This window comes from Mycetohabitans rhizoxinica HKI 454 (assembly GCF_000198775.1).
GTDB lineage: Bacteria > Pseudomonadota > Gammaproteobacteria > Burkholderiales > Burkholderiaceae > Mycetohabitans > Mycetohabitans rhizoxinica.
The window spans coordinates 57672-173014 of record NC_014722.1; the positions used below are offsets into that span (position 1 = coordinate 57672).

A 115343-nucleotide genomic window follows, 5' to 3' on the forward strand; every position below is an offset into this window, starting at 1 on the left:
CAGTAACCAGCAGCCTATTCGGCGAGTGGGCCAAATTCTGAACATCAACGCGTCCCCGAAACAACGCCTACCTACGCTAACTCAGTTCCGCAACCGAATAGACCCGCCCTCCATAGCCACTGTTGCCTGGACTCGTCCGTGGGTCAGCGCCCGAGAAATCCGTATGCCGGCCTCGGCAGTTGCCCTAGCCACACCGAGTAGTCGGCAAACCGCTTTTACCAATCCCTCTTGCGACGTACCACCTTGTTGCATCAAGATATACATAGCCGCATTACCCAATTCTTCAAGGCTAATCTCGTCGATACTGCGGCGCGTTTCGGGGTCACCTCCTGGTACCCGGATACCTTCCCAGGTGCTTGGGTTAGCATGCCCTGGCCAATAAAAAGTGATGTCCTTGTCCGTCGTACGGGTCACCTGCTTGGGCATCACTGCAATCAAATGAGCCTCAATGCGACTACCAACCCTAGACAATCCCCAAGCCCACGTCACACGCTTGAACACTATCGCCTGCGATACCGGTCCTTCCGTTTCGATTACCTTGAGTAACTGCCCGGCCAAAGTCGGCATCGAGCGGCTCTCGTAGAAGAGGTGGGGGTTGCCTCTATCCAAGCGGGTCAGTTCGTATTCGGGCAACTGAGTAGCAGGCGCAATCGACTCGACAACCGATCCGGCCCGGGCATACAAAGCATGCGGCGCTTCTTCATACTTCTCCTCTTCCGGCAGCTCAACAGGCGGTTCGTCCTCGGCCGGCACCGTCGCTACCAACTCTTCCAGTCGGGCCACAAGCTTTCGTATCGGCTCTTGCGGATTCAACCACCAGTCCGTGGACCATATACGATACAGTTCCCAACCCAGCCCTTCAAGGACATGCTGGCGGAGCCGGTCACGGTCGCGCGCAGTTGCGCCGGAGTGATACATGGCGCCATCGCATTCGACGCCCAGCAGATAGCGTCCCGGCGCACGCGGGTCGACCACGCCAATATCAACCCGGTATCCGGACACGCCGACCTGCGGGTGGACTGTCCAACCTTTCTCACGAAGTGCGGAAATCACCCTGCTGCTCGAACGGGCTATCGGGCTCCCGTCCAGTCGGCACATTTTGCTCCACCAGGGCGCGTGGGCCTCGAATGGCGAACTCCAGGTAGTTCTTCAGATCTCGTACGCCGGCAGCCCGGACGCGCGACAGGTCAATCTGCTCGGGAAGCAGCGTGCTAAAAATCACGACGCCGACACGAGCACGTGATACGGCCACGTTGAGACGCCGATGGCCGCCCTCTAGGTTCAACGGCCCAAAGTTGAGGCTGATCTTGCCCGATGCATTGGGGCCGTAGGTAATGGAGAAGAAGATGATGTCCCGCTCATCACCTTGGACGTTTTCCAGGTTCTTGATGAACAGCGGCTCCTGCACCGCCTGTGCAATAGCCTGGTCTAGTTGCTGAGACGCTCGACGGCGCTCATCCAGCATCCGCTCAATCAGGCTTTGCTGTGCCTGATTGAAGGTCACTACGCCGAGCGTCAGATGCCGCTTCGCCGAGTCCAGATAGTGCCGCTCAATTGCCTTGACGATGGCATCGGCTTCCGCCCGATTAGTTCGCGAACCACCGCGGTCGTAGACACCCAGTACGCGTTCAAAACGCACGCTCTGGTCATTTGTCATCGGCGACGGGAACGTGATCAATTCGTTATTGTAGTACGTGACATTGCTGAAGGTAATCAGCCCTTCATGCTTGCTTCGGTAGTGCCATTTCAACCGCAGCTCAGGCAGGCCGATACTGAGACACTCGTCCAAGATGCTCTCAAGGTCCTGAACATCGTCGCTATCCGCCCCGACTTCCGAGTCGTCTGACCGGCAGAAGAAGTTGGTCGGCGGCAGTTGCTTCGGGTCGCCGACGCAGACAAGCTGCTTGCCGCGCGCAATTGCACCGACGGCGTCCCACACCGGAATCTGAGATGCTTCGTCGAAGATGACCACATCAAACTGAGCGTGCGACGCGTCCAGATACTGGGCGACTGATAAGGGTGACATCAGCAGGCATGGCTTCAGCCGGGTCATCAGACTCGGCAGGTTTTGCATCAGCTGCCGAATCGGCATGTGCTTGCGCTGCTTCTGCAATTCGCGCCGTAGCTTCCCCAGTTCAGCATCAGCACCGGGCACAACTTCGAGGCTCGCCGGAATCTGACCCGCAAGTTTGGCCACAATATATTGCTGGGTCAGCTTCTGAAACCGCTCGTCGGCCTCGTTGAACTCAGCAATCTTGCGATTATGCTCAGCACTCGAGAAGTTGCAGAGCACCGGCTCGCGGTCAATCGCTTTGCGCAGCCACCAGCTCTGGTAGCTGTATTCGAAGAACGTTGCCACAGCGGACAATGGCACCTCGCCAGCCTCCAGTGCATCCACAATACCCTGCAACCCGCTGTTGATTGCATTGGTGCGGGATTTCCGCCACAGGCACCACGGCTGCAGTTGCCGCGAAGCAGATTGCCATCTTTGAAGCAAGTTCAACAGCCGAGGAGTCACGCTGGCGGCAGCTGGATCGAGTCCGAAGTTAGCCTGACAGTGTCCAAGCTCAATGACCTGGCGGAGTTTAGTCATGACGTCCCGATAGCAATCGCGGTACGCCAACAAACTGGAGCCGAGAGGCATGCCTGCTTTCAGCATGCCCCGGTTGTCGGAAACAAACGGCTGCAGCTTTGCGCGGAGCGTCTGGGCCAACTCGATGTCGTTGTCCGCGATTGCCGCTACCGCGTCCGCAAATGACGTCGCCCACCGCTCGGCCGACTCTATGGCGTTCCAGTCCGTCTTCGACGCAGCGAACGCTTCATGCAGCAATTGCGACGCGTCATGAGACATAGACTCGATGATCTTGTCCTCGGCATTGACGGCGGTCAATGCCGTAATGATGGACGGAACATCGCCACCTGGTGGGCGACGCTGGTCCTGTCGATACAGTCGCAATCGTCCGGTAACCGCACGCTGGGCAAATAGGCGCTTCGGCCACCAGGTATGGGTCGCCGCCGCCCACTGCAGTTTCAGCTCCGACGCATTTAGGGTGGCAACGTCTTCCACGTAGTGTTTGCTCAGCGGCTCCCATGCCTGATTGCGCGCGAGGCCATGGCGCCGCAGGTTGGCAAGTCGGTTGCGCGTGGATTCGTCATGCGCCGACCGGGCGACCTCGATAGGAACGGTGGGCGCGGCAAAGAGCACGTCGGCCAGTACATCCAATTGGCCCAGCCCATTCAGGGAAAAAGCAATTTTAGGAAGACCCAATTGATCCAGCAGGTTCGATGCAGTCTCATCCAGCTTCTTGATTTGGGCTTCAAACGCCGAAACCGCGTCGAGAAACTCTTGCTGCCAGGACGCCATCCATTCGGTTTTGTGGACGGCTGCCAGAGGATGGTTCTGCAAACCGGTCAACTGGCCAGCCAGAGCGCCCATCTGGCGACAGCTCTCACGCAGTGCCTCGAGCCGGGCACGATCATGTACATCTGCATCCGCCCACGGCATCGCGCCAGGCCGCCACTGCGCATACTGCAGGCTGGTTCCGATGGCCTCGTAAATGGTCAGGTCGTTCGGATGGATGTGATGTAGCGCACGCGCGACGCCATTGAGGTCTGCACGAAGCGTTAGAAGCCGTTCTGACTCCCGTTCCCAATCCTTCACCGTACGTGTGCTGGCAGCATCAAGCGCGACGCCAAGCTGCTTCAGAACATCCCTTTTTTTAGCCTTGGACGAATGCAGCTCAAGACAAAATGGCCCCAAACCGAGGCTGCTGAGCCGACGATGTACTACCTCCAGCGCGGCCATCTTCTCCGAGACAAACAGCACGGTCTTCCCAGTCGCCAACAAGTGCGCAATCAGGTTCGAGATGGTCTGGCTCTTACCCGTACCTGGCGGACCCTCGATGACAAGATTCTTGCTTTCGGCAGCGACGCAAACGGCACGCAACTGCGACGAATCCGCTAGCAACGGCGTAAATAGGTCTTGAGGTCGGAACTTCTCATCCAGGGTACTGGGCTCGAATCCAGTCGCGCTGTCAGCAAATGCCTTGCCGGGATTGTTAATTAAATGAGCGACAACGCTGTTTTCCTGAAGCTGCTTCTGGCGGTCCTGGAGGTCCTTCCACATCAGATACTTCGTGAACGAAAAGATACCTAGATGCACCTGCTCCTTGACTTCCCATCCCTTCATTTCGCCCACATGCAGCCGGAAGATCTGCAGAATCCGGTTGACGTCGATACCACGATCATCCGTCAGTAAAACGTCGAACGACGGCAGCCTCAGGCTGAAATCTTGCTGCAACTTTTGTAGCAGCGTCGGATTCACGAGCGCGTCGTCGTCGTGACGGGCCAGGCGGAAACCACTCCGGACGGATTGGCGGAACAACGTGACTGGGATGAGCACAATAGGCGCTAAGTGGCTGGATTCGGCATCCTGGCTCTCTTGCCACTCCAACATTCCAAAAGCCAGAAACAGCGTATTGGCCCCGCCTTCTTCCATGCTCGTGCTGGCCGTTCGAAATATCTCGAGAAGCCTGCTTTCCAGCGCTTCCTCGTCGATGTCTGTGATGATTTCGTTTCGATCAAGCGCGTCGGTCGCGAGGTCATCCATTGCCGCCGTACCGTTCCGTCCGGTGTACACATCGGCATCGCGACCATCCGAACCGGACATCATCTTCGGTTTCGCACGAACGCGGAATTCGTTTCCGTCTGCCAGCCGATCTTCTAGCGCACCCGGGTTAGGGCAGATGACGCGCAGCGTCGACTTGGTCGGCTTGAAATTCAGAAGCTTGTTTCGAAGCGTCAGGTCGAGCAGCTTGCTCTTCCATTTCGCCAGTCGGCCTTCAGGTGTGTCGAATGTAACATTATCGCGCAGTGAAACGACGACCGGGTCCAGCGGCGGCAATTGCGGCATGTCCTCAATGATGGGCGTTTCGGCCTTGGCAATCGGGACAGCAGACGCATCGACCTGCGACGAGCGCGATGGCAGGGGACGAAGCTGGACTTCGCGTGCGCGCCGGATATCTACTGCATACGCGAACTCGTCCTCGTCATTCAGGTGTTCCTGACCACGAGCGCAGGCCCAGCGAAGGGACGGTTTATGTCCGCCCGCTACGCTGGTGGTCTCAAAAACCATGAACTCGCCGGATTTCACCCGCTTGCGAACAGTCTGAACGTCGTCTACCAATGCGGTCGGGAAACTGATCTCTATCAGCCAGACACCGACCCAGGCGTGACCTTCCTTGAACAGCACAACGGGATGCAGGCCCGCCTGCTCCAAGCAAGACGCAAACAGCATGGCGAGGTCTAGGCACGTCGCGAGCTTGCCATCCAGAATGCGTTCCGGCGTCCGAATTTTCTGACCGTCATTGCCGAACGACGCCGGCGGGTTGGAATATTGGATGTCCTCAGCAACTATCGTGCTGTAGATAGCCGACACCTGTTTCCAGACCTTCTCACGATTCTTGGACTGGTATCCGTCCATGGTCAGGTCGGCCGACGTCTGGCGCAACAACCCGGATGCTCGTGCGAGAAGCTTGTCTACGACCCGCGAGTTTGGCATGCAAAACGCGGCAAGCAGTTCGGGGAGCGACCGTGTGCCGGCCCACTGGTCGTAGGCGAGCACATCTATGTTGTGCGTTGCCGTTACGAGTGCCGTTTCCCGAGCATGCAGCGTTGCTGTGATGACCGCTCGCTCAGATTCGTCGAGCTGGCTGAAATACTGATGATCAGGGCGTAGGTCGACCGGTGCAAGGCGACGGCTCTCTCCAGGCATCAATGCCTCGAAGCGGAAACGGGCACTTTCAGCAAAAGCCGGTACACATTTGACCATTAGTTCAACGTCAGAGAGCGTTGTTTCACCCTCATTTGTGACCCGAATTTCACGGATGACCGGAACATGATTCTGAATCGCCGCATACCCTATCGTCAGGTCGGCAATAACTTGAACATCAGGTAGCTTCACGTCGGTGTCGGTCGTCAGATCCTTAGCATTGTCTGCCTGTTCCTGCGTCATCACTCCGTTCCCCATACTGTGTTCAACCGAGTTCTCTCATTATTGCGGGCGCTAGATTGAATCTTGATTGCGCAATTACCTGCGAGTCTTTCGCAAAGATTTTATTCTCTCCTCGCCGATGCCGGGTGCGCGGAAATTTGCCCCCTTGATCAAGAACGGCAACCTGGAAGCGACATGCGTCACCGTACGGATGAACATGGCGATCATAGTCAGTTTCGCATCATTGTTCCGGCGGGCTTGCAAGTGCTCCCCCTGAGGCCAGCGTGCCGGCGCTGCCTGGTTTTGCGATCCGCGTGCCGCCTTCCACCCATGCGCCAATTCCGTAATCTGCTCAGATGTGAGCTTTTGCCGTGGATAAGCCATACGCCTTGAACCAGCGAAGGCACAGCCACCCGTTGTCCACGGAGGTGCTGAAGTCGGCCTGCCGACCACCGGCCAGGCCAAGGGGCAGCTTGAAGATGTGCGTGGTGGGCATCCTTCTCTTGAGCGCCGGCTAGCGAGATCCGGAAGTCGTCGTCAGGGTCCCTCGCACCGGCGAAGCGGTCCGAAGTCACAACTTCGAGCAGGTGGCGTTCGATGGCTTCGTCGTCCACGACAACGCCGTCGATACGGTCGACACCAGCGGCCCACTGAACCCACCACCTCGTCATAAAAAGCAAGCATTCCGTCTTTTTGTAAAAAGGTCAGACGCAAGCATTGCGACACACGGGCACCGACGATATGCTGGCTTAGTTTCCAACCTCGTCCAGACAAATCTGTCTATTTATGAATGGCTGCATCGAGGATCCGCTTATCTGATAGCGATAGCGATGTGGCCGTTTGTAACTGCAAGGTGTGCGGCGCACCGGCTGGTTTGGACGGGTACGCTGATTTTTCGAAAAGCTGTGTCGATCCCGCAACGACGAGCAAGCAAACCCACTGCCGATACCCTATATGCACTGCAGTCAACGCGGTCGGCTGTCCACGAGTACGTTTAATCATTTGAGCGACGGCTTGCATGTCGCATTCCACAGTCAGCCGCCGTGGCGATCAGTTGAACCGCTTGTCTAGCATGTGAATCCCGAGATACTGCTTGAGCCAATGGGCTCGTCAGGAGAACCTGCATGAACAAGTTTGCAACGCTCGCGAGAGGCCTCGCGCTCGTCCTATTCGTCTTCGGCGGCCTCGCACAGGCCACGCCGATGCAACTGGACGTCACCGGAAATATCCAACGCACGAATGTGCCAGGTACTCACATGTACCGTTTCACGGAACAGGAATGGCGGTCAATGCCGCGTGCCCAGTTCACCACGGCCACGAACTGGACGCCCTCGTCGCAGTTTTCCGGCGTGCTTTTGAGCGACGTGCTATCGAAGGTGGGCGCAAAGGGAACGACGCTCCGGGTGACAGCACACGATGGCTATGTATCGTATGCGGTCCCGATCAGCGACGCACACCGGTACGGCGTGATTCTAGCCGACCAGATCAACGGCAAACAGCTGACGCTCAGGGACTTTGGCCCGCTGTTTCTTGTCTACCCCCGCGACCAGTTCCCAAAGGAATTGAATCGCTCAGAGGTCGCCGGGCGGTTTGTGTGGCAGGTGAAGTCGATTGAGGTCAGATGATACGTGTCAATGGCCTCGTTGGTCACGGGCAGGCACCTTGTTGGGAGCGGCGCTCGCGCTGGTGATAGCAGCATGGGGCTATACGGCACTTCAATGGACCAGCACGGAACCCATGTCCGTGTACAAGCTGGCCGGTCCGCAGGAAAACTACTACTGGGCACCCGCTCAGTTCAAGTTCAATGCAGATCGCCTGGAAAACCTGCTTTTACGGTATGCAAGCGGCGACAGCCAGGACCTGGATGAGATCCAGCGTTCCTATGAGATCCTGGTGTCAAAGTTCTCGCTTATTTCGAAGCCGTCGGATACCACCCAAGTACAGCTAAGCGTGCCGGACTACGTGCAGGCCATCGCGGCAATCCGACATTGCCTGCAAACGATCGATCCGCTCATCGTCGATCTGCAGCCAGGCGACAGGTCGACGGCGCGCGTCATCGCCGGCCATCTGCACGCGCTGGATGAGTCAACACTTCGATTGGCGCAAGGCATCGGCGAAGCGGAAAACAAACGTCGCGACATTGCGCTGGAGGACTTCCGACACAAACGGCGAGTGCTGTGGGGGAGCTGTATCATTGCAGCTTCGTTGACGAGCACGCTATTGATCACGTTGACCATCGCCACATATCGTGGCATGCGCGCCGCCTGGCGGGAGCGAACCTGGAGAATCGCCGAGCAAAGCGCGACGGCAGCAGCCAATGCGTCATTAAAAGCCAAGAGTGCGTTTCTAGGAGCGATCGGGCACGAGATCCGCACGCCGCTACAAACCATATCGGCCGGTCTGTCGAGTCTCGCAGACGCCGAGCTGTCGACGAGGAGTATGCGCGCCGTATTGCGAATGGAGCAGGCGGCCGAACAGATCGACGCGCAACTGCGAGACCTGGCCGATTATGCAAGGCTTGACGCGGGCAAGCTCAAGCTGCGCATTGCGCCAGTGGATTTGATCGATATCGTGCAGCAGGTCGCCACACAGATGCGACCGATGGCTGCGCTCAAGCGGCTGTCTGTACGAACCGACACGAGCGGCATCGTCTGGTTGATTCACTCCGATCAGCAACGGATACGGCAGATCCTGCTTAACCTAGTCGACAACGCAATCAAGTATTCGACTCAAGGCGACGTGCTGATCCGTGCGACGCAGCACATTGCTGCATCGGAGTGCGTCACGCGGATCGCGGTGACCGACCACGGCATTGGTATCCCGGAGCAGGCCAAGGAAAAGTTGTTCGAGCCGTTCGTGCAGCTTGACGACGGCAACACGCGAAGCCACACGGGCATCGGCATGGGTCTGGCCATTGTCGATGGGCTGGTGCGACTGCTCGGCGGCCATATTACCGTTACGTCGACGCTCGGCGTTGGATCGACGTTCGAAGTCACGTTTCGCGAACCGACCGACTCGTTGATACGTCGCGGGCAGCCGAGCGACGACAGGCAAAGCGCGCTGCCAAACACGCCACTGAGCGGCAAGCAGGCGCTGGTGGTGGATGATCAGCCTCAGATGCGCGACGCGCTGGTCGCGCTCATGCGCAGCTTGGGTTTGGCCGTTACCGCTGTGGACTCAGCGTGGGAAGCTCGAGTCATGCTCAGCCAGCGGGAAGTGGATGTCGCGCTCATTGACCTGCAGATGCCGGGGGAAGGCGGCGCTTCGTTGGCGCGATGGATCCGCAAAACCGGCGCGCCTCATTCAAAGCTGATTGGCATGAGCGCATCGGCGCCGGAGCTGCTTAGTGAAACGCAATTGGCCATGTTCGACGATCTTTTGATGAAACCGATTCGGATTGACGCGCTGCGCACCGCATTCGGAAACCTGCTGGATGGAGAGTCTTCATGAGCGTCGGTAAGGTAGCACTGGTGACCGGTTCGGCCAAACGGGCCGGCAGGGAAATTCTGGAGCATCTCGCAAAAAACGGGTATCGCGTGGCAGTGCACGCGCACACAGCGCGCGACGAGGCAGAAACGGCCGCATTGGCGCTGCAGCATGCCGGATATGACGCGCTTGCCTTTAACGGCGACCTACAGGACGCCGCCCAGATCGACCAACTCATCCAAGATGTCTTCGCGCACTTCGGCCGGCTGGACCTGCTGGTCAACAACGCAGCGGTTTTTTGGCAAGACGATTTCGTCGACTTTTCCGTGCAAGCGCTGGATCAGGCATGGGCGGTGAACTGCAGGGCGCCAATCCTGCTGACGCGGGCCTTCCACGACTGCGCGAAGGCCGCGGGTGCAATCGGTGCAGTGGTCAATGTCGTGGACCAAAAGGTGAAAGGCAACTTCCACCGCGACCACTTCACTTATACGGTCGGAAAGACCGCGCTCGGCAACCTGACGCAAATGCTTGCGATCTCGGCCGCGCCGGTCTTACGCATTAACGCGGTCTTTCCCGGGCTGATGCTGCCCAGCGACAGCCAGACCGATGCGGACTTCAAGTACGCGGCCCACCAGTCCAACTTGCTGGGCAGGGTGGCCGGCCCGGCTGATGTCGCAGCGGCGGTCCTGCTATTGGCTTCCCCGGCCTACAACGGCACCGATTTCGTCGTCGATAGCGGCCAGAACCTGATACCCGTGCAGCAAGACGTCATCTATCTGCATCGCGCACCGCGGTCCTAACGCATCACGCACCGCGGTCCTAGCCAGGCGCGCCCGCCTTGAGCCGCCGCGCCAGCTCCACCGCCACCCAGTTCAGCCGCGCGGGCTTCTCAAAGGGCTTCACATCGTATTGCTGGATCACCCGCGCCACGTCATCCTCGTTCGCCTCGCCCGTCACGAGCTTGCCGGTCAGCAGCAAAATGGGCGCGTCGCCGTAGCGCGACTGCCGGATCGACTGGATGGTCTGTTCAGCCGTGCCGCTCTCCAGTAGCCAGTCAACAATGAATCCGTCGAACACGTTCTCGCGAAGCGCCGCGCGAAACGTCGCCTCCGTGTTGTACGGCTGGGCAACATAGCCATGGGAATGAAAATACGAGCACATCTCGGCAGTCAAGAGCGGATCGTCATCGAGTATCGCTATGACCGGGCTCACCTCAGGCGCGCTTCGAGCGCGTATCAGAATCTGCTCGACCACGAAATAGTCGCCCCCCGGCGCCGCCTCAACCGGAAACACCTTCCATCGATTGCCGTCCTTGAGCGCAACAAACTCCAACCCCGACACGTCATGCGCCCGCTCTCCAATATCGGCTAGGCAACGATAGGTAGCATCGCCAATATAAAACACCGCTTCTTGCATCTTCGCGGCTATTGCGCTAACCGGCTCGCTTGAGTCGAGGCCATCGAGCAGCATCGCCGCAGACTCGCCATACGCTTGCGCCACCGCCTTGACCTGCGCAATGGTCCACGGATTGGCCCCCTTCATTTTCCGGTGCGCCTGCGAATAGCTCAGCCCGAGAATGCGCTGAATCTCCGCCGCATGCTGACGTTTGCCAACACCATGCCGGTTCAGCAAATCATGAATTCGCATGGCAATCGCCAGCGACTCTTCTGAAACCTTGTCTTCGCTTGAAAACATGTAATGTCCGGGTCGTCTGCTTCGCCCCAACTTTAGGAGAAAAGTTGCATCGCATGCAACATTATTTTAAGAAATTCACTAATATATTGCTTGACACACGATGTTTAGCCGCTAATACTTGCACCTCGTACAAAGATTGGGTTTGTTATTGCTGGATGCACACGGTACTCGTCATGAATGCAATCAATCCGATATGGCGGCATGGGGTCAGTCGAACGCGATGGATTGAGTGGCCCGTGCCGGCATCAATTCAGCGTGGTTCGCCGCGGATTCGATAAGCCGATAGTGCAACGGTAAGACGCACGCCTAAATGGATTGCGCAGCCGGTTGCCCTCAATTGACGAAAGCCCATGCAGTCAAACAATTGATCACGCAAAAGGCCATGCAATTTGTTGCATAGCAATCATCGCCGCATTGCGCCGTCGGGTTCATTCAAACCACGAGGCGCGTCTACAACATCGAACCGCTCCTAATGGAACGCAACCCTATCCGCACGGTTTGATCATGCTGGCCAATGTGAAAGCAAAAGCCACGTGGCCATTTCTCTTAACGTGGAGGCAACAACGCTGACAATGAACGAGCGTAGTGCAGGCAGGCCTGGACAGCAGGCGACAGTACAGCGAGACACGAATGGACCGGTCCCGTCTTTGCGGGTCGGGTGCCATGGATGCCGAAGACGGGACACAGCGGCATCGGGGGTGGCGGCATGAGCTTCGAATCCGGTACACGAGCGAGCGCCGCCTTGGAACGGCCGTTGACGCGTGAAGAGCTGAACCGCCGTGCCGTCGCGTTCGAGGTGACCAAATGGTTACAGATCGGCGCGGCGGCGGTCACCGTACTGCTGTGCATGATGATTATCTACCGCGCGCTACAGGATATCGACGCGGGCCGCGGCGGCCATTGGAAAATCGCCGCGGCGTTGTTGACCGGCCATCTGGCCGTGCTCTGGGCCATTTTGCGCGCGATGCGCAGCAATCGATATCAGCCGCTGGGCGAAGATGACGAACCGGCGGCCACACTGCTGCTGGAGGGGATGCGACACGATGCGCAAGTGATGGCCTACTGCCAGGCCATCCAGGACGAGCCACGCGCGTTGACGGGCCACGACATCGACGTCTTGCGGCACTATCGCCAATCCATGGGCGCGGGACCCGGCTAGTTCGCCGCGCTTGACACGCCGCCCACACTCGCCGTAAAGTGGGCGCGCAGATCTAGATAAGAGACTATCTGTAAGATGGTCTCTTGCGCGCATCGATCGCGTTGTCTGTTCAGGCCTCTTACAGAATCATGAGAATGGAGGCCGGCAGTGCAAGCCATCGCGATCAAGATTCGTGGCATTGAAGACATCATATCGTTTCTCGACTCGCGGCCCGGCATCGCGGGCAGAGCCGGCCTCATTTGGTGGCTGTCGCTCGGTGGGTTGTTTCTCGACGCATTCACCAATTCAGCGCTGAGCGCGGGCCTCGGGCCGATGACGCGCGACCTCCATTTGACGGCGGCGCAGGTGGCACTGTTAACGTCGTTCGCCTCATGGGTGGCGATTGCGTTCAATCCAATCGGCGGTTGGATGGCGGACCGCTGGGGCCGGATTCGCCCCCTCATCATCGCAAAACTACTGTCGGTGCTCGGCGCGGTGCTGGTGGTGCTCGCACCGAACTTCGAAGTGATCCTGCTGGGACGCTTCTTCGTCGGCATGGCGTACGGTATCGATTTCGCGATCGCCATGGCGATGCTGGCCGAGTTCACGCCAGCACGCTTGAAAAGCCGCCTAAACGCGTGGCAAGGCATGTGGTACGTGGCGGTATGCACGAACTTGTTGCTGGCGTTGCTGTTCCACTCATGGAACGTCGGGGATGCGATCTGGCGCTACTCGGTGGCGGCCACTGTCGTATTCGGTGTCGCCATTGTGCTCATGCAGTTCGCATTCCTGGTTGAAAGCCCGATTTGGCTCGCCCGCAGGAACAGGCTGGATGACGCGGTCCGTGCGATGACGCAAATCTATGGTCGTCCATTCGTCGCTGCGCCGCTGCATGAGCGCGTGCCACTGATCAACCCGGCAACGCGCGGGCTGGCCAACGTGCTGTTGATCTTTCGCGGCGTGTACCTGCCGCGCACGATTCTGGCGGCCACCGTGCAGATCGGCCAATCGATCGAGTACTTCGCCATCGGCTGGTATTTGCCGCTGATCAGCGCGGCGCTGTTCGGCAAGGATTTTGTGTACGCGACGCTCGGCGCACTGGTATTCAACGTATTCGGTATCGCGGGCGGCTTCGCCTCGCCGCTAATCGCACGCCGGCTGGGCTTGCGGCACGCGTCGGCCATCGGATTTGCAGCGGTCTTCGCGATGTTGCTGATACTGGGCCTGTTCCATGCCCGGATGCCGCTGTGGGCGTGCGTGGTCATTCCATCGTTGTTCATTCTGTTTCATTCCGGCGGGCCGGGGGCGAATGGCAAGACTCTGTCATCGCTGTCGTTCCGCGGCGAACTGCGTGCCAGCGCCAACGGCATTGTCGGCGCGCTCGGCTCGATCGGTGCGGCGCTGGGACTGCTCGTCTTCCCGCTGTTCCTAGAACGCTACGGCTTGGAGCAGACCTTTCTGATCCTGGCCGTCGTGCCGCTTACCGCCAGTGCGATCTGCTTTGCGATTCGCTGGGATCCCACGCGCACGGTGATCACCCCAGATAACGAGCCGGACGCACCTCATTTCAAGGACATCCCGCCGTCCAAGCCGGCGCTCACGAACCCCGTCATCGAGAAGACCCCGCTATGACCGCGCATCGAAACGCCATCCTTGCGATCGACGAAGGCACGTCTGGTACACGGGCCGCGCTAGTCGATGCCAGTGGACACGTATTCTGCCTCGAATATCTGCCGCTGCGCGTGGACAGCCCGCAACCAGGGGTCGTTGAGCAAGATGCGAATGCGATCCTGGACAAGACCATCGCAGTCTGCCGCGCGACGCTGGCACAGGCCGCCCAGCAAGGGGTGCGTGTTGTCGCGGCGGCCATCTCCACCCAACGGGCAACGGCCGTGCTATGGGACACGCACACGGGACGGGCACTGGTCCCCGCGATGGTCTGGCAGGACACGCGTCATGCGGCCGAGCTTGACCGCCTAGCCGCCACATGGGACCGCAGGTTAAGGGCGAGCGTGGGTCGGCCCGCCGGCGTGCGCTCGCCGTATCTATGGGCCGCCCATCAACTGCGCACGGTGCCAGCGGTCGCCGATGCGTTCCACGCACGCCGACTCGCGTTTGGCACGATTGACACCTGGCTACTGTGGCACCTGTCCACCGAGCGCGCATGTGTGACCACGCCGACCAATGCGACTTCAGCTAGCGCCTATCTGCTGGGCGAGCACCGGTATTTCGACGCCTGGGTCGATGCGCTGGGCTTTCCGCGCGAGCTGTTGCCGGCGTTGCGCGAGGACGCGGACACGTTTGGCCGCACCCGGTCCGATTTACTCGGGCTCGACGTGCCGATTCTGGCCTGCGCGGGCGACCAGTTTGCCGGCGCGGTCGGACTCGGGTGTCTCGATCGTGGGCAATCGATGTGCGTGCACGGTACGGGTAGCTTTGTCGACCTGCTAACGGGCCCGGCCCTACCGTACACCACGCTCATGGATGGGCATGGGCAACAGCCATCATACGACGCAACGCTGGCCATGACAGCGCGCCGCCATGGCGGCGTTTCACACTATTCGCTCGAAAATTTCGTCGCCACGACGGGCTCCGCGCTGAATTGGGTTTGCGACACGTTGCGCTGGTTCGATCACCCAGAGCAAATCAGCGCCCTGGCCCGCCCTGTGTCGTCGGCGCACGGCGTGTTATTCGTCCCCGCCTTGACCGGGTTGCGCGTGCCGCAGATGGAGCCCAGCGCCCGCGCATCGCTGTCCGGGATATCGATTGCGACCACGCGGGAAGAGATCGCGTTCGCCCTCCTCGAGGGCATTGGCCATTCGGTGGCGTCATGCATGGAGGCGAACCAGGCGGTGGCACGTATCGACGTGCATGAGCTGGTGGTCGGCGGCGGCCTGTCGGGCAGCGACGTGCTGCTGCAGATCCAGGCGGATCTGAGCGGCCTGCCGGTGCAGCGTATCCGCGAAAGCGACCGTGCGAGCCTACGTGGCGCGGCGTTTCTGGCCGGCGCCTCGGGCCTGTTGTGGGACTCGCTGGACGCAGCCCGCGCCACGCTGGTCACCGACGCGGTGTTCGAGCCGTCGCCCGACACCGGCTTGCGGCAACAGCGGCGCGCGAAATGGCACGCGCGCATCCAATCTGAACTTGCTCATGCGGCCGATTTCGATCACGGTTGAGTACGGAGATTCACCAGTATGATTTTCTTGCCATCCAGACGGCCCAGGCAGGATCGGGCTGCGATGACGACCACGTCGCCACTGCGCGTGGTACGCGAGGAACAGCTCGCGCGCCTGAGCGATGACACATTCGACATGTTGATCGTCGGGGGCGGCGTCACCGGCGCCTACGCGGCACTGGACGCGAGCCTGCGCGGCTATCGCGTCGCTTTAATCGAGAAGAGCGACTTTGCGTCCGGGACGTCGTCCAAATCCTCGAAGATGGTTCATGGCGGCCTGCGCTACATCGAGCAAGGCAATCTCAGCCTGGTGCGCCACTCGCTGCTGGAACGGCAGCGCCTGCGCCGCAATGCGCGTCACCTGGTGCAACGGCTGCCGTTCCTGTTCCCGGTGATGGAGCGCGACGGCGTGTTCGACCAGCGCCTGGCGAAGGCCTTCGAGGGTCTGTTGTGGACGTATGACCTCGCTGGCGGCTGGCGCGAAGGCATCCTGCACCAGAAACTGACCAAGGCCGAAGTGCTGTCGCACTGTCCAACGTTCAACGAAGCGTACCTGAGCGGCGGCTTCCTGTATTTCGATGCGCGCGTGGACGATGCGCGGCTGACGCTGACGCTGGCACGCACCGCGGCGTTTCACGGCGCGGCGGTGGTCAATCATGCGCACGTGGCCGAGGTCACCCGTAACGAGCAAGGACACGTCGACGGTGCCATCGTGCATGCCGACGGCTGCGAGATCCGCGTGCGCGCCGGCGTGGTGATCATGGCAACCGGCGTCTGGCTGCGCGACTGGGACGGGCGCCGCAAAGGGGATACACCAGCGCTCCAGGTACGACCAGCCAAGGGCGTACACGTGGCGATTCCGTGGTTAAAGATCCGCAACGACTGCACCGTTACGATCCCGGTGCCGGGCCGCAATCGGCGTGCGACGATCACCCGCTGGGGCAACGTCTCGTATCTAGGCACTACCGACGAAGACTACGACGGCGACCTGGATAACGTGTACTGCACGCGCCAAGAACTCGATTTCCTGCTGGAAGGCGCCCGCTCGGCTTTGAAGACAGACCTGCAGCCGCACGACGTGGTGGGCAGCATCGCCGGCTGCCGACCGTTGGTCGGCCCCCCTGGCGGCAAGACAATCGAGATGCGCCGCAACCACGAAATCCGCGTCGCGCCCGACGGCCTGGTGACGATTGTCGGCGGCAAGCTGACGACCTCCCGGCACATGGCGGAGCAAACCATCGACGCGGCGCAGAAAGTCATTGGCAAACGCGCGCCATGCCGCACGAAATCGGCCTACCTGCTGGGCGCGGCCGGCTACGACCCGCAGGCGATCGTCGCCTCGGGCGGACTGGCCGCGCATCTGGGCGAGCGCTACGGCACCGAAGCGCGTTTCGTCAGCGACCTGATCGATGCGCACCCGTCGCTACTCGCCCCGATCGTCGAAGGCTTGCCGTACAGCGAAGCGGAAGTGGTCTACGCTGCGCGCCATGAGTTGGCGCGCAGCGTAGACGACGTGCTGTCGCGGCGCACCCGCGCGCGATTGATGGCGCGCGATGCGTCAGCTCGCGCCGCACCGCGCGTGGGCCAGATTTTAAAGGCGGAGCTCGGCTTGTCCGACGCGCTCGTCGCCAGCCAGGTGCGCGACTACGTCGCGGCCGTCCAATACGAGAAATCGGTCCTCATCGGAGATAACGGATGATCAGCAAGGAAGCCATTCAGCGCGGCTACAACCGTGGCAATTATGTCGTCGGCGCTCACACGCCGCCACCGTACTCGCTGAACCTGTCCAGTGTGCCGGACAACGCGCCGGCCGGCGGCATGCAGCGCGCACCGGTGCAGGTCTCGGAGCAGCAATGCGACGCGCTGCGGGAAATCGCCGACGAGGTGATTACGCAGCCGGCGCAAGTGGTCGCGTGGACCCGTGACTGGTGGGCCGCCTCGATGGTCACGGAAACCGCCGGCCAGCCGGCCACGCCGCACGCCGTCGTCGTGCGCGTGTCCAGCGTCGCGCAGATCCAGGCGGTGATGCGCATTGCGCATGCGGCGTCAATTCCGGTGACGGCGTCGGCCGGGCGCAGTAACGTCACCGGCGCGGCACTGCCGGTGCGTGGCGGCATCGTGCTGGACTTGTGCGGCCTGAACCGGCTGCTCGGCGTGGACCATGAAAGCCAACTCGTCGAAGTAGAGGCGGGTATGTTCGGCGACGTGTTCGAGGCGTCGCTGCAGCGCGAGCACAAGTTGACGATGGGACACTGGCCGTCGTCGTTTGGCATCAGCACCATAGGGGGGTGGATCGCCTGCCGAGGCGCCGGGCAGCTGTCCACGCGCTACGGCAAGATCGAGGACATGGTGTACGGCATGGACGTCGTGCTGGCCGACGGCTCGCTAATCAGCGTCGGCGGCTATCCGCGCGCGGCGGTCGGGCCGGACCTGCAGCAGCTGTTTATCGGCAGCGAAGGCACGCTGGGCATCATCGTGCGGGCACGATTGAAGCTGCACCGTCTGCCGGACTACGGTCGGGCGATCGCCTATGGCTTCGACTCGTTCGCCGCCGGCCTGCACGCGTGCCGCGAGATCATGCAGCGCGGCGCCCATCCGGCGGCGTTGCGTCTGTACGATGCGCTCGAAAGCGGCGTGCAATTCGGCCTGCCAGACACGAATGTGCTGCTGATCGCCGACGAGGGCACGCGCGAACTCGTGGATGCGGGGATGAGAGTCTGCGAGCAGGTGTGCGAGCCGCAAGGGCAGCAGCTGGACGGGGACGCGATCTTCGAGAAGTGGCTCAACACGCGGTACTTGACCGGCAAGAGCGCGGAGGGCTTCAAACGCAGCCCGGGGTTCGTCGCCGACACGCTGGAGATGGCGGGGCGCTGGCGCGATCTAGCCGCGATTTATCGCGACGTGGTCGATGCGCTGCAATCGGTCCCGGGTACGTTGGCGGGCTCCGCGCACCAGTCGCATGCCTATGTGGACGGTGCGTGCCTGTACTTCTCATTGCGTGGCGAAGTCGCCATCGAGCAGCGCGCCGCGTGGTATCGCCGTGCGTGGGACGCGGCCAATGCCGTGCTGCTCCAATACAATGCGACGCTAAGCCACCACCATGGCGTGGGTCTACTGCGCGCGCCCTACATGCACGACTCACTGGGCAGCGCGTTCTCCGTGCTGCAAGCACTCAAGGGTACGCTGGATCCGAAGAACATCCTCAATCCTGGTAAGCTCGGCCTGGATGACGACATCGTCTCGCCGGCAAGCTGATATTTCGATATGGACAAATCCCTCGGAGCGCGTCTCGCCCGACATCCTGTCATCGCGACACTGTACGGCGCCGAGCAGCTCGACAGCTTCATCAGCAGCGCGGCCGAGGTCGGCATCGTGGCTAACGTCGAGTTGCGCAAACTGCAGGCGGTCGTGGCCGCGCTGACGCGCGCCGGCAAGTGCGTGATCGTCAATATCGACAGCTGCGATGGGCTGTCGCAGGATAAGGGCGGCGTCGACTATCTCGTTGATATTGGCGTCACCAGCCTGGTGTCCACGCGCGTGGCGACGGTGCAGCGCGCCAACCGCGCCGGCCTGATGACAATGCAGAAGGTCTTCGTGACGGATCGCTCGACGTGGCCGCGCAGCGTCAAAGCGATCGAGCAAAGCGATCCCAATCTGGTGCAGCTGATGCCGGCACCGATGCTGCCGCACCTACGTGAGCAAGACCGTGCGGCGCTGCCGCCGATCGTCGCGTCGGGCTTCATCTGCAATGAGCACGATGTGCGCCAGGCGCAGACGCACGGCGCGGTGGCGGTGTCCACCAGCGACAGTCAATTATGGAATCTGACTACGCCGCGCTGAACGCGCGATGGACTGTGGAGGAGGAAATCAACGGTGACGCCACCCTACTTGCAGGTCATTGCCCACTATTTCGCCAAGCCCGGGCAGAGTGAGCGCGTGCTGGCGCTGCTCGACGCGCTCGCGCGCGCCACGCGCGATGAGCCGAAAAACTTGGATTACCAGTTCTTCCGCTCGCCGCACGATCCTGACCATTTTGTGATCCTCGAACAGTATACCGACGCAACGGGATTGGACGAACATCGGCAAACGCCGCATTTTCAGCAGATCGGTTACAAGCAGATCATTCCGATGCTCGAACGCCGCGAGGTCAGCAGCCACATGGTGCACGGAGCCAGCCAATGATCCCATTTCGCTTTCAGACCGTGCCAACGGTCATCGTGGAGTTCGGCGCGGCACGCCGGCTCGGCACATTGCTGCGTGAGCACTTCGGCACGCTCAGCCGGCTGTGCGTGGTGACCGACACACTCCTGCATCGCAGCGGGCTGCTCGGGCCCGCGCTAGCGGACCTCACTGCACAGGGCTGGCATGTCACCGTCATCGATGACGTGGTGGCCGATCCGCCCGAACAGGTGGTGCTCGACGCCGCCGCACGCGCCTCGGCCGTCGGTGCCGAGATCGTGCTCGGACTCGGCGGCGGCTCGTCAATGGACGTGGCCAAGCTGATCGCCGTCCTGGTGGCCGGGCAGCAACCGCTGGCCGAGATGTACGGCGTAGGCAACGTACGTGGCACGCGCGTGCCGCTGGTGCAAATGCCGACCACCGCGGGCACCGGCTCGGAAGTCACCGCCGTGTCGATCGTCACGCTCGGCGAGGCGCGCAAGATGGGCGTGGTCGCGCCGCAACTGTTCGCTGATGTCGCGATTCTGGACGCGGAACTCACGCTTGGCCTGCCGCGCGCGACGACCGCGGCCACCGGCATCGATGCCATGGTGCATGCGATCGAGGCGTACACGTCGGCACGCCTGAAGAACCCACTATCGGACAGGCTCGCGCTGCAGGCGCTGGAGCTGTTGTCCCGCCACCTGCTGCCGGCGTGCGACAACGGGCAGGACCGCGCAGCGCGCGAGGCAATGCTGCTCGGCGCGATGCTGGCCGGACAAGCTTTCGCCAATGCGCCGGTGGCCGCCGTACACGCGCTCGCGTATCCGATCGGCGGCCTGTTCCACGTGCCGCACGGTTTGTCCAACGCCCTCGTGCTACCCCACGTGCTGCGCTTCAACGCGAACGCGGCCGCACAGCAGTATGCGCAGCTTGCCGAAATCATCGCGCCCGACGCACGCGGCAGCGACGAAGCCAGGACAGCGGCATGGATTGCACGGATCGATGCGCTGATTGCTGCCACCGGGATCCCGAGGACGCTGCGCGAAGTTGGCGTCGGCCGGCACGAATTGCCGAGAATGGCCGCCGACGCGATGCTGCAAACCCGCCTGCTCGTGAACAATCCTCGCGAAGTTGGCGAAGCCGACGCCCTCGCCATCTACGAGCAGGCCTGGTAAGACGCCTACGTTTTCGTGTGCTCGGCCCGCACGTCTTTCACGGCAGGCACCACAGCGGCCATTTGAACCTGCAGCGGATCGTGGCCGGCCACCATGAGCCAAGGCGGGTCAGCTACGCTGCCGCGTAGTGGGCTGAATGCCGCGCAAGCGCGACGAAGGCGGCCAGGTAGTCGGTGTCGGCATCCGCCTCGCGCATGCCCACGAAGATCTGCTTGGCGATGCCGTTGCGTCCCAACCGCACCGGCTCGATCGGCATCTTGTTCGCATATTCCTGCACCAGCCAGCGCGGCAGCGCGGCAACGCCGCGGCCGCTGGCGACCATTTGCACCATGATGTCAGTGGTCTCGATCGTCTTGTGACGCTTCGGCCGCACGCCGGCCGGCACCAGAAATTGCGCATATATGTCAAGTCGGTCAATATCGACCGGATAGGTGATCAGCACTTCGCCGGTCAACTGCGCCGGCTCGACGTGCGTGCCACGTGTCAGTGCGTGTCCGCGCTGGACCACCAGCACCTGCTCGTAGTCAAACACCGGCTCGAAGCGAAGGCCCGCGCGGTGCAATGGATCGGGCGTGACCAAAATATCAATGTCATAGACGAACAGTGCGCCAATGCCGCCGAACTGGAACTTCTGCTTTACGTCCACATCGACGTCCGGCCACTGTGCCAGGTACGGCGACACAACCTTCAGCAACCATTGGTAGCAGGGGTGGCATTCCATTCCGATGCGCAGCGTGCCACGCTCGCCCTGCGCGTACTGTGCCAAGCGCGCCTGCGCGTGCTCCAGCTGCGGCAGTACGCGATTGGCGACCGATAACAGGTATTCGCCCGCCTGCGTCAGCCGCAGGTTGCGGCCTTCGCGGCGCCAGACCGCCGTACCCAGCATCTGCTCCATTTTCTTGACCGTGTGGCTCAGCGCCGACTGGGTCAGGCACAACACCTCGGCGGCAGCGGTCAATGAACCGCGCCGGTCAACCTCGCGCACGATCGCCAGGTGAATACGTTCGAGCATCTCGAGGCATGAATATATTTAATGGGACAATGAAATAATGCCACTTTTTTTCATATATCCCAACCCCTATGATCGACGCACTCTTGACTCAACCTCTATCGAATCATGGCCATCACCCACAATCTGGGCTTTCCGCGCATTGGCGCGAAGCGGGAATTGAAATTCGCGCTCGAGTCTTACTGGAAGGGACAGTCCTCACTGGACGAACTGAAAGCAGCGGGCGCTCAACTGCGCCAGCAGCACTGGGCCAACCAGGCGAAATTGGACTGGTCACCGGTGGGCGATTTCGCGTTCTATGATCAGGTGCTCGACATGAGCTTTACGCTCGGCAACCTACCGGAGCGGGTACGCAACCTGGACGGTGACTCGCTGGACAACTACTTTCGGATCGCACGCGGGCGTTCAGCCACGGACGGCGCATGCAGTTGCGGCGTGCAGGCCGGCGAGATGACCAAGTGGTTCGATACCAACTACCACTACATCGTGCCGGAATTGAGCGCGTCCACGACCTTTTCGCTCGACGCATCGCGCCTGCTCGGCGAGTTCGAACAGGCACGCCGCCTTGGCGTGAAAGCCAAGCCGGTGATCATCGGGCCGCTGACGTACCTGTGGCTCGGCAAGGCTAAGGACGACTCGGACAAACTCGCGCTGTTGCCGCGACTGCTGCCGGTCTATGCGCAATTGCTGGCCGAACTCGCCGCGTGCGGTGCTGAATGGGTGCAGATCGACGAACCGATCCTCGTCACCGAGCTCGATCCGCAGTGGCAGCAAGCGTTCGTGCACGCCTACGACACGCTACGCACCGATCGCGTTAAGCTGCTGCTAGCCACCTACTTCGGGCAATTGCAGGAGAACCTGCCGCTTGCGTGCGCATTGCCCGTGCAGGGCCTGCACGTGGACACGCTCAATGCACGCGATGAAGTCTGCGACGTCATCGCGAGTCTGCCGGCCGAGCGCGTGCTATCGCTCGGTGTCGTCAACGGCCGCAATATCTGGAAAACCGATCTCGTCGCAACGCTCGACTGGCTCGAGCCGATCCACCGCCAACTCGGCCAGCGGCTCTGGCTGGCGCCGTCGTGCTCCCTGCTGCACGTGCCGGTGGACCTGGCCAGTGAGCGCGGGCTCGACGCCGAGCTCCGTTCATGGCTTGCATTCGCGCTGCAAAAACTGGACGAACTGAATGTGCTGGCTACGGCACTGAACAACGGCAGGCAGGCTGTGGAGGCTGAACTGCGGGACAACCAGGCCGCCATCGCGGCGCGCAAGGTATCGGCGCGCGTGCATAACCCAGCCGTCAAGGCGGCGCTTGCGCGCATCGACGCCGACATGGAACGCCGCACGAACCCCTATCCGGAGCGCGCGCGCAAGCAACACGAGCAGTTGCAACTGCCGCCTTATCCGACCACGACAATCGGCTCGTTTCCGCAAACCGAAGAAATCCGCCAGGCGCGCAGCCGTTTCCGTCGTGGCGAACTGGACGAGGCGAGCTACCACGCGACCATGCGCGAGCAGATCGCGCGCAGCGTGCGCGAACAGGAGGCGCTGGGGCTCGACGTGCTCGTGCATGGCGAGGCCGAGCGCAATGACATGGTCGAGTATTTCGGCGAGCAGCTCGAAGGCTATGCGTTCAGCCAGTTCGGCTGGGTACAGTCGTATGGCTCGCGGTGCGTGAAACCGCCGATCATGTTCGGTGACATCCGCCGGCCGAAGCCGATGACCCTCGAGTGGATCCAATATGCGCAATCGCTGACTCACAAGCCGATGAAAGGTATGTTGACCGGGCCCGTGACGATTCTGAACTGGTCGTTCGTGCGCGACGACCAGCCGCGTGCCGTGTCGTGCCAGCAGCTTGCGCTAGCGATCCGCGAAGAGGTGCTCGATCTGGAGCGTGCGGGCGTGCGCGTGATTCAGATCGACGAGGCGGCCTTGCGCGAAGGTTTGCCGCTGCGCAAGTCGCAATGGCATGAGTACCTGCAGTGGGCGGTCGGCGCATTCCGCATCGCGGCCAACGGCGTGCGCGACGACACGCAGATCCACACGCACATGTGCTATTCGGAGTTCAACGACATCATTGCGTCGATTGCAGAGATGGACGCAGATGTCATCACCATCGAAACATCGCGCTCAGACATGGAACTGCTCGATGCATTCGATCACTTCAACTATCCGAATGAGATCGGACCGGGCGTGTACGACATCCATTCACCGAACATCCCGACGCAGGAGCACATCGTCCAGTTGATGCGCAAGGCGGCCGAGCGCATCCCAGCCGAGCGCCTGTGGGTCAATCCGGACTGCGGGCTGAAGACGCGCGCATGGGCTGAAGTCATCCCGGCGCTGCGCAACATGGTGGCCGCCGCGCATACGTTGCGCGGCACCGCGTAGCGCGCGTTCATCAGCCTCGGCCCGCGAGGCGCCACAGCGACGTCACCTCGCGGGCCCGCGCCGCATGCAACGGATCCGCGGCGTCCGACGCTTTGGGGTGACGCGGCCGGATATCGACGCGGTTAAGCACCTGCAAGCCGGCCGCGTCGATCATCGCGAGGAAAGCTTCGCGTGGGCGCAAGCCAAGATGCTCAGCCAGGTCCGACATGATCAGCCAACCCTCGCCGCCGGGGGCCAAATGCGCCGGCAAACCGGCGAGGAATCCTCGTAGCATGCGACTGTCCGGATCGAATACAGCGTGCTCGATCGATGCACTCGGGCGCGCCGGCACCCACGGCGGGTTACAGACTACCAGCGGCGCGCGGCGCGATAACGGAAAAAGATCCGCCCGCACGACCTCCACTTGCGCAGACAGCCCCAACCTCGCGACGTTCTCGCGCGCGCAATCTAGCGCGCGCGAATCGACGTCCGTTGCGATCACGCGCCGCACGCCGCGCCGGGCCAGCAATGCGGCGATCACGCCGGTGCCGGTGCCAATGTCGAAAGCGAGCGCATCGGCCCCGGCCGGCAACGGCGCCTGCGCTATCAGGTCCAGGTATTCGCCGCGTACGGGCGAGAATACGCCATAGTGCGGATGGATCCGGGCGCCGCCGAGTGCGTCGATGACCACACCCTTACGATGCCACTCGAACGCGCCGACCATCCCCAGCAACTCGCGCAGCGAAACGACGCTGACCGCGTCACCACCGGGCGGCGGCCCGTATGCGTGCGCGCACGCACCACTTAGGTCCGGGGCACGGCGCAGCGGTATCCGGTAATGCGCATCGAGCGGCACCAGCAGCATCGCCAGCGTGCGGGCCCGCTGCGCTTGCGCCAGCCGATGCAGGTTGAACGTTTCCTGTGGCGTCGCACCGCGCTTGGGCCGACGACGCTCGATGCGCCGCGCGATGGCCTGCAATAGCTGCCGCGCGTTATTGAAGTCGCCCTGCCACAGGATCGCGGTTCCCTCGCATGCCAGGCGATAGGCGTGATCGGCGCCGAGCGTGTCGTCGGCCGGCACGACGCGCCGAGGCGGCGGTAGCCCGGCGTGCGAGCGCCAGCGCGCGTGGTGAGTCTGGCCCCCCTGGGTCCAGTTCAGCATCGAGCACTCAAGTCCGTTCATCGTGTCACCCGCCCGTCGTCACAAACGTCATCCGCACGCCCAGACCGACGATCCCGACGCTGACGACCCGCTCGATCCACCGGCGTGCGGCCACCCGAGGGGCGCAGCGGCCCACCTCAATGCGCCGACGCCGAGGCGGGCCGAAGCTCGCACTGGACGTCCAGCTTGCCGTCGGCGCCAAAATCGAGCGTCAATGGAATCGTCGTGCCGACTTTCAATGCGCTCTTGGGCTGTTCGAGCATCACGTGATAACCGCCCGGCGCAAACTTCAGCGTACCGTGGGCCGGCACGCCAACCGCATCGACATGGACCATCCGCGACGTACTGCCGTTGCTCCGCGTCTGGTGCATCATGACCATGCCAAAGGCCGGCGCATCGACGTCCTTTAGCGAAACCGGCGTGTCTGCGTCGTTTTTTATCGTGAAATAGGCAGATGACGGCAGGGTCGCCGGCATCGTGCGCACCCAGCAGCCGCTCACCTGCACCCCCACCGGCCCGGCGGCCTGCGCGGCGGCGCTCAGCATGGTAAACAGCGCCGCAGTGGCGCCTATCAGAGACTTGACCTGCATTCCTACCTCCGGAATCGAACGGCGAAAAATCGAACAGCACCGCAGCATTTTATGCCAATGTCACGGCCAGATAGACCGCATAGAGCACGCCATTGAACAGCAGCGCCCAGACTGGCAGGCCGCGACCGCGCGACAGCGCGCGGCACCACGCTGCCGCGACCAGTGTAATCGCGATGCCGGTCAGCACCTCGATGCGCGGCTCCCATGGCGTAAGCATGATGCCCAGCGCTGGCAGCAGCGTGCCCTGGAACACCATCGCACCGGTGAGGTTCCCAAATGCGAGCGTGTCCTTGCCGCGACGCACCCACAAGATACTGTTAATCTTCTCGGGCAACTCCGTGGCGATCGGGATGATCAGCAGCGACAACAGCAGCGGCGACACGCCCAGCAGCTGGGAGACCCCGTCCACGCCATCAATGAATCCCTTCGCACCGCCGATTAACAAGGCCAGCGCGATGGCCAGCTGCAGCACGATCGTCACGAAGCCGGGTCGGGATACCGAAGCGCGACAGATACATGACGTGCGGCGCCTCGGTGCCATGCCCGCCGGCCACCAACGCTTGCGATGCACGCAACGTCGCATACACGTAGCACAGATACACGCACACGAGTGCGGCGCTCAACCCTGCCCGCACCAGCACGCTCGTATGCGGCACATACATCGCGGCGGCCGATAACGCAAACGCAAACAGGAAGTAGTTGAGATCGCGATTGATACCGCCGACCTCCGGCCGTATCCGTCCACAGAGCCCACGCTGGCGCAGTACCGCAACGGTCATCAGGCACGTGGACAGCGTCGCGAGCATCAGCGGCGCGCCTAGAATCGCGCCCACACCGATTTCTTCGTTGAGCCGCTCGCCGCGTCCCGACACAATGGCGATCAGCGGAATCAACGTCTCGGGCAGCGCGGTGCCGACCGCCGCGAACAATGAGCCGGTCACGCCCTCGGATAGCTTCATCCGCTCGCCCAGGTGTTCCAGCGCGTTCGTGAACAATTCGGCGGCGACCAGGATCACCGCGAGCATCAGCATGAGTTCGAGCACGAGCCAAGTCATGCGCACGCTCCCGTCGCAACGGGCGGCATGGCCAAACGGGCAGGCGGGTAGGGGGAACGGGGATGGTGCACGATATCTCCACGGTCGGACACATGAACCATGACGCGGCGCGACGGTCCGACCGGGACGAGGCGCGGCGTCGATGGTCTGGCCAAACCCGCGTGGGCCGAGCGCACCACGGCATGAGCCGGAGACTGTTGGCGCGATCTTCCTGGCGTGCTGGCGTCGGACTGACGCGGCGCGGCCACTCAGGCCGGCCGCCGCATCGCATCCGCGACCCGGCAACGCAGGAAAGGCTACTCCCCAAAGACCTGCGCATTCTAACCGACACGCGGCAGCTCGCATAGAATGCTACGCAGCACCGCGTACCCGCTAGCCCTTATTCGAGACACTGCTGAACATGGCGCGCATCATTCCCGACGACTGGAAACACCTGGACGCAGCAGGCGCCGCAGCCCGCGAGCGCGAAACGTTGACCACGCTGGCCAAGCAACTGCCGGACGGCTACACGGTCTATCACGGCGTGCATTGGACCCGCGTGAACCAGGGCTTCTCGGTATTTGGCGAAGCGGACTTCGTCGTGGTGGGACCATCGGGGCGCCTGATGGTAATCGAGCAGAAGTCGGGATTCCTGCGCGAGACGTCTACAGGCCTGGTCAAGGTCTACCTACAGAAGGAACGCAATGTCGCGGTCCAGTTGGCCCGCACGATCGAAGGCCTGCATCGGCGCTTCACCGCGGCGTTCGGCGCCGGCACCTATTGCATCGAGGCGCTGCTGTATTGCCCGGACTACATCGTGCGCGACCCGGGCATTGCCGGTGTCGCCCCAGAGCGCATCGTCGACGCGACGCGCAAAGACCAACTCGCCGCGGTCATTCAGCGCGCGTTGCCGCCCGACGAGGCCCCATTCGACTGTGCTGCCAAGCTGCATCATTTCCTGTCCGATCACCTTGCGCTCACACCGGACGCCAGCGCACTGGTCGGGCAGGCGGACACACTGGTCACGCGGCTCTCCGGCGGCCTGGCCGAATGGGCGCGGCGCCTGTCGTTCGAGCCGTTCAGGCTGCGCGTGACCGGCACGGCGGGCTCGGGCAAGACGCAATTGGCAATCCAGGTGATGAAGGACGCGCTCGCTCAGGGCCGGCGTGTGCTGTACGTCTGCTTCAACCGTCCCCTGGCGGACCACATCGCGCGCGTCGCACCGCCGGGCGCGAAGGTCGCGACCTACCACCAGCTGTGTGACTGGGTCGTGCGCGACAGCGGGCAGGAGCCAGACTTTGCATCCCCGGATGTCTTCGGCTGGCTCGACGCACGCTTTGCCGACGTGCCCCCCAGTGATGCGTGGCGCTTTGATGTGCTGATCGTCGACGAGGGACAGGACTTCCGCGCGCACTGGGTCGCCGCGCTGCAACGGCTGCTAGCACCAAGCGGCGCATGGTGGTGGCTGGAGGATCCGATGCAGAATTTATATATGCGCGAACCGGTCCCGTTACCGGGTTGGGTCACGCTGAATGCCTGCGTCAACTATCGTAGCCCACGCGAGATCTTCGACTACTTGCGCGAGGTGATCGGCCCGTCGTTCACCATCGAAAGCGGCAGTCCATTCGGTGGCTCGGACGTTTCCGTGTCGACCTATGACGGCGACGATCCCCTTGAGCCGACTAAGCGCGCCATCACTCAGGCGTTGTCGCTGGGTTTTCGCAAGCAGGATATCGCGCTGCTGTCATTCCGCGGCCGTGAAAAATCACGCTTTGCCGCACTGGAACAGCTCGGGCCGCACCGGCTGCGCAGCTTCACCGGCCGCTACGATCTGTTCGGCAACCCCGAGTACCGCGACGGCGACGTGCTGTACGAATCGATCCACCGCTTCAAGGGCCAGGCCGCGCCCTGTGTAATCCTGACCGAGGTGGATTTCGATGCATTCGATGAGCGAGCCGCCCGCAAGCTTTTTGTCGGAGCAACTCGCGCCACGATGAAGCTGATCGTCGTGATGTCCACCCGCGCCGCGGCGCGGCTGCCGCAGCGCTGAACGGGGATACCCCCCGACTGCCCGCTTAACCTTGCCTAGCATAACGTCAGCAACGCTTCGCAGCGCATGTTAAAGTGCCCACTACTCGTGAATCCCTCCGCCGCGGCAGACCGGCCTCCAGTACACCATACCAATAATGCTCAAAAACACGCCCGCCTTCCCGACGACGGATGGGTACGCCCGACGCCTGGCGTTGTTGGCGCAGCCCGCGCATCGCCCGTTGCTGGCGCAAGGCCTGCGCGGTGTCGAGAAGGAGAGCCTGCGAGTCCAGCGCGATGGCACGCTGGCGCCCACGCCGCATCCGGCCGCCTTGGGCTCGGCGCTCACGCACGAGCAGCTGACAACCGACTATTCCGAAGCGTTGCTCGAGATAATCACGCCGGCCGGGCACGCCGTCGATGCGATGCTGGAGCAGCTCGATACGCTGCATCGCTACGTCTACGAATCGATCGGCGACGAGTTGCTGTGGAACGCGTCGATGCCCGGCGTGCTACCGCCCGACGAACAGATTCCGATCGCGCAATACGGCACGTCGAATATTGGCCGGCTTAAGCATGTTTATCGGCGCGGGCTGGCGCTGCGCTATGGCAGGGCAATGCAGTGCATCGCCGGCATTCACTACAATTTTTCGTTGCACGAAGACATTTGGCGCCTGCTGCAACAACACGAGCGGGTTGACGGCTCGCCGCTCCAGTACCAGTCGGATGCCTACCTTGCGCTGATCCGCAATTTCCGCCGTAGCAGTTGGCTGCTCATGTTGCTGTTCGGCGCCTCGCCAGCGCTGTCGCGCAGCTTCGTGGGCGAGCGCGCGCATGCGCTGGATACATGGGATGCCGACACGCTGTTCCTGCCGTACGCGACCAGTCTCCGAATGAGTGACCTGGGCTATCAGAATACGTCCGCGCAGGCTGCATTGCGCGCGGACTACAACAGCTTGGACGGTTATCTACACAACTTGGCGAGCGCGGTCAGCCAGCCCTATGCGCCGTATGAGCAGCTTGGCACCCAGCGCGACGGCGAGTGGGTGCAGATCAACACCAACGTACTGCAGATCGAAAACGAATTCTATTCGACGATCCGCCCGAAGCGCGTCACGCAACCGGGCGAACGACCGCTGCACGCGCTTGCGTCGCGCGGCGTGCAATACATTGAAGTGCGTCTGCTGGATATCGATCCGTTCGAGGCCACCGGGATCTCGGCCACCACCGCGCGTTTTATCGAAGCGTATCTGTTATTTTGCGCGCTGGACGCGAGTGCGTTGCTCCACGAGGCGGAGTGTACCGAAGCAGGCAACAACTTCGCCCGTGTGGTGACGCAGGGGCGGCGTCCGGGACTTGCATTGTCCCGAGGCGGCCGCCCGGTGCCCTTGCGGGACTGGGCCCTCGAGTTGCTCGAGCGAATCGGGCCGGCCGCGGCGTTGCTCGACGCCCAGGAGGGCGGCAGCCGATATGGCGACGCACTGGCCGCGCAACGCGCGAAGGTCGAGGACTTCGCGCTGACCCCTTCGGCACGTGTATTAGAAGACATGCGCACAACCGGGCGCTCGTTCGTGCGCTTCGCGCTCGAGCACAGCGCGCAACACGCCGCGGCGATGCGTGCCCGGCCGCTGCCGCGCGAGCTGCATGCCCATTACGCGGCCCTGGCGGCGCACTCGCTGCAGCAACAAGCCGAGATCGAGCACACCGAAGTTGGCCACTTCGATCAGTTCATTGCGTCCTACCGCGCGTACACGCTGAACCGGACCAGCGTCTGATGCCCACCGCCAGCGCATCACGCGGCGCACGCTGTGCATCAGGAGGGCGGCGCCGCGCACCGTCACGCGCAGCACACCACCGGGCGCGTCGTGCCTCACTTCAAGCGTGCCCAGCGCGCCGTCGATCTCGATACCGCGCCGGTAGACCTGCGCATCGACGAATTCAACGCCAGGCGTCACCCGCGCGGCAAAAAAGCCCACCATGCGATGCCAATCGTACGGCGGCCGATAAGCGATCGACGTGGTGAACACGTTATACATCGAGGGTTTCCGAGCCGGGCGTTGCAGCGCGGACATCGCCATCGCGCCGTTCCGCGTCGAGCAACGCCGCCTTGCGTTGCAGACCCCACCGGTAGCCGGCCAACGCACCGCTTTTCTGGACCACGCGATGACAAGGAATGACCAAGGCCACCGGATTTGCGGCACATGCGGCGGCGACCGCCCGCACCGCGTTGGGCACACCCAGTTCGGCCGCGACCTCGGTATAACTGCGCGTTTGTCCGTACGGAATCCGGCGCAGCGCATCCCAGACGCGGCGCTGGAACGCCGTCGCCACCCCATCGAACGGCAAGTGCGTCGGATCGGCGCGTCCGTCCAGGTAGGCGTCGATCCGCTCGACATAGTGCGCGAGGCGTTCAGGGTCGCAGACTCGCTTCGCATGGCGAAACTCTTCGTGCAATGCGTGTAGCAGTGAGGCTTCATCATCGCCGAACGCCACCTTGCACAGGCCGCGCTCGGTGGCCGCAATCAGTATCGGACCCAGCCGGGTCGAAGCGATCGCATAGGCGATCGTCATGCCGGCGCCCTGTCTGCGGTACGCCGATGGGGTCATGCCTAGATGCCCTCGTGCGGCATTGCGCAGCGGCGACGCAGATTCGAAGCCAGCTCCCAACGCCGCATCGGTCACGCTGCTAGCCGAGCGCAGCGTTTCACGCAGCCGCTCAGCGCGCAAATTCGCGTGGTATTGACGCGGCGAGATACCCATCATGCGACTGAAGACGCGCTGTAGATGGTAGGGACTCGTGTGGACCGCGTCGCCGAGTTGCGCCAGCGTGACGCGCTCGTCGATCCGTTCGGCCAGCACCGAACAGGCCCGCGCGACCAATTCGACCTCGCGGGGTGCGCGCAGCGGCTGGCAGCGCTTGCATGCGCGAAAGCCCTCTGCCATGGCGGCGTCGGCGGACTCGAAGAAGCGCACATTTTCGCGCCGCGGCGCACGTGACTTGCACGACGGCCGACAGAACACGCCGGTCGTGCGGACCGCAAAGAAGAAATACCCATCGGCGCATGGATCGTGCGCGCGCACCGCGGCCCAACGCGCATCATCGCTCGCGTAATCGCCCGGCGCGCCGCTGGATTGACTGGCTGTATCGTGCGTCATGACGAGCGAATGATACGTCTTCGACGCAGACTTGGGGGCGACCGCGCGTGATGAACCGGCCCGGTCTGCCGGGCAAACTGGCATGTTGACTCGATCGTTCATGATGGACCCTTGGCAATGGATGGCGTGTGCTTCACTTTATCGATGCCGCCGTTCGCGGGCACCACGTATCTTGCGCTGTCATTTCGGTAGCGCAAAGCGCTTGGTCAAAATTATTAGGGACCTATCATTGATCGATGAATAGTGGGTTGACTCTAAAATTTTCCACGCGCAGATGTTGCGTTGCAGCATGAGAATCCGTATAGTGGGAACCGTCTCCTCCATGTCTCCTCCTGATATGGATTCAGCCCGCTCGATGAGCGGGCTTTTTTTATGTCGCGGCTATCCACAGTACGCGAATCCGTCGCGTCAAGCCCTTTCCCGTCATCATCACGACCTTGCCCAACATGGCGCTGTCCATGAACGAATCCAACGACCGCTTACCGCCGTGCCAGTCGCTGTCCGCCTCCCCGTCCCATACGCCGGTCAGTGCTGTGCGGTGGCATCGCCGCGTGCTCGCGCTGGCGGTACCGATCATCCTGGCAAACCTGACCCAGCCGATCCTCGGCGCAGTGGACACGGCCGTCGCGGGCCACCTGCCGGATCCGGCGTATTTGGGAGCGGTCGCCGCCGGCGGCTTGTTTTTTAATTTCGTTTTTTGGGGCTTCGGCTTCCTTCGCATGGGCACCACCGGGCTCACGGCGCAGGCATTCGGCGCACGCAACAGCGTCGCGTTGCGCGCGACGCTGTTGCGTGCGTCGGCACTGGCGATCGTGATCGGCCTAGTCGTGCTCGCGCTGAGCACGCCATTGATCGATACCGCATTGCGCCTCATCGGCGGCAGCGACGCACTACAGCAGTACGCCAGCGACTATTGCCACGCGCGGATCTGGGCCGCCCCACTGGCGCTATGCAACTACGTGATACTGGGTTTCCTGCTGGGCTGCCAGCGCGTGCGCGTTGCGTTGCTCATTCAACTGTTTATCAATGCCGTCAATGTAGCGGCGGTACTGCTGTACGTCTATGTCTTTGACTGGCGCATTGCCGGTATCGGCGCAGCTACCGCAACGGCCGACGCGTGCGGCTTCGTGCTGGGCGCGTGGCTGCTGTGGCGAAAGCGGCCGCGCGCGCTGCCGCCATTGCGCTGGGCCACGCTTGTGGATACCAGCGCGCTGCGGCGATTGGTTGCGCTCAATCGTGACATTTTCGTGCGTACGCTGTGCCTACTGACATGTTTCGGCTGGTTCGCGCACGCCGGCGCGGCGCAAGGCGACCTGGTGCTGGCGGCCAACGCACTGTTGTTGAACTTCCAGACCTTCATGGCCTATGCGCTCGACGGCTTCGCCCATGCCGCCGAAGCACTGGTCGGGGCCGCCATCGGTGCGCGCCAACGCGACGCCCTCCGTCAGGCCGTGCGGACCACGATGGTGTGGGGCGGGCTCGGCGCACTGTTTTTTTCGCTGGTCTACGCGAGCGGCGGCGAATGGATCATCGGCTGCCTGACCGATCAGCATGCGGTCCGCGATACGGCCGTGCGCTTTCTGCCGTGGGCCGCGGCACTGCCGGTGATCTCCGTCTGGGGTTTCCTGTTCGATGGCATGTTCATTGGCGCCACGCGTACGCGGGATCTCATGTGGGCGATGGCAATCTCGCTTGCCATGTTCATGCTGGGCGCGATGACGCTGCCCGGCCTGTTCGGCAACGATGGGCTATGGGCGTCACTGCTGCTGTTCATGGCGGCGCGCGGTATCACGCTGGCGCGCGTGTTGCCGCGTCTCGGCGCGCAGTTGACGGGACCGACCGGCGCCGCGTCGCGTCAGAGGCCATGTCTTAGCCGGCCTGGGTCGAAATCAGGCGACTCGTCGCGATAGAGCCGGAACTGCATGCCGGACGATAGCGTTGCACGGCAGCTTGGTCACTCATGCGAAAAGTCTTAGGGCTATGCGCAATCAAATGATCCAGTGCGCCGCGGCGCACGGCGCATCGGCGATAATCCGGTCACGCTCGACGAGCATCACACAACGACGGAGGACACTTTCATGGGCAACGCTGTATCGATCGCGCTCATTGTTGGCGGTATCGTGCTGTTGTATTTCGGCGGCACATCACTGCACTCGTTCAGCAATGATGTGTCGCGCCTGTTCACCGGCACGCCGACCGAGCGCACCATCACGCTACTCGCTGCCGGCGCGGTGGCATTGGTTGCCGGCATCGTCGGACTCGCGCTCAGCTCGCGGCGCTAAAGCGCGCGGGACCAGCGCGCGCCCGCTCCGGATGCCACGCGTGCCCGCCGCCCGCCAGCGCTCACAGCGGCACTTCCGGCTTGGCCGCCGAGCGCGTGCCCGGCACCGGTGCGTTACTGACGCCATGGTAGGTGAAGACCAGTGAGAACTTAACGTCGTCAGCCAGATTCTTGCCCGCCGAATGCAGCGTGTTGCAGTGGAAGAACACCACGTCACCCGGGTTCAGCGCCGGAGAAACCGCCGTGCTGATCAACGCTGCATTTTCGGGCACGTCCGCGCGGAAGAACTTCGCTTCATCAAAACGCTCCGGGGCAAAATCCACCGCGTGTGAGCCAGGCACGAACCACAGCGCGCCGTTCTCCACGGTCTCCGTACCGAGTGCGAGCCACACCGATATGAGGTCCTCGCGCTTGAATGCCCAATACCGGATGTCGCGATGCCAGCCCGTCAAACTGCCATATGTCGGGTGCTTGGTCATCATGCAGTTGTGATGCGCGCGCGAAAGCGCTACCTGTTCACCAAAATACAATTCCATCCAGCCGCGGATTTCCGTTGACGTGGCCCACTGTCGATACAGTGCATTGCGCGCGTATGCGTCGAGCAAGCGGCGTACCGTGTTGCCGCCGGGCGCGGTGTGCGATTGCGGTGCGCCGGGATAGCATAGATCCGCCTCGAATTCGACTGGCCCCTGCGGCTGCGCAAGCTCGGCACGCGCCGCCTGCTTGATCGCCTCGCAACGCGAGGCCGGCAACACGCCGGGCACGACGACAAAACCGTGCTGCCTCAGCAACTCGACCTGACCTCTCTTTGAGAAATGCTCCGCCATCGCATATCCGGTTCAATGACTTCGATTCCAATGATTTTACGTGCAGTACGCCCGGCATGCTTCCAACCCTGTTTTTAACTGCTGAACCCGCGCGCGGCGGCGTGGTCCGTGTCACTGTCGGATAAGCTATTTCGGGTGTACGCTGAGTCCGTTACCGCTACACAATAGCGCTTCGGCGCTTTCCCTCTCGAGTCAATGATCATGTCAGCTCGTTTGTCCAAACGCATGTCCGTCACCGTCTGGCATGCCGCTCATATCACGCGTATCGCACAACGGCGCGCCGCGCGCTCGCTGCGTCACCACGTCGCGCGCACGCGCGCGCTGACCGCGCGTTTGTCGCGCGATATCGCGCAGCGCTGGAGCGGCAGCGTACGCGCGTGGGTGCACTCGCTCGTCCATCTACGTCTGTACAGCATCTGGCGTGCCTCGCTGGGCCGCTCGGTGCGCGTCACGCCGGCGCGGGCGCTGCGCCATCCGCGCCAAACGCCCCACCTTCGTCTGGTTCGCACGCCGCGCCGCCATGCCCCCCCGTCCGGCCCCTGGTCACCGTATTTCGGCGGCCGCTAGGCGCCGTGAACGCATGCGGTTCATCGCCTATACTGGTTGCACGACATGAATCCATGGAGCACGCCATGTCCGGCAATTTTACGGCGGGTGAGTTCATCATTCTGGCCCCAATGGCGCTGGCCGGCGCGTTCGCGTTGGGCATGTTGCCGGTGGCCTCACGCTTCACCGCAAACGTGTTACGCCTCCTGGGCGCGCTGCTTGGCGTCGTGTTTGCAATCGTGCTGGTCGAAGGGCTGCCGCTGTTCGCCTGAAAGCTGCCTGTGTGCCTGAGATAATGGGCCGAGCCGTGCCAGCATCAGTTGCGCGAGACCTCGGAAGCGGCGGTCGGCGCCGCCACCGAGCCGGTTTCGGTATCGAGTCGCGCAACGTCCCAGCCACCGCCGAGTGCCTTGATCAGTCCGACCGACGCGGTCATGCGCTGGCCAGCCAGCGACTGCAGCGCCTGCTGCGCAGACAGCAGGCTCGCCTGTGCGGTGAGCACCGACAAGTACGCGACGGTGCCGGCCTTATATTGGTTGAGCACGATGTCCAGCGCCTGCTGGGCCGAATCGACACTGGCTTGCTGCAGCGCGATTTGCTGCGCTAAGATCCGCAACGAGGTTAGGTTGTCCTCGACCTCCTGAAGCGCCGCCAGCACGGTCTGCCGGTACACCGCGACCTGCTCGTCGTAGGCGGCACGTGCCGCGTCGAGTTTCGCGCTGCGCAGGCCTGCATCGAAGATCGACGCAGCCAACTCCGGGCCGAGTGACCAGAACCGCGACGGCGCCCGCACCAACTGCGCCAGCACCGAACTGGAGAATCCTTCTTGCGCCGACAACGTCAGCGAGGGGAAGAACGCGGCCATCGCTACGCCGATCTGCTCGTTGGCGGCAGCAGCCTTGCGCTCGGCGGACGCGACATCCGGGCGGCGCTCGAGCAGCGCGCTGGGCAACGATACGGGGATCGCCGGCGGGGTCACGTCAAGCGGTGCGGGCGGCAGTGAAAACGTCGAGGCGGGCTCGCCGACTAGCACGGCAATCGCGTGCTCATATTGTGCCCGGTCAATACCATTGCCAAGCGCGACGGATTGCGCCGACTGCAATTGTGTTTGCGCTTGGATCACGTCCGAGCGCGGCACGATGCCCTGCTTGTATTGGTTTTGGGTCAACTCGAGCGTGCGCTGATACGCGGCCACGGTTTCGTCAAGCACCTTTTGTTGTGCGTCCGACGTGCGCAGCAGATAATAATTCTGTGCCAACGCCGCCTGCGCGGACAGTCGCGCATTGGCAAGCGCGGCCGCCGCCGCCTGCTGCCCGGCCTTCTGCGACGCCACCGCACGGGCAATGCCACCCCACAGGTCTGCCTCCCATGATGCGTCCAGCGACGTGCTGAAACTATTCGATACACGCGAGTGGCCGGCCGCCACCCCACTTGTCGTCGTGCCGTGCGACGCGCTGCCTGATCCGGCACGGCTGCCGGAGGCCGACCCACTGAGGGTCGGGAACCCGCTTGCACGTGCCTCGGCAGTCAGCGCACGCGCCTGCCGGTAAGCCGCGGCGAACTGCGCGACGGTCTGGTTTGCGGCATTGAGCCGGTCCATCAAGGTGTCCAGTTGCGTATCACGATAGATGGCCCACCAATTGCCACGGTCTTGATGATCGGCTGGTTGCGCCACTTTCCAGCCAGGCGTGGCCTCCTTGAAGCTCGCCGGTACCGTGACGCTCGGACGCGTGTAGTCGGGACCCACCGCGCAGCCGGTGAGCAGTAGGGCGAGCGCCAGCGCGCAGCGTAGAACAGGAGCGCGGCACGGCGCAGCGGCGCCGCGGCGCGCCGCCGGAAAATAGCAAAAGTCCAAATGCATTGACATTCCTGTAACCGGATGCGGCGCTCGGCCCGTGGAACGGCCTGCCGCGCAATGCGCAGCATAAACCGCGCGATACGCCGGCGCGTTATCCGCGTCGCGCTCCACGTTACAAAAGTTTACGGGAATCGGTGAAGCCTATGCGGCCAATACGCACATACGCACGCCTATCGCGACGCACTGCAAGCCCTCAGGCTGGCCGGCGACAGACAGCACGACGGCGATGCTCAACCAGATCGTCACGCAGCAACGCATGATGATGGCGGCAAACGACTTTTTTCGGCTTTCGTGCCTGGCATTCATTGTCCTGGCCAGTCTAGTCTGGATTACCAAGCCGCGGCGCGGCATCGGCCTGGCGCCGCGCCACTGAACCGTATGTGCCGCAACGGGCGATTCAACGCGTGGCTTCAGCGCGCAAAGGTGATCGCGTATGTCGCGTCATCGATGCGGCGACCCAGCAGGTTCAACAGCCCGGCCAGACTACCGCGGGCCTCGCTCGTCGAACGGGCGGCGCCATTGAACGCGAAGTGCCCTCGCTGCCACTGCCCGGCGCCATTCAGTTGTAGCGGGCCACGCAGCGTCGCCAGTTGCAACGTCGCCGCTGGGCCTTGCGCGAGCAGCGTGACACGATAGCTGCCGAGTGGCCGGACCAGCGACACGCGCGAGGCCATGTCGGTCAGCAGCACGGTGAGCTGTCCATACGCCTGCTGGTTCAGCACGCGCATGTCGGTCCAGGACAACCGCACGTCGCCTTGCAAATCCAGCGTATTGAACGGTGCGCCCAGACCCGTGAGCAACGTGGCGGGCAACGCCAGCGAACCGGCACCGAGCACGGCCTGGCTGCGCGACGCGTCCAGCGTGACCGGCTGGTGCATCGCTTCGGTATGCTGCAGCGTCATGTGCAAGCGACCGCCAAACAGCGGCCAAAAGGCAGTATGCCATTCGACCCGGCCGGGCAGCAGCGTCGAATTGGCGCGATCGCTGCCGGGGGCCAGCAGCAGCGTGGCTGACCCGTGCCACAGCGAGCCGGCCGGGTCCACCAGGTTCACATGCCCGCCGGTGGCCCGCCCGAATTGCGGCGTGATCCACGCGGCGGGCGCGATGCATAATAGCGTGATGAGCACCGCCAAGCCGCCCACGATGATCCAGGGCAGCGTGCGCGCGATCCGGTGCCAGAAAAAAAACATCGTGGGTCCGTTGAATTATTTTGTATTAGCCGGCTGCAGCGTCGCGGTGACATCCACTTGGCCGTCGTCCTTCAATGCAATGACATGCGCCTCCGAAGCCTTGACCTTAAATTGCCGGCGCACGTCGTTCAGCCACGCCACCCAACTGCCGAACTGCGCGTTCTTTAATTGAAGCTGGACGTTGGGGCCGGCCACGCTTAGCTGTGTCGCCACCAGTGCGCGTTGCGCGAGCGACGCGGCCAACGCCTCCTTAAGCGCATTGCCGGTGGGCGCGCTGCCCTGCGCCCGCGCGGCGAGTAGGTGGGCCTCGTTCGCGTCGGCCGTCATCTGCGCCAAGCGACGCTGCATCGCGGGCAAGTCAGCGCGCAGTTTTGCGCGGCCACTCAGCGCGGGGTCCAACGCCACCGAATACAGCACAATCAGTGCCAACACGGCGCCGCCAATCGTGATCATCTTCTTCTCGCGCGGCGCACGCTCGTCCCAAAAATCGCCCAGAGCCGTCGCTACGGCGCTTTTGCTTTTCATCGCGCACTCCTGATCGTCCATTTGCCGGTGCTGGTGTCCACCTCGCCCGCTACGCCATTGCGAGCCAGACGCTGCGTCAGCCCATTGTCGACGGTGACTGACGGCTTGAACGTCACCTCCAGTGAGCGGTTGCGATAGTCCAGCTGCGCGATCGTATTGGATGGCACGGGTCCCAGCGAGCGGGCAAGCGCATCGGCCAGCGACAGGAAATCGTCCGGCGCCGGCTCGCCGGCAGCCAGCCGCAACTGATCCAGTTGCCGCGTCATCTGATCAGCCGGATCGAGCACGACCGTGGTTTTCGGAAAGGCGCTGAGCAACAACTCGGTCATCTGCGCATTGATTGCATCACGCTGCCGCGCCAACATTAGCCATTGCACGTTCACGCCGATCACCGCGACGACGATCGACGCGAGCGCGAGCGCGATCGGCAAGCGCCAGCGCGCGAGCGTGGCGCCGGACAGGTTCCATAATTGCGGCGCGAACTCGAACTGGCATAGGTCAAAGTCCTGCGCCAGCGCGTTGCGTGCCAGCGTCTCGAACGTCAGCGGCAGGACCTCGAGATGCGTGGCGAGCGCCGCCGCGTCATTGCCGCCACAGCCGGCGCGCGGCTCGCTGCCCGGCACCCCAGTGAGACAGTATAGGGTCACCGGCGCATCGGCGGCCAGGGCGGCAAGCGTCGGCTCCAGCGCATCAACCGGTACCGCAAACCCCTCGCCCAGCGCGCCGCGCGCCAGCGCCAGCTCCCAATGCGGCCCGAACGCGCCAGACAACTCGCCCGGCTCGCCGAGCAGCGCGGCCGGCTGCGTGCGCACGACATCGCCGAGGATCGCGGCGACGATCGGCAAATGCGCAGGAACGCCCGTTTCATCACCCGGCTCAGCATTGGACGGGGCCGGGCCGCTGCCGTCGGCCGCAGCCCGGGGCAGTGCCGCGCCGGCAGCAGCCTGCGAGTCGATCGCGTCCAGCGCGTGCTGCACAGCGCCCGGTTGCGGCAGGCATCGCGTGATCGGCACCGCACGCAGCGAGGTATGGCCGGCGCTGCGAAACGCATCACAGATGAAGCGGAACCAGCCGCGGTCGATCGCGGCGATCACCCGCTTGCCGTCGATTGGCCCGGCCGGATCGAGCGCGATGTGGCAGGTCTGCGGGTCCTGAATCAGGTGATCTTCGATGACATTGGGCAGTGCCTGGCGCAAGCGCGGTCCATTGAGCGGCGGAACTGTCGCGGCCAGCATCAGCAGATCGCGTGCAGCCAGCATCAGCACGGTACGGGTGGCGCGCGGCAGCAACGCCAGCGACGCGCGGCCGGCGCGTTGGGTCCGGCCGTGCTTGTCGAGCAGTAAGAACGGCAGATCCGGCAGTTGCCATTCCTGCGAAGGCACCGCCGGGTCACGCGGCGGCAGTTGGACGATCAGCGTGGTCAAGAAGCAGTCCTCGTTCGATGACGGGGTTGAATGGCAGGGTAAAAAATTGCGACGCGGGGCTGGCGCATCACTCATCCCTCACACTGACAACGCGCGTGGTCTTGGTCAACGCGTCGCGGTATATCAAAGTTGTACGGATCAATTCGGCGCGCTCATGCTGAACTTTGCCATGCACAATGAAGTAGTTCGTATCGACGCCGATCGTGTTCAGGTTTTTCTCCACCGCGGGGATGCCGGCCGCTTGTAACGCGAGCTGCACCTCGCCCGTATTGCGAAAAAACACCGTGCTGCGGCGCGCCACCAGCGCTTGCGCCGCGCCGATCGACATACCCGGTATGCTAGCGGCGATCACTTCGGCGCTGGCGGTATTCATGTTGAGCACCGTGCGGGTTGGCAGCACGATCACAAACGGCTTAAGGCGCGCGACCATCTCCGGCGTGAAACCGGCCACATCCAGCAGCGCGGTTGCCTCGACCATCTGAATCGGCCGGCGCGCGGACGCATCGTTGCCGCCCTCGAGTCCCGGTTTATCGGTCAACTCGCCGCCGATCGCCGAGCCGGCCGCTGCCTGCTGAGCGGGCACACCACTCGCGCCAAACGGCGTCTGAGCATTCACCTGAAAGCGCGTCGCGGAGCCCGCCAGGCTGTCGCGCACCGCACTGGCGACACGGCCGGCCAATTGCCCATCCAATCCTAGCGACGACAGCAGTCGCTGGAGCACCAGCAGTTGGTTCGGATCGACCGCGATGACGCCGGGGCGTGGAATGGTGGCCAAGTTACGCAAGTTAAAGCGCGCCTGCGCGTCCTCAATCGAACCGGACAGGTACGTTGCGGCCCCTTCCTCGGCACGTACCTCGCCAATCTGGCCAAGGAAGTCAGACAGACGCGTGCGTGCGATGGGCACACTCCAGATACCACCCAGGTACGTAAAGCCCGGCGCGGTGTCGCCCTCACTGCGCAGGATCAGCCGCGTCCAATCGGTCGCACCGCGCGAAATCCAACGCGCCTGTGCCAACAGCCGCTGGTTCTCGATCCGTCGGATCTGCACCTGCTGCCGCCACAGCATCCCAGAGACCAATATGGCCGCGAGCGCGACTACGAACAGCGCGGTGATGATCGCGGCGCCGCGCTCGGCGCGCGTGCGCCGTGGCGGCCGGGCACAATGGAGAAGGTCTGGACGGCGATGGGCATGCATCGTCATTCCCCGATCAACAGCACGCGCGTGAGCGGCGCGCTGACCTGCGGCGCGCGCAGCGTCACTTCCAGCCCTGTGGCCGCGCGCAGCAGCGGCGCAGCGTTCAAGCCGGGTATCTTCAGGTTGTTCATGCTCTTCGCGATGGTCGCGTCAACGTCGGCCATGGAACGGGTCCAGCCGACTTGCGGCACGAACAAACGCATGCGCATCGCGCTGACACCGCCGATCAGCGACACCTCGCTCCAGCCCTCGGCGCCGCCGCGCAGCGCACTGCGCAATTGTCCCTGCGTGGCGATCGGCGGCGACGCGAGACGGAGGATTCGCCCATTGTCGAGCCGGTAACGCACCACTTGCAGCCGCGGCGCGCTGTCCTGAGCGAACAGCAGGCGCACGATGCGCAGCTCGCCATTGCCAATCGCCACCGCCGCGGTGCCCGCCTGGTCATCGGTGGCCGCCTGCCGAGCGTCCGCGCGCATCTGGTCGAACAGCTGCGCCAGGACGCGCTCGTCCTCCATCGAGCGGCTGATCGCCTCGCGACTGCGCATGATCGAATCCAGCCCGCGCCACGACAGCACGGCGATCACCGCTAGGATCGCGATCGCGACTAGCAGTTCGATCAGCGTGAAGCCACGCTGTCGGTCAGAGCGAGCGGCCGGTTTCATTGGCGATGACCGTAACCATTTGCACTAGGTAGCCCGACTGCCCCGGGGTGGCGACAAACACCTCGACGCGCCGGAAGATCGGATTGGGGGTGGCCGATACCCGCTCCGTGCAACGCAACGCGAGATTGCCCTGCGAGCAGTCGAACGTGCGCGAGCCGATATCGGGCCACGCCTTCATCAAATGCAGCCTGGCCAGTTCGTTGTCCGCACTCCAGCCCGCATACATACGCTTGTCCAACTCGCTGCTATTGACAGCCAGCACGCCGACTGCACGCAACGATGCGGCAAGCGCGATCGCGATGATCGCCAACGCGACCAGCACCTCGATCATCGTGAAACCCCGTATGCCGCGCCTCATTTCAACGCACCTCGAAGCGGCCATTGCCATTGCCGACGATGCTGACCTGGCCGATCGCCGAATAAAGCGTGACCTCTACCGGCGTGTCGATGCTCTCCACCCCGAACACGATTCGGCTGACCGTCTCGTCCGAACCTGGATAACGTATCGCCACCCCGGTTACTTCCGTGTCCCAGCGACGCGACGCAAGTAGGTCGTCACGCAGTGCACGCCAGCCATCCGCGGTGCGTGCCTCGAAGCGATAGCCGCCCGCCACCGGCACCCAAGCGATCGGCTGGGAACGCACCTGCGCCTCGTCGCCGGCCGACTCGAACAGCAACGCCAAACGCTGCGCCTGCTCGTTCAGATCTGTGCGAGGATTGCGCGTTGCCGTCAGCGTCGCCATCGATATCAGGATGCCCGCGATCACCAGCACCACCAGCATTTCCAACAGCGTGAAGCCGGCCACCGCGCGCGCGCCTCGGCACGGCTGCACGCGGCCAGCGCCACACGCCGCGGCACGACGGGCGATCATCGCCACACTCATCACGCGGGCCATCGCGGGTGCGTCGGCTCGCGCACTACTGCCACGAACCGATGTCAGCGTCGTTGCCCTCACCGCCTGGCTTACCATCGGCGCCATAGCTGAACACGTCGATTTCGCCGTGCACGCCCGGGTTCAGGTACTGATACGGGTTACCCCAGGGATCATTCGGCAGCTTCTCGAGGTAGCCCCCTTCCTTCCAATTGTTTGGCACCGGATCGGTCGCCGGCTTCTGGATCAACGCTCGCAAACCTTGCTCCTGTGTCGGATACCGGCCGTTGTCGAGCCGATACAGCTTCAGCGCATCCATGATCGTATGAATGTCCTGGCCCGCCGCCACGCGGCGTGCCTGGTCGGGACGACTCATGATCTTGGGCACCACCAGGGCGGCCAGGATCCCAAGAATCGCGATCACGACCATAATCTCAATCAGCGTGAAACCACGCTGGCGGTGCGCCGGCGTGCCGGCCTGGCGGCGAATTGTTGGTCTTGCGTATTGCATTCCTACCTCGTTACTCGAATTGACTGGAAAAAAGCCGTCGCGACGCGCCGGTGCATCGGCGCTCATCGACCGGTCTCGTGTCGCGACCATTTTAAGCCGCTGCCCAGGCGGCCGCTCCGCGCGGCCGCCGTTTCGCCCTCCCCCGTGGCACCATGACGCACAAACTCATCATGCCGTCGGCTGCGATCCGGCGCGTCATGCACGCTCCTCAATGTCATATAAGCTCGTACAATATCTATCATGAACTTTCTGACTCAACGCCTTGCGGTGCGGCTTGCATCGCTCGCCTTGTTCGCCGTGTTGTGCGCGAGCGTCACTTACTGGGTCATCACGCTTCGCTCCCGTGACACCGCGCCGCTTCCAGCCGCCGCGCCAGGCCGCTTGCCGGTCACCACCGACGCGGCTCAAACTCTGTTCGGCTCGCACGCCGGCGACACGCGCGCGCCCAACATCCACCTGTCCGGTATCCTCGCGCTGGCCGACGGCGCAGCCGCCATCGTGTCGTACGGCACCGATCCAGCCCGCGCGATATCGCTGAACAGCCCGATCGCACGGGGTGTGAAGCTCGTCGCCGTGCGGCAGCGCTCGATCGTCGTCGAACGCAATGGCGGACGCTCAGAAATCTTCCTGCCGCCCAACGCACCAGGCCAACCCACGATCTACGTGCGCTGAATCGCAGACGCTGAACCACGGGCGCGGCGACCATCGCCGCGACGCTCAGCCCACCATGTTGTTCAACTCGATGATCGGCAGCATCACCGCCAGCACGATCACCAGCACCACCCCGCCCATCGCGAGGATCAACAGCGGTTCCAGCAAGCTGGTCAGGAACATCGTGCGCCGCTCCAGCTCCAGCGCCTCGCCCTCCGATGCGCGGTCGAGCATCGACGTCACGTCGCCCGTCGCCTCGCCGGAGCGAATCAAATGCACCAGCACCGGCGGAAAGGTGCGCGTGTTACCCAACGCGCGTGACAGCGAGGTTCCCTCGCGCACGCGCACGATCGCCTCATCCACCAGCGAGCGCATGGCACGGTTGTTCAAGGTTTCCCCAGCGGCCTGAAGCGCACGCAGGATTGGCACGCCAGCGGCGGTCAGGATCCCGAGCGTCGACGCGAAGCGCACTGTGTTATAGCCACGTACCAGCTTGCCGGCGAGCGGTGCGCCGAGCAGCCAGCGATCGAACGCCAAGCGCGGCCCGCTTTGCTGCAGGATGCGACGTACGAGCCAGACCGTGACCACCACAATCAACAGAATCGCCCACCAGCCGTGCCGCACGAACGAGGACAGCGACATCATCATCACCGTGAGCAGTGGCAATTGCTGTTTCGTGCTCGCGAACACGCTGACCACTTGCGGCACCACGTAGCTGAGCAGGAACGTCACAATGCCGAACGCCACCAGCGTGACAATGGCAGGGTACGTAAAGGCGAGTTGGATCTTCGAGCGCAGCGCGTTGCGTTGCTCGATATAGTCGGCCAACCGGGACAGCACGAGCCCGAGCTTGCCGGTATGCTCGCCGGCCGACACCAGTGCGCGATAGATATCCGGAAAATCGCGCGGATGCTGCGCCAGCGCGCCGGCCAGCGACTGACCGCCGAGCACTTCAGCACGGATGGCGGCAATCAACTCGCGGATGTACTCGCGCTCGGCCTGGTCCGTCAGCACAGCGAGCGCTTCGTCCAACGGCAGCCCGGCGATCAACAGGCTGGCCAGCTGCCGCGTGAACAGTGCCTGCTCACGCTGCGACAGCTTGCGGCCCCATACCAGCCGCTGGCCGCGTTGGCCGCGCTCGCGGCTGCCGGCAGCCTCCACCAGCAGCGGCGTCAACCCTTGCGTGCGCAGTTGCGCACGCGCGGCGCGCGCGCTGTCAGCCTCGACTACGCCGCGTTGCGACTTGCCTGTGGCGTCGATCGCCTCGAATCGGAAAGCGGGCATAGGCGGTCCGTGTTATTCCCCGCCGGTTACACGCAGCACTTCCTCGAGCGAGGTCACACCGGTGTCGAGCCAGCGCTGCGCATCCTCGCGCAATGTACGCATGCCGCTCGCGCGTGCGCGCTGGAGCAGTTCGGCATCCGATGCATTGCGGTGAATCAACGTGCGGATCGCGTCATCAATTAGCAACAGTTCATAGACGCCACGGCGGCCGGTATAGCCGCAGTGGCCACACTTGTCGCAACCGACCGGATGCCACTGCATACGACCATCATCGACGCTCTGTCGCTTGCATACCGGACACAACTGGCGCACCAGTCGTTGCGCCAGCACGCCCAGCAGGCTCGAAGCAAGCAGATAGGGCTCCACGCCCATGTCGGTGAGCCGCGTCACCGCAGATGCCGCATCGTTGGTGTGCAACGTGGCCAGCACCAAGTGCCCGGTCAGCGACGCCTGTACCGCGATCTGCGCCGTCTCCAGGTCGCGAATTTCCCCAATCATGATAATGTCCGGGTCCTGCCGCAGGATCGAGCGTAGCGCGCGGGCAAAATTCATCCCGATGCGATCGTTGACCTGCGTCTGCCCGATGCCGGACAAGTCGTACTCGATCGGATCCTCGACCGTCATGATGTTCGACGTCTCGGTCTCCAGCCGCGACAGCGCCGCGTACAACGTCGTGGTCTTGCCCGAGCCGGTCGGGCCGGTCACCAGCACGATGCCGTGCGGGCGTCCAATCAGCTTGTCGAATTGCGCAAGCGTGTCGGGGCCCATTCCCAGCCGCTCCAAGTTCAGTCGCTGCGCATCCTTCTCGAGCAACCGCAACACCGCGCGTTCGCCGTGACCGGTGGGTAGCGTCGATACCCGGACATCGACCGGGCGCCCGCCGACACGCAACGTAATGCGTCCGTCCTGCGGCAAACGCTTTTCGGCGATGTCCAGTTGCGCCATGATCTTGATACGCGAGATCAGTGCGCCATGCAGCGCCTTTTTGGGCCGCACCACGTCGCGCAACGTGCCGTCCACGCGAAAGCGCACGACCGACGTGTTCTCAAACGGCTCAATGTGGATATCCGACGCGCCTTCGCGGGCAGCCTGCGTGAGCAGCGCATTGATCATCCGGATAATCGGCGCGTCGTCCTCGGACTCGAGCAGATCCTCGACCTCCGGAATGTCCTGCATCAGCCTGGACAAGTCGACTTCGCCCTCGACCTCGCCGACCACCTGCGCGGCGCTGCCGTCTTGCCGCGCATACGCGTTGTTGATCGCCTGCGTCAACTCGTCTGACGGCAAGCGGGTCAGCGTCAGCGCGCCGAAGTTGCGTGCCACCTCGGCCAGCGCCGCGGCACTGGTGCGTTCGCTGATCCAGACATCCAGTCCACTGGCGTGCTGGTGCGCGATCAGGATCTGGCCGCTGCGCGCGAACGCGTAAGGCAACAGCCGCGCGGCCAACGGCGACGGCGGCTCGCGCTCGGCAACGGTTTCGCTCGAAGCAGTCACGGTACGCATTGACGGACCTGTTTGTACAGAAAGGGCAGGCGTCACGGATGCTGTCCGGGCGCCACCGTGGAATCGGCCGGCGACGCTGGCGCAGGCGACGCGCCCACAGGTGCAGGGGCATGACTAACTGACGCGTTGGGTGCACCCACCAGTGCATCAGCATTGCTAACTGACGCGTCAGGTGCGCCTACAAATGCATCGGCATTGCCAACTGACGCGCCAGGTGCGCCTACCGGTGCATCGGCATTACCCACTGACGCGTCGGGTGCGTCAACAGGTGGCGACACGCTCGTCGCCGCGGCGCCGTTGCCGCGTGCATCGGCTCCATTGCCATGGTGCGGCCCGCTGCGGCCATATGCCGAGCGCAGATCGAACACGTTATTCGCCGCGGGCCCGCCTCCTTCGTTCGGCCCCAGCGGCGCGGGCGGCAACAACGGCGTTTCGCGGTCCTTGACGATCCGGTTATCCGATTGGTATGCGGCCTGTTCGGCGCGCAAATACTCGTAGCGGTCCAGCGCCAGCTGACTACTGGTGCTTTGGTCGCGCACGATCACCGGGCGCAAGAACACCATCAGGTTCGATTTCGTGCGCGTCTTCGATTCGCTGCGGAACAGACTGCCGAGCACCGGGATATTGCCCAGCCATGGCACCTTCGAATTGCCGTTCGCGTAGTTGTCCTGGATCAGGCCACCGAGCACGATGATTTCGCCGTCGTCCGCCAGCACGGTGGACTGGATCGAGCGCTTGGTGATCGACACACCGCCAGGGTTGGACTGCGTGCCTTGTTGCACGGCGGAATCCTCCTGGTAGATCTGCAGCTTGAGCACGCCGCCCTCGCTGATCTGCGGCTTGATATGCAGCGTGATACCCACGTCCTGGCGATCGAACGTGTTGAATGCGGAGACCGAAGTCGTCGTATTGGCGGTCGGCGTCGCGTATGAACCAGTCACCACCGGCACGTTTTGGCCGACCACGATCCGCGCTTCTTCATTGTCTAGCGTGATCAGGTTAGGCGTAGACAGGATGTTGGTATCGCTGCTCGTGGCCAGCGCCTGCAACAGGCCACCCAGGCCGAAGACCTTACCGAAGCGGTGCAGCAGGCCAATGTTCAGGCCATTGTTGAGCAGGTTGTTCGGGCCAATCTGTGCGGCCGCGGTGGCCGGGTCCTGCGCGACGATGGCGCCGGTGGCGCTTAAGCCGACGATGCTCTGGCTGCCGTTTGCATTGAAGTTTGAGCCGCCATACACCCCATTATTGCCGTTGTTCGACAACAGCGCGCCCTGCCATTGGATACCAAGGTTGGCACCGGAGGTCGCGTTCATGTCCACGATCACCGCTTCGATGTAGACCTGTGCCCGGCGCTGGTCGAGCTGGTCAATCACGTTGCGGATGTTCCGGTATAACGGCTCTGGCGCGGTGATGATGAGCGAATTGGTAGCCGGGTCGGCTTGCACGATACCGCCCTGCGCATTGTCGTCGTTGCTACTTTCCTTGTCGCTGAAACTTTGGTCCCTCGACTGTCCGGAGCCGAATCCGCCAGCGCCGCCACTGCCCGACAGCGGGTTGCGGCTCATGGCACTGGATGAGCCCGAGGGTAGCGGTGGCAGCCCAGACACGCCGGTGGAGCTGCCAAGACCGCCACCGAACGAATCGGATTTGCCGCCGCTGCTTTGCGATTCCGAGCCTGTTGCACCGCGGCTGCCTCCGAGCATGCCGCGCAGCGTCTTAGCCATGCGTACCGCTTCCGCGTTGCGCAGCGGCACCACGTGGATATTGCCCGGTTGCGTCGTCGGCGCGTCCAGCGTCGCAATCAGCGATTTCGCCGCCGCCAGCCTTGACGGGCTCGCCGCGCGCAGCAGCACCGAATTGGTCCGCGGGTCGGCATTCACGCTCACGCGCAGCGTCGCATCAGTGCCCCCAATCGCACCCGGGTCGAGTAGCTTGCCCAGTTGTTGCGCGACATCGACTGCGCTGGCGTTCTTCAACGGCACGATCTGCACCTGTGCCCCGGCCGACGTGTCGATGCCCTGAATGATCTGGCCGATACGGCGCACATTGTCCGCGTAGTCGGTCACCACCAGCGTATTGTTCGACGGATAGGCGGCAACTTGGTTATTTGGCGAGATCAATGGCCGCAACACCGGCAACAGGTTGTTCGCTGACTCGTTGCGCAGCTGGAACACCTGTGTGACCACTTGGTCGCCGCGGGCCGGCGTCGTGTTGCCGATATAGGTCGGCACACCTTGCAGCTTCGCATCCGCCTCCGGCACGACCTTCAGCACCCCGTGGTCCTGCACCAGGGCGAACCCCTGCATCCGCAACGCAGACTGCAACGTCTTAAGTGCCTGTTCCCGCGGTACCGGCTGCTCGGAAACGAGATTCAATTGTCCCTTGACGCGGGGGTCAACAATGATCGTCTTGTTGGTCGCCGCGCCGATTGCCTTGGCAACCTGGTCAATATCGGCATCGACGAAATTCAAGGTGACCTGCGCGCGAGCGGGGGACGCCCCGAGCACGGCGGCGATCAGACCCGCGACCAGCAGCGAACGCGCCATGCGTCGCGCAGGAAAACGATTCTGTGTCATTGGATAGTGGTGTTTGGCGCCGGCCGAGCAGTGCTCAGTCCGATCAATTATGCAAGCAGCTTGGTGTGGCACCGCAAAGATGCCATGCGCAATGCCAAAGTCGCAACATTAACAGCTTTTTAAGTCTGAACTATCACAAGAACGATCATTCCTTGAATTCGGACAAAAAGTTATCCCTAACCGATCCTTACTTGCGCACGCATGCGTCACCATGGCAAAAATGCCGGCGGCGGACTATTCCGCCTGCCGCTTCTGTGGGCAAACGCCTAGTTCCGCCGCCTATCGTGCCAGATGATGGGCCATACGCGACGCAACTCAGCGGCGCGCCGCGCAGTGACGCGTGCCGGCGCGAAGCAACGCCACAGACCGGGCATCCCGATGCGTTACCATGAGCGACGAAGTGGCACGAAGGTGCGTGTGCCGGCACGGGTCGGCCACGCCGCGGGGTCGCATTGTACACGCCGGGTGCCGCCTTGAAACTGCTCCTGTTCGAAACGATGAACCTGAGATCCATCACCTCGATCGCCTTTGCCGCCAGCGTGCTCGCACTGACGTCGCCGCGCGCGCATGCGGACTGCTTCGACAACGCGGCTGCCTATCATCACGTGAATCCCCTGATCCTGCGCGCGATCGCGTGGCAGGAGTCGCACAACCGGCCTGACGCACTGCACAAGAACGCGAACGGCTCAACCGACTACGGCTTGATGCAGATCAACTCGATCCACTTACCTAAGCTCGCGTCATACGGCATCTCGCACCAGACGCTAATGGAGCCATGCAAGGCCGTCTACATCGCCGCCTGGCACTTGCGACGCCAAATGGACAAATACGGCAATACCTGGCAGGCGGTCGGCTCTTATCATTCCGAAACACCGGCGCTGCGCGACAAGTACGCCAAGCAGATCATGGCGATTCTGAACAAGTGGAACCTGCTCGCGCAGCGCTGAGCTGAGCGGCGCAAGCGGCAGGCGTAGAATGTGGCGATGACTTTTGCTCCCCTGCCTGTCACCGTGCTCTGCGGCTTTCTTGGCGCCGGCAAGACCACACTGCTCAATCATATCCTCGCGAACCGAGCCGGCTTGCGCGTGGCCGTCATCGTCAACGATGTCGCGTCGGTCAATATCGATGCGCAGCTGGTACGCGGCGCGAGCGAGCTGTCGCACGTCGATGAGCGGCTCGTTGAACTTTCAAATGGCTGTATCTGCTGTACGTTGCGCGACGATCTGCTACGTGAGGTGAAGCGGCTTGCCGCAGAAAACCGCTTTGATGCGATCCTGATCGAATCGACTGGCATCGCAGAGCCGCTACCGATTGCTGAAACCTTCACGTTCGTCGACGACGACGGCGTGGCGCTCGCCGACCTTGCCAGGCTGGACACGCTCGTCACGGTGGTCGATGCGTGCCATTTCCTGCGTGACTATGAATCGACCGACGCGCTGGCCGACCGCGGCATGGCCGTCGATGCCGGCGATGATCGCGCGCTGGTCGAGTTGCTGATCGAGCAAGTGGAGTTTTGCGACGTGCTGGTGCTGAACAAGGCCGATCTGGTCAGCGCCGACGAGCTGTCCCGGCTACGGCACATCCTTGCGCGGATCAATCCGCGCGCGCGCCAAGTGGTCTCACGCTTTGCCGACGTGCCGCTAGCCGAGGTGTTTAACACCGGCCGCTTCGATTTCGATCTGGCGGCGAGCGCGCCAGGCTGGCTTGCGTCGCTACATCACGATCATCCCGGCGAAGCCGACGCATTTGGCATCGGCAATGTGGTGTATCGGTCGCGCCGGCCGTTTCATCCGCAACGTTTCTGGGACTTGCTGCACAACGAGACTGCCTGGCGCGGCGTGCTGCGCAGCAAGGGTTTTTTCTGGCTCGCTACCCGCAACGACCTTGCTGGCACGCTGTCTCAGGCCGGCACGGTATGCCGGCACGGGCCGGCCGGAACGTGGTGGGCCGCCCAGCCGCGCGATACGTGGCCGCAAGACGACGCGTTCCTGTCGGAGTTGAAAACGGACTGGCATGGAGATTGGAGCGATCCGACGATCGGTGATCGTCGCCAGGAACTGGTGCTGATCGGCGCGCATCTGGATCGCGATGCGTGGCAAGCCAGGCTTGACGCATGCGTGCTGACCGATGCGCAATGGCAAGCAGGGCAGAAAGGCGCCAATCCGTCGGCATGGCAGGGATTCGCCGACCCGTTTCCGCGATGGAGCGAAGCGTTCGATCACGTCAACGATGTCGATGACCCGCCCGGGAACGCACCCGGGTCGCCGGCGTTCGCCAGCCGATCAATATAAACCACGGTGCCGCGCGCCACGTCCGGCGTGTTCGCCGGGCGTGGCGCGGGGAAAGTGCACCCGCTTGTGGGCAGCGGGCGGCACGGCTGCTTGCGTCAGCGCTTAACGCTCGTTGACGACGTCCTTGAACGCCTTGCCGGCCGTGAACTTGACCGTCTTTGCAGCGGGAATCTTGATCGTCTCGCCGGTCTTCGGGTTACGGCCGGTGCGCGCCGCGCGCTTGCCCGAGCCGAAGCTGCCGAAGCCGATCAACTGGACGCTGTCGCCCTTGGACACGACCGTCTTAATGATTTCGAGCAGCGTGTCGAGCGTCTCGCCAGTTTGCGCCTTGCTGGCGCCGGTCTGCGCGGCGACCGCATCGATCAGTTCCTGTTTGTTCATACGTATCCTTTTAAAGTTGGTTGATTATGAACGCCATAAACGCGCCGATTATACGTGCGCGCACCATGGCGTCGAGCCCCGCGATCTTGCTGCAAGCGTTCCCCGCATCACTTGCGGCGATGCAATATCAGCGTTGCCGCTTCCCGGCCCGAACTGGCGTACCCCACGTGCGTGGACGGCGCTTGCTATGATAACCACGGCAAACCCTTTATTGACAAGGGTTCCGCAGAATTTACCTGCTCTTTCACACGCTGTGCGCAGTTTGTGCCGAAAAGGAACGTGATGTTCGCTCTCATCCCGATAAAAACCCGGCCAGCGTTGGTTTTTGCCAACGTTCGAGCCCGATGACTGGCCCACTCATTGCCGCGCAACTTGCGTTGCGCGAGGACGGCATCCCTTATTCACCGCTGTTCGACGACGTCTACCATAGCGCGATGGGGGGCATCGGCCAGGCGCTGCACGTGTTCGTCGCGGGAAACCGGCTGCCCGCCAATTGGCAACACAAGGCGGTGTTTTCGATCGTGGAGACCGGCTTCGGGCTCGGCTTAAACTTCCTCGTCACATGGTCACAGTGGCGCGGCGACCCCTCGCGATGCGATCGGCTGCATTTCGTTTCCGTCGAAAAACATCCGTTCAGCCGCGACGATCTTGACACGCTGCTCACGCGCCTGCTCGATTCGCATGCTGAACTTGCAGGCCTTGCACGCAAGCTGGTCCGCGCCTGGCCCATGCTCACGCCCGGCATTCATCGGCTGGCGTTCGATGACGGACGCGTCACATTGACACTGGCACTGGGCGATGCAGCGCAAATGCTACCCAAGTTGGCCGTGCGCGCCGATGCGTTCTATCTCGACGGCTTCTCGCCGGCCAAAAACGACGCGCTATGGTCGCCCGCGATCTTCAAGGCGCTAGCCAGAATGGCCGAAGTCGGCGCCACGTTCGCCACTTATACCTCGGCCGGCAAGGTCAAGGCTGCACTCACCGGCGCCGGTTTCGTGCACCGTAAGGCGCGGGGCTATGGCACCAAGCGCGACATGCTAGTCGGCGAATTCGCACCGGCCTACCGGGTCCGACGCCATGAACCGCCGCCGCGCGCTGCCTGGACGCACCGCCATGCGATTGTGGTCGGCGCGGGGCTGGCTGGCTGCGCGGTAGCCGAGCGGCTGGCTGCGCGCGGCTGGGCGATCACGCTGCTGGAACAGCGCGATGCACCGGCGAGCGAAGCCTCAGGTAACCCGGCGGGCGTGTTCCATCCGATGATCGCGCGCGCGATGACACCTGCCATGCGGCTCTCCAGCGCGGGCTTCCTGTATGCGCTGCGGGCCTGGCAGGCATTGGCCGACGCTGGCCATGCGCTGCACTGGCACGCCGGTGGACTGCTGCAGCTCGCGCAAGACGACGTCGACGCCGCGGCATTGCGCGACGCCATCGTCGCAGCCGGACTGCCGGCCGGATTCGCCGTCGCGGTAGACCGCGATGCGGCCAGCGCCTACGCTGGCGTCACGCTCGAGCGCGGTGGCATCTGGTTCCCACGTGGCGGGTGGATCGCACCGCCATCACTGTGCCGTGCCCAATTGGCCGCGGCACGCACCACGCTCGCCGCGAACGGCCAAAGTCTGGCGTGGCGCACGCTGTTCGGCGTGCGCGTTGAACAGCTTGTTCATGACGTGGAAGGCTGGCACGCGCTCGATGCAGCGGGCGGGCGGATCGCCACAGCACCCGTCGTGGTCATCGCCAACGCGCACGACGCGATCCGTCTGGGCCATTTGGCCCACGCGCCGGTGCGCTCGGCCCGCGGGCAATTGACGATATTGCCACATGCCGCGCCGCCTTCGCTTCGCATGCCCGTAATCGGCGATGGCTACGCACTGGCACTGGATAACGGCCGCCTGATGACCGGTGCAAGCTACGACATGGATGACGCTGGCTTGGACGAACGGCGCGCGTCACATGACGAGAATATCAGCCGCCTGCGCGCGCTCATACCGGGAATCGCGCCGTCAGTTGACTGGGCTAGGGTACAGGGGCGGGTAGGCTTACGTTGCGTGGTCAGTGACCGGCTGCCCATGGTCGGTCCGCTGGCGGACGAAGCGGATCCGATGGCAGCCGGCGCCTCCCAGTCCGGCGCACGGCTGCCGGAGCTGCAACGGCGCCCAGGCCTGTACGGCGCATTCGCCTATGGTTCACGAGGACTCGTGTGGGCGGCGATAAGCGGCGAATTGCTCGCCAGCCAGATCAACGGCGAGCCTTGGCCACTGGAGCGGGACCTGGCTGACGCATTGGATCCGGCGCGTTACCTGCTGCGCACGCTGCGCGCCACAGCTCAACGATAGAGCGGGGTAGCGGTACGGCGCGATGGCCTGACGCCCGTTCGATGGTTATCCACCTTGTGCTGTGGATAACCGCGTGGGTTACCGGCGCACGGCATGTGGACTCATTCTGGGTAACTGCTGGACGTGACCTTGCGTCAACAAAGTTGTTCGGCAAAAGCAATGCGCGCCGCACATTTTCTCCGAAGACTTCTCAGTATGGCAAGTAGATGTTTACAAAGCGTTAACTCAAGTTATCCACAGACGGAGCACTGCTTTGTTAACTTCTACTACGTTTACATATACGGTAAACCTTAAAACCAACACTCGGTCATGCCCGGTCAGTCGAATGTACCCGATGTCAACGTTGTCAATTCCAACGATTACAATCCATTTACGTCAGCACAGATAACTTGACGCGAGCATCAGAGTTCCTAAGGTACCAACCTCTGTCCACGTGAGACTTTGGGAATAGCCAAGTTGCCTCGTGTACTGACGTCACTCAATTCACGACTTGCTGTTCTTCGGGAACTGTCAGCAATTTGTCATTCCACCCCTACAGTACAGTTTGCTGGTCCAGTTGTCGCATACCCGCCTTGAGCATGCACCAGACCTTGCTATGCATGGAGTCGAGCATTGACTGCACGACGATGATTGATGTGCTCAAGCGATTGGAGAAGCGTGATTTGATTAGACGGGAGCGAARTGAACAAGACCGACGTCAACGTATTACGTGGCTGTCCGGGAACAGACGCATTCCCATCAAACGCTTCGGATAGCCTCGGGCGTGGCATATGTCGGTCAAAATTACCCATCACTCATGCCGCGTCAATGAATGCTGCGTTGTTTTTACCGATTCAGGCATACCGATTTGATTCGAGGTCCGCAACGTTGCATCGGGATAGCCGGGCTGTGGCAAAATCAGGCACTTTCTACTCTGCTCGTGTTTGCCCAGGCAGCCAATCCGGCTTGTCTGGCATCGCGCGGGGCGCGTCGCTATAAAACGATCTGCGATGCAACGGCGGGCGCGCCTGTCAGTCGAAACAGTCATCACCTTTGCAAAATGTGCTCGACCGGTCATATCAGGCTGCGCACTTTCTTCAGGCCGCAGTGTTTTGATGCGGTGTCCGCACGGGGTGATATCGCTACGCATGCCGCTCGGCGGCCACGCGCAAACCGGCGACGATCGTAGATAATGAGCCAGCCTTAAGCGCTGGTGGTGCGCAACGACTGTCACCTAGGCAAATACTTGCAGAAACGCTGGATACTTGACAGGAGAAGGCATCACGATGAAGTCGGCGTTTTCTTTTTTCCCGAGCTGGCCGTTAGTTCCCGACGCGGTTTTCTACGCCGGACTCATCTTGCTGGTCGCCGGGTTGTGCGGCGAAGCCTGTTGGCGGGCGTTTCGCTTACCGCGCATTACCGGCTATGCGATCATCGGCCTGGTGGCTTCGGGCACCGGCGCACATGCGATTGATGAGACATTGGGTTTTTCGACTCGCTTGTTGATGGACGTGGCACTCGGGCTATTGCTGTTCGAACTCGGCAGCCGCGTCGACTTGCGCTGGTTGCGCAAGAATCCATGGCTGATCGTATCGAGTCTGGCCGAGGGCGCGTTGACGTTCATCACGGTGCTTGGCGCATTGCTGTTCTTGAAGATGCCGGTCGTCGAGGCCACCGTGCTGGCGGCTATCGCGATCGCGACTTCGCCTGCGATGGTAATCCAGCTCAAGACCGAACTGCGCGCTCAGGGGCAGGTCACGCAGCGGTTGCTGACCCTCGCGGCACTGAACAGTATGTACGCTGTCGTCTTGGTGAAGCTCGTGTCCGGCTGGCTGCACCAGGAGTATTACGGCAACGCGTTCGCCACAATTGTGCAGCCGATCTACTTGATCGCCGGCTCGTCGGTGCTGGCCTATGGGCTCGCGCGCAGTTGTAATTTTCTGTACCGGCGCATCGGCTTGCAAGACGAGCATTCGTTTGTTGCGGTTTTTGGCCTGGTGCTGCTGGCGATCGCCATCGCGCATTTGTTCAAGCTGTCCACGGTCTTGGCCTTGCTTGCGGCGGGGATCATCTTTAAGAACCTGGATGAGCGCCCGCAACTGTGGCCCGAGCATTTCGGCAGCGCCGGCTGGCTGCTAACCGTGATCCTGTTTGTGTTGACGCTGCTCAGCTTCCAATGGTCGCAGATCGCGATGGGTGGATTGGCTGCGCTTGTGTTGATCGTCGCGCGCTTTGTCGCCAAGCTCGTGGGTGTACTGGCATTTGCCAAGCCCAGCGGTATCGACCTGCGTCAAGGCACTGCGCTGGGCGTGTCGCTTGCGCCGATGTCCGCGCTCGCGTACTTGCTGATGGACGACACCTATGCGTTGTATCCTGACTTCGACCCCGCGTTTCGAGCCGTGCTGATGTGCTCGATTGTCATGCTGCAACTGACTGCGCCACTGCTCGTGTATTGGGGGCTGGCGCGCGCGGGCGAACGGCGTCAATGACGATCGGCGCAGCTGCAACTCACGGCTGCGGCCAGGTGGACAACAAGCACAATCGAAGCATCCAGAGGCGTTGATCATGGCACTCGAACCCTTCATTAATTCGGAACCGTTCACGTTCGGCGTCGAGTTGGAGATCCAGGTCGTCAATACGCACGACTATGACCTGACCAAGGCCGCATCCGACCTGATGCGGCTGATCAAGGTCCAAAAGGCCCCGGGCGCGGTCACACCCGAGATCACTGAAAGCATGATCGAACTGTCGACCGGCATTTGCCACTCCCATGCACAAGCGCTGGACGAGCTTCGCGTGATCCGTGACATGCTGGTTTCTGCGGCCGATCAACTCAATGTCGGGCTATGCGGCGGCGGCACGCATGCCTTCCAGCAATGGAACGAGCGGCAGATCTTCGACATGCCGCGGTTCCAGTACCTATCGGAACTGTACGGTTATCTGGCCAAGCAATTCACCGTGTTCGGCCAGCATGTGCACGTCGGCTGCCCGGACGCGGACAGTGCATTGTTTCTACTGCATTCAATGTCGCGGTACATTCCACATTTCATCGCGTTGTCGGCCTCATCGCCGTACGTGCAGGGCGTGGACACGGGATTTCATTCGGCGCGGCTCAATTCAGTATTTGCCTTTCCACTCTCGGGCCGCGCGCCGTACGAGCTGACCTGGGAAGGTTTCGAGACGTATTTCTCGAAAATGGTCAGCACCGGCGTGGTGAACAGCATGAAGGACTTCTACTGGGACATCCGGCCGAAGCCCGGCTACGGTACCATTGAGGTGCGCGTGATGGATACGCCGCTGTCCATCGATCGGGCTGCAGCAATTGCGGCGTATATCCAGGCGCTTGCGCGTTACTTACTGCTCGATCGGCCGCTGACGCTGTCCGAGGACGACTATCTCGTCTATACGTTCAACCGTTTTGAGGCATGCCGTTTCGGACTTTCCGGTGTGCTTGTCAATCCACAGACCCGTGAGCGGCGCACGATCGGTGAAGATATCCTGACAACGCTCGCCGCACTAGAGCCGCATGCACGCGCGCTGGGCTCGATCGACGCGCTGACTGACATCGAGCGAATCGCGCGAGGCGGCGAAAACGATGCAACGTGGCTGCGCAACGTCTTCGAGCAGGAACAGTCGCTGCCCGAAGTGGTGCGGCAGCAGACGTTGCGCTGGCGGGGCTGACACATCACCGCGTTACCTTTACATCGCTGCGTTGCCGTTATCGCTGTGTCGGCAATTGTTTCGCAATCCCGGCTGTATGGCGCGTGGTGGTCACGCCCGGATCGACTTGCTGAATAACGAATAGCCCCACGGAAACTCGGCGATTTATTGTTGTCCGCCATTATATGTAGGCGTCCGGAAAGCTTGGTAAACGTTGGAAATGTTCGCGCTTAACACTGTAGTCAACTCGATTCGACATCCTCACCAGGATGATTAGTATTGTTGTATACAACAGTAATAGTCGTTAACAAAGGTGTGCCCGCAGCGTGGAAAACCACAAAAAACAACATTATATCAATGCGTTACGAAAATAATAACAATAGGAATGACGGTGTTGCCACGGTGGATCGCGATGAACAAATGTTGGCTTGCTACTATCGTCGGGCACTTGTGCAGAATCGATGCACCGTGATCAACGCCGTTTTTCCACTGGATTATCCACAGTTTATGTCCGCGCGCGACATGACCTATCATCCAGGCTCGCATAGAATGGACACGCCGACCCGGTAACGTGGCCATCGGAACATCGTGGTACGAAATTTTATTGTCGGCGTCCTGGCGCACGGCAGCGCTGCGCCGGCAGTGAACCGGACGGCGGGAGCCGCAGTGTATCGCTGCAAGTTCCCGTCTTTATATTTATCTTGGATGGATTGCAAAACACGACTATGAGCGAAGGGGTCTACGGCGATAGGGTAACCGGTCGAATTACCCATGGGTTGCTGCGGCTGAGTACGGCAATGCGCAGCCAGGCTTGGGGCTGGGCAGAAGGCGCGGGGTCTGACGCCAACCCAGGGAGAAATCCTGGTGTTGCTGATGCAGCGTAAGGGACCGATGCGTCTGGGCGAGATCGCGCGTGAGACGGCATTGACACCGGCCACCACCAGCGATGCGGTCAGTACCCTAGAGAGTAAGGGCTTGGTCGAGAAGCGCCGCGCGCTGGACGATGGGCGGGCGCTCGCGGTGCGTCTGAGTGCGCGTGGCAAGACGGCTGCCAAGAAGGCATTGCAATGGCCCGACTTCATCGGGCATGCGCTCGGTGTGCTGCGCCCGGAGGAGCAATCGCACTTCTATCGCTCGTTGTTGAAGATGATCTGGCAGATGCAGGAGAAGGACCATATTCCGCGTCATCGGATGTGTGTCTCATGTACTCATTTTGGGCCGAGCAAAACTCCGAAGAAGACACCGCACCGGTGCGAGTTGCTCGATCTGTCAATGGGCGACACCGATCTGCGGCTCGATTGTTCGGTCTTCGAAGAAGCTGACGTACCCACACAAAAGAGAACCTGGAAGATCTTCTCGCAAGCCGCCTGAGGGCGGGCACCGCCATGTCGTGGCCGCAGCGTCTGGCGCCAGGCATGGCGAGGGCCGGGCGCGCGGCGCGTTGCAGCCGGCGCGCGGCCTGCCCCTATACTATGCTCATGCACAGTGTGCCACTACCTGGAATCGTGCCGCGATGAACGTCCTCTTTTCTCCGTTCCGACTGCGCGATGTGATGCTTGCGAACCGGATCGTCATCTTGTCGATGTGCCAGTATTCAGCGTCGCAGGGCCGGGCTACGGACTGGCACACGATCCATGGGCTAACTGGCGTTGTCCAGGGCCGGCATGCTAGGCATCGGCGAGGCGAGCGTGGTGGAACCGGCCGGCCGCATCACGCCGGCAGACCTCGGACTGTGGGACATGCGCAGCACGGCTCGTTGGTGCGATCCTCGATGCATTCGATGCGTGCCCGCGTTGAACAGCGCAATGGTGTACGTGTACGATGCGCAGTTTCACAGTTGATTCTTCGGGAAGGGACGATTCGATGAGTTCACGCAGGATCGCCGTGCGCCGCTCTGGAGTACATGGCAAAGGCGTGTTCGCGACCAGCAAGATTGCGCCGGGCGAGCAGCTGATCGAATATAAAGGAGAGCGCATTTCCTGGAAGGAAGCGCTGCGTCGTCATCCGCACGATCCTGAGCAGCCAAACCACACATTTTATTTCGCGTTGGATGACGGCACAGTGATCGATGGCAAGGTCGACGGCAACAGTGCGCGCTGGATCAATCATTCGTGTGCGCCGAACTGCGAAGCGCAGGAGATCGACGGGCGCGTATTCATCCATGCAATCCGCACGATCGAGCCGGATGAGGAGTTGTTCTACGACTATGGGCTGGTCATCGACGCGCGGCTGACAAAGAAGCTGAAAAAGGAATATGAGTGCCGGTGCGGCGCAAAGAAGTGCCGTGGCACGATGCTCGCATCCTCATCGCCGGTGCCCGGCAGCGGTAAGAAGCCGCGTGCCGCCAGCGGCGACGCGAAGCCGCGTAACGGCAGTCGCCAGCGCGGCGATTCGGCCTCGGCGAAGAAAAAGCGCTGAACGCGGCCCGCCCGCGACGGCGGGCCAGGTTACATTCGTAGGCCGCGCCGGGGCTCAGTGGGCTGGCTCTAGCAGCGCGTTATCGTGTCCAGGCTTGTGCGACGAAGGCAGCGGCAGGCGCACGATGAATCGCGCTCCGCCGTCTGGCGCATCTTCATAGTGCACCGAGCCACCGTGCAGCGCGATGATGTCTCGTACGATGGCCAGCCCAAGGCCCGCGCCCGTCGGCCCTTCGCTGCCGGTCTGTGCGTCGCCGCGGAAAAAGCGCTTGAACAGGTCGGCATGCAGCGCCTTCGGCACACCGGGGCCGTTATCCTCGACAACCACTTCCGCCCAGCCGCGCAGGTCGGTGGGTTCGACGGCCGCGCTCGCGCGATCGTCAGCCAATCCGGCATCGTGGCACAGGGCATCGACACGGCCGACCGTGACCGTGACCGTGACGGTGCCGCCGCCGCTGGGCCGCGTCGGTGGGACATATTTAAGCGCGTTATCAATTAAGTTGCCGATGACTTCGCGTAGCAGCACCGGATTGCCTCGCACGATCAGCGGTTTGCCATCCGGTGGCGGATCGGAGTGAAAGCCTAGATCCAGCTGCGCGGCCAGCGCCCGGGGCACCCATTCCGCGCCAGTGTCGAACGCAAGCTCGGTCAGGTCGATGTCGACGAATCGCGCGTTTTGCTCCTCCGGTTCCGCACGGGCCAACGACAACAATTGGTTAGATAGGCGCACTGCGCGGTCCGCTGAGGTGCGCAGCTCGTGTAGCGCAAGCCGCAACGTCGTGTTGTCCTTGGCCACGCTGGCCTGTTCGGCATGCAGCTTGACTGCGGTCAACGGCGTGCGCAGTTGGTGCGCGGCATCGGCAATGAACTTGCGCTGTGCGTCCAGTGCCGCCTTCAACCGATCGAGTAGTGCGTTCAGTGCACGGGTCAACGGGCGGATTTCCAGTGGCACATGCGTTTCGTCTACGGGCTCCAGCGATCGGTGCGTCTGGCGGTTCAGCGAGTCAGCCAGGTCAGTGAGCGGATTCAACTGCTGGTTGACCACGCGCCATACGATTGCCCAGCCGGCGAATAGCAAAATCAGCAGCGGCATCATGATCGCGACAAGGAATTCAGCGGCGATCTGGTAGCCGTGTGTGACGTGCTGGCCCACCTCGATGATGATTGCATCGCCGTTCACCTGTTCGACCCGGACTTGGGCCACCCGCACCAGGCTGTCGCCATAGCGGGCATCGAACACGTACGCGTAGCGCATGTGGCGCACCCGCGTGCCGTGCAGCGGCAATGCCGGGTCGCCGGCGATCAGCTGGTTGCCGCGGCTCACACGGTAGATCAACTGCTGTGCCGGATCGGAAAACATCGCATGCGTGAGCGGTGGCACGGTCCGCGGCGCGTCCGGTCCGGACAGCTCGACCTGCCGTCCAATGGCGCTGGCCAGATCGACCATCGAGCGGTCAACGACCCGCTCGGTGTATTCCCACGCGAGCCAGTACGCGATGAGTCCGCTCATCAACGCCAGCATCGACAATGGCGCCGCCAGCTTGCGCAGCAGCGAGCGACGCAGACTCTTGGCAGGGGTCACGAGTTTTGGCGGATTTCCTGAAGCAGGTAGCCGAAGCCGCGCACGGTCACGATTTCAACGCGGCAATGCTCGAGCTTCTTGCGTACGCGGTGCACATAGACCTCGATCGCCGTGTCGCCGAGGTCACCGCCGAAGTGCGTCAGATGATCCTGCAACTGCGCCTTGCTGACCACGCGCCCGTGACGCAACAGCAGCATCTCGAGTACCGCGAACTCGCGCGGCGACAACTCGAGCGGCTTGTCATCGTTGAAGATGCGCCGATCGACGCCGGATAGCCGCAGTCCGCCAAGGCTCACTTCCGGGCGCGGCATGTCGCCATGCGATCCGCTGCGGCGCATAATTGCACGGATCCGGGCCTCGAGTTCGGCCGGCTCGAACGGTTTGATCATGTAGTCGTCGGCGCCGCTGTTCAAGCCCTGCACGCGATCGTTCAATTCGTCGCGGGCAGTCAGCACGATGACCGGCGTATGGCGATTCGCCTGCCTGAATCGCGCCAGCAACGTCATGCCGTCGATGCCCGGCAAACCGAGGTCGAGGATCACGAGTTCATGCCGGTTCTGCGTCAAGGCCTGTTCCGCAAAAATGCCGTCGTGGACCATGTCCACCGTGAAGCCCGCCTGCTCTAGGCTACTCTGGATACCCCGTGCGATGGGGCGGTCATCTTCGATCAGGAGAAGTCGCATGGAAGTCGCTCAAGTACAATGGGTTGGACCGCCTGCCGGGGCGACAACGCCCCACGTTTTGCACAAGGGCCCGTGATGTCCAATATCTCGATTCACGAACTAGAAGCTGCAATCAACTACTGGCGTGCTCGCTCGCCGTCCACCGGCGATGAATTGCGCCTGGGCAACGAGGCGAGCGCGCTATCGAAACCTTATGCGCTTTTGATTGTAACGCGTCAGCACGCCATTCCGGAGGACGCGCTAGAGCCCGCGGCACGCGATGCGTGGCAGGCTTACATACGGCTGAACGGGCGCTAACATTCATGAAAGGCAGGGCCCGCGCGAGCTTTCAACAGCATGACGCGTCGGCGATTGAATCGATGAACCTGGCCAGTTCGATGTCGCGTGGGGTGATGCCGCCTGCTTCATGCGTGGCCAGCGTAATTTCGACCCGATTGTAGACATTGGACCATTCCGGGTGATGGTTCATTTCCTGTGCCTTAATCGCCACACGGGTCATGAAGCCGAACGCCGCGTTGAAGTCGGCGAACTGCAACTGGCGCCGAATCGCGTCGCGGCCGCTGACCGGCTGCCACGCGGGCAATGTCGAGCCGAGCTTTGCGCGCTCGTCGGTGCTGAGTTTCTGGATCATGTCGTCACTTGTTCCTGCAGTAGATCAACATAGGCATGCGGCACGAGGTCTGTGTCGGAGACACCCAGCTTGCTGAAGATATCGAGTGCTTCCGCCTCACCGATCGCTTCCTCGTCATCCTGCGCGAGCACGACTTCAAGCTCGACAAAATCACCCAGGCCGTCGACGCGATCCAGGTGGATCCGGGTGCGGCCGGCCAGGTAGACGGTGCGCTCCTTCGTGACGATGCCGCGCGTGCCCAGTGCCGCAGCCAGTAGCGCATGCGTGGCGTGCGGATTCGCGACCGGACAGCGCTGGTAGAACGACACCTTTGGGCCATCGCGGTCATCGCGCTGGTAGAAGATTAACTCGGCTGGCGTGCCATCCTCGAACTGCCGTAGTTTCAGTCTGCCACGCGGCACATCGTAGAAGTGATCCTGCTGGCGGTACACCAGGGGGGCGTCGCCGCTAGCGAGCGCCGCCGCGCGCTCGCGCAGCGCGTCGATGTTCGGAACCCGGGCCTTGATCTCGATGTTGCGTGCCATTGATCTCTCCACGACGATGGGTGCGGTAAATGGCCGAACGGCGCCTGCCGCGCGGCTGCTCATGCAGCTTAGCGTATCATCGTGTCATTATGCCGTTGTTGTTCAACCAGCCGCAGCGCAGCAGCAATCGCCGGCTCGTGGCGACGTCGGCGAGTAGGACTACATCATTGCGGGGACGGGCACGCCAAGCTGCGTGCTGGTGAACCGGCTCTCGGCGGATCTGGGCATCCGGTTGGGGGCGAGCAGACGAACCAGACATTACATGTTTTCAAGCGAAGACAAGATTTCAGAAGAGTCGCTGGCGATTGCCATGCGAATTCATGATTTGCTGAACCGGCATGGTGTTGGCAAACGTCAGCATGCGGCGGAGATTCAGCGCATTCTCGGGCTGAGCTATTCGCAAGCGCACCGGAAAATGAAGGGGGCCAATCCGTGGACCATTGCGCAGGTCAAGGCGGTGGCGCAAGCGTATGGCGAGTCTGCGGCGATGCTGCTCGATGGCCTCGACTCAAGCGAGCCGGTTAGCGCAATAGCCGCGAAGATGCAAGAAGCGGTGTTTTATATTGGCGATGCTACCTATCGTTGCCTAGCCGATATTGGAGAGCGGGCGCATGATGTGTCGGGGTTGGAGTTTGTTGCGCTCAAGGACGGCAATCGATGGAAGGTGTTTCCGGTTGAGGCGGCGCCGGGGGGCGACTATTTCGTGGTCGAGCAGATTCTGATACGCGCTCGAAGCGCGCCTGAGGTGAGCCCGGTCATAGCGATACTCGATGACGATCCGCTCTTGACTGCCGAGATGTGCTCGTATTTTCATTCCCATGGCTATGTTGCCCAGCCGTACAACACGGAGGCGACGTTTCGCGCGGCGCTTCGCGAGAACGTGTTCGACGGATTCATTGTTGACTGGCTACTGGAGAGTGGCACGGCCGAACAGACCATCCAGTCGATCCGGCAGTCGCGCTACGGCGACGCGCCCATTTTGCTGCTGACCGGCAAGCTCGTGACGGGCGAGGCGAACGAGGATGACGTGGCGCGGGTGATCCAGCAATACGATGTGAAACCCTTTGAGAAGCCCGCGCGGCTGAACTGGGTGGCGGTGGAGCTGGCGCGGCGGCTTAAGGCAGGGGCGCCTGGCTAGAACCGCCCATCATGAACGAGCCGCTGCGCTGCAAGCCGTGACGGGAAAACCGCTTGCCGTGCAACACGGCAAGCGGCAGCACCGTCGCACGGAAATGGCGCGGCGTAGTGCGTGAGATCGTCGCCTGCGCGGCGCCTCGGGCGTTGCGGTTGAAACAGCGGTGTGGCGCATCATGGCAATGTAATGGGAAGCACCCATTTCGAGCATCATGCACCACTAGGGTAAATGCTAGTTGTTGCTGAGCAGGTGATTGTTTAATCTTCAAACCGTTCAACGCACCGAATTTACAGGTGGAGAACGAGGAGACAAGTGGCGCAAAGCGCCCGAAAAAGAAAGCGCTGTTGGATAAGTATCCAACAGCGCTTTTTATTTGCGCCGTCAATTGACGTTTATCAGACAATTGCGTTGTCGCCGATTGTATTTCAGCCTGATTTAGGTGGCGGCGTCACGCGGTGTGACAGTGGCGTGTGCCGGATGCACGATCGGTATTGGCGCAGCGAGCGTATGGGAATCACGAAATGGAGGAGAGTGTGATATCTATCCGATTTAAAGGCACGCGCCGATTCGCTGTCTTATCTGCGTCATCGACGGATAATGCAATGCATGCTCGACATGCTCATTCGCCTGCTGAGTATCGAGGAAACGACGCGTGGTTTTTCTGAAATAATATGAAGGAATTAAATAAATAGTCGATTACGATCAACGGCTGCCCGATGTGGCCGGTTGCCCGAATATTGGATTATTTACTCCACTATATCGGTCTGTATGTCATTGTCGCAATTGGGCTCGTGCTGTTGACCGGCGTAGGCGGCATGACTAGCTTTAGTCAAGCCGCCTTTGTTGGGCTGGGCGCCTATGCGACCGCGTTCCTAGCCACTCGCTATGGATCTTGCCATGGTTCGGCCTAGTGGTCGGCGTCGTCATCGCAGCGCTCGCCGCACTGGCGATTGGCGCCATCATGATGCGGCTGTCTGGGCACTGCCTGCCGCTGGACACGATAGCCTGAGGTATTTCGCTTTTCTTTCTGTTCAGCAGTATGGAATGGCTGGGCAAGTACGACGGGATCAACGGCATGCCGGCGCTCGAGTGATTCGGTTGGATACCGGATAGTAGCCGCAGCATCGACTACCTAATCTGGATGGTGGTGCTGGCCACGGTCGTGTCGGTGTAAAACTTGCTAAATAGCCTAGCCCGAACGTGCCATCCGCGCGTTGTGCTGCGGCGTGACGATGGCTGAAGCGATGGGCGTAAACATGACATGGATGAAGATCGTGATTTTCGTGTATGCAGCGGTGCTGGCCTCGATTTCGGGCTTCCTGTACGTGCATTTGTAGCGTGCCGTCAATCAATCCAACGCCCTTTGGTCTGGACCATGGGGTCGAGTGCCGGTTCATGGCCGTTGTTAGCGGCATTACGCATGTATGGGGCGCTGTGCTTGGCGCGGCGATCCTGACTGGTGCTGCGGGACGGGCTGCAGTCGCTGTCGTCCAAGTTGCTCGGCGAGAATGGCAACTTCGAGGCCATTGTGTTCGGTGTGCCGCAGTCGGCCCAGCCGCCGCTGCCGTAACATGTAAAGCCGACGGCCAGCGAACTGCTATTGTCGGTCAATCATGCGCGTCAGGAGTTTGGCAGGCTGGTCGCGGTCAACGGCGTGTCGTTTGGATGGAAGGCGGGGGAGGTCTTTGGGTTGATCGGCCCTAATGGCACCGGCAAATCGACGACATTTCACCTTGTGACCGGCGTGCTGCAACCTACGCGCGGTGAGATCACGCTGTCGTGGGCAGTGCATCGATCGGCTCGGTTCGCACAATACCGTCAAGCGAGGCATCGGTCGTACATTTCAGTAAATGAAATGTATGATCATGACAGTGCTCGAGAATGTCGCGAGCGGTGTGCATTTGCGTGGAACGATCGGCGTATATCGCAGCATCATTTGCATTGAATCCGCGCGTGTTTGAGACATCTGCACATGATCAAGACATACCTAAGCCTTACCAAAAAAGCCGCGGCGCAGCGTCTCCTTGCGGCCGGCCTCGCGGCTAGGGTCGGCGCGGCGATGATCCTGCGGTTGTTTCACGTGAAACACGACGCTTTTTTCGTGCATAAATCGTGCGGATCAATTCATCAATGTAGCTGAACCGCTATAATTCGTAGATTCCCTTATCTCTTTTACAGGGGCGCGCACGGTTGCTCGGCGCGTCATCATCATGCTTTACCCCACCGAATTTGATGTCATCGTGGTTGGCGGCGGACATGCCGGCACCGAAGCCGCGCTTGCTTCCGCCCGGATGGGCGCGAAGACGTTGCTGCTGACACATAACATCGAGACGCTTGGCCAGATGAGTTGCAACCCGTCGATTGGGGGCATTGGTAAAGGACATCTGGTCAAGGAGGTCGATGCTTTGGGTGGGGCAATGGCGGTTGCCACCGATGAAGCCGGAATCCAATTTCGTATTCTCAATTCGTCCAAAGGCCCTGCCGTTCGAGCGACGCGCGCGCAGGCTGACCGTATCTTGTACAAGGCGGCGATTCGACGCCGTCTGGAAAACCAATCGAACCTGTGGTTGTTCCAACAATCCGTTGACGACCTGATCATCGAAGGCGACCGTGTAGCAGGCGCTGTTACGCAGGTCGGCATTCGCTTCCGGTCCCGTGCAGTTGTCTTGACCGCAGGCACGTTCCTGGACGGCAAAATTCATGTGGGCCTGAACAACTATACAGGCGGTCGCGCCGGCGATCCGGCCGCGGTGTCGTTATCAGCGCGTCTGAGAGAACTGAAGCTGCCACAGGGACGATTGAAGACCGGCACACCACCTCGGATCGATGGCCGATCTATCGATTTCTTGAAGCTGGAAGAGCAACCAGGTGATCTGGATCCAATTCCAGTATTCTCATTCCTGGGTTGCGCGGACCAGCACCCGCGGCAAGTGTCTTGCTGGATCACCCATACGAACGCGCGGACGCACGAGATCATCCGTAGTGGCCTGGATCGCTCACCGATGTACACCGGCGTGATCGAAGGCGTAGGTCCACGCTACTGCCCGTCGATTGAGGACAAGATTCATCGATTCGCCACTAAGGAATCCCATCAGATCTTTTTGGAGCCGGAAGGGCTGACGACAAACGAGTTCTATCCGAATGGTGTCTCGACCAGCTTGCCGTTCGACGTGCAACTGAACCTGATTCGCTCGATGAAAGGTCTCGAGCATGCCCATATCCTACGGCCGGGCTATGCAATCGAATATGATTATTTTGATCCACGGGCGCTGAAGGCATCGCTGGAGACGAAGGCGATCGCAGGATTGTTCTTTGCCGGACAAATCAACGGAACGACTGGGTATGAAGAAGCCGCCGCTCAGGGGCTACTGGCGGGCATCAATGCGGGGCGCTTTGTGCAGCAGCGCGATGCATGGGTGCCCCGTCGCGACCAGGCGTACTTGGGTGTGCTCGTTGACGATCTTGTGACGCGAGGCGTATCTGAGCCTTACCGGATGTTCACCAGCCGGGCTGAATACCGGTTAAGCCTGCGCGAAGACAATGCCGACATGCGGCTGACGGAAATCGGCCGGGAATTGGGTGTCGTCGATGACGTGCGCTGGGAGGCATTCTCGCGTAAACGCGAAGCTGTTTCACGTGAAACAGCCCGTTTGAAGTCGATATGGGTCAATCCTAAGACGTTGCCGGCGGAGGACGCGGTTGCGTTGCTGGGCAAGCCGATCGACCATGAATACAGCCTAGCGGATTTGTTGCGCCGTCCTGGAGTGAGCTATGAAGGCTTGATGGCACTGCAGGCTAGCCGTTATGCACCGCCCGACGTATTGGTCGACGATCCGGGGCTATTTGAGCAAGTCAAGTACCAGATCGAGATCGGGATCAAGTATCAAGGCTATATCGAGAGACAAGCAGGCGAAATCGAGCGGAACGAAGCGCATGAGAATACCCGGTTGCCGGCAGACTTGGATTACGTGCAGGTCCGCGGGTTGTCGTTTGAGGTCTGCCAAAAGCTGAATCATCATCGTCCTGAAACCATCGGCCAAGCCTCGCGGATTTCCGGTGTGACACCCGCGGCCATTTCGCTGTTGATGGTTCATCTGAAGAAAGGCCTGGGTCGTTCGACACTGAAAAAAAGCGCAGTGGCGGCGGATACCCCTCTCACTGAACCAGAAGCCGTCGATGCCACAACGGGCGCTTCCTCCACTCGGGCTACCGCGCAATGATCCGTACCGGGAGTGGGGCAACTCGACGCGCGCCAGAAAATTTTGCGGCGCAACGGCCCGAGCTTGAACTATTGTTGCGTGGTGGTGCCACTGAGTTGGGCGTTCCGCTGTCGGAGGAACAGATCGGCGGATTGTTGGACTATGTTGGCTTGCTGACGAAATGGAATGCGGTCTACAACCTGACGGCGATCCGCGAGCCGCGTCAAATGGTGATCCAGCATCTGCTCGATTCGCTGGCGATCGTGCCATATATCGCGTCCCGTTCGCCAGCGTCGTTGCTTGATGTCGGTTCGGGTGGTGGTCTGCCAGGGATCGTGATCGCGCTCGCTATGCCGTCTTGCGACGTAGTGACCAACGATATCGTGCACAAGAAAACCGCATTCCAGCAGCAAGCCAAGGGATGCTTGCGCTTGTCGAACCTGTCTATCGTGACTGGTCGCGTGCAGGCGTTGCGCGCTGAGATTGACGTGCCGGTTCGATTCGATGCAATCGTATCGCGCGCGTTCGCGGAATTGGCCGATTTTGTTACGCTCGCTCGGCATTTGGTCAGGCCAGGCGGCGCGTTATGGGCCATGAAGGGCGTGCGTCCGGATGAGGAGATCGCCCGGTTGCCGACTGGTGCGACGGTGCGCCAGGTCATTCGTCTGACTGTTCCGTCGCTCAATGCTGAGCGTCATCTTGTTGAAATAGCTGTGGAGCCTGAATGAGCGATGCTGACAACACCCTGGCCGAGTCGCGCGTGGTGAACGCGACAAGCCCCGCAGGCCAGCAAGCCGTGGCCAAGATCTTTTGTATCGCGAACCAGAAGGGCGGAGTTGGCAAGACCACGACGTCGGTTAACCTCGCCGCGAGCCTGGTGATGCAGGGACAGCGCGTGTTGCTGATCGATCTCGATCCACAAGGCAACGCGACGATGGGCAGTGGCGTGGACAAAGCCAATTGCGCTAACACTGTCTATGAGGTATTGGTCGACGGCGTGGCAATCGCCGATGCCTGCACCCGCGCGCCGACGTCGGGATACGACGTGTTACCGGCAAATCGTGAGCTCGCGGGGGCCGAGGTCGAGCTTGTGAGCGCGCCGCAACGCGAGCGACGACTCAAGGACGCGCTGGCCAAGGTCGCCGATGCTTACGACTTTGTGCTGATTGACTGTCCGCCGGCGCTATCGTTATTGACCTTAAATGGCTTATGCGCGGCGCATGGTGTGATCATCCCGATGCAGTGCGAGTACTTCGCACTCGAGGGATTGTCCGATCTGGTCAATACCATCAAGCAAATTCACGCAAACTTGAATCGCGAGCTGACCGTGATCGGCCTGCTGCGGGTCATGTTCGATCCACGAATCACGCTGCAACAGCAGGTATCAGACCAATTGAAGCAGCATTTCGGCGACAAGGTATTCAATGCAGTGATTCCGCGCAATGTCCGGTTGGCCGAGGCGCCCAGCTATGGGATGCCGGGTATCGTATTCGATGGTGCGTCACGGGGTGCCCAGGCATACCTGCAATTTGGTGCGGAAATGATCGAGCGCGTGCGTGCGCTTTAAGGCCTGTTTGCGCAGGCACAGGTCGGGTGAAACAGGTGTCGCGGCGAAGCCGCGTCGCGAGGGATGATGATGAACGCAGCAGTCAAGAAGAAGGGATTAGGTCGGGGCCTAGATGCACTGCTCGGGGGCAGTGCCGACATTACCGAGGCCGTCAAGCAGCAGGGCTCGCCGAGCGTGCTGCCGCTGGACCGGCTGCAACCCGGCAAATATCAGCCGCGCACGCGGATGGACGAAGGCGCATTACAGGAGCTCGCTGCGAGCATCCGCGCGCAGGGGCTGATGCAGCCGATTCTGGTGCGACCGGTGGCAGCGCAGCGCTACGAGATTATTGCCGGGGAGCGACGCTTTCGCGCGGCACGGCTCGCCGGCCTCGACGAGGTGCCGGTGCTAGTCAAGCAGGTCGCGGACGAAGCGGCGGCCGCGATGGCGCTGATCGAGAATATCCAGCGCGAGGATCTCAATCCGCTCGAGGAGGCGCAGGGCATCCAGCGGCTGCTCGACGAATTTAAGTTCACGCACGAGCAAGCGGCCGAATCGCTCGGACGCTCGCGTAGCGCGGTGTCGAACCTGCTGCGACTGCTCAATCTGGCGCAGCCGGTTCAGACCATGCTGTTGGCGGGCGATCTCGACATGGGACATGCCCGGGCACTGTTGGCCGTGGATGGGGCGACCCAAATTACGTTGGCGAACCAGGTGGTCAACCGCCGATTGTCGGTCCGTGAAACGGAGAAGCTGGTTGCGGCCACCGCCAAGCAGATCCCGCCATCGGCCAAACGAGCGAGCCAGGAGCGCAGTCGTGACATTATGCGGCTCGAGGAGGAGGTGTCCGACCTGGTTGCGGCCACGGTCAGGATTAAGATGGGTCGGCGTGGTCGTGGGCAGCTGACAATCGACTTTGGTAGCCTCGATGCATTGGATGGCATCCTGGCACGCCTGCGTCGCGACGCGACTGCGTGATGTCGCGTCACGAAGCGCCGTCGCGCCGCGTGCAATGCAAGCAGGGCGCCGGCTCTGCGCAGTCCGTCGCTATGCCACGCGGCGTGGGCGACACATATCGCCGGCTTCGTCGCGTCATCGTGGTAGTGTGCCACGGGCTTGCTAAGGAGCCCATACTGGCGACGCTGGTCACGGCGTTCGCGCTATTGCAGTGTGTTCACCCGCAGCCCTGGCGCACCATGCCGGCCCGGGTCGATTGGCAAACCGTGATGACGTTGGCCGGTCTGCTAATGCTGACCAAAGCCGTCGAATATTCAGGATTTCTGACATGGGCGTCGCATCGCCTGGTGCGTCGCATTCGCAGTGAGCGTGGCCTTGCGGTGTTGCTCGTGCTGCTCGCCGCTGGCTTGTCGACGCTGCTCACCAATGACGTTGCGTTATTTGTGATCGTTCCCCTGATGCTGTCGCTGCATGCGCTCGTGCCGCTGCCCGTCGGCCGCCTGGTGGTCCTCGTGGCTTTGGCGGTCAATGCCGGCTCCATCCTGACTCCGTTCGGCAGCCCGCAGAACCTGTTTCTGTGGCAGCGCAGCGGCGAGTCGTTCGTCGCGTTCATCGTTGCGCTTGCGCCGTTGTGCGCCGCGCTGATGGCCGTGCTGGTGGCGTTGACGCTAGTGACATGCCGCGCGCGGCCATTGGACCTGTCACGCGATCCATTGCCAGGCACGCTTGACCGGCCGTTGTTCTGCGCCGCCGCGGCCTCGTTCGCCGGCTTCGTGGCGCTGGCCGACGCACATCATGCCGGAATCGGCCTTGCGTTGGTGGCACTGGGCTTAGGAGCGTGGCGGCGCGACATCGTGATGCGCATCGACTGGCTGTTGCTGCTGATCTTCGTGCTGATGTTTATCGTGCTGCGCAGTGCCGCGTTGCTGCCGATCGTGCACCGACTGCTGGCGGACGCCGATCTCACGCGGCCGGGGCCGGCCTACCTTGCCGGCGCACTGGTGTCGCAGCTCATTAGCAATGTGCCGGCGGCGATCATACTCGCCGAGTACTCGCAAGATTGGCGCGCGCTCGCATTCGGCGTCAGCGTCGGCGGCTTTGGCATCGCAATCGGTTCGCTAGCGAACCTCATTGCGATGCGCCTGGTCGGCTCGCATGGCAGCTGGTGGTACTTTCACGTGATTTCGTTGCCGTTTTACGTGCTTGCGTTGTTGCTGGGGAGGATGTTGTTGTAGCGCAGGCGTGCACCATGACGCATGCCCCGCGTCAGCGTGTAGTAAGGAAAACGCTAAGGCAAAGCAACACCGTACATTGCGCACGCCGGGCCGGACGCACGGGTGCCGGCGGCAATAAAGCCTTGAATACGCTGCAACAATCGCTTACAATCGCCCGGATTTATCAGCTTGCCTACCCCGAAAGGCGCGTGTAAGCGTGGTGGGGCTGCAGAGGATGTGTGATGACAACCGGCGTACCGGAAAACGAGCGTGATCCGGCCGTTGCGTCGGGTTCGGCGCCATCGCCTTGCAAGCCATCAAACCGGCTTGCCACTGCGCACAACGATCGGGACGACGAGCTGGAAGATAACGACATCGTTCCGCTCACCCGGGGCGAAGCCGAACGAATGTTCGGGCCGCAGGTGAGCCGTCCATCGCGCGTCACGCCGACGAAGGTCGTGACAGCGCAAATGGTTGTATCCCTGGCAGCGGCGCTCGCGTGGTGGCTGTTTTCAAAGTCGCCGGGTCATGCTGCGCTGTCCGCGGTGTTGGGCGGGGCGATATGCTGGGTGCCGAGTGCGTTGTTCGCGGCACGCCTGAGGAGGAAGGGCAGCACCGAGAGCATTCTTGCCTGGGTGCTGGGCGAGGCGGTCAAGATCGCGTCGACGGTCGCGATGTTTGTTGTGACCGCGATGCTGTATCGGAACGTCCACTGGCTCGCGCTGCTTGTCACCTACCTCATTGCGCTGAAAACGTACTGGCTCGCGCTGGCATGGCGCTGAGCGGTGCGGTACCCGACGAAGCAAGTTTTCGATTTATTGGATTGACACGTCATGGCCGCTAGCGCAGGAACGCATCTGGATCCGTCCGAGTATATCCAGCACCACTTACAGAATTTCGCGACGAAGCACCAGACTTCGATCGTCGACTTCTCGATCATCAATCTCGACACGCTGTTCTGGTCGATCGCGATGGGGCTCGTCACGATCGTGATACTGGCGATTGCTGCACGTGCCGCAACGCCAGGGGTTCCGGGCCGGTTCCAATGCGCGATTGAAATGTTGGTCGAGATGGTCGAGGACCAGTCCAAGGCAATCGTCCATGGCAATCGCCGCTTTATCGCCCCGCTGGCACTGACCGTGTTCATCTGGGTTGCGTTGATGAACTCGCTGGACTTCATTCCAGTTGACCTGCCGGGCCGCATCATCGAATGGATCGGCCTGTCGAACACGATTTCACATCATCGGCTCGTGCCGACCGCCGACTTGAACGGCACGTTGGGTATCGCGCTCGGCGTGCTCGTGCTGATGCTGTATTACAACGTGAAGATCAAGGGACCCGGCGGCTTTGTACGCGAGCTGGTGTCGGCACCATTCGGCTCGAACCCGTTTCTTTGGTTACCGAACTTGTTGCTCAACCTCATCGAGTTTCTCGCGAAGACCGTTTCGCTCGGCATGCGGTTGTTTGGGAACATGTACGCAGGCGAACTGCTGTTCCTGTTGATCGCGCTGCTAGGTAGCATCTGGAGCTTTGGTGCGGACACCACGGTGCTCGGCTTTGTCGGTCACGTGCTCGCCGGCAGCATCTGGGCGATCTTCCACATCCTGATTGTGCTGTTGCAAGCCTTCATTTTCATGATGCTGACGCTGGTTTACCTCGGCCAGGCACATGACGCTCACTAAAGCGTTTCCAGCTCACCAAGTTTAAATTTTTAGTTTCGAGTCTTTTAAAAAGGAGTGATCATGCAAGCTTTCATCGCCAACATCCAGGGTCTGACCGCCATCGGTATCGGCATTATTATCGGCCTGGGTGCGATCGGTGCCTGCCTCGGTATCGCGTTGATGGGCGGCAAGTACATCGAAGCATGCGCGCGCCAGCCGGAATTGATGAACCCGCTGCAGACCAAAATGTTTCTGCTTGCAGGTCTGATCGATGCGGCGTTCCTGATCGGCGTCGGTGTGGCCATGCTGTTTGCGTTTGCGAACCCACTGCTGTCGAAGCTCGCTGGCTAAGGTTTTCGGTTACCACGCGCCGCATGATGCGCGGCGTATTGAAGAAACGGGCGCGAGCTTCGCTAGGTCCTGCGAACGCGCCCGCTTTCAATTCCGGCAAAGCTATCGTTAAGGAAACACCGTGAATCTGAACGCAACTTTGATTGCGCAAATGGTCGTGTTCCTGATCCTCGCGTGGTTCACGATGAAGTTCGTGTGGCCACCGCTGATCAGCGCGCTCGACGAACGTGCGAAGAAGATCGCCGATGGGCTGGCCGCCGCCGACAAGGGCAAGACGGAACTCGAGGCGGCCCACAAGCGGATCGATCAGGAATTGGCGAACGCGCGCAATGAAGGGCAGCAGCGCGTCGCGGAGGCGGAAAAGCGCGCGCAGCTCATGGCCGACGAGATCAAGCGCAACGCACAGGCTGAAGCGGCGCGGATCATCGCGCAAGCGAAGGCCGAAGCCGAGCAACAAGTGGTCAAGGTCCGCGACGCATTGCGCGGCGATGTCGCCGCCTTGGCCGTCAAGGGTGCTGAGCAGATCTTGAAGCGCGAAATTGACCAGAACGCGCACGTCGAGCTGCTGAACCAACTGAAAGCCGAGCTCTGATCATGGCCGAACTAGCAACCATCGCCCGTCCGTACGCCGAGGCGCTGTTTGGCGTAGCGTCCACCGATCGTGCCGCCGATCTGGCCGCCTGGTCCGCACTGGTGCAGGAGTTGGCGCAGGTTGCGCGTCTTCCCGAGGTGCTGTCGATTGTATCGAGCCCGAAGGTGGGCCGCCAGCAGGTCGTCGACCTGCTGCTTGCCGCGCTGAAGTCGCCGGTAAAGGACTCGCCTGCCGCGAAGAACTTTGTGCAGATGCTGGTGGAGAACCACCGGGTTCCGTTGCTGCCCGAAATCGCTGCCCAGTTCGATGCATTGAAGAATGCACAGGAAGGTGCGGCCGACGTGACCATCGAGAGTGCGTTTGCGCTGGATGGGCAGTCGCTTGCCGATCTAGTCGCGGTGCTCGAGCGCAAATTTCAGCGCAAGCTAAAGCCGACGGTGAAGCTTGAGCCTGCACTGATCGGCGGCGTGCGGGTGACGGTTGGCGACGAAGTGCTCGATACCTCGGTCCGCGCGCGGCTCGCGGCGATGCAAACGGCGTTGACCGCATAACCGAATTGCGGTCCGCCAGCGTCACGCTAACGCGACGCGCAACAGAATTGAACATCAGGAGCGATTATGCAACTCAACCCCTCTGAAATCAGCGAGCTGATCAAGAGCCGGATCCAGGGACTGGAGGCCGACGCTGACGTTCGCAATCAGGGAACTGTGGTCTCCGTGACCGACGGTATCGTCCGCATCCACGGCCTGTCGGACGTGATGCAAGGCGAAATGCTGGAGTTTCCGGGCAACACGTTCGGCTTGGCGCTGAACCTGGAGCGCGACTCGGTCGGCGCGGTGATTCTCGGTGAATTCGAGCACATTTCCGAAGGCGACACGGTTAAGACGACGGGCCGCATCCTCGAGGTGCCGGTCGGCCCGGAGTTGATCGGCCGCGTCGTCGACGCGTTGGGCAACCCGATCGACGGCAAGGGTCCGATCAACGCGAAGACCACCGATGCGATCGAAAAAATTGCGCCGGGCGTGATCTGGCGCAAGTCGGTGTCCGAGCCGGTGCAGACCGGCTTGAAGTCGATCGATTCGATGGTGCCGATCGGCCGTGGCCAGCGCGTAGCTGATCATCGGCGACCGCCAGACCGGCAAGACCGCCGTGGCCGTCGACGCGATCATCAACCAGAAGGGCAAGAACCTGACGTGTATCTACGTCGCGATCGGCCAGAAAGCGTCGTCGATCATGAATGTCGTGCGCAAGCTCGAAGAGCATGGCGCGATGGACTACACGATCGTCGTGGCTGCGTCGGCATCCGATTCCGCCGCGATGCAATTCATCGCGCCGTACGCCGGCTGCACGATGGGCGAATACTTCCGCGATCGCGGTCAGGACGCGCTGATCATCTATGACGACTTGACCAAGCAAGCGTGGGCGTACCGCCAGATCTCGCTGCTGCTGCGTCGTCCGCCAGGCCGCGAGGCGTATCCCGGCGACGTGTTCTATCTGCACTCGCGTCTGCTCGAGCGGGCGGCCCGCGTGTCCGAGGAATATGTCGAAAAGTTCACGAACGGCGAAGTGAAGGGCAAGAGCGGTTCGCTGACCGCGCTGCCGGTGATTGAAACGCAGGCCGGTGACGTAACTGCGTTCGTGCCGACCAACGTCATCTCGATTACCGATGGCCAGATCTTCTTGGAAACCGATTTGTTCAACGCCGGTATTCGCCCCGCGATCAACGCCGGTATCTCGGTGTCGCGGGTCGGTGGCGCGGCGCAGACGAAGGTGATCAAGAAGCTGTCCGGCGGCATCCGTACTGACTTGGCGCAGTACCGCGAGCTTGCGGCGTTCGCACAGTTTGCATCGGACCTAGACGAAGCGACCCGTAAGCAACTCGAGCGTGGCCGTCGCGTGACGGAACTGCTCAAGCAGCCGCAGTATCAGCCGCTACAGGTTTGGGAGTTGGCGGTTGCGCTGTTTGCCGCGAACAACGGCTACCTGGACGACCTGGAAGTGAAGCACGTGCTACCGTTCGAAAAGGGCCTGGGCGAGTTCCTGAAGACCAGCCATGCCGCGCTGATCAAGCGTATCGAAGACAACAAGGACTTAGCGAAGGACGATGAAGCCGCGTTGCATGCGGCGATCAAGGACTTCAAAAAGTCCGGCGCTTACTGATCTCGGGAATGCGGACAGAATGCGGCCTACATCGTGCAACGTCACGACGGGCTGCGCCGCTTCGGACAAGGAGTAAGCAATGGCTGGCATGAAGGAAATCCGCGGCAAGATCAAGAGCGTGCAGAACACGCGCAAGATCACCAAGGCGATGGAAATGGTGGCCGCGTCGAAGATGCGACGCGCGCAGGAGCGCATGCGCACGGCTCGTCCGTACGCCGACAAAGTTCGCGATATTGCCGCGCATATGAGCGGGGCGAATCCGGAGTATCGTCACCCGTTCATGGTGAAGAACGTCGGCGCGAAGACGGCGGGTGTCATCGTGGTGACCACCGACAAGGGCTTGTGCGGCGGCATGAATACGAACGTGCTGCGTGCGCTGGTGCAGAAGTTCAAGGACCTCGACGCACAGGGCATCAAGACTGAGTCAACTGCAATCGGTGGCAAGGGCCTCACCTTTTTGAACCGCTTCGGCGGCAAGGTCGTGTCGCAGGTCACGCATCTGGGTGATACCCCGCACCTGGAGAAGTTGATCGGCGCGATCAAGGTCCAGCTTGACCGGTATTCGCAAGGCGAGTTGTCGGCGGTGTACCTGGCTTACACACGTTTCGTCAATACGATGAAGCAGGAGCCGGTGATCGAGCAACTGCTGCCGTTGACCGACGAACGTTTCGAGAAGCGCGCGGATGAAGCCCCAACGCCGAAGTCGTCATGGGACTACATCTACGAGCCCGATGCGCAGGCGGTGGTCGATGACCTGCTGGTGCGTTATGTGGAAGCGCTGGTGTACCAAGCCGTGGCCGAGAACATGGCATCCGAGCAATCGGCGCGGATGGTGGCGATGAAGGCGGCATCCGATAACGCGAAGACGGTGATCAACGACCTGCAGCTCGTCTACAACAAGAGCCGGCAGGCAGCGATCACGAAGGAACTGTCGGAGATCGTCGGCGGTGCGGCGGCGGTCTGAGCCACGCCTGGACGAAGCCCGGAACCACGCGCCGCGCGCGGGGAAAGAATCAAGTATCTAAAGGAAATGCGATGAGTACTACTGCTTTGGTAGAAGGCAAGATCGTACAGTGCATCGGCGCCGTTATCGACGTGGAGTTCCCGCGCGAGCAAATGCCGAAGATCTACGACGCACTGATTCTGGAAGGCAGCGATCTGACGCTCGAAGTCCAGCAGCAACTCGGCGATGGCGTCGTGCGCACGATCTGTTTGGGATCGTCCGAAGGCTTGCGCCGTGGGTTGACGGTGAAGAACACGGGCAACCCGATCACCGTGCCGGTCGGCACGCCGACGCTCGGCCGGATCATGGACGTGCTCGGCCGGCCGATCGATGAAGCGGGCCCGATCTCGCACGAGAACACGCGCTCGATCCACCAAAAGGCCCCGGCGTTCGACGAACTGTCGCCATCGACGGAGCTGCTTGAAACGGGCATCAAGGTGATCGACCTGATTTGCCCGTTCGCAAAGGGCGGGAAGGTGGGTCTGTTCGGTGGCGCCGGCGTGGGCAAGACCGTGAACATGATGGAGTTAATCAACAACATCGCGAAGGAGCACGGCGGTTACTCCGTGTTCGCCGGTGTCGGTGAGCGGACCCGCGAAGGGAACGACTTCTATCATGAAATGAAGGACTCGAACGTCCTGGACAAGGTCGCGCTGGTGTACGGCCAGATGAACGAGCCGCCGGGCAACCGCCTGCGCGTGGCGTTGACGGGCCTGACGATGGCCGAGCACTTCCGTGACGAAGGCCGTGACGTGCTGTTCTTCGTCGACAACATCTACCGGTTCACGCTGGCGGGTACGGAAGTGTCGGCGCTGCTGGGCCGGATGCCGTCCGCGGTGGGCTACCAGCCGACGCTCGCCGAGGAAATGGGCAAGCTGCAGGAGCGCATCACGTCGACGAAGACCGGCTCGATCACATCGGTGCAGGCCGTATACGTTCCGGCGGATGACTTGACCGATCCGTCGCCGGCGACCACGTTCGGCCACTTGGACGCCACCGTCGTGCTCTCGCGTGACATCGCGTCGCTCGGTATCTATCCGGCGGTTGACCCGCTCGACTCGACGTCGCGCCAGATCGACCCGAACGTGATTGGCGAGGAGCACTACACGATCACGCGTAGCGTGCAGCAGACGCTGCAACGCTTCAAGGAACTGCGCGACATCATCGCGATTCTCGGAATGGACGAACTGTCGCCGGAAGATAAGCTCACGGTGGCCCGTGCGCGTAAGATCCAGCGCTTCCTGTCGCAGCCGTTCCACGTGGCAGAAGTGTTCACGGGCGCGCCCGGCAAGTACGTGCCATTGAAGGAAACGATCCGCGGCTTCAAGATGATCGTCGATGGCGAGTGCGATCATCTGCCGGAGCAGGCGTTCTACATGGTGGGTACGATCGACGAAGCCTTCGAAAAAGCAAAGAAGATCTAATCGGTCGGGTGTTCGTAGCGGGGAGGCGTCCTCTTTTTGAGGGCGCCGGGAGAGTCAGAACTGGCCGTGCCCACCCCAGCGATTCACGCTCAACCAGGAGTCGATATGGCAACCATCAAAGTAGACGTCGTCAGTGCCGAGGAAAGTATTTTCTCGGGACACGCGAGATTCGTCGCGCTGCCGGGCGAAGCGGGTGAACTGGGCATCCTGCCCGGCCACACGCCGCTCATCACGCGTATCCGCCCGGGCTCCGTGCGTATCGAGGACGAGAATGGTGACGAGCAGTTCGTGTTCGTTGCCGGCGGTATCCTCGAAGTGCAGCCCGGCGCGGTGACGGTGCTCGCGGACACCGCGATCCGTGGCGCGGAACTGGACGAAGCGAAGGCCGAGCAGGCGCGCAAGCGTGCCGAAGAGGCCTTGCAGAACACCGACTCGAACCTCGAGTACGCTACGGCACAAGCCGAACTGGCCTATGCCACGGCTCAACTCGCGGCCATCGCGCAACTGCGTCGTCGTCGCGGACAGCATTGACCCGGAGGGGGCTGCGGCAAGTTCGCGGCCGCGCCAGTGTGAACAACCCACATCGAGCGATGTGGGTTTTTTTTCGTCTTTTTAAGCGTTGTGGTTGCGTCCGGGTTCAATCGATGCTCAATGTGATATTCCACAGTCACACAATGCGATTGAAAGCTTCCCAATACGTAAAGGTCATCCTGAACGACTCAGCGGATGAAACCGGAGACGACAATGACCACTGCACTCGCCTTGCCGCCGGCACAAATCGAGCCCAAGAACGGCTTGTCCTACGTTCGTGGCCGTACCGATGTTCTACTGTCCGGGGCAACGGTGGGCGAGTTTCTTGGGCAGACCGCGCGATGCTTCGCTGACCATCTGGCCGTTGTGTTCCGGGAGCAGGGCGTGCGCTGGACGTGGCGGGAATTCTCCCAGGAGGTCGACGCGCTGGCGGCTGGGTTTGCGTCGCTGGACATCGGCCAGGGGGACCGGGTCGGTATTTGGTCGCCGAATCGCGTCGAATGGCTGGTCACGCAGTTTGCGACCGCGCGCATCGGCGCGATCCTCGTCAACATCAACCCCGCCTATCGGCTGGCTGAACTCGACTATGCGTTGAACAAAGTCGGCTGCCGCGCGATTGTGGCCGCGGAGCAATTCAAGACGTCGCGGTATCTCGAGATGCTGCAGACGCTTGCACCGGAACTTGCGCAGCACGCGCCGGGGGAATTGCAGGCGGCGCGCCTGCCCGAACTGCGCCACGTGATCAGGATGGGCGCCGGCCGGACGCCGGGCATGCTTTGCTACGACGATCTGGTGCAGCAAGGCCGCAGCCGCCTGGACATGGCGCACCTCGCCGCGATAAGCGGCACGCTCGACGCGCATGACCCGATCAACATCCAGTTCACTAGCGGCACCACCGGCAAGCCGAAGGGGGCGACGTTGACCCATCACAACATCGTCAATAACGCGCGCTTCATCGCGATGTCGATGCGTCTAACGGAGCAGGACCGGTTGTGCATCCCGGTGCCGCTGTATCACTGTTTCGGCATGGTGCTTGCGGTGCTCGCCTGTGTGTCCACTGGTGCCGCGATGGTATTCCCGGGGGAAGGATTCGATCCGGCGGCCACGCTTGCCGCAGTGTCGGACGAGCGATGCACGGCGCTACACGGCGTGCCGACGATGTTCATTGCCGAGCTCGACCACCCCGATTTCGAGCACTATGATTTGAGTCGGCTGCGCACCGGCATCATGGCTGGCTCGCCGTGTCCGATTGAAACGATGAAGCGGGTTGTCGCACGCATGCACCTGGGTGAGATCACGATTGCGTATGGGATGACCGAGACGAGCCCTGTCTCATTCCAGAGTGCGGCGTCGGACCCGCTCGAAAAGCGCACCACGACAGTGGGCCGGATTCAGCCGCACCTGGAGGCGAAGATCATCGATGCGCTGGGCAATATTGTGCCGGTCGGGCAGACTGGTGAGCTTTGCACCAAAGGCTATTCGGTAATGCAGGGCTATTGGGGCGACGACGAAAAGACGCGCGAGTCGATCATCGACGGCTGGATGCATACGGGTGACCTGGCGACGCTGGACGCGCAGGGGTATTGCAATATCGTAGGACGACTCAAGGACATGGTGATCCGTGGCGGCGAGAACATTTATCCGCGGGAGATCGAGGAATTATTGTTTCGGCATCCAAAGATACAGTCGGTGCAGGTCTTCGGGGTGCCGGACGCGAAATATGGGGAGGAACTGTGCGCCTGGATCGTGTTGCGGCCTGGCGAGACGGCGACCGCGGAGGATATCCGAGATTTTTGCCATGGCCAGATCGCTCACTACAAAATCCCGAAATACGTCCGATTCGTGTCGGACTTGCCGATGACGGTAACGGGCAAGGTGCAGAAATTCGTGATGCGCGCCAAAATGATAGACGAGTTGAAGCTATCGTTGGACAAGACCGCGTAGGCAGCCAGCGTGGGCAAAAAAAAGCGGGCTCGGAGCCCGCTAAAAACCACACGCTACGGGGTTAGCGCGAGGAGACCATGGGTGGCATTGTGTTACCGCGTCTGACGCGGTGCCAACAAAGATGTCCCTGCGCAGCAGAGCGTCGGCAGTGCCGACCGGTGTTCACGCGTCGCATCCGCTCATACGACACAGTAGACCGCATCCGTGTTGGAAACCAATGGAAGCATTTTGGGGGAAACCCGCCGCCCGTGGGGTAACAAAGTGTTTCAGGTTGTAACTTCCTTTCGTCTGCCATTTGCAAGTTATTTATTTCCGCAGCCTTTGCCTTTTAATTAAAATATTTGGACCACAGGTAGCCGATAGTGTGTGCGGCCGTTGCTACACGCGTGCGCTGCGGCCTTGTGTTACGGTCGTTCACGTTTTTCCACAAGCACCGCATGAACGGATCAAACGGGTCAAACCGTTCATTGCGTCTCCTTGGGACGGCGGGACCGGCATCGGAACCTGCTAGAGTCCTAACGTGCCGCATGCGTGCACGGCGCACTAACGCACCGAAACGTCGAAACGCTGAAACGCCGAGGCCCGTCCATCATAGGCGAGTCGGCATCCATTGCTCGAATCGCCGATGCGCGGCGCGCGTCCGTTAAAATGGTGCTTTTCCTGGGCAGAGCGCACCGTGCCTCACAATCTCGCCAACGACACTTTCCTGCGCGCGCTGCGGCGCGAACCGACCGAGTACACGCCGATCTGGTTGATGCGCCAGGCGGGCCGTTATCTTCCCGAGTACAACGCCACGCGCGCCCGTGCGGGCAGCTTCCTCGGTTTGGCCAAGCAGCCCGACTACGCAACCGAGGTGACGCTGCAGCCGCTCGATCGCTATGTGCTCGATGCGGCAATCCTATTTTCGGACATCCTGACGATCCCCGATGCGATGGGGCTGGGACTTGAATTTACGCCCGGCGAGGGCCCACGCTTTGCCCACCCGGTCCGCACCGAGGCCGACGTCGCCCGGCTCGCCGTGCCCGGCATCGATGCGACGTTGCGCTACGTGACCGATGCGGTTGCGCAGATCCGTCGCGCGCTGGTGGGCGCCGATGGCCGTCAGCGCGTGCCGCTGATCGGCTTCTCCGGGTCGCCGTGGACGCTAGCGTGCTACATGGTTGAGGGCGGTGGCAGTGACGATTTCCGTACCGTGAAATCGATGCTGTATGCCAGGCCCGATCTAATGCACCGGATCCTGGAGGTCAATGCGCGCGCGGTCGCCGATTATCTGAATGCACAGATTGATGCCGGCGCGCAAGCGGTGATGATCTTCGATACCTGGGGCGGCGTGCTGGCCGAGCGCATTTACCAGTCGTTTTCACTACAGTACATGTCCCAGGTCGTCGCGGCGCTCAAGCGTGAACATGATGGCGAGCCTGTCCCCGTAATTGCCTTTACCAAGGGCGGCGGGCAGTGGCTTGAGGCGATTGCCGCGAGCGGCGTCGATGCGGTGGGGCTGGACTGGACCGTCGATCTGGCGCGGGCACGGGCGCGAGTGGGCGGCCGGGTTGCCTTGCAGGGCAATCTTGACCCGAACGTGTTGTTTGCCCCGCCCGAGGTGATTCGCGCCCAGGCTCGTCAGGTGCTGGACGCCTACGGCAATCACCCGGGGCACATATTCAACCTCGGGCATGGCATTTCGCAATTCACGCCAGTGCAGGCGGTTACCGAACTGGTCGACGAAGTACACCAGTACAGCCGCGCAATGCGTGCCGTCGAATGATCGCCGGCCGTTGCTGCAATGCCATAGCGTGGACCCTGTTCGTCAGGGGCCTGGACTTGTGCAAACCGCGGTAGTAGCGACTTGTCAACACCTGCTGGCGGCCACTTATACACATTTTTTTGCCACCTTTGTCACATCGTGAATTTTGGCGTAGCAGAGTAGCATCACGCGCAAATTATTTTTCTAAATCCTTGATTTGTAAAATAATCTGGATCGAGCCGACGCAAAGCCCGATCTCGGCGAAATGTGCGTCGCTCGGCCGCTCCACGGGGGTGGCCGCGGGCTTTTACACAAAGTTATCCACAGGATGCCGAGCGATCATAAATTTTTACGATGAATCCATGGCTTAGCGGTGGTTGCGATGTTTTACTTTAACTTTACGCTGCCTTGTCTCCCCTCTCGGTGACGCTTCGCCGCGCCGGCTCGGATCGCCGTGGCTGCGCCGACACACGACCCATGCAACCGACGCTTTTTCGTTACGTTCGAGTCGCGCTGGACCATCCGCTTTCGGCACTGTACGACTACCGCTGGACTTTGCCGTCGCAGCCGCTGCCCGGCATGCTCGTGCAAGTGCCATTTGGCCGCCGGCAGATAGTGGGACTGGTCATCGAGGTCGCGGATGCGACTGACGTGCCAGAGGATCGATTGCGAGACGTCCAAAGCGCGTGCATCGATTGTCCGCCGCTGGACGCAAACTGGCTTCAATTGATCGCGTTTGCTGCGGATTACTATCAGCGCGGCCGCGGCGAAGTGGCGTTGCCAGCGTTGCCGCAGGCGTTGCGCGATGCGGCCCGTTGGCCACGGCTGTTCGCGCGTGAGCCGGTCTATCGGCTGACGACGGCCGGGCGCGATAGGTTGCCTGACGCGTTGCCGGCCCGCGCGACGGCGTTGCGACGGCTCGCCCAGGCATTGTTGCGGGCGGACACGCTGGGCGCTGACGATGCCCGCGCGATCCACCCGAAGGCCGTTGCGACGCTCGAGCAGTGGCAGGAGCACGGATGGGTTCACGTGCAATGGCGCGGCGCCGTCGAGGCATTGGAAATGAGCGACACGACGCAGCCGCCGGGGCGGCCCGGGCACGATGTCTCGTCGCGGCTGGACCCGTGCGCGGTGCCCGAGCTTAATGCTGAACAGCGGGCGGCGGTCGAGGCGATCGACGCCGCCCGAGGCTTCGCGCCGTTCGTATTGCATGGCGTGACCGGCAGTGGCAAAACTGAGGTGTATCTGCACAGTTTGGCTGCCTTGTTCGCCCGTCGGCCCGATGCGCAGGCGCTGGTGATGGTGCCGGAGATCAACTTAACGCCGCAGTTCGAAGCGGTATTCCGGGCGCGTTTTTCGCACTGGCCGGCCACCGCTTTGGTGACTTTGCACAGTGGTCTGGCGGACGGTGAGCGAGCGCGTAATTGGCTGGCGGCGCACGCCGCCGGTGCGCGGATCGTGCTGGGCACGCGGATGGCGGTGCTCGCGTCGCTGCCGCGGCTGGCACTGATTATCGTCGATGAGGAACACGAGCCCGCCTATAAGCAGCAAGAAGGGCTGCGCTACTCCGCACGGGACCTGGCGGTGTGGCGGGCCAAGCAGTTGAGCGTCTCCGTCGTGCTCGGCTCGGCCACGCCGTCGCTCGAAACATGGTGGCATGCGTGCCAGCGCCGCTACACGACGTTGGCGTTGTCGCGGCGCGCGGTAGCGGACGCGACGTTGCCTCGGGTCAGGCTAATCGACATGGAGGCGGAGAAACAGACGGGTCGCCATCGCGCGGATGGGTTATCGATGCCGCTCGTGAAAGCGTTGCAAGAGCGCTTGGCGCGTGGCGAACAAAGCCTGGTGTTCCTGAACCGCCGGGGCTACGCGCCGGTGCTGGCCTGCGACGCGTGTGGCTGGGTCGCAGGCTGCTCGCGCTGCAGCGCGTATGTGGTGCTGCACAGGCCCGAGCAGCGCATGCGATGCCATCACTGCGGTGGGGAAAGTCGCATCCCGCGAGCATGCCCGGCGTGTGGCAACGTCGATCTAGCGCCGTTCGGCCGCGGTACGCAACGTATCGAGGAGGCGCTCGGTGCGGCGGTGCCCGGTGCGCGAGTGTTGCGCATCGATGCGGATAGCACGCGGCGCAAGGGCAGTGCACAGGCGTTGTTGTCCGGGGTGCATGCCGGCGATGTCGATATCCTGGTTGGCACACAGATGATCGCGAAGGGACATGACTTTCAACGGGTCACGCTGGTCGGCGTGCTGAATGCGGATGCCGCGTTGTTCTCGCATGATTTTCGCGCGGGAGAACGGCTGTTCGCGCAATTGATGCAAGTCTCGGGCCGGGCTGGGCGGGGCGGCACCCACGGCGAGGTGCTGATCCAAACCGGACATGCGCGGCACGCGTTATATGCGGCGCTGGCGCGCCACGATTACGTCGGCTTTGCCGAGACGACACTGGCCGAGCGGCGCGACGCGCATCTGCCGCCCTTCGTTTTTCAGGCACTGCTGCGCGCCGAAGCGCGCGGCTTGGACGATGCGCTGCGGTTTCTCAATGAGGCTGCCGCGATACTTGACGCGGTACCCGGCGCCGAGTGCGTGACGCGCTATGATCCGGTGCCGCTGAACATCGTCAAGGTGATGCACGTGCACCGCGCACAGCTGCTGCTCGAAAGCGCTTCGCGTGCCGCGCTGCAGCGTACGCTGCACGCGTGGGTGCCGCGGTTGCGCGAACTCAAAGGGGCCCTGCGCTGGAATGTGGAAGTCGATCCGCTGGATATCTGAGCGTGTATGGCGTGGCGCCGGCGAAACCAACAGTGAAAGAACCCATCGGCCTGTTCAAAACAACTTGGCCACTACAAAGCGCTCTTTCGTGTTCATCTTCATCTTTGAGAACGAACTTTACTAGGTTCCGACTGGCCCTATTTGTGCCGAAGGCAAGTCACCCCGACGGGGTTGGGGTAACCGTGACGATTCTGACGCTGACCGTGTTGTTGCGTTACGTGGGAATATGGGTTGCTCTTCCAAAAGAAATGTTTAGGGAGAGCGAGCATGGAGCCCCGTCAGGATCAGAATATCAGTTGTCTCGGTGAACCTGATCGGTGGGTTCATTCCGCGTGCATACTTTGTTCTAATGGCTGCGGTCTGGAAATCGCTGTCAAGGACGGGCGCATCGTGGGTGTTCGCGGCAAGCTAGATCATCCGGTGAATTTCGGGCACCTTGGCCCCAAGGGCAAGCATGCCTGGGTGGCGAACGAAAGTCGCCGACGCGGGCGGCAACCGATGGTCCGGCGTGCCAAGGGTGCGCCGCTAGAGCCGGTGAGTTGGGATGAGGCGCTGGCCTTCTTTATGCAAAAATTTCAAGATGCGTGGGAACAGGGCCACGGGAATCTCGCGTGCTACAACTCCGGACAACTGACCTTGGAGGAGTTCTATACCCTGGGTAAGCTTTGGCGAGGCGGCCTGCAGTCGTCAAACATTGATGGCAACACGCGGCTGTGCACAGCGACTGCGGCCACTGGGCTGATGGCCAATTTTGGCGCCGATGGTCCCGCTGCTTCCTACGTCGACATTGATGAGGCAGAACTCCTATGCCTCTATGGCCACAATGTTGCCGAGGCTCAGACGGTGTTGTGGGAGCGGATGCTCGCGGCAAAACAACGCAACCAGGGCCGTATCATTGTAGTGGATCCGCGCAAGAGTCCGACTGTGCGCCAGGGAGCGGACCTCCATTTACAAATCCGAATTGGCACCAACGTGGCGCTGATGAACGGGCTGATCCACCTGCTAATTCGCAACGGCGCGGTCGATCTCGATTTTGTGCGCAAGCACACGGTCGGTTTCGAGCTGATGCAGTCGGTCGTGGCCGAATATTCGCCGCAGCGCGTGGCCGACATCTGCGGTATTGAGATCACCGCGCTGGAGACGGCGGCGCAATGGATAGGCAGTACAGAGCGGCATGGTTTTCTACCGTGCTGCAGGGGGGTTTTATCAGGCTGTGGAGGCGACCGCATCCTCTTCCTTGGTCAACAGTGTGCATCTGCTGCGCGGTGCCATCGGCAAGCGCGGCGCGGGCCCCTTGTTAATGGCGGGACAGCCCTCCGCCATGTCGAACCGGGAAGCTGGGGCGGACGGCTCCTACCCCGGCTATCGTAATCCCCATAACCTCACCCATATGCGGGAGCTGGCCGAACTCTGGAATATCGACCCCGTTACGTTCCACCCTGAGGTACCGAAAGATATCGTCACGATGCTCGAAACCGCCGAGCGCGGGGAGATTGAATTCCTGTGGGTGATCGGCACTAATCCAATTGTCAGCCTGCCTGACCAGAATCGTACGCGGCGCATCCTGGAGCAGTTGTTCGTGGTCGTACAGGATCCTTTTGTCGACGCTGACACGATTGCTTTGGCCGACATTTACTTTCCCGTGGCCATGTGGGGCGAAAAGACGGGCTGCGTGACAAATGCTGACCGCACTGTCAATTTATTATGCAAAGCCGTCGAACCGCCGGGACAGGCCCGCACCGACCTCGAAATCTTCGTCGAGGTCGCACACCGTCTTGGTTTTAAGGATCGGGACGGCAAACCGCTAATCGGCTATCGGGAACCATCGGAGGCGTTCGACGAGTGGCGCCGCGTGTCCAAGGGCCGGCCGTGCGATTACTCAGGAATGACCTACGAGTTGTTGTTGAAGAAGGGCGGCGTGCGCTGGCCCTGCAACGAACAGCACCCGGAGGGCAGCGAGCGGCTATATGAGGATCTACATTTTTGGACCGGGATTGACGACTGCGAAAGCTACGGCGCCGATTTTCTCACCGGCAGCAAGCACACGCGCGCGCAATACAAGGCCATCGATCCCAACGGGCGTGCTTTCCTGCGGCCAGCGCAATGGCGCCGGCCGCCCAACCCGCCAAGCGAGTCATATCCCTTCGTTTTGTCGACAGGGCGTGTTGTCTACCATTTCCACACGCGAACCAAGACCGGACGTTCTGAAGCGCTGCATCGGCGTGTGCCGAATGCCTATGTTGAAATCCATCCCGACGATGCGCAACGGCTGGGCATTTGTCTTGGAGACTGGGTGGAAGTGTCGTCGATGCGCGGGCGATGGGAAGGGCCGGCGATGGTCGTCGACACGGTGCGGCCCGGAGAATTGTTTATTCCCTTCCATTTCGGCAAAGGCCATCAAGCGGCCAATCAACACACGACCTATGCCCGCGATCCTGTCAGCCAACAGCCGCAGTTTAAGTCGTCCCCAGTCCAGTTAAAGTGGCTGAGCTTTGCGGAACCGGAGCCCTGGCTGGTTGAGCGTCGGAATGACTTGCAGAATAGGAATATGAAGCCGTATGCTGCCAGAGATATTCGATAAGCGACTCTCCTCGCTCTATCGCATGAATGCGATAAAGCCCGCGTTCGTCGGCTGCACTGTACCCAAGCAAAGATGGCCAACACTTGACCTGTCCGAGAAAGTTAGACGACTACAGTGCGCCGCAGTTTGACTGGACCGGATCGCACGGCAGCGCCGACGGCGCCTGCCCTGGACGATCGGAGCGGAAAGACAGAAATCGGAACGGAAAGACCGAGCCGAAAGGCGGAGACGAGCGGCACCGTCAACGCAGTAGCCGGCTGCGTGCTGCCAGTGCACGTGTCCGGTAGCTACTGGGCTGTTTCCGGCCAATGAATTCCCCGGTGACGGGCGAGCGCCGCAGCGGCGTGTGTGTCGGCGAGCCGATGCGGGTGTACGGCAGTTGTGCCGATTGCCGGCACCGCGACGCCGACGCAAAAAGTCTCGAGCACACCATGGCAGGTCTCTCCGTGTTTAGTTTCTGCTTGGGTCCTGGCGTGGCCGATAGCCGCCGACGCTGGCCCGACGATTAACTCGTATCGACGCGCGACGAGTGTGATGCGCTTGTCTCGTCTTGCTGCGCCCTCCCTCTTGTTAACGGCGGTGCCTCTCGCCTCGATGACTAGGGAAAACACCGACGCCTAGCCGCTTGATTTGTTGCGGGCGAAACTTCTTAACCCCTTGTAAATAAACAATTTATGGAGTGGCAACCTTCAGCCGGAAAAGATTGCACCTTTTTAATGTACAAAGTACGATCAGCCAGATTTTTTCGAGTGGTCCGGCGGCAACGCCGATAAAGGAATCATGGCTAGCACCACCCTTGGCGTTAAGGTCGACGATCCGCTGCGGACCCGACTTAAAGAAGCGGCCCTGCGTCTGGAGCGCACGCCGCACTGGCTGATCAAGCAGGCAATTTTCGCGTACCTGGAGAAAATCGAGCATGGGACGCTGCCCCCCGAGTTGTCGCTGTCCCATGAAGTAGCTGACGCCGGCGAGTCGGGCATCGAACCGAACGACGACGCGTCGCACCCGTTCCTGGAACTTGCGCAGAACGTGCAACCGCAGTCGGTGCTGCGTGCGGCGATCACCGCGGCCTATCGACGTCCGGAGCCGGAGTGTGTGCCGTTCCTAATCGGGCAAGCGCGGCTGGCGCCGCCGCTGGCCAGCGACGTGCAGGTGCTCGCCACGCGCTTGGTCGAGGCGTTGCGCGCCAAGCGTACCGGCGGTGGCGTCGAAGGATTGATCCATGAGTTCTCGCTGTCGAGCCAGGAAGGCGTTGCGCTGATGTGTCTGGCCGAGGCGCTGCTGCGGATTCCGGACCGGGCCACGCGCGATGCGCTGATCCGCGACAAGATCAGCAAGGGCGACTGGAAGTCGCACGTCGGCCATGCCCCATCACTGTTCGTGAACGCCGCGACATGGGGCCTGATGATCACTGGCAAGCTGGTTGAGACCAACAGCGAAGCGGGCCTGTCGCGCGCACTTACGCGGATGATCGGCAAGGGTGGCGAGCCGTTGATCCGCAAGGGCGTGGACATGGCAATGCGGTTGATGGGCGAGCAGTTCGTCACCGGCGAGACGATTTCCGAGGCATTGGCGAACAGCCGAAAATACGAGGCGCGCGGCTTCCGCTATTCGTATGACATGCTCGGCGAGGCGGCAACGACCGAGAAAGACGCTCAGCACTACTATGCATTGTACGAACAGGCGATCCATGCGATTGGCAAGGCCGCTGGCGGGCGTGGCATCTACGACGGACCGGGGATCTCGATCAAGCTGTCGGCGTTGCATGCGCGATACTCGCGCGCGCAGTACGAGCGCGTGATGAGCGAGTTGCTGCCGCGAGTGCGAGCGCTGGCGCGCCTGGCGCGCCGCTACGACATCGGCCTGAACATCGATGCGGAGGAAGCGGACCGGCTGGAGATCTCGCTGGATCTGCTCGAGGCGTTGTGCTCCGATCCGGAGCTGGCCGGCTGGAACGGCATCGGCTTTGTCGTGCAGGCGTACCAGAAGCGCTGTCCGTTCGTGATCGACTATTTGATCGATCTGGCCCGCCGCAGCCGACATCGCCTGATGGTGCGGCTGGTCAAGGGCGCGTACTGGGACAGCGAGATCAAGCGGGCGCAGGTGGATGGGCTCGAAGGCTACCCCGTCTACACCCGCAAGGTCTACACCGACGTGTCCTATCTCGCGTGTGCAAAGAAACTGCTGGGCGTGCCCGATGCGGTGTACCCTCAATTCGCCACGCACAACGCCCACACGTTGTCGGCGATCTACCATTTGGCGGGCCAGAACTATTATCCGGGCCAGTACGAGTTCCAGTGCCTGCACGGGATGGGTGAGCCGCTATACGAGGAAGTGACCGGCCGCGGCAAGCTCAATCGTCCATGCCGCGTGTATGCACCGGTTGGCACCCATGAGACACTGCTCGCGTACCTAGTGCGTCGGCTGCTGGAGAACGGTGCGAACACATCGTTCGTGAACCGGATTGCCGATGAGTCGGTGCCGGTGGCCGAGCTGGTGGCGGATCCTGCCGACGAGGCATCACGGATTGTGCCGCTCGGTGCGCCGCACCCGAAGATTCCGTTGCCGCGCGCGCTGTATGGCAGCGAACGGGCCAACTCAATGGGGCTGGACCTGTCCAACGAGCATCGCCTCGCATCGCTGTCGTCAGCATTACTTGCGAGCACCAACGTGATGTGGCATGCCGCACCGACGCTGCAGCCCGGCGAGGTGGTGAGCGGCACGCCGCGTCTGGTGCGCAACCCCGCCGATCAGCGCGACGTGGTTGGCACGGTGGTGGACGCGACAGCAGAGCACGTGCAAGCCGCGCTCGCTAACGCGCTCGCCACCGCGCCGATCTGGCAGGCCACGCCCGTGCAGGCGCGCGCCGACTGCCTAACCCGCGCCGCTGACCTGCTCGAAGCGCAGATCCATACGCTGATGGGGCTGGTCGTGCGCGAGGCGGGCAAATCGCTGCCGAATGCGATTGCCGAGATCCGCGAGGCGATTGATTTTCTGCGCTACTACGCGAGCCAGATCCGCGGCGAGTTTTCCAACGACACGCACCGTCCGCTTGGGCTGATCGTCTGTATCAGTCCATGGAACTTCCCGCTGGCGATCTTCATGGGCCAGGTCGCGGCGGCGTTGGCCGCCGGCAATACGGTGCTGGCGAAACCCGCCGAGCAGACGCCGCTGATCGCCGCGCAGGCGGTGCGTCTCCTGCACGAGGCCGGCGTTCCCACTGGCGCCGTGCAATTGCTGCCCGGCGACGGGGAGACGGTGGGCGCTGCGCTGGTCGCCGATCCGCGTACCCGTGGCGTGATGTTTACTGGCTCCACCGAGGTCGCACGCCTCATCAACCGTACGCTATCCGAACGGCTGGATCCGGACGGTAAGCCGATTCCGCTGATCGCCGAGACCGGCGGCCAGAATGCGATGATCGTTGACTCGTCGGCGCTGCCCGAGCAGGTCGTCGCGGACGTGCTGCAGTCGGCGTTCGACTCGGCCGGCCAGCGGTGCTCGGCGCTACGCGTGTTGTGCCTGCAGGATGACGTGGCGCAGCACACGTTGCAGATGCTGACCGGCGCAATGCGCGAATTGTCGATTGGCAATCCAGATCGTCTATCCACCGATATCGGCCCGGTCATCGATGCCGAAGCCAAGCGTGGCATCGAAGCGCATATCGCGACGATGCGCGATAAGGGCCGCAAGGTGTTCCAATTGCCGCTGCCGGACAGCTGTCAGCATGGCATGTTCGTGCCGCCGACACTGATTGAGATTGACAGCATCGACGAGTTGGAGCGCGAGGTGTTCGGGCCGGTGCTGCATGTGGTGCGCTACCGCCGCCATGCGCTGGAATCGCTGCTGGAGGCCATCCGTGCGACCGGCTATGGGCTGACGCTGGGGGTCCACACGCGAATCGATGAGACGATCGGCCACGTCATCGAGCGCGTGCATGTGGGCAATATCTATGTGAACCGCAACGTGATCGGCGCGGTGGTCGGCGTGCAGCCGTTCGGCGGAGAAGGGCTCTCGGGCACGGGGCCGAAGGCGGGCGGACCGCTGTACCTGTATCGGCTGCTGGCTAAGCGTCCGAACGGCATACCCGCGTCGCTGGCCAGGTCGCTGAGCGAGGAGACGCCGGCCGACGGCGGACCGGCGGCAGCGCTCACGGCGTTTCGCGACTGGTTGCTCGGCGAGCGCGATGTCCAGCTCGCTGCCCGTTGCGACGGCTACCTGAGCCAGGTGCTCGCCGGTGCCACGGCCACGCTGCCGGGCCCGACCGGGGAGCGCAACACTTATGCGCTCAGCGCACGTGGCACGGTATTATGCATCGCGTCGACGGCCAGCGGCGCACGCGCACAGCTGGCGGCGGTGCTGGCCACCGGCAACCGCGCGTTGTTCATCGGCGCGAGCGGCGAGCAACTGGTCGGTGCGTTGCCAGTCGCGTTGCGCAGCTACGCGGCGGTGAGCCGCGACGGTGACCTCGGCGTCGAGTATGATGCCGTGCTGTTTGAGGGCGACAGCGATGCGTTGCAATCGCTAGTACGGCAGATCGCCGCGCGCGGCGGCCCGATCGTCAGCGTGCAGAGTGTTGTGACCGGCGCGTTCGACGAGGATGCCTTCGGCGACGACTATGCGCTTGAGCGGCTGTTGACTGAGCGTTCGGTGAGCGTCAACACGGCTGCGGCGGGCGGTAATGCCAGTTTGATGACAATCGGCTGAATACCATTTGGTCGCTTGACACAAAGTGAGGCGGGGCACGGCGGACGCCGGGCGACGCCTCACCCTTAAAGCCAAAAGGAGATGTCTCGATGGAGCACACGATGAAAAAGCTGACGGGCGCGACGTTGTTCGCCGCCTTGTCGGTCGCGGGGAGCGTAGCGCACGCGCAGCAGACAGAGCAAGTGAAGGTGGGCTTTGCCGCACCGATGACCGGCGCCCAGGCGCACTATGGCAAGGACATGCAGAACGGCATCGTGCTCGCGATCGAAGACTTCAATGCAACCAAGCCGGTGCTCGGCGGCAAGCCGGTGCAAATCGTGCTGGACACCGGCGATGACCAGGCCGACCCGCGTACCGGCACAACCGTTGCGCAAAAGCTCGTTGATGATGGTATCAAGGGCATGCTCGGCCATTTCAACTCTGGGACGACGATTCCGGCATCGCGCATCTATGCGAATGCCGGGATTGCGCAGATCGCGATGGCAACCGCGCCGGAATACACGCAGCAGGGCTACAAAACGACGTTCCGGATGATGACTTCCGACACGCAGCAAGGCTCGGTGGCTGGCACGTTTGCGGCGAGGACGCTGAAACTGAAGAAGGTTGTGATTATCGACGACCGAACCGCGTATGGCCAGGGCCTGGCCGATCAGTTCGAGAAGGCCGCGAAGGCCTCGGGCGCGAAGATCCTGGAGCGCGAGTACACGAACGACAAAGCGGTCGATTTCAAGGCGATCCTCACCAAGGTGAAATCGTTGACGCCGGATCTAGTCTACTATGGCGGCGCGGACGCGCAAGCCGGCCCGATGGTCAAGCAAATGAAGGCGCTAGGGATCAAAACGCCGCTGATGGCCGGCGAAATGGTCAAGACCGACACGTTCCTGAAGCTTGCGGGCGACGCCGCCAACGGCACGATCGCGTCGCTGGCAGGCCTGCCGCTGGAAGAAATGCCGGGGGGCAAGGACTATGTCGCGAAGTACAAGAAGCGTTTTGGCGAAGAGGTACAGACCTATTCGCCGTATGCGTACGATGGCGCGATGGCCCTGTTCGAAGCGATGAAGAAGGCCAACTCGACCGATCCGGCGAAGTACCTGCCGGCGTTGGCGAGGACCGACATGTCGGGCGTCACGGCCAAGCACGTCGCGTATGACGCGAAGGGTGACCTAAAGAACGGTGGCATCACGCTGTACAAGGTCGTCAACGGCCAATGGACCCCGCTGCAAAGCGTGGGCGGTAAGTAAGTCGCCGCTGAGCGCCCGTGCGTGGATGACTCGGGCGGGCGGGTCGAACGGCAGCGTGAATGCACGGGCCCCCGAGCGGGGCTCGTTGCTTTGGTGCAGTCGGATAGCGCCCGGATTGATACTGCGTCAGCACTCGACGATGTTCACGGCGAGGCCGCCGCGGGACGTCTCCTTGTACTTCGTTTTCATGTCGGCGCCGGTTTCGCGCATTGTCTTGATCACCGAATCGAGCGACACGTAGTGTGAGCCGTCGCCGCGCAGCGCCATCCGCGCGGCATTGACGGCCTTGACCGAGGCCATCGCATTGCGCTCAATGCAGGGGATTTGCACCATGCCGCCCACCGGGTCGCAGGTCAATCCCAGGTTGTGCTCCATGCCGATCTCCGCTGCATTCTCGACTTGCGCGGGCGTCGCCCCCATGACCGCGGCCAGCGCGCCGGCCGCCATCGAGCAGGCGACCCCGACCTCGCCCTGGCAACCGACCTCGGCACCGGAGATCGATGCATTGAGCTTGTACAGGATGCCGATCGCGCCGGCGGTCAACAGAAAATCGATGACGCCCGTGTCATTTGCGTCGGGCACGAACCGCGTGTAGTAATGCAGCACGGCTGGGATGATTCCAGCTGCGCCGTTCGTTGGCGCTGTCACCACACGGGCCCCGGCTGCGTTTTCCTCGTTGACCGCAATCGCGTACAAATTGATCCAATCGACCATCGACAGCGGATCGCGCAATGCCACCTCGGGCTTGCCCGACAGGTCGCGATACAACTGCGGCGCCCGCCGGCGCACTTGGAACGGGCCCGGCAGGTTGCCGTCTGCTGCAGGATTGCCGATGCCACAACCGCGCGCGACGCATGACTGCATCACGCCCCAAATACGCAGCAGATCGGCACGGATCGCGTCGTCGCTGCGCCATACCCGCTCGTTCTCGAACATCAGCTGCGCGATGGTGCGCCCAGTTTGCGTACATCGCTGCAACAACTCGCTGCCGGTCGAGAAAGGGTGTGGCAGCTGCTCGTGCGCATTAAGCACGCGTGTGTTGGACGCACCGGCCGTGACCACGAAGCCACCCCCCACGGATAGATAGGTCGACTCGCGCAGCACGCTGCCGGCGGCATCGAGCGCCCGCAGCTTTAGGCCGTTCGGATGCTCGGGCAACGCCTGCCGGTAGAACACGATGTGCTCCTTCGGCAGAAACGGAACTGGATGCGTGCCGAGCAGCGCAAGTGTGCGCGACGAGGCGACATGCTCGAGCTTGTCCGCGATCGCCTCGGCCTGCACGGTGTCCGGTGCCTCGCCAAGCAGGCCGAGCATGACGCCACGGTCGGTGCCATGGCCCTTGCCAGTCGCGCCGAGCGAGCCATAGAGTTCGACCTTGACCGATGCGGTGGCCGGCAGCAAGAGGTCGCGCTGCAAGCCTTGCGCGAACAGCAGTGCGGCGCGCATCGGGCCGACCGTGTGCGAGCTTGACGGGCCAATGCCAATCTTGAACAAATCGAATACGCTGACGGCCATGGCGACTCCAGAAGTGTCACGCCACGCCCGCGGCTGGTTCAGCGGGGCAGGCGGTTGCAATGTCGATGTTGCGCCCGCGTTGTTTCATCGCTCGCTCGAGCGCGCGGGCAGTGGCAGGCATGCGGCGAGCCACGGCGGCGGCACCGGCGCCAGGTGCAGTGCCACCGGCTGGTACCGCCCGTTTAGCCGCGCGGCGAGATGAAACAGCTCTGCCGCGCTGCGAGGGTCCCACGTGCCACTGAAGCTGCGCAATCCGGCGGCGCGGCGTGTTTCATCGAACGACACGCGGCTGTGGACGAACTCCTCATGGCTCGCGCGGCCGAGCGCATACGGGACGAGCCAATCGAGCGCGTGCTCCAGCGTCGCCCCGGAGGCGCTGCGCTCGCGCAGCCAGTTGCGGTTGTGCCGGCGCGCGGCCAGCGCGGCCATCACCAACGGCTGCAAATCATAGGTCACGTAGTGCAGCGCGTCGCGCTCGCCAAAATCTCGTGTTGTGCCATCCGGGGCAATGTTTGTGCCGACCTGTTCCACGAACAACTGCTGCGCGGCATCGATCAACTTGCGATCATCCAGTGTGAACGCGGCCATCGCGATCAGCTTGACGCGATGGCTCTGCCAGTTGTTCGCGAACGTATGTCGGAGTGGCCGGGGCTGACTGTCGATGCGCTCGACATAGCCGCGCGCCAGTTTGCGCAGGAACGCGATCGTCGCGTTGCGAGTCTTGACCGGCAGTGCGCTGGCGGTCAGGTCATACGCGAGAATCAAGCCATCGAGCTTCGTCTCGTCGATCGGATTGAAACTTGGCTGGTAAGTCGTGACCCAGGCGTCAAGCAGGCGCGCGACATAACGCAGGAAGCGCTCGTCGCCGGTTGCGCGCCACGCGAGCGCGGCGTTGCGCATCAGCTGGAAATCCTTTTGTGCGTTGACAGTTTGGTCGTAGAGGCCCTGGTGGGGCAGCGTGCCTTCGGTATGCAACTGAGCTACCGCGCGCGGCGCGTCGCTGAGCCCTACCAAGGTCTGTTGTACCAGCGCACGCACCCCGGGGTCGGCATGGGTGCGCTCGCTGTTCTGCAGTGCCGGCGCCGCGCAAAAGTTCATCGCCGCGCGCACCGGCACCGCGCAGAGCGGGCCCAGCAGGCCCGCCATCGCGGCGAGCACGATTGTAGTGCGTGCGGCGGCACGGCGGCATGTTGGATCAGATCGGAACGTGTCCACTATTCTGGGCTTCACTCTCTGGGCTGCGCTCGGATCGAGATGTTAGCCTTTCTTCGTGGATGGCTCACGCAAACGATACGTTTCCGTGCGCTGATTCGTGCCGATTTTCGGTCGCGACGGCGTCGCGATCCGCAGCGCACGCAAGCCTTTCTGTCGCGTTTGGGCTTGAGCGCATGGGGTTTGCTCGGCGCTAACGTGACAGTGCCTCGCTACGCATAGTCGCAGACCGGCACGCACGAACAAAACAAATTGCGATCGCCGTACGCGTTGTCGGCGCGGCCTATGGGCGGCCAGTACTTGCTGGCCGCCCGCGATGGGACGGGATACGCAGCCTGCTCGCGCCCGTAGGCATGAGGCCACGTGTCGGCGCCAATGACCGCGGCCGTATGTGGTGCGTGCTTGAGTGGGTTGTCGTCTCGGTCAGCGTGGCCTTGCTCGATCGCGCGAATTTCGTCGCGGATCGCGATCATCGCGTCGATGAAACGGTCCAGCTCCGCCTTAGATTCTGACTCGGTCGGCTCGATCATCAACGTGCCGGGCACCGGAAAGCTCATCGTCGGTGCGTGGAAACCGTAGTCGATCAGCCGCTTTGCGACGTCGTCAACGGTGATGCCGCTTACGTCCTTGATCGGCCGCAAGTCCAGGATGCATTCATGCGCGACCAGGCCGCCGGCTCCCGAATACAGCACCGGGTAGTGCGGGGCGAGGCGCTTGGCGATGTAGTTCGCGTTCAGGATCGCCGTTTCAGTCGCCGACTTGAGGCCGCGCGCGCCCATCATCGCAATGTACATCCACGAAATCGGTAGGATGGCGGCTGAGCCGTACGGCGCCGACGAGACCGCGCCGATCCCGTCCGGATTGCCGGCTGGCGTCGCCGCGCCTTCGCGCACATAGCCGACCGAACGCTGGTTCGGCAGGAAGCGCGCCAGGTGGGCGGCCACCGCGACGGGGCCCACGCCTGGGCCGCCGCCGCCGTGCGGGATGCAAAAGGTTTTGTGCAGGTTCAGGTGCGACACGTCGCCGCCGAATTGACCCGGAGCGGTTAGGCCCACCATCGCGTTCATGTTCGCGCCGTCAACGTACACTTGGCCCCCATGCGCGTGGACGATCTCGCAAATCTCTCGCACGTTTTGCTCGAACACGCCATGCGTGGACGGGTACGTGATCATGATCGCCGCCAGCTTGTCTGCATGGCGTGCGGCCTTGGTCTTCAGGTCCTCGACGTCGACATTGCCCTGCGCATCGCACGCGACGACTACAACTTGCATGCCGGCCATTTGGGCGGATGCCGGATTGGTGCCGTGCGCGGAAGCCGGGATCAAGCAAACGTTGCGATGGCCTTCGCCGCGCGACGCGTGGTACGCGTGGATGATCAGCAATCCGGCGTACTCGCCCTGTGAGCCGGCATTCGGTTGCAGCGATACTGCGGCATAGCCGGTGCACGTCACCAGCATCTGCTCGAGCTGCTCGATCATCTTGCGATAGCCGATGGTTTGCGAGGCGGGCGCGAACGGATGGATCTGCGCGAACTCAGGCCACGTGACGGGCAGCATCTCCGACGTGGCGTTCAGTTTCATCGTGCACGAACCGAGCGGGATCATCGCGCGATCCAGTGCAAGGTCCTTGTCGGCGAGCTGGCGCAGGTAGCGCAGCATTTCCGTCTCGCAGTGGTGGCGGTTGAACACCGGATGCGTCAGGTACGCACTGCGACGCAACAACGCGGCAGGCAGCGCGTCTTCGACGCTGGCATCCAGCGCGTCGATGTCCAACGTCGGCGCGCCGGCCTGCGCGGGCATGGTGTCCGGCTGCACGCCAGCGAGCGCGGGCGCCGTGCCGGCTGTTTCGGCGAACAGCGCGAGCAAATCAGCCAGGTCCAAACGCGTCGTCGTCTCATCGACCGACACGCCCACGCGCGCGCTGTCGATCCGGCGCAGGTTGATCCGCCGCGCGCGCGCAGCTTCGTGCAGCGCTTCGGTGCGCGTGCCCGACTCGATCGTTAGCGTGTCGAAGAACGTGTCATTGGCAAGCGTGTAGCCGAGTTGCCGCACGCCGGCCGCCAGAATCGCCGCAATGCGGTGCACGCGCTCGGCGATCTGCCGCAGACCTCGGGGACCGTGATAGACCGCGTACATGCTGGCCATGATGGCTAGCAATGCCTGCGCGGTGCACACGTTCGAGGTCGCCTTCTCGCGACGGATATGCTGCTCACGGGTTTGCAGGGCCAGCCGCAACGCAGGCTTGCCTTGTGCATCGACGCTCACGCCGACGAGCCGCCCCGGCATCTGCCGCTTGAACGTGTCGCGCACGGCAAGATACGCGGCGTGTGGGCCACCGAACGCGAGTGGCACGCCAAAACGCTGTGAGGTGCCCACCGCGACATCCGCACCCCATTCGCCAGGCGGCGTCAACAGCGTCAGCGCCAACAGATCGGCGGCGGCGACCACGTGTGCGCCGGCTTCATGGATCGCGGCAGCCAGGTCGCGATAGTCACGCACGTCGCCGTTGACGCCCGGATACTGCAGCAGCACGCCGAACGCGCCGGCTTGTGCCGCCGCCGCGGCAGGGCCGACCCGTACGTCGATGCCCACCGGCTGTGCGCGCGTGCGCACCACCTCAATCGTCTGCGGTAGCACGTCGTCGGCCACGTAGAACACGTTCGAGCGCGGCTTGCCCACGCGCTGCAGCAGCGTCATGGCCTCGGCCGCCGCTGTGCCTTCGTCGAGCAGCGACGCATTGGCAGTGTCCAGCCCAGTCAGGTCAATCACCATCTGCTGGAAATTGAGCAGTGCCTCGAGCCGGCCTTGCGAGATTTCGGGTTGGTATGGTGTATAGGCGGTGTACCAGGCCGGGTTCTCGAGCACATTGCGCAGGATCACCGCAGGTGTATGTGTACCATAGTAGCCCTGGCCGATGTAGCTGCGGAACACTTCGTTTTGGCGCGCCAGTTCGCGCAGTCGCGCGAGCGCTTCGGCCTCGCTGCGCGGCGCGGTGAATTCGCCAAGCGACAGGCTGTCACGACGTCGGATGCTCGGCGGCATCACCGCGTCGATCAGCGCGTCGCGGTGATCGAAGCCGAGCACCGCCAGCATCTGCCGTTGATCGTCGGCGCTAGGCCCGATGTGACGTTCGGCGAAAGCGTCGTGTCGTTCAAGCTCGGCGAGCGTGGGACGGGGGGCGCGATTCATCAGGTGATCCGGGTGCTCTGGCTTCATATCGAAATCCTGTCGGTCCACGCCGCCGCGATGCGCGGGGCCGGCGTGGACCCGTTGAGGTCAATCAGGCGCCGATCGCCTGGCCGTACGCGGCCGCGTCGAGCAATGAGTCCATCGCGGCGGTGTCCGCGGGCTTGATACGGAATAACCAGGACTCGTACGGCGCGCCGTTGACCTGGTCCGGCGCACTGATCAGCGCGTCATTGGACTCGACGATCTCGCCGGCAACCGGTGCATAGATGTCGGAGGCCGCCTTGACTGACTCGATCACTGCGATCGCGTCGCCGGCCTCGACCTGCTTGCCGGCTTCCGGGAGTTCGAGGAACACGACGTCGCCCAGCGCTTCCTGCGCGTGGTCGGTGATGCCGATGGTGAGCGTGCCGTCGTCTTCCTTGCGAATCCACTCATGAGATTCGGTGTATTTGAGTTCGGCCGGGATAGTCATGGGTGGCTCCTAATATCGTTGAGGTCGTGAATCGGTGTGCTCCGGCGCGGCGCAGGCGAACCGTGCCCGGCGCTTGGCGGTGGCGGCGCGCCGCGTCAGATGAGCGGCTTGCCGTGGCGCACGAACGGCAGTTTAACCACCCGCGCGGGCAACGCCTTGTCGCGGATCATGACCTGTACTGTGTCGCCGGCCGACACGGCTGTCGGCACACGCGCCAATGCGATGGATTGCTGCAACGACGGCGAGAACGTGCCACTGGTGACCTCGCCGTCGCCGTGTGCAGTGAGCACCTTCTGGTGTGCACGCAGGATACCCGCCGGCTTGCCCTGCGGGTCTTTGTCCAGCACCAGGCCCACGAACGACGCGCGCTGACCTTGTGCGCGCAGCGCCGCGCTGCCGACGAAATCGCGCTCGCCTGACAAATCGACGGTCCACGCGAGGCCGGCGTCAAGCGGCGACACGTTTTCGTCCATGTCCTGCCCGTACAGATTCATGCCGGCTTCCAGCCGCAGCGTATCGCGTGCGCCCAGGCCGCATGGCTTAACGCCCTGCGCGGCGAGCGCTTGCCACAATGCTTGCACGTGCGCGGCCTCGACAATGAGTTCGAAGCCGTCCTCGCCGGTATAGCCGGTGCGAGCGACCATCAGTGCACCGAACGGCGTGCCGTCCACACGCGCGGCGTTAAAGGGCTTGAGCGCTTCGCCCGGCTGCTGCACCGCCGGCACGGCCTGCCCGACCTTCACTCGCGCATTCGGGCCTTGCACGGCGAGGATCGCCAGGTCCCGGCGCGGCGTCAGCGTGACGCCGAAGCTGCCTTCCGCGTTGAGTTGCCCGAGCCAGCCGATGTCCTTGTCCGCGGTACCGGCGTTGACTACGACGCGGAACGCATCGTCGGCGAAGTAGTACACGATCAGATCGTCGACCACCCCGCCGCTTGCGTTCAGCATGCACGAGTACAGTGCCCGACCCGGCGTTTGCAGCTTGTCGATATTGTTGGCCAATGCCATGCGCAGAAACGCCCGTGCGCCAGCGCCGGCGATATCCACGACGCACATGTGTGACACGTCGAACATGCCGGCGTCACTGCGCACCGCGCGGTGCTCGTCAATCTGAGAGCCATAGTTCACCGGCATGTTCCAGCCGCCGAAGTCGACCATGCGTGCATGGAGCGCACGATGGACCGCGTTGAGCGGGGTGGTCTTGAGTTGAGTCATGAAAGCTCTCAGTAGCGCGAACACAAAAAGGCGCACGAGCATCCGGGCAGCGGTGGATGCATGCATGACCCCTCTGTCCTCGGTACCTGAGAGATTGCGCCGCGCGGCTTGCCTGCCACGCATCGGCGCGCGCCCCTTCGGTGGGTAGCTTGCGCCGCTGCGTTTGCACGCGCACGGCTGCTACTACCGCTCTCCAGAGTGCGGTGCCGACCGGTTGGCGCACACGCGCCGACGGGCGGCGCGGCGCGCGACGACGAGTCGGCGGTCCGGCGCGCACGGTCCTTTTGCCTGAGAGTTTGTGGGTTGCCCCTTCGGCGGCACCGGCTTGTGATTCGTCGCACCAAGCCGGCACGCTCTCCCGGCGCGCGTGGCGATTGTGCGCGACGCGCGCCGCTGTGTCAATCAGCCCAATCGCGCCACAACGTCATCAACACGGTCATCACGACCGGGCCGATGAACCATCCAGCAAGCCGAAGGTTGACGCGCTGCCGAGGATACCGAGGCCGCATCACAGGCGCTGACCGGCAGCGGTGCATGGAGCGTCTGGCCGGCATAGCCCTATCCAATCAGACCGACACGAAGCTGCGGCATGGCATCCCCTCTTTTCTTCAATGCGGACGTGATGCGCGGCGTGACGTGACGGTGTTCAGCCTGGCTGTTTCTGCAGCAGCGCCTTCAGGCTCGCTAGCCGGTCCTTGGGGGTCATCGGTGCTTCATCCGGCGTGGGAGGTGGCGCATCGTCCAGACGCATTTCCGCAATGAAGCGGGACGGCTCGCACACGAGCGTCTCCCTCGCGCGCTTTCGCTTCTTGCAATAGTTCAGATGCAGGCTGCGCTGTGCGCGCGTGATTGCGACATACATCAGGCGGCGCTCTTCCTCGATCCGCGCGTCGTCGATCGGCTCATCATCGGCGCCACCGCGGTGCGGAAGAATGCCTTCCTCGACGCCCACCAAAAACACGTGCGGATACTCGAGGCCCTTCGACGCATGGACGGTGGACAAGCGTACCGCGTCCGGATCCTCGTCCTTGCCATCGAGCATTGACATCAGCGCGACGGTCTGAATTAAACCCAGCAGGTTCTTGCCGGTATCGGCCAGTCCGTCCGCATTCTCGTAGCCGTATGCGTGTTGTTCGTCATCGTCATCGTCGTCGGCGTCCTCGCCGCGCGGCGTGCCGGATCCACCGAGCGTGGCGTCGCGCTCCGGTTTCGTGCCCTTCTTCTTGAGCCATTCGAGGAACTCGAGCACGTTTGTCCACTTAGTCTGCGCCTGGCGCTCGTCGAATGCGTCATACAGGTACGCTTCGTAATGGATGGCTTCCATCAAATCATCCAGCAGCGTCGTTGCCGGGTCGGTGCCGGCCCGTGCCGCGATGCGCTGAATGAAATCGCAGAATACCCGCAATGGCTCGACCTGACGCGGCGATAGCCGCGCCTCGATGCCGCCCATATAGACTGCCTCGAACAGCGACACCTTCGCCTGGCCGGCAAACGAACCGAGTGCTTCCAGCGTCGTGTTGCCCACGCCGCGGCGCGGCGTGGTAATCGCGCGGATGAACGCCGGATCGTCGTCGTGGTTAGCGATCAGCCGAAGATAGGCGCAGATGTCCTTGATTTCAGCGCGATCGAAGAATGACTGTCCGCCTGACAGCACGTACGGGATACGCTCGCGGCGCAGCACCTGCTCGAAGATCCGGGCCTGGAAGTTGCCCCGGTATAGGATCGCATAATCGCGGAATTGTGTGCGGCGCTCGAACTTGTGCGCCGACAGACGGAACACCACCGATTCTGCCTCGTGCTCCTCGTCATTGCATGGCGTCACGGTAATGGTGTCACCCATGCCATGCTCGGACCACAGCTTCTTTTCGAACAGCTTCGGGTTTTGCGCGATCACGCTATTCGCGGCGTTCAGGATGCGCACCGTCGAGCGGTAGTTTTGCTCGAGTTTGATGACCTTCAGACGGGGAAAGTCCACTTGCAATTGCGCAAGGTTCTCCAATGTCGCGCCGCGCCAGCCGTAGATCGCCTGGTCATCGTCGCCGACTGCCGTGAACGCCGCGCGCGGGCCAGCGAGCAGCTTCAGCAGCTCGTACTGGCACGTGTTGGTGTCCTGGTATTCGTCCACCAGCAGGTAGCGCAGCCGATTCTGCCATTTGTCGCGCACCGGTTCATTGTCGCGGAACAATTCCGTGGGCAGCCGAATCAAGTCATCGAAGTCTACCGCCTGATACGCGTGCAGTGTCGCCGCGTAATGGCGGAACACGATTGCCGCCTGCATCTCGTCCTCGTTCTGCGCGAGCACACTGGCCTGTTCCGGCGTGACCATGCCGTTTTTCCACAGCGAGATGATTGACTGGATCCTGCGAATCAGACCCTTGTCCGTCGTGCCGATCTGCTCCTGGATCATGGCGAAGCAATCGTCCGCGTCCATGATCGAGAATTGCGGCTTCAAGCCGACATGGGCCGCTTCCTGACGCAGGATCTGCACGCCCAGTGAATGGAATGTGCATACCGTCAGCTGATTGACGGGCACTTTGCGGCCTTCCTTGCCGGGCGTCGTCAGCGTTTTGCCCTCGAGCAGCTTGCCGACCCGTTCGCGCATTTCGGCTGCCGCCTTGTTCGTGAAGGTGACTGCTGCAATGTGACGTGGCTCAAAGCCTTTTGCCTCGATCAGATGGGCGATCTTCTGCGTGATGACACGCGTTTTGCCGCTGCCGGCGCCGGCGAGCACGAGGCAGGGGCCGTCGAGATAGGTGACGGCGGCACTTTGCGCGGGATTTAGGCCATACATGGGGTGTAGCGGAGGGCGACGACGCGCGCTGCACAGATGCGTCGCGTCGAACGATGTGGTTCGCTGGGATCGGGGATGCTAACACAGCGGCGCGTCGCGGGCAGCCGACGCGTCGCATGGGCCCGGCGATGGACTGGCTGCGTCGCTCAGTGCCGATCCGGCTACTTGACTGTGCTTACCATATAGTCGACGGCCGCCTTCACGTCGGCATCAGAAGCATTCGAGCCACCTTTGGGCGGCATCGCGCCTTTGCCGTGCAGCGCGTAGTGGTAGACAGTGTCCATCGACTCCTTTAGCCGTGGTGCCCAGGCCGCCTTGTCACCGAGCTTCGGTGCGCCGGCTACGCCGGCAGCATGGCACGCTTGGCAGACCTGTTGGTACAGCGCCTTGCCGGCTTGCGCGGCGTCCGCGCTCGCGGACGTGGCGGCGCTGCCAGGCGGCGGTGCGGAAGGAATCGCTGCGATTGCGGCTGCGGCGGCTTGCGTGCTGTTGCTACTTATTACCGCTGCGGATGGCGTTGCAGCGGCCGAGGCTAGCGCCGCGGCCAATGTGTCGGGCGCGCCTTGGCCTTGATCTGGGCGGACCTCCACGCGAGCGACGGGGGCGATACGGCGGGAAACCTGCTCGTGCGACAAACCGTCGGTGCCAGCACCGGTGCGGGTGGCGTTGTCCACATAATGGACGAGCAACGCAATGACGATGATCGGGAGCGCAAAACTGGCAATGACCAGCGCGATGAGCTGCTTCGGATTCTTGATCGGGGCTTCGTGTGCTTCGCTCATGCTGTCTCGTCTCTCTAATAATGGATTCGGTAAAGCGTGGTAGCGAACGATAGGGCCTACCAGAATGACTGCTGATAACAACTGTCGATCGATTATAGACGCAAAGAAACGGGGTGTGACGGCGCTTCCCGCGCGCTTAAGCGCGCCTTGACCAGGAATCAGTGCAGGACCGCAATGGCCGGGGCAGGCATTCCCGCGTATCGGATAGACGATGCAGTCGAGTTGCGCTATACTTTTAGACTGCTTTGGCGTCCGCTTTCCTCGGATGCCTTTCAAGGCGATGCGCCCGTAGCTCAATGGATAGAGTACTGCCCTCCGAAGGCAGGGGTTGCTGGTTCGATCCCAGCCGGGCGCGCCAAGCTGGACAACGGTTTTCGGCGATTCCCTCCCGCCGGGTTACTCCCGGTGTAGCTAAAATACAGCTAACTTTCGTTCGTCGTAGAGCTTCTTAAGCGGCGTCACCCATTGCATCAAGTGGTCGGCATGACAGGTGCGCGTACCGCTGCACCATCTCCATCGTTTCCCATCCGCCCAATTCCTCCAGCACGTGCAACGACGTGCCGCGCTGCACGTGCCAACTCGCCCAGGCGTGCCGTAAGTCGTTTTTCAAAAATATAAGTACGCACGGCCTCTTCAATGAAACGGGAAAGCTTGCCCTTGCGGCGGCCGCCTTGCAATGCAAGGAACATGCGCGCGGACTAACCCGTGTCCGGCGACACGGCGATGTTCCAGCAAACCGTGTTCGTGAATGGTTTGTCACACACGTTTTGCCTTTCTCAAGGCGGCAATCCCGACTCTCGCGCAGTGACATCGCCAAATAATTGTTTGGCGACTTCTGCTCTGTAAGGCGCAGTGCTTGCCATTTTACCTGAACAGGTATAAATTGTTTCCATGTCTGACAAAGAAAAACCGCTTGGATGAATCGCGAGCAGCTACAAGGATCTGATGGCGTTGCCACCCGAGGTGCGCAGGCGTTTCGGTTATGCGCTGTCGTTGGCGCAGAGGGGCGATCAAGATGACGCTGTAAAAGTGCTCAAAGGTCTCGGCGGCGCCGGCGTGCTAGAGGTAGTCGAGGATGATGCTGGCGGCACGTACCGGGCCGTCTACACGGTGAATTGCGGAAGCGGTGTTCGTCCTACATTGCTTTCAGAAGAAGAGCAAGAGCGGGATCTCCACGCCGAAGGCAGACATCGACATCATTCGCGCTCGGCTGAAAGTAGCCGAAGCATGGGCACGGGAGCTACGAAATGCAAAAACGAATCATTAAAGGCGTCGAGGTTCAGCGCAGTTCAGGCAACGTCTTTGCCGACCTTGGACTGCCCGATGCCGAAAAGCTTAAGATCAAGACCGGCCTGGTGGTCGAGATCAGGAAGGCAATGCGCGCCCTCGGGCTGACACAACAAGAGGCGGCCAAACGCATGGGCGTGCCGCAACCGAAAGTGTCAGGAATGATGCGTGGTGACTTTACCAATCTGTCTGAGCGCAAGCTGATGGACTGTTTGAACCGCCTCGGCTATGACATCGAAATAAAGGTGCGGCCGGCGGCCGAGCCGGTCGGGCATCTGACGCTCGCGCTCGCTTGACCCAGTGCCACCCAATGGGTGCCTGCATTACCGATGAAGCGTGGGGCAAACTGCCCCACAAGGATGTCGAGACAACTTCACGACTGACCTGTCCACCGGCCATCGTTCAGCTGCGTTGCATCGACAGTAACGCTTCGCGCTCGGCTTCACTCAGATTCATTTTGCCCAGGCACTATTAGCCTCGGTGCGATTCAATTGGCTCAATGGGCTAGTCAACTCACATAAGAGATGGATTTGTACGGCAAATTGCCGTATCATTGTCTCAGGAGGATAATACGATGCCCGCAGCTATCTCTACCGCCCGTCTCGAAGCCCGGATCAGTACCGATTTACATTCGATGCTTAAGCGCGCCGCTGAGCTTCAGGGACGTACCATGACGGACTTCGTTGTGTCTGCCGTCCAGGACGCCGCACAACGCGCCATCGAGCAAGCCGAAGTCATCCGCCTGTCCTTGGCCGATCAAGAGTGCTTTGCCCAAGCGCTGCTGTCACCGCCGCAACCATCGCCCGCTTTGAAACGCGCTTTTTCCCGTCGCAATAAACTTTTGCGCGCCGAATGAGCGACGCACCGTTCCGACTCGCGCCGCTGGATGTCACCTATGATCGGGCCGCGTTCAATAGTGGCTCGGACCCGCTAGACCGTTATCTACGGGAGCAAGTCAGCCAGGACGTTCGCCGCCGTATGGCAGCCTGTTTTGTGGCCTTAGCGGATAAAAATCGTATTGCAGGCTACTACACATTGGCATCGGCAAGCCTGCTGCTGGCCGATCTTCCAGCCAGTATCAGCAAGAAGTTGCCACGCTATCCGACCGTGCCCGCCGTTCGCATGGGCCGCTTGGCTGTCGATCGGGAATTTAAGGGGCGAGGCTTAGGGGGGGCGTTACTGGCCGACGCGCTCGACCGTGCCGCACGCTCGGAGATTGCCGCCTATGCTTTGATGGTGGATGCCAAGGACAAGGCGGTAGCTGCCTTCTACCGACATCACAGCTTCATTGCTTTGCCCGATTCGCCGCTTACCCTGTTTCTGCCGCTGGCAACCGTCCAGTTTTCCCGAACTAATCCTTGAAAACTCGGTACAAGGCAGACAAGCAAACATTGCTTCCCAAAATCCCTCAATAGATACTGCACACGTTCGCGCTCGGGCATGGACACGCGGTACTGTTTACCACCGCCGGCAACATGCTGGGCGAGCTTGCGGCGCTCGATAGCGGTTCAACGCTGCGCCGACGCTTGCGTCGCTATGCTGCGTCCGACGTTCTTGTGATTGATGAGGTCGGCTACCTCTCGTACTCGAATCGCCATGCCGATCTGCTGTTTGAGCTAGTGACGCGGCATCAACTGCCGATGGCGGTCATCAACGAGGCATTGCGCAGCTAGGTCGCCGACCTCTGTTTAAATTAGCTGGCGATCTGGGCGACCAGGTTTCCTATATGATGACCAAGCTGGAAGAGATTCAGAACACGCTGTCAAAGCTAACTTAACGGCGCTGTACTCAGACAGCTTGTGCTACGGTGAATTAGCCGGCGACGAATAATGGGCTGGTGGATCGCCATCGCGGGGCAGACGCAGAGGAGCAAGACGCCATTGACCGCCACGCAGTCATGTTGACGACGCAGGCATTGACTGCCACGTCGCTATTGTCGGTTCAATCGGTCCAGTTGTTCCTGTCGGTTCGTCGTGTAGCTTCGTGAGCGGCGTCACCCATTGCATCAGGTGGTCGGCCGACAGGTGCGCGTAGCGCTGCACCATCTCCAGCGTTTGCCATCCGCCCAATTCCTTCAGCACCTGCAACGGCGTGCCACGCTGCACGTGCCAACTCGCCCAGGTATGCCGCAAGTCGTGCCAGCGGAAGTCGCGGATGCCGGCGCGCTTGAGCGCTTTTTTCCACGCCGCTGTAGCTGTCTGACGCACCGGCGCACCTTGGTACACAAACACGCTTTCAACATGTTCAACCTTGCGCTTTTTCGGTAACTGGCGTTGCAACACCGCGACCGCCGTGTCGGATAGCGGCACGGTAATGGCCTTGCGCGCCTTCGCCTGGTCCGGATGAATCCACGCGACACGACGCACAAGGTCAATCTGCGGCCACTGTAATCCCGTGACATTGGCGCGGCGCAGTCCCGTTTCGAGACTGAACTGTGCCATGTCCGCGAGATGTTCCGGCAGCTCGGCGAGTAGCCGGTCGGCTTCAGCAGCGGTGAGCCATCGAATGCGTTTCGACACTAACTTGACGGGCTTGCGAACCGGCGCGCGGTCCAGCCAACCGCGCTCGACGGCGGCATTCAATACAGCGACGAGTACGCCGATGACTCGCCGCACGGTGCCTTCGCTCACCGTGCGGCCCGTCGCCTGCTCGCCGTAACGCGTGCGGATGACACGCGGTTCTTGGCGCTTAATGCGCGCGATCGCATCGATTCGCTCGCGATCGATGTCAACCAAACGTACACCAGACAAGTGCTTGTCAAGCCAGCGCAGGTGTGTTTTGGTCGTTTCGATGCTCGCCATGCCTTCGCGATCGGCAACGTACTCCAATACTGCCTCGTTCCACGTATAGTGCGGCCTGTGACCGAGTTTGACGCGATCCCACAGGCTCGCCTTCAAGCGGTCGTGGAATTCCTGGGCTTTGGCTTTGTCGCGGGTGCCAGTGCTGCCCTGTAACGGCTTTCCGCCTCCAGGCGGGTATAGCTTGTAGTACCAATTGGGACTTCTATCTCGTTTGTAGAGCGACATTTTTCCACTTCTCCGTGACGATCGCTCTGCACAACCCGTGGCATCCATTCTCCGGCAAGGTAGTGCTGCAACGCAATCGTCGAAAACATCCATCGCTTGCCAACCTTGCGGCCCGGCAACTCGCCTGCCTTCGCTTTCAGGCGCACGGTCTCAGGATGCGCGCCAAGTAGGGCTGCGGCTTGCACCAGATCTATCGTTTTCATCCGCTACTCTCCAAAATGGTCTAGGGTGGGGAACCCACGCAGCGTACACGTGGATCCATGGGTAAGCTTGGGTCATGTCAGTAAATTTTTGATTTAAAAGGAATTGTTCGCCATCCGATGCCATGAATTACGCATATGTGACGGGTGGAACGCATGGCCTAAAAAATAGGCAGCGTCGGGAAATGGTGGCAAAGCACGCCTGACTCGTGGCGCGCCTGGGCGGCTAGTGCCTTTTCTTTGCACGCTTGTTTTTTCTTTTCTATCAATAATTTAAAGAAAAAGAAGAAAAAAGACAGCGGGTCAGCCGTCCCAAACGGACTCGTGGCAAAACGCGCATCATTGATGGCAAACACGGGGCAACTCATGGTGTCAATCCCTTCAAGAATCAATGGGTTACGTTCACCAACGTCTAACATCCACGATTGATTGACGTTGGCGGCATGGCCCAGCGCGTGTCGGCTTGCCTGTCCGGGACGACGTGCGTGAACGGTTCGTACAGGCACGACAGTGGCCGGGCCGCTGGCCACTCTGCCGCCAGCCACCGTGCGTGCCGACAAAACGCGGCGCGAGTCGTGTGATTGGGTAGCGCATGTCATGTGCGGCTGCGCTGTTCCACTGCGTCGGTCGCGAGATCTTCGTGCACCGAGACATGCAGACCGAAGCCGGCTAGCCGCTCAAGCGACACCGGTGTCAGATACGGTACGCGGCGCATGTAGATGCGTCGCTCCACTTCCTTTTCGCCGACCACGACGCCTGCGTGTTGCAATTGGCGTTTAAACACCCGGTCCGACTTCACCGGCAGGCTGTTCCATTTCTCGCGCAAGCTGCTGGTGTGCGCAATGTGATCCATCGCATGGCCCGTGCGCAGCAACAGACACAATTGGCCATCGACTACGTCGAACGTGTACGGATGCTTGTAGTGGCCGCCATCAATTTCGGACAGCACCGTTTCCATAATCCAGATCCACGGTTCGCGATCAGTGCTTGTTTCGGCGACATGGTGGTTCATCTCGGCAATCAGGTCGTGCTCGAACGCGCCTTCGCTGCGGTCCATCCCGGCGAATTCACACAGGTAGCGCCAAGCGAGCAGAAGCGCCGCGTAGTTGCCAGCCATGCGCAATGCGCCGTCGTCGGCGCCACTCGCGCGACTGGTGGCGAGCGCAAGCTCGCGCACCGCGCGATACTGTTCCAGTACGTCGCGTCGATTGAGGCCAGCGAGGCATTCGAGCCACTGACGCACCGGGAAGCGAGGCAGATCGTCGGGCAGCATGGGGCCTTTCTTGCCGGTCAGCGTCGTGCGCACAAGCTTGCCGAGCAGACTGCGCACGGGCACATCTTCACCGGCCAGCATCACGGGCGCACACAGCAGGTATTCGGTCATGTCCGAACCGCGGCGCGTGACGGTGTATTGGTAATTCTCTTGCAGCAACCCGACAGCTTTATTAATCACGTCCTGGCCGCGCGCGGAGATTTCTTCCCATCCGACCGGGTGGCTGGTGTAGCTGATGCTCGTGAGCAGCCGAAATTCCGTTTGCAGGCTCTGTCCGGAGAACATCGTGAACGCCAGCGTGCGTTCGAGCCGCTTGATCAGCGTCGATTTACCCGCGCCCTTGTCGGCCTGCACCGTCATGTGTGGCCAAAAGCCGAGCAGCGCCTTCAGGTGGCCGCCCAGCGCCCAGACGAGCGCCATGGCAGCGGCGTTCTGCTTGAATGTGTGCTGATAGGCGGCAATCACACGACGTGCATCGCTCGCAGGCCCGGACGGGAACGTCAGATTATGATACGGACACTGCTTGTCGGCGTCCGTAAAATAACAGTCTGGTCCTTCGTTGACGATCAGACGGCCGTTTTGCCACGCGAGCCCAACAAAATTGGCCGCCTGGCGTGCGCCGAGATCCGCGCCGCGCTCGAGAATGTTGACCATGCGTTTGAACGGGGCTGGCGCCCAAATCGGTCCGAATTTGGCCCACTGGTCGGTGTTATGCAGTTGGCCATCCAGCATCACGCGGCGGATCAGTGTCGCGCCGTGACGCGGCGCCTGCACCGATACGGCAAAGTACACCGTGGGTGCTTGGTCGGGATCGCCCGTCATCGTCGAATTGGCGCTGGCGACGCACACGCGCGAGATGCCGGCAATGCGAAACCCGCACAAGTCGGTCATCACCGGCGTCTCGACACCGCTCTCTTCATGACGCTCCATTTTCGCGATATAGCTTGTGAAGTCAGGGCGCACGCGAAAGCGCCAGTATTGTGCGAAGTCGTGCGACGGCAGGAAGACGCGCGCACGGCCGCGGCGGCTGTCATCGCCGGGCAGACCGGCGATGAGCCACGGTTCGTACTGCTCGAGCGCGCGCTGTAGCTCGCGCGGACCGCGCAGCTGTAAGTAATCGTTGACGTCATTAATTGGCTTTTGCTCCGTCTCCCCGTCGGCGAGATCCGCGAGCCATTGACGCTGATCGACGAGCACGGCACTGATGTTTAACGCGGTGAGGCGTTCATACAGCGCCCACGCGGCCTCCGGACCGGGGCGCTGGCCGGCGCGTGGGTGGTCGCTCGGGAATGGCTCATCGTTGTCCAGGCAAATCACGATTTGCTTGCCGCGCAAGAAGGCAAAGTCGATCCGGTCAACGTTGGCGAGCCCGCGTAGCGCGAAGGCGGCGGTGCCCGGTATGTCGCAGGTGTCGATCGACAGGGCATTGATTGCGCTCTCAACGACGATTACGCGCTTGGCCCGGTCGAGCTTGCGCGCATCGGCCGTCCAACCGTAGCCAGACTTGTCACCTTGCGTTTGTGCCTTGACGTGGCCGTTCAAAGCCGGATCAGCGTAACGCATATCCACGGCCACGATGTGGCGCTCGTCCGGGGCCCGGACAATGAACGCGGCGGCCGGCCCACCGTGGCCTACTTCGCCGGCTGGAATCTTGGCGCTTGTCCAGTCATTGAAGCCAAGCGTGCGGGCGCTGATGGCCGCCGTCATCGCGGCATCTGAAATGCCACGACGACCCAAGTATTCGCGCACACGCTCGCGTGCACTCAAGCAGCGCTCGGCGATGTATTCAACGCTCGACTTCTCGCGACGCTCCAACTGGGCTGGCCGCTCAATGGGAATCGCATAAGCGTCGTGCAGGTAGCGAATGGCATCGGCCACGCTGCCGCCACGCGCGTGCATCACCAGATCCACGCAGGAGCCACCGACGTTGGCGCTATGGTCACGCCAGCCCGTGCCGTATTTGGCGTGGTTGACGTAAATGGACAGTGACGGGTTCTTGTCCTCGTGCAACGGCGAGTGATACAGTGCCTTGTCACCGCCGTGGCCGCGTTTGAGCCCGAGCCGATTGGCAAGGTCGTGTAAATCAATCAGTCGTTTCAATTCGTCAAGTGATGCCATCGTTACGCGTGTTGC

88 protein-coding genes, 1 tRNA gene, 12 pseudogenes and 2 riboswitches are annotated in these 115343 nt (G+C 62.1%); of the genes and pseudogenes, 59 read left to right on the top strand and 42 right to left on the bottom strand.

Going from position 1 to position 115343, the window contains the following annotated elements; genetic code table 11:
• Positions 1-81 precede the first annotated feature (81 nt).
• The 3 genes and pseudogenes from RBRH_RS19965 to RBRH_RS19970 all read right to left on the bottom strand — a co-directional run.
• Positions 82-1053 (bottom strand): DUF3320 domain-containing protein, encoded by a 972-nt coding sequence (locus RBRH_RS19965; protein WP_232509307.1) that lies wholly within the window; start codon positions 1051-1053, stop codon positions 82-84.
• Positions 1034-6013, bottom strand: coding sequence for a DUF4011 domain-containing protein (locus tag RBRH_RS00200; RefSeq protein ID WP_232509378.1), 4980 nt, complete (start codon positions 6011-6013; stop codon positions 1034-1036). Before RBRH_RS00200 ends, RBRH_RS19965 begins: the two co-directional genes overlap by 20 nt.
• A 334-nt stretch (positions 6014-6347) precedes the next feature.
• Positions 6348-6633, bottom strand: a pseudogene (locus RBRH_RS19970) (type II toxin-antitoxin system HipA family toxin); the annotation flags it as partial.
• Between the two features lie 483 nt (positions 6634-7116).
• Here RBRH_RS19970 and RBRH_RS00210 point away from each other — a divergent pair.
• The 3 genes from RBRH_RS00210 (at position 7117) to RBRH_RS00220 (ending at position 10218) form a co-directional block, all read left to right on the top strand.
• Positions 7117-7617, top strand: coding sequence for a putative pterin-binding protein (locus RBRH_RS00210; RefSeq protein WP_013433826.1), 501 nt, complete (start codon positions 7117-7119; stop codon positions 7615-7617).
• A gap of 112 nt (positions 7618-7729) precedes the next feature.
• Complete coding sequence (locus RBRH_RS00215) at positions 7730-9442, top strand: ATP-binding response regulator (RefSeq protein ID WP_157864297.1); 1713 nt, start codon at positions 7730-7732, stop codon at positions 9440-9442.
• Positions 9439-10218, top strand: a complete 780-nt coding sequence (locus RBRH_RS00220) for an SDR family oxidoreductase (protein WP_013433828.1) — start codon at positions 9439-9441, stop codon at positions 10216-10218. The genes RBRH_RS00215 and RBRH_RS00220 overlap by 4 nt, the downstream gene beginning before the upstream one ends.
• A 19-nt stretch (positions 10219-10237) precedes the next feature.
• On the opposite strand, the gene RBRH_RS00225 is transcribed toward RBRH_RS00220, so the two are convergent.
• On the bottom strand, positions 10238-11113 hold the full coding sequence (locus RBRH_RS00225; RefSeq protein ID WP_041752918.1) for a helix-turn-helix domain-containing protein: 876 nt from the start codon (positions 11111-11113) through the stop codon (positions 10238-10240).
• Between the two features lie 706 nt (positions 11114-11819).
• Here RBRH_RS00225 and RBRH_RS00230 point away from each other — a divergent pair.
• The 8 genes from RBRH_RS00230 (at position 11820) to RBRH_RS00265 (ending at position 20762) form a co-directional block, all read left to right on the top strand.
• The gene (locus RBRH_RS00230; RefSeq protein WP_157864298.1) at positions 11820-12272 is read left to right on the top strand and encodes a hypothetical protein; all 453 of its coding nucleotides are present in this window, start codon (positions 11820-11822) and stop codon (positions 12270-12272) included.
• A gap of 147 nt (positions 12273-12419) precedes the next feature.
• A complete protein-coding gene (locus RBRH_RS00235) occupies positions 12420-13883 on the top strand; it encodes an MFS transporter (RefSeq protein ID WP_013433834.1) in 1464 nt (487 codons plus the stop codon).
• Positions 13880-15427 (top strand): FGGY family carbohydrate kinase, encoded by a 1548-nt coding sequence (locus RBRH_RS00240; protein ID WP_013433835.1) that lies wholly within the window; start codon positions 13880-13882, stop codon positions 15425-15427. Before RBRH_RS00235 ends, RBRH_RS00240 begins: the two co-directional genes overlap by 4 nt.
• Before the next feature lie 18 nt (positions 15428-15445).
• Entirely contained in the window at positions 15446-17125 is a 1680-nt protein-coding gene (locus RBRH_RS00245) for a glycerol-3-phosphate dehydrogenase/oxidase (protein ID WP_013433836.1), read from the top strand.
• Positions 17122-18681, top strand: coding sequence for an FAD-binding oxidoreductase (locus RBRH_RS00250; RefSeq protein ID WP_013433837.1), 1560 nt, complete (start codon positions 17122-17124; stop codon positions 18679-18681). The genes RBRH_RS00245 and RBRH_RS00250 overlap by 4 nt, the downstream gene beginning before the upstream one ends.
• A 9-nt stretch (positions 18682-18690) precedes the next feature.
• Positions 18691-19266 (top strand): glycerol-3-phosphate responsive antiterminator, encoded by a 576-nt coding sequence (locus tag RBRH_RS00255; protein ID WP_013433838.1) that lies wholly within the window; start codon positions 18691-18693, stop codon positions 19264-19266.
• A 33-nt stretch (positions 19267-19299) separates the two neighbouring features.
• Positions 19300-19608: a putative quinol monooxygenase gene (locus RBRH_RS00260; protein WP_013433839.1), complete on the top strand. Its 309-nt coding sequence runs from the start codon at positions 19300-19302 to the stop codon at positions 19606-19608.
• The gene (locus tag RBRH_RS00265; protein WP_013433840.1) at positions 19605-20762 is read left to right on the top strand and encodes an iron-containing alcohol dehydrogenase; all 1158 of its coding nucleotides are present in this window, start codon (positions 19605-19607) and stop codon (positions 20760-20762) included. Before RBRH_RS00260 ends, RBRH_RS00265 begins: the two co-directional genes overlap by 4 nt.
• A gap of 112 nt (positions 20763-20874) precedes the next feature.
• On the opposite strand, the gene RBRH_RS00270 is transcribed toward RBRH_RS00265, so the two are convergent.
• Positions 20875-21774, bottom strand: a complete 900-nt coding sequence (locus RBRH_RS00270) for a LysR family transcriptional regulator (RefSeq protein ID WP_013433841.1) — start codon at positions 21772-21774, stop codon at positions 20875-20877.
• Between the two features lie 105 nt (positions 21775-21879).
• Here RBRH_RS00270 and metE point away from each other — a divergent pair, with 105 nt between their 5' ends.
• Entirely contained in the window at positions 21880-24159 is a 2280-nt protein-coding gene (gene metE, locus RBRH_RS00275; RefSeq protein WP_013433842.1) for a 5-methyltetrahydropteroyltriglutamate--homocysteine S-methyltransferase, read from the top strand.
• Between the two features lie 10 nt (positions 24160-24169).
• On the opposite strand, the gene RBRH_RS00280 is transcribed toward metE, so the two are convergent.
• From RBRH_RS00280 to RBRH_RS00290, 3 genes and pseudogenes are all read right to left on the bottom strand, one after another.
• A complete protein-coding gene (locus RBRH_RS00280) occupies positions 24170-25321 on the bottom strand; it encodes a methyltransferase (protein WP_013433843.1) in 1152 nt (383 codons plus the stop codon).
• 116 nt (positions 25322-25437) lie between these two features.
• Positions 25438-25890, bottom strand: a complete 453-nt coding sequence (locus tag RBRH_RS00285; protein WP_041753948.1) for a copper chaperone PCu(A)C — start codon at positions 25888-25890, stop codon at positions 25438-25440.
• 49 nt (positions 25891-25939) lie between these two features.
• A pseudogene (locus tag RBRH_RS00290) lies at positions 25940-26945 on the bottom strand (sodium:calcium antiporter).
• A gap of 400 nt (positions 26946-27345) precedes the next feature.
• Between RBRH_RS00290 and RBRH_RS00295 the strand changes: the two are divergent.
• Positions 27346-28974 (top strand): ATP-binding domain-containing protein, encoded by a 1629-nt coding sequence (locus RBRH_RS00295; protein ID WP_013433847.1) that lies wholly within the window; start codon positions 27346-27348, stop codon positions 28972-28974.
• Between the two features lie 136 nt (positions 28975-29110).
• A complete protein-coding gene (gshA, locus tag RBRH_RS00300) occupies positions 29111-30727 on the top strand; it encodes a glutamate--cysteine ligase (protein WP_013433848.1) in 1617 nt (538 codons plus the stop codon).
• 24 nt (positions 30728-30751) lie between these two features.
• Here gshA and RBRH_RS21210 read toward each other — a convergent pair.
• Together RBRH_RS21210 and ada are read right to left on the bottom strand one after the other, a co-directional pair.
• Positions 30752-31030: pseudogene (locus tag RBRH_RS21210) on the bottom strand (AlkA N-terminal domain-containing protein); the annotation flags it as partial.
• On the bottom strand, positions 30981-32108 hold the full coding sequence (gene ada, locus RBRH_RS00305) for a bifunctional DNA-binding transcriptional regulator/O6-methylguanine-DNA methyltransferase Ada (RefSeq protein ID WP_041753949.1): 1128 nt from the start codon (positions 32106-32108) through the stop codon (positions 30981-30983). The pseudogene RBRH_RS21210 and the gene ada, both read right to left, overlap by 50 nt.
• Before the next feature lie 458 nt (positions 32109-32566).
• Here ada and RBRH_RS00310 point away from each other — a divergent pair, with 458 nt between their 5' ends.
• Positions 32567-34018 carry an MATE family efflux transporter gene (locus tag RBRH_RS00310; protein WP_041753950.1) on the top strand — a complete coding sequence of 484 codons (1452 nt, stop codon included), beginning with the start codon at positions 32567-32569 and terminating at the stop codon, positions 34016-34018.
• Between the two features lie 168 nt (positions 34019-34186).
• Entirely contained in the window at positions 34187-34390 is a 204-nt protein-coding gene (locus RBRH_RS00315) for a DUF3185 family protein (RefSeq protein ID WP_041753951.1), read from the top strand.
• 61 nt (positions 34391-34451) lie between these two features.
• On the opposite strand, the gene RBRH_RS00320 is transcribed toward RBRH_RS00315, so the two are convergent.
• The gene (locus RBRH_RS00320) at positions 34452-35216 is read right to left on the bottom strand and encodes a phytanoyl-CoA dioxygenase family protein (RefSeq protein ID WP_013433853.1); all 765 of its coding nucleotides are present in this window, start codon (positions 35214-35216) and stop codon (positions 34452-34454) included.
• A 201-nt stretch (positions 35217-35417) separates the two neighbouring features.
• Between RBRH_RS00320 and RBRH_RS00325 the strand changes: the two genes are divergently transcribed.
• Both RBRH_RS00325 and RBRH_RS00330 read left to right on the top strand, forming a co-directional pair.
• Positions 35418-35783 carry a hypothetical protein gene (locus RBRH_RS00325; RefSeq protein ID WP_157864299.1) on the top strand — a complete coding sequence of 122 codons (366 nt, stop codon included), beginning with the start codon at positions 35418-35420 and terminating at the stop codon, positions 35781-35783.
• Positions 35784-35848: 65 nt separating this feature from the next.
• Positions 35849-36034, top strand: coding sequence for a hypothetical protein (locus RBRH_RS00330; protein ID WP_041753952.1), 186 nt, complete (start codon positions 35849-35851; stop codon positions 36032-36034).
• 44 nt (positions 36035-36078) lie between these two features.
• Here the strand turns inward: RBRH_RS00330 and RBRH_RS00335 are convergent, their stop codons facing one another.
• On the bottom strand, positions 36079-37623 hold the full coding sequence (locus RBRH_RS00335; protein WP_157864300.1) for an efflux transporter outer membrane subunit: 1545 nt from the start codon (positions 37621-37623) through the stop codon (positions 36079-36081).
• 223 nt (positions 37624-37846) lie between these two features.
• Here RBRH_RS00335 and RBRH_RS16845 point away from each other — a divergent pair, with 223 nt between their 5' ends.
• Positions 37847-37993, top strand: a complete 147-nt coding sequence (locus tag RBRH_RS16845) for a multidrug resistance protein B (RefSeq protein WP_013433857.1) — start codon at positions 37847-37849, stop codon at positions 37991-37993.
• 37 nt (positions 37994-38030) lie between these two features.
• Here RBRH_RS16845 and RBRH_RS00340 read toward each other — a convergent pair whose 3' ends face one another.
• The 8 genes from RBRH_RS00340 to gspG form a co-directional block, all read right to left on the bottom strand.
• Positions 38031-38810 (bottom strand): type II secretion system protein N, encoded by a 780-nt coding sequence (locus tag RBRH_RS00340; RefSeq protein WP_013433858.1) that lies wholly within the window; start codon positions 38808-38810, stop codon positions 38031-38033.
• A 15-nt stretch (positions 38811-38825) separates the two neighbouring features.
• Positions 38826-39356: a type II secretion system protein GspM gene (gene gspM / locus RBRH_RS00345; RefSeq protein ID WP_013433859.1), complete on the bottom strand. Its 531-nt coding sequence runs from the start codon at positions 39354-39356 to the stop codon at positions 38826-38828.
• Complete coding sequence (gspL, locus tag RBRH_RS00350) at positions 39332-40759, bottom strand: type II secretion system protein GspL (RefSeq protein ID WP_041752922.1); 1428 nt, start codon at positions 40757-40759, stop codon at positions 39332-39334. Before gspL ends, gspM begins: the two co-directional genes overlap by 25 nt.
• A 67-nt stretch (positions 40760-40826) precedes the next feature.
• Positions 40827-41960 carry a type II secretion system minor pseudopilin GspK gene (gspK, locus tag RBRH_RS00355; protein WP_013433861.1) on the bottom strand — a complete coding sequence of 378 codons (1134 nt, stop codon included), beginning with the start codon at positions 41958-41960 and terminating at the stop codon, positions 40827-40829.
• A complete protein-coding gene (locus tag RBRH_RS00360; protein ID WP_013433862.1) occupies positions 41957-42616 on the bottom strand; it encodes a PulJ/GspJ family protein in 660 nt (219 codons plus the stop codon). The genes gspK and RBRH_RS00360 overlap by 4 nt, the downstream gene beginning before the upstream one ends.
• Positions 42594-43004, bottom strand: coding sequence for a type II secretion system minor pseudopilin GspI (gene gspI, locus RBRH_RS00365; protein WP_013433863.1), 411 nt, complete (start codon positions 43002-43004; stop codon positions 42594-42596). Before gspI ends, RBRH_RS00360 begins: the two co-directional genes overlap by 23 nt.
• Positions 42976-43488 (bottom strand): GspH/FimT family pseudopilin, encoded by a 513-nt coding sequence (locus tag RBRH_RS00370; protein WP_049786431.1) that lies wholly within the window; start codon positions 43486-43488, stop codon positions 42976-42978. Before RBRH_RS00370 ends, gspI begins: the two co-directional genes overlap by 29 nt.
• A 46-nt stretch (positions 43489-43534) precedes the next feature.
• Positions 43535-43999, bottom strand: coding sequence for a type II secretion system major pseudopilin GspG (gspG, locus tag RBRH_RS00375; protein WP_041753955.1), 465 nt, complete (start codon positions 43997-43999; stop codon positions 43535-43537).
• A gap of 240 nt (positions 44000-44239) precedes the next feature.
• Between gspG and RBRH_RS00380 the strand changes: the two genes are divergently transcribed.
• Positions 44240-44671 carry a hypothetical protein gene (locus tag RBRH_RS00380; protein WP_013433866.1) on the top strand — a complete coding sequence of 144 codons (432 nt, stop codon included), beginning with the start codon at positions 44240-44242 and terminating at the stop codon, positions 44669-44671.
• Positions 44672-44716: 45 nt separating this feature from the next.
• Here the strand turns inward: RBRH_RS00380 and gspF are convergent, their stop codons facing one another.
• Genes gspF through gspD form a run of 3 tightly spaced genes read right to left on the bottom strand, consistent with a single transcriptional unit; the run spans position 44717 to position 50013 of the window.
• A complete protein-coding gene (gene gspF, locus RBRH_RS00385; RefSeq protein WP_013433867.1) occupies positions 44717-45934 on the bottom strand; it encodes a type II secretion system inner membrane protein GspF in 1218 nt (405 codons plus the stop codon).
• A gap of 12 nt (positions 45935-45946) precedes the next feature.
• On the bottom strand, positions 45947-47437 hold the full coding sequence (gene gspE / locus RBRH_RS00390) for a type II secretion system ATPase GspE (protein ID WP_041752924.1): 1491 nt from the start codon (positions 47435-47437) through the stop codon (positions 45947-45949).
• Between the two features lie 32 nt (positions 47438-47469).
• Positions 47470-50013: a type II secretion system secretin GspD gene (gene gspD / locus RBRH_RS00395; protein ID WP_013433869.1), complete on the bottom strand. Its 2544-nt coding sequence runs from the start codon at positions 50011-50013 to the stop codon at positions 47470-47472.
• A 497-nt stretch (positions 50014-50510) separates the two neighbouring features.
• Here gspD and RBRH_RS00400 point away from each other — a divergent pair, with 497 nt between their 5' ends.
• Complete coding sequence (locus RBRH_RS00400; protein ID WP_041753957.1) at positions 50511-50960, top strand: lytic transglycosylase domain-containing protein; 450 nt, start codon at positions 50511-50513, stop codon at positions 50958-50960.
• Between the two features lie 36 nt (positions 50961-50996).
• Positions 50997-52304 carry a GTP-binding protein gene (locus RBRH_RS00405; protein ID WP_041752925.1) on the top strand — a complete coding sequence of 436 codons (1308 nt, stop codon included), beginning with the start codon at positions 50997-50999 and terminating at the stop codon, positions 52302-52304.
• Positions 52305-52406: 102 nt separating this feature from the next.
• On the opposite strand, the gene RBRH_RS00410 is transcribed toward RBRH_RS00405, so the two are convergent.
• Complete coding sequence (locus RBRH_RS00410; protein ID WP_013433873.1) at positions 52407-52685, bottom strand: HU family DNA-binding protein; 279 nt, start codon at positions 52683-52685, stop codon at positions 52407-52409.
• A 344-nt stretch (positions 52686-53029) separates the two neighbouring features.
• On the opposite strand from RBRH_RS00410, the gene mnmC reads away from it, so the two are divergent.
• The 7 genes and pseudogenes from mnmC to RBRH_RS00440 all read left to right on the top strand — a co-directional run bounded on the left by mnmC (position 53030) and on the right by RBRH_RS00440 (position 61075).
• Positions 53030-55018, top strand: coding sequence for a bifunctional tRNA (5-methylaminomethyl-2-thiouridine)(34)-methyltransferase MnmC2/FAD-dependent 5-carboxymethylaminomethyl-2-thiouridine(34) oxidoreductase MnmC1 (mnmC, locus tag RBRH_RS00415; protein ID WP_013433874.1), 1989 nt, complete (start codon positions 53030-53032; stop codon positions 55016-55018).
• A 578-nt stretch (positions 55019-55596) separates the two neighbouring features.
• Positions 55597-55773, top strand: a complete 177-nt coding sequence (locus RBRH_RS21215) for a MarR family transcriptional regulator (RefSeq protein ID WP_083813406.1) — start codon at positions 55597-55599, stop codon at positions 55771-55773.
• Positions 55774-56283: 510 nt separating this feature from the next.
• Positions 56284-57486 carry a cation:proton antiporter gene (locus tag RBRH_RS00420; protein ID WP_041752927.1) on the top strand — a complete coding sequence of 401 codons (1203 nt, stop codon included), beginning with the start codon at positions 56284-56286 and terminating at the stop codon, positions 57484-57486.
• A 76-nt stretch (positions 57487-57562) separates the two neighbouring features.
• Positions 57563-58678, top strand: a complete 1116-nt coding sequence (locus RBRH_RS00425; RefSeq protein ID WP_041752929.1) for a YbdK family carboxylate-amine ligase — start codon at positions 57563-57565, stop codon at positions 58676-58678.
• Positions 58679-59382: 704 nt separating this feature from the next.
• A pseudogene (locus RBRH_RS00435) lies at positions 59383-60028 on the top strand (MarR family winged helix-turn-helix transcriptional regulator).
• A gap of 142 nt (positions 60029-60170) precedes the next feature.
• A pseudogene (locus RBRH_RS19975) lies at positions 60171-60396 on the top strand (oxidoreductase); the annotation flags it as partial.
• A gap of 124 nt (positions 60397-60520) precedes the next feature.
• On the top strand, positions 60521-61075 hold the full coding sequence (locus RBRH_RS00440; RefSeq protein ID WP_041752931.1) for an SET domain-containing protein: 555 nt from the start codon (positions 60521-60523) through the stop codon (positions 61073-61075).
• A gap of 54 nt (positions 61076-61129) precedes the next feature.
• On the opposite strand, the gene RBRH_RS00445 is transcribed toward RBRH_RS00440, so the two are convergent.
• Together RBRH_RS00445 and RBRH_RS00450 are read right to left on the bottom strand one after the other, a co-directional pair.
• The gene (locus tag RBRH_RS00445; RefSeq protein ID WP_083813488.1) at positions 61130-62596 is read right to left on the bottom strand and encodes a sensor histidine kinase; all 1467 of its coding nucleotides are present in this window, start codon (positions 62594-62596) and stop codon (positions 61130-61132) included.
• A gap of 56 nt (positions 62597-62652) precedes the next feature.
• Positions 62653-63339, bottom strand: coding sequence for a response regulator (locus tag RBRH_RS00450; RefSeq protein WP_013433885.1), 687 nt, complete (start codon positions 63337-63339; stop codon positions 62653-62655).
• Between the two features lie 75 nt (positions 63340-63414).
• Between RBRH_RS00450 and RBRH_RS00455 the strand changes: the two genes are divergently transcribed.
• On the top strand, positions 63415-63636 hold the full coding sequence (locus RBRH_RS00455) for a DUF3717 domain-containing protein (RefSeq protein WP_041752933.1): 222 nt from the start codon (positions 63415-63417) through the stop codon (positions 63634-63636).
• A gap of 31 nt (positions 63637-63667) precedes the next feature.
• Here the strand turns inward: RBRH_RS00455 and RBRH_RS00460 are convergent, their stop codons facing one another.
• The gene (locus tag RBRH_RS00460) at positions 63668-63970 is read right to left on the bottom strand and encodes a 4a-hydroxytetrahydrobiopterin dehydratase (RefSeq protein WP_013433887.1); all 303 of its coding nucleotides are present in this window, start codon (positions 63968-63970) and stop codon (positions 63668-63670) included.
• Positions 63967-64494 (bottom strand): class IV adenylate cyclase, encoded by a 528-nt coding sequence (locus tag RBRH_RS00465; RefSeq protein WP_013433888.1) that lies wholly within the window; start codon positions 64492-64494, stop codon positions 63967-63969. Before RBRH_RS00465 ends, RBRH_RS00460 begins: the two co-directional genes overlap by 4 nt.
• A gap of 262 nt (positions 64495-64756) precedes the next feature.
• Here RBRH_RS00465 and RBRH_RS00470 point away from each other — a divergent pair, with 262 nt between their 5' ends.
• Entirely contained in the window at positions 64757-65632 is an 876-nt protein-coding gene (locus RBRH_RS00470; RefSeq protein WP_041752935.1) for a helix-turn-helix domain-containing protein, read from the top strand.
• Here the strand turns inward: RBRH_RS00470 and RBRH_RS18505 are convergent.
• Positions 65610-66032, bottom strand: coding sequence for a hypothetical protein (locus tag RBRH_RS18505; RefSeq protein ID WP_013433891.1), 423 nt, complete (start codon positions 66030-66032; stop codon positions 65610-65612). The genes RBRH_RS00470 and RBRH_RS18505 overlap by 23 nt on opposite strands.
• Before the next feature lie 281 nt (positions 66033-66313).
• Here RBRH_RS18505 and RBRH_RS16855 point away from each other — a divergent pair.
• The 22 genes and pseudogenes from RBRH_RS16855 to RBRH_RS00585 form a co-directional block, all read left to right on the top strand.
• Positions 66314-67566 (top strand): annotated as a pseudogene (locus RBRH_RS16855) (ABC transporter permease subunit); the annotation flags it as partial.
• A gap of 273 nt (positions 67567-67839) precedes the next feature.
• On the top strand, positions 67840-69849 hold the full coding sequence (gene mnmG / locus RBRH_RS00485) for a tRNA uridine-5-carboxymethylaminomethyl(34) synthesis enzyme MnmG (protein WP_013433899.1): 2010 nt from the start codon (positions 67840-67842) through the stop codon (positions 69847-69849).
• Positions 69846-70556, top strand: a complete 711-nt coding sequence (gene rsmG / locus RBRH_RS00490) for a 16S rRNA (guanine(527)-N(7))-methyltransferase RsmG (protein WP_013433900.1) — start codon at positions 69846-69848, stop codon at positions 70554-70556. Before mnmG ends, rsmG begins: the two co-directional genes overlap by 4 nt.
• A 68-nt stretch (positions 70557-70624) precedes the next feature.
• Entirely contained in the window at positions 70625-71395 is a 771-nt protein-coding gene (locus tag RBRH_RS00495; RefSeq protein ID WP_041753959.1) for a ParA family protein, read from the top strand.
• A gap of 69 nt (positions 71396-71464) precedes the next feature.
• Positions 71465-72352 (top strand): ParB/RepB/Spo0J family partition protein, encoded by an 888-nt coding sequence (locus RBRH_RS00500; protein ID WP_041753960.1) that lies wholly within the window; start codon positions 71465-71467, stop codon positions 72350-72352.
• Positions 72353-72423: 71 nt separating this feature from the next.
• Positions 72424-73566 (top strand): SLC13 family permease, encoded by a 1143-nt coding sequence (locus tag RBRH_RS00505; protein ID WP_041753961.1) that lies wholly within the window; start codon positions 72424-72426, stop codon positions 73564-73566.
• A 221-nt stretch (positions 73567-73787) separates the two neighbouring features.
• Positions 73788-74327 (top strand): ATP synthase subunit I, encoded by a 540-nt coding sequence (locus tag RBRH_RS00510; protein WP_041752937.1) that lies wholly within the window; start codon positions 73788-73790, stop codon positions 74325-74327.
• 51 nt (positions 74328-74378) lie between these two features.
• Positions 74379-75227, top strand: coding sequence for a F0F1 ATP synthase subunit A (atpB, locus tag RBRH_RS00515; RefSeq protein ID WP_013433905.1), 849 nt, complete (start codon positions 74379-74381; stop codon positions 75225-75227).
• A gap of 60 nt (positions 75228-75287) precedes the next feature.
• Positions 75288-75557, top strand: a complete 270-nt coding sequence (gene atpE / locus RBRH_RS00520) for a F0F1 ATP synthase subunit C (RefSeq protein WP_041752938.1) — start codon at positions 75288-75290, stop codon at positions 75555-75557.
• A gap of 121 nt (positions 75558-75678) precedes the next feature.
• Positions 75679-76149, top strand: coding sequence for a F0F1 ATP synthase subunit B (locus tag RBRH_RS00525; protein ID WP_013433907.1), 471 nt, complete (start codon positions 75679-75681; stop codon positions 76147-76149).
• A 2-nt stretch (positions 76150-76151) separates the two neighbouring features.
• Entirely contained in the window at positions 76152-76700 is a 549-nt protein-coding gene (locus tag RBRH_RS00530) for a F0F1 ATP synthase subunit delta (protein WP_013433908.1), read from the top strand.
• Between the two features lie 66 nt (positions 76701-76766).
• Positions 76767-78309, top strand: a pseudogene (gene atpA / locus RBRH_RS00535) (F0F1 ATP synthase subunit alpha).
• A gap of 79 nt (positions 78310-78388) precedes the next feature.
• A complete protein-coding gene (gene atpG, locus RBRH_RS00540) occupies positions 78389-79273 on the top strand; it encodes a F0F1 ATP synthase subunit gamma (RefSeq protein ID WP_013433910.1) in 885 nt (294 codons plus the stop codon).
• Positions 79274-79344: 71 nt separating this feature from the next.
• Positions 79345-80736, top strand: coding sequence for a F0F1 ATP synthase subunit beta (gene atpD / locus RBRH_RS00545; protein WP_013433911.1), 1392 nt, complete (start codon positions 79345-79347; stop codon positions 80734-80736).
• A gap of 105 nt (positions 80737-80841) precedes the next feature.
• Positions 80842-81267 (top strand): F0F1 ATP synthase subunit epsilon, encoded by a 426-nt coding sequence (locus RBRH_RS00550; RefSeq protein WP_041752940.1) that lies wholly within the window; start codon positions 80842-80844, stop codon positions 81265-81267.
• Between the two features lie 213 nt (positions 81268-81480).
• Positions 81481-83211: an AMP-binding protein gene (locus RBRH_RS00555; RefSeq protein ID WP_041753962.1), complete on the top strand. Its 1731-nt coding sequence runs from the start codon at positions 81481-81483 to the stop codon at positions 83209-83211.
• Between the two features lie 625 nt (positions 83212-83836).
• Entirely contained in the window at positions 83837-84976 is a 1140-nt protein-coding gene (gene hemE / locus RBRH_RS00560; protein WP_083813407.1) for a uroporphyrinogen decarboxylase, read from the top strand.
• Positions 84977-85432: 456 nt separating this feature from the next.
• Positions 85433-87724 carry a primosomal protein N' gene (locus tag RBRH_RS00565; RefSeq protein ID WP_041752941.1) on the top strand — a complete coding sequence of 764 codons (2292 nt, stop codon included), beginning with the start codon at positions 85433-85435 and terminating at the stop codon, positions 87722-87724.
• 267 nt (positions 87725-87991) lie between these two features.
• Positions 87992-89095 (top strand): molybdopterin-dependent oxidoreductase, encoded by a 1104-nt coding sequence (locus RBRH_RS19980; RefSeq protein WP_269764286.1) that lies wholly within the window; start codon positions 87992-87994, stop codon positions 89093-89095.
• Entirely contained in the window at positions 88980-90305 is a 1326-nt protein-coding gene (locus tag RBRH_RS20865; RefSeq protein WP_269764296.1) for a molybdopterin oxidoreductase family protein, read from the top strand. Before RBRH_RS19980 ends, RBRH_RS20865 begins: the two co-directional genes overlap by 116 nt.
• 780 nt (positions 90306-91085) lie before the next feature.
• Positions 91086-95009 carry a trifunctional transcriptional regulator/proline dehydrogenase/L-glutamate gamma-semialdehyde dehydrogenase gene (putA, locus tag RBRH_RS00580; RefSeq protein ID WP_013433919.1) on the top strand — a complete coding sequence of 1308 codons (3924 nt, stop codon included), beginning with the start codon at positions 91086-91088 and terminating at the stop codon, positions 95007-95009.
• Positions 95010-95098: 89 nt separating this feature from the next.
• A complete protein-coding gene (locus RBRH_RS00585) occupies positions 95099-96250 on the top strand; it encodes a branched-chain amino acid ABC transporter substrate-binding protein (RefSeq protein WP_013433920.1) in 1152 nt (383 codons plus the stop codon).
• Positions 96251-96376: 126 nt separating this feature from the next.
• Here the strand turns inward: RBRH_RS00585 and RBRH_RS00590 are convergent, their stop codons facing one another.
• From RBRH_RS00590 to RBRH_RS00625, 7 genes are all read right to left on the bottom strand, one after another.
• The gene (locus RBRH_RS00590) at positions 96377-97765 is read right to left on the bottom strand and encodes an L-serine ammonia-lyase (RefSeq protein WP_041752944.1); all 1389 of its coding nucleotides are present in this window, start codon (positions 97763-97765) and stop codon (positions 96377-96379) included.
• Between the two features lie 84 nt (positions 97766-97849).
• Entirely contained in the window at positions 97850-98911 is a 1062-nt protein-coding gene (locus RBRH_RS00595; protein WP_083813408.1) for an alginate lyase family protein, read from the bottom strand.
• Between the two features lie 278 nt (positions 98912-99189).
• On the bottom strand, positions 99190-102192 hold the full coding sequence (gcvP, locus tag RBRH_RS00605; RefSeq protein ID WP_013433924.1) for an aminomethyl-transferring glycine dehydrogenase: 3003 nt from the start codon (positions 102190-102192) through the stop codon (positions 99190-99192).
• 64 nt (positions 102193-102256) lie between these two features.
• Positions 102257-102637, bottom strand: coding sequence for a glycine cleavage system protein GcvH (gcvH, locus tag RBRH_RS00610; protein ID WP_013433925.1), 381 nt, complete (start codon positions 102635-102637; stop codon positions 102257-102259).
• A 95-nt stretch (positions 102638-102732) separates the two neighbouring features.
• Positions 102733-103851 carry a glycine cleavage system aminomethyltransferase GcvT gene (gcvT, locus tag RBRH_RS00615; RefSeq protein ID WP_041753964.1) on the bottom strand — a complete coding sequence of 373 codons (1119 nt, stop codon included), beginning with the start codon at positions 103849-103851 and terminating at the stop codon, positions 102733-102735.
• A gap of 63 nt (positions 103852-103914) precedes the next feature.
• Positions 103915-104058: riboswitch (glycine riboswitch) on the bottom strand.
• Between the two features lie 60 nt (positions 104059-104118).
• Positions 104119-104222: riboswitch (glycine riboswitch) on the bottom strand.
• Between the two features lie 275 nt (positions 104223-104497).
• A complete protein-coding gene (locus RBRH_RS00620; protein ID WP_013433927.1) occupies positions 104498-106642 on the bottom strand; it encodes a UvrD-helicase domain-containing protein in 2145 nt (714 codons plus the stop codon).
• A gap of 161 nt (positions 106643-106803) precedes the next feature.
• Positions 106804-107424, bottom strand: coding sequence for a c-type cytochrome (locus RBRH_RS00625; protein WP_013433928.1), 621 nt, complete (start codon positions 107422-107424; stop codon positions 106804-106806).
• Between the two features lie 282 nt (positions 107425-107706).
• Here RBRH_RS00625 and RBRH_RS00630 point away from each other — a divergent pair.
• A tRNA-Arg gene (locus tag RBRH_RS00630) sits at positions 107707-107782 on the top strand.
• Between the two features lie 53 nt (positions 107783-107835).
• Here RBRH_RS00630 and RBRH_RS21220 read toward each other — a convergent pair.
• Positions 107836-108079, bottom strand: a pseudogene (locus RBRH_RS21220) (tyrosine-type recombinase/integrase); the annotation flags it as partial.
• Positions 108060-108113, bottom strand: a pseudogene (locus RBRH_RS21225) (hypothetical protein); the annotation flags it as partial. The pseudogenes RBRH_RS21225 and RBRH_RS21220, both read right to left, overlap by 20 nt.
• Before the next feature lie 256 nt (positions 108114-108369).
• On the opposite strand from RBRH_RS21225, the pseudogene RBRH_RS16870 reads away from it, so the two are divergent.
• The 5 genes and pseudogenes from RBRH_RS16870 to RBRH_RS00650 all read left to right on the top strand — a co-directional run.
• Positions 108370-108691: pseudogene (locus tag RBRH_RS16870) on the top strand (type II toxin-antitoxin system RelE/ParE family toxin).
• Complete coding sequence (locus RBRH_RS00635) at positions 108672-109007, top strand: helix-turn-helix domain-containing protein (RefSeq protein ID WP_013433931.1); 336 nt, start codon at positions 108672-108674, stop codon at positions 109005-109007. Before RBRH_RS16870 ends, RBRH_RS00635 begins: the two are co-directional and overlap by 20 nt.
• 278 nt (positions 109008-109285) lie before the next feature.
• Positions 109286-109567 carry a type II toxin-antitoxin system TacA family antitoxin gene (locus tag RBRH_RS00640; RefSeq protein ID WP_041752945.1) on the top strand — a complete coding sequence of 94 codons (282 nt, stop codon included), beginning with the start codon at positions 109286-109288 and terminating at the stop codon, positions 109565-109567.
• Positions 109564-110073 (top strand): GNAT family N-acetyltransferase, encoded by a 510-nt coding sequence (locus RBRH_RS00645; RefSeq protein WP_013433933.1) that lies wholly within the window; start codon positions 109564-109566, stop codon positions 110071-110073. The genes RBRH_RS00640 and RBRH_RS00645 overlap by 4 nt, the downstream gene beginning before the upstream one ends.
• A 68-nt stretch (positions 110074-110141) precedes the next feature.
• A pseudogene (locus RBRH_RS00650) lies at positions 110142-110339 on the top strand (ATP-binding protein); the annotation flags it as partial.
• Positions 110340-110606: 267 nt separating this feature from the next.
• Here the strand turns inward: RBRH_RS00650 and RBRH_RS00655 are convergent.
• From RBRH_RS00655 to RBRH_RS00665, 4 genes and pseudogenes are all read right to left on the bottom strand, one after another.
• Positions 110607-111737: a tyrosine-type recombinase/integrase gene (locus RBRH_RS00655; RefSeq protein WP_083813410.1), complete on the bottom strand. Its 1131-nt coding sequence runs from the start codon at positions 111735-111737 to the stop codon at positions 110607-110609.
• A gap of 65 nt (positions 111738-111802) precedes the next feature.
• Positions 111803-111940 (bottom strand): annotated as a pseudogene (locus RBRH_RS20870) (helix-turn-helix domain-containing protein); the annotation flags it as partial.
• A 158-nt stretch (positions 111941-112098) separates the two neighbouring features.
• Positions 112099-112305, bottom strand: a complete 207-nt coding sequence (locus RBRH_RS19580) for a hypothetical protein (RefSeq protein ID WP_162145540.1) — start codon at positions 112303-112305, stop codon at positions 112099-112101.
• 227 nt (positions 112306-112532) lie between these two features.
• Positions 112533-115328, bottom strand: coding sequence for a toprim domain-containing protein (locus RBRH_RS00665; RefSeq protein ID WP_013433937.1), 2796 nt, complete (start codon positions 115326-115328; stop codon positions 112533-112535).
• Positions 115329-115343 lie beyond the last annotated feature (15 nt).

What these genes read in the sequence shown, in the direction of transcription:
- RBRH_RS00595 (WP_083813408.1), bottom strand. Translation starts at nt 98,911, where the DNA reads ATGGCGGGCCTGCTGGGCCCGCTCTGCGCGGTGCCGGTGCGCGCGGCG.
- RBRH_RS00265 (WP_013433840.1), top strand. Translation starts at nt 19,605, where the DNA reads ATGATCCCATTTCGCTTTCAGACCGTGCCAACGGTCATCGTGGAGTTC.
- gspK (WP_013433861.1), bottom strand. Translation starts at nt 41,960, where the DNA reads ATGACGATGCATGCCCATCGCCGTCCAGACCTTCTCCATTGTGCCCGG.
- RBRH_RS00645 (WP_013433933.1), top strand. Translation starts at nt 109,564, where the DNA reads ATGAGCGACGCACCGTTCCGACTCGCGCCGCTGGATGTCACCTATGAT.
- metE (WP_013433842.1), top strand. Translation starts at nt 21,880, where the DNA reads ATGGCCATCACCCACAATCTGGGCTTTCCGCGCATTGGCGCGAAGCGG.
- RBRH_RS00500 (WP_041753960.1), top strand. Translation starts at nt 71,465, where the DNA reads ATGAACGCAGCAGTCAAGAAGAAGGGATTAGGTCGGGGCCTAGATGCA.
- RBRH_RS00590 (WP_041752944.1), bottom strand. Translation starts at nt 97,765, where the DNA reads ATGGCCGTCAGCGTATTCGATTTGTTCAAGATTGGCATTGGCCCGTCA.
- RBRH_RS16845 (WP_013433857.1), top strand. Translation starts at nt 37,847, where the DNA reads ATGCTCAACCAGATCGTCACGCAGCAACGCATGATGATGGCGGCAAAC.
- gspI (WP_013433863.1), bottom strand. Translation starts at nt 43,004, where the DNA reads ATGGCAATGGCCGCTTCGAGGTGCGTTGAAATGAGGCGCGGCATACGG.
- RBRH_RS00425 (WP_041752929.1), top strand. Translation starts at nt 57,563, where the DNA reads ATGGCACTCGAACCCTTCATTAATTCGGAACCGTTCACGTTCGGCGTC.
- RBRH_RS19980 (WP_269764286.1), top strand. Translation starts at nt 87,992, where the DNA reads ATGGAGCCCCGTCAGGATCAGAATATCAGTTGTCTCGGTGAACCTGAT.
- RBRH_RS00285 (WP_041753948.1), bottom strand. Translation starts at nt 25,890, where the DNA reads ATGCAGGTCAAGTCTCTGATAGGCGCCACTGCGGCGCTGTTTACCATG.
- RBRH_RS00380 (WP_013433866.1), top strand. Translation starts at nt 44,240, where the DNA reads ATGAACTTTCTGACTCAACGCCTTGCGGTGCGGCTTGCATCGCTCGCC.
- gcvP (WP_013433924.1), bottom strand. Translation starts at nt 102,192, where the DNA reads ATGAAGCCAGAGCACCCGGATCACCTGATGAATCGCGCCCCCCGTCCC.
- gspD (WP_013433869.1), bottom strand. Translation starts at nt 50,013, where the DNA reads ATGACACAGAATCGTTTTCCTGCGCGACGCATGGCGCGTTCGCTGCTG.
- mnmC (WP_013433874.1), top strand. Translation starts at nt 53,030, where the DNA reads ATGACTGGCCCACTCATTGCCGCGCAACTTGCGTTGCGCGAGGACGGC.
- RBRH_RS00210 (WP_013433826.1), top strand. Translation starts at nt 7,117, where the DNA reads ATGAACAAGTTTGCAACGCTCGCGAGAGGCCTCGCGCTCGTCCTATTC.
- RBRH_RS00505 (WP_041753961.1), top strand. Translation starts at nt 72,424, where the DNA reads ATGCCACGCGGCGTGGGCGACACATATCGCCGGCTTCGTCGCGTCATC.
- RBRH_RS00420 (WP_041752927.1), top strand. Translation starts at nt 56,284, where the DNA reads ATGAAGTCGGCGTTTTCTTTTTTCCCGAGCTGGCCGTTAGTTCCCGAC.
- RBRH_RS00335 (WP_157864300.1), bottom strand. Translation starts at nt 37,623, where the DNA reads ATGCATTTGGACTTTTGCTATTTTCCGGCGGCGCGCCGCGGCGCCGCT.
- atpB (WP_013433905.1), top strand. Translation starts at nt 74,379, where the DNA reads ATGGCCGCTAGCGCAGGAACGCATCTGGATCCGTCCGAGTATATCCAG.
- RBRH_RS00220 (WP_013433828.1), top strand. Translation starts at nt 9,439, where the DNA reads ATGAGCGTCGGTAAGGTAGCACTGGTGACCGGTTCGGCCAAACGGGCC.
- gcvT (WP_041753964.1), bottom strand. Translation starts at nt 103,851, where the DNA reads ATGACTCAACTCAAGACCACCCCGCTCAACGCGGTCCATCGTGCGCTC.
- RBRH_RS00665 (WP_013433937.1), bottom strand. Translation starts at nt 115,328, where the DNA reads ATGGCATCACTTGACGAATTGAAACGACTGATTGATTTACACGACCTT.
- RBRH_RS00450 (WP_013433885.1), bottom strand. Translation starts at nt 63,339, where the DNA reads ATGCGACTTCTCCTGATCGAAGATGACCGCCCCATCGCACGGGGTATC.
- atpE (WP_041752938.1), top strand. Translation starts at nt 75,288, where the DNA reads ATGCAAGCTTTCATCGCCAACATCCAGGGTCTGACCGCCATCGGTATC.
- gcvH (WP_013433925.1), bottom strand. Translation starts at nt 102,637, where the DNA reads ATGACTATCCCGGCCGAACTCAAATACACCGAATCTCATGAGTGGATT.
- RBRH_RS00625 (WP_013433928.1), bottom strand. Translation starts at nt 107,424, where the DNA reads ATGAGCGAAGCACACGAAGCCCCGATCAAGAATCCGAAGCAGCTCATC.
- RBRH_RS00200 (WP_232509378.1), bottom strand. Translation starts at nt 6,013, where the DNA reads ATGACGCAGGAACAGGCAGACAATGCTAAGGATCTGACGACCGACACC.
- mnmG (WP_013433899.1), top strand. Translation starts at nt 67,840, where the DNA reads ATGCTTTACCCCACCGAATTTGATGTCATCGTGGTTGGCGGCGGACAT.
- RBRH_RS00555 (WP_041753962.1), top strand. Translation starts at nt 81,481, where the DNA reads ATGACCACTGCACTCGCCTTGCCGCCGGCACAAATCGAGCCCAAGAAC.
- RBRH_RS00325 (WP_157864299.1), top strand. Translation starts at nt 35,418, where the DNA reads ATGTCAGCTCGTTTGTCCAAACGCATGTCCGTCACCGTCTGGCATGCC.
- RBRH_RS00460 (WP_013433887.1), bottom strand. Translation starts at nt 63,970, where the DNA reads ATGATCCAGAAACTCAGCACCGACGAGCGCGCAAAGCTCGGCTCGACA.
- gspF (WP_013433867.1), bottom strand. Translation starts at nt 45,934, where the DNA reads ATGCCCGCTTTCCGATTCGAGGCGATCGACGCCACAGGCAAGTCGCAA.
- RBRH_RS00405 (WP_041752925.1), top strand. Translation starts at nt 50,997, where the DNA reads ATGACTTTTGCTCCCCTGCCTGTCACCGTGCTCTGCGGCTTTCTTGGC.
- gspM (WP_013433859.1), bottom strand. Translation starts at nt 39,356, where the DNA reads ATGGACGATCAGGAGTGCGCGATGAAAAGCAAAAGCGCCGTAGCGACG.
- RBRH_RS00585 (WP_013433920.1), top strand. Translation starts at nt 95,099, where the DNA reads ATGGAGCACACGATGAAAAAGCTGACGGGCGCGACGTTGTTCGCCGCC.
- RBRH_RS00215 (WP_157864297.1), top strand. Translation starts at nt 7,730, where the DNA reads ATGTCCGTGTACAAGCTGGCCGGTCCGCAGGAAAACTACTACTGGGCA.
- RBRH_RS00640 (WP_041752945.1), top strand. Translation starts at nt 109,286, where the DNA reads ATGCCCGCAGCTATCTCTACCGCCCGTCTCGAAGCCCGGATCAGTACC.
- RBRH_RS00225 (WP_041752918.1), bottom strand. Translation starts at nt 11,113, where the DNA reads ATGTTTTCAAGCGAAGACAAGGTTTCAGAAGAGTCGCTGGCGATTGCC.
- atpG (WP_013433910.1), top strand. Translation starts at nt 78,389, where the DNA reads ATGGCTGGCATGAAGGAAATCCGCGGCAAGATCAAGAGCGTGCAGAAC.
- RBRH_RS00320 (WP_013433853.1), bottom strand. Translation starts at nt 35,216, where the DNA reads ATGGCGGAGCATTTCTCAAAGAGAGGTCAGGTCGAGTTGCTGAGGCAG.
- RBRH_RS00620 (WP_013433927.1), bottom strand. Translation starts at nt 106,642, where the DNA reads ATGTATGGCCTAAATCCCGCGCAAAGTGCCGCCGTCACCTATCTCGAC.
- RBRH_RS00410 (WP_013433873.1), bottom strand. Translation starts at nt 52,685, where the DNA reads ATGAACAAACAGGAACTGATCGATGCGGTCGCCGCGCAGACCGGCGCC.
- RBRH_RS00240 (WP_013433835.1), top strand. Translation starts at nt 13,880, where the DNA reads ATGACCGCGCATCGAAACGCCATCCTTGCGATCGACGAAGGCACGTCT.
- RBRH_RS00565 (WP_041752941.1), top strand. Translation starts at nt 85,433, where the DNA reads ATGCAACCGACGCTTTTTCGTTACGTTCGAGTCGCGCTGGACCATCCG.
- RBRH_RS00250 (WP_013433837.1), top strand. Translation starts at nt 17,122, where the DNA reads ATGATCAGCAAGGAAGCCATTCAGCGCGGCTACAACCGTGGCAATTAT.
- RBRH_RS00270 (WP_013433841.1), bottom strand. Translation starts at nt 21,774, where the DNA reads ATGCTCGAACGTATTCACCTGGCGATCGTGCGCGAGGTTGACCGGCGC.
- RBRH_RS00550 (WP_041752940.1), top strand. Translation starts at nt 80,842, where the DNA reads ATGGCAACCATCAAAGTAGACGTCGTCAGTGCCGAGGAAAGTATTTTC.
- RBRH_RS00530 (WP_013433908.1), top strand. Translation starts at nt 76,152, where the DNA reads ATGGCCGAACTAGCAACCATCGCCCGTCCGTACGCCGAGGCGCTGTTT.
- RBRH_RS00370 (WP_049786431.1), bottom strand. Translation starts at nt 43,488, where the DNA reads ATGATCGCCCGTCGTGCCGCGGCGTGTGGCGCTGGCCGCGTGCAGCCG.
- RBRH_RS00400 (WP_041753957.1), top strand. Translation starts at nt 50,511, where the DNA reads ATGAACCTGAGATCCATCACCTCGATCGCCTTTGCCGCCAGCGTGCTC.
- RBRH_RS00455 (WP_041752933.1), top strand. Translation starts at nt 63,415, where the DNA reads ATGTCCAATATCTCGATTCACGAACTAGAAGCTGCAATCAACTACTGG.
- putA (WP_013433919.1), top strand. Translation starts at nt 91,086, where the DNA reads ATGGCTAGCACCACCCTTGGCGTTAAGGTCGACGATCCGCTGCGGACC.
- ada (WP_041753949.1), bottom strand. Translation starts at nt 32,108, where the DNA reads ATGACGCACGATACAGCCAGTCAATCCAGCGGCGCGCCGGGCGATTAC.
- gspG (WP_041753955.1), bottom strand. Translation starts at nt 43,999, where the DNA reads ATGCAATACGCAAGACCAACAATTCGCCGCCAGGCCGGCACGCCGGCG.
- atpD (WP_013433911.1), top strand. Translation starts at nt 79,345, where the DNA reads ATGAGTACTACTGCTTTGGTAGAAGGCAAGATCGTACAGTGCATCGGC.
- RBRH_RS00295 (WP_013433847.1), top strand. Translation starts at nt 27,346, where the DNA reads ATGGCGCGCATCATTCCCGACGACTGGAAACACCTGGACGCAGCAGGC.
- RBRH_RS19580 (WP_162145540.1), bottom strand. Translation starts at nt 112,305, where the DNA reads ATGAGTTGCCCCGTGTTTGCCATCAATGATGCGCGTTTTGCCACGAGT.
- RBRH_RS00510 (WP_041752937.1), top strand. Translation starts at nt 73,788, where the DNA reads ATGACAACCGGCGTACCGGAAAACGAGCGTGATCCGGCCGTTGCGTCG.
- gspE (WP_041752924.1), bottom strand. Translation starts at nt 47,437, where the DNA reads ATGCGTACCGTGACTGCTTCGAGCGAAACCGTTGCCGAGCGCGAGCCG.
- RBRH_RS00280 (WP_013433843.1), bottom strand. Translation starts at nt 25,321, where the DNA reads ATGAACGGACTTGAGTGCTCGATGCTGAACTGGACCCAGGGGGGCCAG.
- RBRH_RS00655 (WP_083813410.1), bottom strand. Translation starts at nt 111,737, where the DNA reads ATGTCGCTCTACAAACGAGATAGAAGTCCCAATTGGTACTACAAGCTA.
- RBRH_RS00255 (WP_013433838.1), top strand. Translation starts at nt 18,691, where the DNA reads ATGGACAAATCCCTCGGAGCGCGTCTCGCCCGACATCCTGTCATCGCG.
- RBRH_RS00310 (WP_041753950.1), top strand. Translation starts at nt 32,567, where the DNA reads ATGAACGAATCCAACGACCGCTTACCGCCGTGCCAGTCGCTGTCCGCC.
- hemE (WP_083813407.1), top strand. Translation starts at nt 83,837, where the DNA reads ATGCGCGGCGCGCGTCCGTTAAAATGGTGCTTTTCCTGGGCAGAGCGC.
- gshA (WP_013433848.1), top strand. Translation starts at nt 29,111, where the DNA reads ATGCTCAAAAACACGCCCGCCTTCCCGACGACGGATGGGTACGCCCGA.
- RBRH_RS00340 (WP_013433858.1), bottom strand. Translation starts at nt 38,810, where the DNA reads ATGTTTTTTTTCTGGCACCGGATCGCGCGCACGCTGCCCTGGATCATC.
- RBRH_RS00635 (WP_013433931.1), top strand. Translation starts at nt 108,672, where the DNA reads ATGCAAAAACGAATCATTAAAGGCGTCGAGGTTCAGCGCAGTTCAGGC.
- RBRH_RS00445 (WP_083813488.1), bottom strand. Translation starts at nt 62,596, where the DNA reads ATGCTGGCGTTGATGAGCGGACTCATCGCGTACTGGCTCGCGTGGGAA.
- RBRH_RS00330 (WP_041753952.1), top strand. Translation starts at nt 35,849, where the DNA reads ATGTCCGGCAATTTTACGGCGGGTGAGTTCATCATTCTGGCCCCAATG.
- RBRH_RS00315 (WP_041753951.1), top strand. Translation starts at nt 34,187, where the DNA reads ATGGGCAACGCTGTATCGATCGCGCTCATTGTTGGCGGTATCGTGCTG.
- RBRH_RS00245 (WP_013433836.1), top strand. Translation starts at nt 15,446, where the DNA reads ATGATTTTCTTGCCATCCAGACGGCCCAGGCAGGATCGGGCTGCGATG.
- RBRH_RS00360 (WP_013433862.1), bottom strand. Translation starts at nt 42,616, where the DNA reads ATGAAACCGGCCGCTCGCTCTGACCGACAGCGTGGCTTCACGCTGATC.
- RBRH_RS00470 (WP_041752935.1), top strand. Translation starts at nt 64,757, where the DNA reads ATGTTTTCAAGCGAAGACAAGATTTCAGAAGAGTCGCTGGCGATTGCC.
- rsmG (WP_013433900.1), top strand. Translation starts at nt 69,846, where the DNA reads ATGATCCGTACCGGGAGTGGGGCAACTCGACGCGCGCCAGAAAATTTT.
- RBRH_RS00230 (WP_157864298.1), top strand. Translation starts at nt 11,820, where the DNA reads ATGAGCTTCGAATCCGGTACACGAGCGAGCGCCGCCTTGGAACGGCCG.
- RBRH_RS00465 (WP_013433888.1), bottom strand. Translation starts at nt 64,494, where the DNA reads ATGGCACGCAACATCGAGATCAAGGCCCGGGTTCCGAACATCGACGCG.
- RBRH_RS00440 (WP_041752931.1), top strand. Translation starts at nt 60,521, where the DNA reads ATGAGTTCACGCAGGATCGCCGTGCGCCGCTCTGGAGTACATGGCAAA.